Origin of the sequence: Actinopolymorpha sp. B11F2 (assembly GCF_040195635.1) — a bacterium.
Taxonomy (GTDB): domain Bacteria; phylum Actinomycetota; class Actinomycetes; order Propionibacteriales; family Actinopolymorphaceae; genus Thermasporomyces.
This window is the reverse complement of record NZ_JBEFTX010000025.1, coordinates 1-109,971: the sequence shown is the minus strand read 5'-3', so window position 1 is coordinate 109,971 and position 109,971 is coordinate 1. Positions and strand designations below refer to the sequence as shown.

The 109,971-nt window shown below is 69.7% G+C and carries 97 protein-coding genes, 3 tRNA genes, 1 other RNA gene and 3 pseudogenes; 50 read left to right on the top strand and 54 right to left on the bottom strand.

All coding sequences use genetic code 11. The annotated features are described in order from the left end of the window. Nucleotides 1-423: 423 nt before the first annotated feature. The 5 genes from ABN034_RS31730 to topA all read right to left on the bottom strand — a co-directional run bounded on the left by ABN034_RS31730 (nt 424) and on the right by topA (nt 9,067). A tRNA-Thr gene (locus ABN034_RS31730) sits at nt 424-500 on the bottom strand. 76 nt (nt 501-576) lie between these two features. Next, nucleotides 577-2,181 carry an alpha/beta hydrolase gene (locus ABN034_RS31725; RefSeq protein ID WP_349694651.1) on the bottom strand — a complete coding sequence of 535 codons (1,605 nt, stop codon included), beginning with the start codon at nt 2,179-2,181 and terminating at the stop codon, nt 577-579. A 105-nt stretch (nt 2,182-2,286) separates the two neighbouring features. Further along, the gene (locus ABN034_RS31720) at nt 2,287-3,588 is read right to left on the bottom strand and encodes a DNA polymerase III subunit delta' (RefSeq protein ID WP_349694650.1); all 1,302 of its coding nucleotides are present in this window, start codon (nt 3,586-3,588) and stop codon (nt 2,287-2,289) included. A 108-nt stretch (nt 3,589-3,696) separates the two neighbouring features. Next, the gene (gene tmk, locus ABN034_RS31715) at nt 3,697-6,075 is read right to left on the bottom strand and encodes a dTMP kinase (RefSeq protein ID WP_349694649.1); all 2,379 of its coding nucleotides are present in this window, start codon (nt 6,073-6,075) and stop codon (nt 3,697-3,699) included. A 172-nt stretch (nt 6,076-6,247) separates the two neighbouring features. Then, a complete protein-coding gene (topA, locus tag ABN034_RS31710; protein WP_349694648.1) occupies nt 6,248-9,067 on the bottom strand; it encodes a type I DNA topoisomerase in 2,820 nt (939 codons plus the stop codon). Nucleotides 9,068-9,640: 573 nt separating this feature from the next. On the opposite strand from topA, the gene ABN034_RS31705 reads away from it, so the two are divergent. Continuing rightward, a complete protein-coding gene (locus ABN034_RS31705) occupies nt 9,641-10,585 on the top strand; it encodes a CapA family protein (RefSeq protein WP_349694647.1) in 945 nt (314 codons plus the stop codon). A gap of 51 nt (nt 10,586-10,636) precedes the next feature. Here ABN034_RS31705 and ABN034_RS31700 read toward each other — a convergent pair whose 3' ends face one another. Further along, nucleotides 10,637-11,416, bottom strand: a complete 780-nt coding sequence (locus ABN034_RS31700; RefSeq protein WP_349694646.1) for an ArsR/SmtB family transcription factor — start codon at nt 11,414-11,416, stop codon at nt 10,637-10,639. Between the two features lie 230 nt (nt 11,417-11,646). Between ABN034_RS31700 and ABN034_RS31695 the strand changes: the two genes are divergently transcribed. Next, the gene (locus tag ABN034_RS31695) at nt 11,647-12,021 is read left to right on the top strand and encodes a hypothetical protein (protein ID WP_349694645.1); all 375 of its coding nucleotides are present in this window, start codon (nt 11,647-11,649) and stop codon (nt 12,019-12,021) included. 35 nt (nt 12,022-12,056) lie between these two features. Here ABN034_RS31695 and ABN034_RS31690 read toward each other — a convergent pair whose 3' ends face one another. From ABN034_RS31690 to ABN034_RS31670, 6 genes and pseudogenes are all read right to left on the bottom strand, one after another. After that, nucleotides 12,057-13,166, bottom strand: a complete 1,110-nt coding sequence (locus ABN034_RS31690) for a M28 family metallopeptidase (RefSeq protein WP_349694644.1) — start codon at nt 13,164-13,166, stop codon at nt 12,057-12,059. Nucleotides 13,167-13,175: 9 nt separating this feature from the next. Next, nucleotides 13,176-14,885: a DUF7059 domain-containing protein gene (locus ABN034_RS31685; protein WP_349694643.1), complete on the bottom strand. Its 1,710-nt coding sequence runs from the start codon at nt 14,883-14,885 to the stop codon at nt 13,176-13,178. Between the two features lie 285 nt (nt 14,886-15,170). Beyond that, on the bottom strand, nt 15,171-17,495 hold the full coding sequence (locus ABN034_RS31680; RefSeq protein WP_349325682.1) for a sodium-translocating pyrophosphatase: 2,325 nt from the start codon (nt 17,493-17,495) through the stop codon (nt 15,171-15,173). A 389-nt stretch (nt 17,496-17,884) separates the two neighbouring features. Next, nucleotides 17,885-18,238, bottom strand: coding sequence for a hypothetical protein (locus tag ABN034_RS31675; RefSeq protein WP_502879127.1), 354 nt, complete (start codon nt 18,236-18,238; stop codon nt 17,885-17,887). Next, nucleotides 18,174-18,680, bottom strand: a pseudogene (locus ABN034_RS34695) (maleylpyruvate isomerase family mycothiol-dependent enzyme); the annotation flags it as partial. The pseudogene ABN034_RS34695 and the gene ABN034_RS31675, both read right to left, overlap by 65 nt. After that, nucleotides 18,677-19,030: an STAS domain-containing protein gene (locus ABN034_RS31670; RefSeq protein WP_349325684.1), complete on the bottom strand. Its 354-nt coding sequence runs from the start codon at nt 19,028-19,030 to the stop codon at nt 18,677-18,679. The gene ABN034_RS31670 and the pseudogene ABN034_RS34695, both read right to left, overlap by 4 nt. Nucleotides 19,031-19,589: 559 nt before the next feature. On the opposite strand from ABN034_RS31670, the gene ABN034_RS31665 reads away from it, so the two are divergent. After that, entirely contained in the window at nt 19,590-19,880 is a 291-nt protein-coding gene (locus ABN034_RS31665; protein WP_349694641.1) for a hypothetical protein, read from the top strand. Between the two features lie 42 nt (nt 19,881-19,922). On the opposite strand, the pseudogene ABN034_RS34690 reads toward ABN034_RS31665, so the two are convergent. From ABN034_RS34690 to ssd, 7 genes and pseudogenes are all read right to left on the bottom strand, one after another. After that, a pseudogene (locus ABN034_RS34690) lies at nt 19,923-20,342 on the bottom strand (Rv3654c family TadE-like protein); the annotation flags it as partial. Further along, nucleotides 20,339-20,716 (bottom strand): TadE family type IV pilus minor pilin, encoded by a 378-nt coding sequence (locus ABN034_RS31660; protein WP_349694640.1) that lies wholly within the window; start codon nt 20,714-20,716, stop codon nt 20,339-20,341. The pseudogene ABN034_RS34690 and the gene ABN034_RS31660, both read right to left, overlap by 4 nt. Continuing rightward, nucleotides 20,713-20,892, bottom strand: coding sequence for a DUF4244 domain-containing protein (locus tag ABN034_RS31655; protein WP_349694639.1), 180 nt, complete (start codon nt 20,890-20,892; stop codon nt 20,713-20,715). The genes ABN034_RS31660 and ABN034_RS31655 overlap by 4 nt, the downstream gene beginning before the upstream one ends. A 250-nt stretch (nt 20,893-21,142) precedes the next feature. Continuing rightward, a complete protein-coding gene (locus tag ABN034_RS31650) occupies nt 21,143-21,700 on the bottom strand; it encodes a type II secretion system F family protein (RefSeq protein WP_349694638.1) in 558 nt (185 codons plus the stop codon). Nucleotides 21,701-21,993: 293 nt separating this feature from the next. Continuing rightward, the gene (locus ABN034_RS31645; RefSeq protein ID WP_349694637.1) at nt 21,994-22,713 is read right to left on the bottom strand and encodes a type II secretion system F family protein; all 720 of its coding nucleotides are present in this window, start codon (nt 22,711-22,713) and stop codon (nt 21,994-21,996) included. Beyond that, the gene (locus tag ABN034_RS31640) at nt 22,710-23,960 is read right to left on the bottom strand and encodes a TadA family conjugal transfer-associated ATPase (protein ID WP_349694636.1); all 1,251 of its coding nucleotides are present in this window, start codon (nt 23,958-23,960) and stop codon (nt 22,710-22,712) included. The genes ABN034_RS31645 and ABN034_RS31640 overlap by 4 nt, the downstream gene beginning before the upstream one ends. Then, entirely contained in the window at nt 23,957-25,051 is a 1,095-nt protein-coding gene (ssd, locus tag ABN034_RS31635) for a septum site-determining protein Ssd (RefSeq protein WP_349694635.1), read from the bottom strand. Before ssd ends, ABN034_RS31640 begins: the two co-directional genes overlap by 4 nt. Nucleotides 25,052-25,634: 583 nt before the next feature. Here ssd and ABN034_RS31630 point away from each other — a divergent pair. From ABN034_RS31630 to ABN034_RS31600, 7 genes are all read left to right on the top strand, one after another. After that, a complete protein-coding gene (locus tag ABN034_RS31630) occupies nt 25,635-26,468 on the top strand; it encodes an HAD family hydrolase (protein WP_349694634.1) in 834 nt (277 codons plus the stop codon). Between the two features lie 669 nt (nt 26,469-27,137). After that, entirely contained in the window at nt 27,138-28,061 is a 924-nt protein-coding gene (locus ABN034_RS31625; RefSeq protein ID WP_349694633.1) for a class I SAM-dependent methyltransferase, read from the top strand. Nucleotides 28,062-28,103: 42 nt separating this feature from the next. Continuing rightward, nucleotides 28,104-28,880 (top strand): NUDIX hydrolase N-terminal domain-containing protein, encoded by a 777-nt coding sequence (locus tag ABN034_RS31620; RefSeq protein ID WP_349694632.1) that lies wholly within the window; start codon nt 28,104-28,106, stop codon nt 28,878-28,880. A 221-nt stretch (nt 28,881-29,101) separates the two neighbouring features. Continuing rightward, complete coding sequence (locus ABN034_RS31615) at nt 29,102-29,587, top strand: hypothetical protein (protein WP_349694631.1); 486 nt, start codon at nt 29,102-29,104, stop codon at nt 29,585-29,587. 73 nt (nt 29,588-29,660) lie between these two features. Then, a complete protein-coding gene (locus ABN034_RS31610; protein ID WP_349694630.1) occupies nt 29,661-30,272 on the top strand; it encodes a SigE family RNA polymerase sigma factor in 612 nt (203 codons plus the stop codon). After that, nucleotides 30,269-31,018 (top strand): hypothetical protein, encoded by a 750-nt coding sequence (locus tag ABN034_RS31605; RefSeq protein WP_349694629.1) that lies wholly within the window; start codon nt 30,269-30,271, stop codon nt 31,016-31,018. The genes ABN034_RS31610 and ABN034_RS31605 overlap by 4 nt, the downstream gene beginning before the upstream one ends. A gap of 88 nt (nt 31,019-31,106) precedes the next feature. Then, entirely contained in the window at nt 31,107-32,294 is a 1,188-nt protein-coding gene (locus tag ABN034_RS31600) for a histidine kinase (protein WP_349325698.1), read from the top strand. Nucleotides 32,295-32,333: 39 nt separating this feature from the next. Here the strand turns inward: ABN034_RS31600 and ABN034_RS31595 are convergent, their stop codons facing one another. Beyond that, a complete protein-coding gene (locus ABN034_RS31595; RefSeq protein WP_349694628.1) occupies nt 32,334-32,873 on the bottom strand; it encodes a hypothetical protein in 540 nt (179 codons plus the stop codon). A gap of 345 nt (nt 32,874-33,218) precedes the next feature. On the opposite strand from ABN034_RS31595, the gene ABN034_RS31590 reads away from it, so the two are divergent. The 9 genes from ABN034_RS31590 to ABN034_RS31550 all read left to right on the top strand — a co-directional run bounded on the left by ABN034_RS31590 (nt 33,219) and on the right by ABN034_RS31550 (nt 42,763). Next, nucleotides 33,219-33,962: a LytR/AlgR family response regulator transcription factor gene (locus tag ABN034_RS31590; RefSeq protein WP_349694627.1), complete on the top strand. Its 744-nt coding sequence runs from the start codon at nt 33,219-33,221 to the stop codon at nt 33,960-33,962. Continuing rightward, nucleotides 33,959-34,360 carry a hypothetical protein gene (locus tag ABN034_RS31585; RefSeq protein WP_349325701.1) on the top strand — a complete coding sequence of 134 codons (402 nt, stop codon included), beginning with the start codon at nt 33,959-33,961 and terminating at the stop codon, nt 34,358-34,360. The genes ABN034_RS31590 and ABN034_RS31585 overlap by 4 nt, the downstream gene beginning before the upstream one ends. Nucleotides 34,361-34,433: 73 nt before the next feature. After that, nucleotides 34,434-36,188 (top strand): sodium/solute symporter, encoded by a 1,755-nt coding sequence (locus ABN034_RS31580; RefSeq protein ID WP_349694626.1) that lies wholly within the window; start codon nt 34,434-34,436, stop codon nt 36,186-36,188. Between the two features lie 376 nt (nt 36,189-36,564). Beyond that, nucleotides 36,565-36,903, top strand: coding sequence for a DUF485 domain-containing protein (locus ABN034_RS31575; RefSeq protein WP_349325703.1), 339 nt, complete (start codon nt 36,565-36,567; stop codon nt 36,901-36,903). Beyond that, nucleotides 36,900-38,588 carry a monocarboxylic acid transporter gene (locus tag ABN034_RS31570; protein WP_349694625.1) on the top strand — a complete coding sequence of 563 codons (1,689 nt, stop codon included), beginning with the start codon at nt 36,900-36,902 and terminating at the stop codon, nt 38,586-38,588. Before ABN034_RS31575 ends, ABN034_RS31570 begins: the two co-directional genes overlap by 4 nt. A gap of 153 nt (nt 38,589-38,741) precedes the next feature. Then, nucleotides 38,742-39,110 (top strand): bleomycin resistance protein, encoded by a 369-nt coding sequence (locus ABN034_RS31565; protein WP_349694624.1) that lies wholly within the window; start codon nt 38,742-38,744, stop codon nt 39,108-39,110. Nucleotides 39,111-39,302: 192 nt separating this feature from the next. Further along, the gene (gene acs, locus ABN034_RS31560; RefSeq protein WP_349694623.1) at nt 39,303-41,270 is read left to right on the top strand and encodes an acetate--CoA ligase; all 1,968 of its coding nucleotides are present in this window, start codon (nt 39,303-39,305) and stop codon (nt 41,268-41,270) included. Nucleotides 41,271-41,306: 36 nt separating this feature from the next. After that, nucleotides 41,307-41,768 (top strand): hypothetical protein, encoded by a 462-nt coding sequence (locus ABN034_RS31555; RefSeq protein WP_349694622.1) that lies wholly within the window; start codon nt 41,307-41,309, stop codon nt 41,766-41,768. An 89-nt stretch (nt 41,769-41,857) separates the two neighbouring features. After that, nucleotides 41,858-42,763: a zinc-binding dehydrogenase gene (locus ABN034_RS31550; RefSeq protein ID WP_349694621.1), complete on the top strand. Its 906-nt coding sequence runs from the start codon at nt 41,858-41,860 to the stop codon at nt 42,761-42,763. Nucleotides 42,764-42,806: 43 nt separating this feature from the next. Here ABN034_RS31550 and ABN034_RS31545 read toward each other — a convergent pair whose 3' ends face one another. The 4 genes from ABN034_RS31545 to ABN034_RS31530 all read right to left on the bottom strand — a co-directional run bounded on the left by ABN034_RS31545 (nt 42,807) and on the right by ABN034_RS31530 (nt 47,092). Then, nucleotides 42,807-43,526: a Rid family hydrolase gene (locus ABN034_RS31545; RefSeq protein ID WP_349694620.1), complete on the bottom strand. Its 720-nt coding sequence runs from the start codon at nt 43,524-43,526 to the stop codon at nt 42,807-42,809. Then, nucleotides 43,523-45,127: a flavin monoamine oxidase family protein gene (locus ABN034_RS31540; RefSeq protein WP_349694619.1), complete on the bottom strand. Its 1,605-nt coding sequence runs from the start codon at nt 45,125-45,127 to the stop codon at nt 43,523-43,525. Before ABN034_RS31540 ends, ABN034_RS31545 begins: the two co-directional genes overlap by 4 nt. A 166-nt stretch (nt 45,128-45,293) precedes the next feature. After that, entirely contained in the window at nt 45,294-45,962 is a 669-nt protein-coding gene (locus ABN034_RS31535; protein WP_349694618.1) for an MOSC domain-containing protein, read from the bottom strand. Between the two features lie 209 nt (nt 45,963-46,171). Next, complete coding sequence (locus ABN034_RS31530) at nt 46,172-47,092, bottom strand: coiled-coil domain-containing protein (protein ID WP_349694617.1); 921 nt, start codon at nt 47,090-47,092, stop codon at nt 46,172-46,174. Between the two features lie 648 nt (nt 47,093-47,740). Here ABN034_RS31530 and ABN034_RS31525 point away from each other — a divergent pair. The 4 genes from ABN034_RS31525 to ABN034_RS31510 all read left to right on the top strand — a co-directional run bounded on the left by ABN034_RS31525 (nt 47,741) and on the right by ABN034_RS31510 (nt 51,993). After that, complete coding sequence (locus ABN034_RS31525; RefSeq protein WP_349694616.1) at nt 47,741-48,619, top strand: TrmH family RNA methyltransferase; 879 nt, start codon at nt 47,741-47,743, stop codon at nt 48,617-48,619. 223 nt (nt 48,620-48,842) lie between these two features. Further along, nucleotides 48,843-50,096, top strand: a complete 1,254-nt coding sequence (nhaA, locus tag ABN034_RS31520) for a Na+/H+ antiporter NhaA (protein WP_349694615.1) — start codon at nt 48,843-48,845, stop codon at nt 50,094-50,096. Between the two features lie 186 nt (nt 50,097-50,282). After that, on the top strand, nt 50,283-51,014 hold the full coding sequence (locus tag ABN034_RS31515; protein WP_349694614.1) for a phage holin family protein: 732 nt from the start codon (nt 50,283-50,285) through the stop codon (nt 51,012-51,014). 64 nt (nt 51,015-51,078) lie between these two features. Further along, nucleotides 51,079-51,993 carry an alpha/beta fold hydrolase gene (locus ABN034_RS31510; RefSeq protein ID WP_349694613.1) on the top strand — a complete coding sequence of 305 codons (915 nt, stop codon included), beginning with the start codon at nt 51,079-51,081 and terminating at the stop codon, nt 51,991-51,993. Nucleotides 51,994-52,103: 110 nt separating this feature from the next. Here ABN034_RS31510 and ABN034_RS31505 read toward each other — a convergent pair whose 3' ends face one another. From ABN034_RS31505 to nth, 4 genes are all read right to left on the bottom strand, one after another. Further along, nucleotides 52,104-53,282: a MarP family serine protease gene (locus tag ABN034_RS31505; RefSeq protein WP_349694612.1), complete on the bottom strand. Its 1,179-nt coding sequence runs from the start codon at nt 53,280-53,282 to the stop codon at nt 52,104-52,106. Beyond that, a complete protein-coding gene (locus ABN034_RS31500) occupies nt 53,279-54,133 on the bottom strand; it encodes an NUDIX hydrolase (protein ID WP_349694611.1) in 855 nt (284 codons plus the stop codon). Before ABN034_RS31500 ends, ABN034_RS31505 begins: the two co-directional genes overlap by 4 nt. Beyond that, on the bottom strand, nt 54,130-54,837 hold the full coding sequence (locus ABN034_RS31495) for a TlpA family protein disulfide reductase (protein ID WP_349694610.1): 708 nt from the start codon (nt 54,835-54,837) through the stop codon (nt 54,130-54,132). The genes ABN034_RS31500 and ABN034_RS31495 overlap by 4 nt, the downstream gene beginning before the upstream one ends. Nucleotides 54,838-54,959: 122 nt before the next feature. Beyond that, nucleotides 54,960-55,976 carry an endonuclease III gene (gene nth / locus ABN034_RS31490; RefSeq protein ID WP_502879126.1) on the bottom strand — a complete coding sequence of 339 codons (1,017 nt, stop codon included), beginning with the start codon at nt 55,974-55,976 and terminating at the stop codon, nt 54,960-54,962. A gap of 308 nt (nt 55,977-56,284) precedes the next feature. On the opposite strand from nth, the gene ABN034_RS31485 reads away from it, so the two are divergent. Next, complete coding sequence (locus ABN034_RS31485) at nt 56,285-56,932, top strand: Crp/Fnr family transcriptional regulator (RefSeq protein ID WP_502877524.1); 648 nt, start codon at nt 56,285-56,287, stop codon at nt 56,930-56,932. A gap of 214 nt (nt 56,933-57,146) precedes the next feature. Here ABN034_RS31485 and ABN034_RS31480 read toward each other — a convergent pair whose 3' ends face one another. From ABN034_RS31480 to sp36, 4 genes are read right to left on the bottom strand one after another with little or no spacing between them, the layout of a single operon-like run. After that, on the bottom strand, nt 57,147-57,965 hold the full coding sequence (locus tag ABN034_RS31480) for an MBL fold metallo-hydrolase (RefSeq protein ID WP_349694609.1): 819 nt from the start codon (nt 57,963-57,965) through the stop codon (nt 57,147-57,149). Next, on the bottom strand, nt 57,962-59,005 hold the full coding sequence (locus ABN034_RS31475) for an NUDIX hydrolase (protein ID WP_349694608.1): 1,044 nt from the start codon (nt 59,003-59,005) through the stop codon (nt 57,962-57,964). The genes ABN034_RS31480 and ABN034_RS31475 overlap by 4 nt, the downstream gene beginning before the upstream one ends. Before the next feature lie 13 nt (nt 59,006-59,018). Then, nucleotides 59,019-59,480 (bottom strand): RidA family protein, encoded by a 462-nt coding sequence (locus ABN034_RS31470; RefSeq protein ID WP_349694607.1) that lies wholly within the window; start codon nt 59,478-59,480, stop codon nt 59,019-59,021. Further along, nucleotides 59,477-59,632, bottom strand: coding sequence for a Sp36 family protein (gene sp36 / locus ABN034_RS31465; RefSeq protein WP_349325724.1), 156 nt, complete (start codon nt 59,630-59,632; stop codon nt 59,477-59,479). The genes ABN034_RS31470 and sp36 overlap by 4 nt, the downstream gene beginning before the upstream one ends. 292 nt (nt 59,633-59,924) lie before the next feature. Between sp36 and ABN034_RS31460 the strand changes: the two genes are divergently transcribed. Both ABN034_RS31460 and bagB read left to right on the top strand, forming a co-directional pair. Further along, the gene (locus ABN034_RS31460; RefSeq protein ID WP_349694606.1) at nt 59,925-61,076 is read left to right on the top strand and encodes an ArsA-related P-loop ATPase; all 1,152 of its coding nucleotides are present in this window, start codon (nt 59,925-59,927) and stop codon (nt 61,074-61,076) included. A 67-nt stretch (nt 61,077-61,143) separates the two neighbouring features. Beyond that, nucleotides 61,144-62,307 (top strand): ATPase BagB, encoded by a 1,164-nt coding sequence (bagB, locus tag ABN034_RS31455; RefSeq protein ID WP_502879125.1) that lies wholly within the window; start codon nt 61,144-61,146, stop codon nt 62,305-62,307. 104 nt (nt 62,308-62,411) lie between these two features. On the opposite strand, the gene ABN034_RS31450 is transcribed toward bagB, so the two are convergent. Beyond that, the gene (locus ABN034_RS31450; RefSeq protein WP_349325727.1) at nt 62,412-62,747 is read right to left on the bottom strand and encodes a WhiB family transcriptional regulator; all 336 of its coding nucleotides are present in this window, start codon (nt 62,745-62,747) and stop codon (nt 62,412-62,414) included. Between the two features lie 219 nt (nt 62,748-62,966). On the opposite strand from ABN034_RS31450, the gene ABN034_RS31445 reads away from it, so the two are divergent. Then, entirely contained in the window at nt 62,967-65,366 is a 2,400-nt protein-coding gene (locus tag ABN034_RS31445) for a penicillin-binding protein (RefSeq protein WP_349694604.1), read from the top strand. 27 nt (nt 65,367-65,393) lie between these two features. On the opposite strand, the gene ABN034_RS31440 is transcribed toward ABN034_RS31445, so the two are convergent. Continuing rightward, nucleotides 65,394-65,846: a GatB/YqeY domain-containing protein gene (locus ABN034_RS31440; RefSeq protein WP_349694603.1), complete on the bottom strand. Its 453-nt coding sequence runs from the start codon at nt 65,844-65,846 to the stop codon at nt 65,394-65,396. Nucleotides 65,847-66,017: 171 nt separating this feature from the next. Between ABN034_RS31440 and ABN034_RS31435 the strand changes: the two genes are divergently transcribed. The 3 genes from ABN034_RS31435 (at nt 66,018) to ABN034_RS31425 (ending at nt 67,579) form a co-directional block, all read left to right on the top strand. Then, nucleotides 66,018-66,920, top strand: a complete 903-nt coding sequence (locus ABN034_RS31435) for a metallophosphoesterase (RefSeq protein ID WP_349694602.1) — start codon at nt 66,018-66,020, stop codon at nt 66,918-66,920. Further along, a complete protein-coding gene (locus tag ABN034_RS31430; protein ID WP_349694601.1) occupies nt 66,917-67,489 on the top strand; it encodes a GNAT family N-acetyltransferase in 573 nt (190 codons plus the stop codon). Before ABN034_RS31435 ends, ABN034_RS31430 begins: the two co-directional genes overlap by 4 nt. Nucleotides 67,490-67,505: 16 nt before the next feature. Beyond that, a tRNA-Pro gene (locus tag ABN034_RS31425) sits at nt 67,506-67,579 on the top strand. Nucleotides 67,580-67,642: 63 nt separating this feature from the next. On the opposite strand, the gene ABN034_RS31420 is transcribed toward ABN034_RS31425, so the two are convergent. Beyond that, nucleotides 67,643-68,839 (bottom strand): integrase core domain-containing protein, encoded by a 1,197-nt coding sequence (locus ABN034_RS31420; RefSeq protein ID WP_349694600.1) that lies wholly within the window; start codon nt 68,837-68,839, stop codon nt 67,643-67,645. A 505-nt stretch (nt 68,840-69,344) separates the two neighbouring features. On the opposite strand from ABN034_RS31420, the gene ABN034_RS31415 reads away from it, so the two are divergent. The 4 genes from ABN034_RS31415 (at nt 69,345) to ABN034_RS31400 (ending at nt 73,566) form a co-directional block, all read left to right on the top strand. Next, nucleotides 69,345-69,605 carry a hypothetical protein gene (locus tag ABN034_RS31415; protein ID WP_349694599.1) on the top strand — a complete coding sequence of 87 codons (261 nt, stop codon included), beginning with the start codon at nt 69,345-69,347 and terminating at the stop codon, nt 69,603-69,605. 30 nt (nt 69,606-69,635) lie between these two features. Then, nucleotides 69,636-69,914: a hypothetical protein gene (locus tag ABN034_RS31410; RefSeq protein WP_349694598.1), complete on the top strand. Its 279-nt coding sequence runs from the start codon at nt 69,636-69,638 to the stop codon at nt 69,912-69,914. A gap of 680 nt (nt 69,915-70,594) precedes the next feature. Further along, on the top strand, nt 70,595-70,741 hold the full coding sequence (locus ABN034_RS31405) for a hypothetical protein (RefSeq protein WP_349694597.1): 147 nt from the start codon (nt 70,595-70,597) through the stop codon (nt 70,739-70,741). A 362-nt stretch (nt 70,742-71,103) separates the two neighbouring features. Continuing rightward, nucleotides 71,104-73,566: a HAMP domain-containing protein gene (locus ABN034_RS31400; RefSeq protein WP_349694596.1), complete on the top strand. Its 2,463-nt coding sequence runs from the start codon at nt 71,104-71,106 to the stop codon at nt 73,564-73,566. A gap of 787 nt (nt 73,567-74,353) precedes the next feature. Here the strand turns inward: ABN034_RS31400 and ABN034_RS31395 are convergent. Together ABN034_RS31395 and ABN034_RS31390 are read right to left on the bottom strand one after the other, a co-directional pair. Beyond that, nucleotides 74,354-75,004 (bottom strand): class I SAM-dependent methyltransferase, encoded by a 651-nt coding sequence (locus ABN034_RS31395; RefSeq protein WP_349694595.1) that lies wholly within the window; start codon nt 75,002-75,004, stop codon nt 74,354-74,356. 100 nt (nt 75,005-75,104) lie between these two features. Further along, a complete protein-coding gene (locus ABN034_RS31390) occupies nt 75,105-76,037 on the bottom strand; it encodes a phosphotransferase family protein (RefSeq protein ID WP_349694594.1) in 933 nt (310 codons plus the stop codon). A 382-nt stretch (nt 76,038-76,419) separates the two neighbouring features. Between ABN034_RS31390 and ABN034_RS31385 the strand changes: the two genes are divergently transcribed. After that, the gene (locus ABN034_RS31385) at nt 76,420-76,857 is read left to right on the top strand and encodes a cupin domain-containing protein (RefSeq protein WP_349694593.1); all 438 of its coding nucleotides are present in this window, start codon (nt 76,420-76,422) and stop codon (nt 76,855-76,857) included. Between the two features lie 295 nt (nt 76,858-77,152). Here ABN034_RS31385 and ABN034_RS31380 read toward each other — a convergent pair whose 3' ends face one another. Together ABN034_RS31380 and ABN034_RS31375 are read right to left on the bottom strand one after the other, a co-directional pair. Next, nucleotides 77,153-77,530 carry an RNHCP domain-containing protein gene (locus ABN034_RS31380; protein ID WP_349694592.1) on the bottom strand — a complete coding sequence of 126 codons (378 nt, stop codon included), beginning with the start codon at nt 77,528-77,530 and terminating at the stop codon, nt 77,153-77,155. Nucleotides 77,531-77,720: 190 nt separating this feature from the next. Further along, the gene (locus ABN034_RS31375; RefSeq protein ID WP_349694591.1) at nt 77,721-79,076 is read right to left on the bottom strand and encodes a serpin family protein; all 1,356 of its coding nucleotides are present in this window, start codon (nt 79,074-79,076) and stop codon (nt 77,721-77,723) included. Between the two features lie 285 nt (nt 79,077-79,361). On the opposite strand from ABN034_RS31375, the gene ABN034_RS31370 reads away from it, so the two are divergent. After that, the gene (locus ABN034_RS31370) at nt 79,362-80,261 is read left to right on the top strand and encodes a beta propeller repeat protein (protein ID WP_349694590.1); all 900 of its coding nucleotides are present in this window, start codon (nt 79,362-79,364) and stop codon (nt 80,259-80,261) included. Between the two features lie 55 nt (nt 80,262-80,316). On the opposite strand, the gene ABN034_RS31365 is transcribed toward ABN034_RS31370, so the two are convergent. Beyond that, nucleotides 80,317-83,421: a glycine--tRNA ligase gene (locus ABN034_RS31365; protein ID WP_349694589.1), complete on the bottom strand. Its 3,105-nt coding sequence runs from the start codon at nt 83,419-83,421 to the stop codon at nt 80,317-80,319. 229 nt (nt 83,422-83,650) lie between these two features. On the opposite strand from ABN034_RS31365, the gene ABN034_RS31360 reads away from it, so the two are divergent. From ABN034_RS31360 to ABN034_RS31350, 3 genes are all read left to right on the top strand, one after another. After that, a complete protein-coding gene (locus ABN034_RS31360; RefSeq protein WP_349694588.1) occupies nt 83,651-86,245 on the top strand; it encodes an SCO7613 C-terminal domain-containing membrane protein in 2,595 nt (864 codons plus the stop codon). Nucleotides 86,246-86,282: 37 nt separating this feature from the next. Next, the gene (locus tag ABN034_RS31355; RefSeq protein WP_349694587.1) at nt 86,283-87,515 is read left to right on the top strand and encodes a DUF418 domain-containing protein; all 1,233 of its coding nucleotides are present in this window, start codon (nt 86,283-86,285) and stop codon (nt 87,513-87,515) included. A 296-nt stretch (nt 87,516-87,811) separates the two neighbouring features. After that, nucleotides 87,812-88,057 (top strand): hypothetical protein, encoded by a 246-nt coding sequence (locus ABN034_RS31350; RefSeq protein WP_349694586.1) that lies wholly within the window; start codon nt 87,812-87,814, stop codon nt 88,055-88,057. A gap of 98 nt (nt 88,058-88,155) precedes the next feature. On the opposite strand, the gene ABN034_RS31345 is transcribed toward ABN034_RS31350, so the two are convergent. From ABN034_RS31345 to ABN034_RS31335, 3 genes are all read right to left on the bottom strand, one after another. Then, nucleotides 88,156-88,833, bottom strand: coding sequence for a Type 1 glutamine amidotransferase-like domain-containing protein (locus ABN034_RS31345; RefSeq protein WP_349694585.1), 678 nt, complete (start codon nt 88,831-88,833; stop codon nt 88,156-88,158). A gap of 503 nt (nt 88,834-89,336) precedes the next feature. Next, the gene (locus ABN034_RS31340) at nt 89,337-90,428 is read right to left on the bottom strand and encodes an aspartate-semialdehyde dehydrogenase (RefSeq protein ID WP_349694584.1); all 1,092 of its coding nucleotides are present in this window, start codon (nt 90,426-90,428) and stop codon (nt 89,337-89,339) included. Beyond that, the gene (locus ABN034_RS31335; RefSeq protein ID WP_349325743.1) at nt 90,425-91,756 is read right to left on the bottom strand and encodes an aspartate kinase; all 1,332 of its coding nucleotides are present in this window, start codon (nt 91,754-91,756) and stop codon (nt 90,425-90,427) included. The genes ABN034_RS31340 and ABN034_RS31335 overlap by 4 nt, the downstream gene beginning before the upstream one ends. A gap of 255 nt (nt 91,757-92,011) precedes the next feature. Here ABN034_RS31335 and ABN034_RS31330 point away from each other — a divergent pair, with 255 nt between their 5' ends. From ABN034_RS31330 to ABN034_RS31305, 6 genes are all read left to right on the top strand, one after another. Next, nucleotides 92,012-92,257: a hypothetical protein gene (locus tag ABN034_RS31330; protein WP_349694583.1), complete on the top strand. Its 246-nt coding sequence runs from the start codon at nt 92,012-92,014 to the stop codon at nt 92,255-92,257. Between the two features lie 142 nt (nt 92,258-92,399). Then, the gene (locus ABN034_RS31325) at nt 92,400-93,311 is read left to right on the top strand and encodes a decaprenyl-phosphate phosphoribosyltransferase (RefSeq protein WP_349694582.1); all 912 of its coding nucleotides are present in this window, start codon (nt 92,400-92,402) and stop codon (nt 93,309-93,311) included. Beyond that, nucleotides 93,301-94,707 (top strand): FAD-binding oxidoreductase, encoded by a 1,407-nt coding sequence (dprE1, locus tag ABN034_RS31320; RefSeq protein ID WP_349694581.1) that lies wholly within the window; start codon nt 93,301-93,303, stop codon nt 94,705-94,707. The genes ABN034_RS31325 and dprE1 overlap by 11 nt, the downstream gene beginning before the upstream one ends. Before the next feature lie 97 nt (nt 94,708-94,804). Then, nucleotides 94,805-95,566 (top strand): decaprenylphospho-beta-D-erythro-pentofuranosid-2-ulose 2-reductase, encoded by a 762-nt coding sequence (gene dprE2, locus ABN034_RS31315; RefSeq protein ID WP_349694580.1) that lies wholly within the window; start codon nt 94,805-94,807, stop codon nt 95,564-95,566. 180 nt (nt 95,567-95,746) lie between these two features. Beyond that, nucleotides 95,747-96,571 (top strand): SAM-dependent methyltransferase, encoded by an 825-nt coding sequence (locus ABN034_RS31310; RefSeq protein ID WP_349694579.1) that lies wholly within the window; start codon nt 95,747-95,749, stop codon nt 96,569-96,571. A gap of 71 nt (nt 96,572-96,642) precedes the next feature. After that, nucleotides 96,643-97,188: a GtrA family protein gene (locus tag ABN034_RS31305; RefSeq protein ID WP_349694578.1), complete on the top strand. Its 546-nt coding sequence runs from the start codon at nt 96,643-96,645 to the stop codon at nt 97,186-97,188. Between the two features lie 67 nt (nt 97,189-97,255). Here ABN034_RS31305 and ABN034_RS31300 read toward each other — a convergent pair whose 3' ends face one another. Together ABN034_RS31300 and ABN034_RS31295 are read right to left on the bottom strand one after the other, a co-directional pair. After that, a complete protein-coding gene (locus ABN034_RS31300) occupies nt 97,256-97,924 on the bottom strand; it encodes an alpha/beta hydrolase (protein WP_349694577.1) in 669 nt (222 codons plus the stop codon). Beyond that, nucleotides 97,921-99,042: a ring-cleaving dioxygenase gene (locus tag ABN034_RS31295; protein WP_349694576.1), complete on the bottom strand. Its 1,122-nt coding sequence runs from the start codon at nt 99,040-99,042 to the stop codon at nt 97,921-97,923. Before ABN034_RS31295 ends, ABN034_RS31300 begins: the two co-directional genes overlap by 4 nt. A 143-nt stretch (nt 99,043-99,185) precedes the next feature. Between ABN034_RS31295 and ABN034_RS31290 the strand changes: the two genes are divergently transcribed. Further along, nucleotides 99,186-99,671, top strand: coding sequence for a MarR family winged helix-turn-helix transcriptional regulator (locus tag ABN034_RS31290; protein WP_349694575.1), 486 nt, complete (start codon nt 99,186-99,188; stop codon nt 99,669-99,671). Nucleotides 99,672-99,761: 90 nt separating this feature from the next. Here the strand turns inward: ABN034_RS31290 and ABN034_RS31285 are convergent, their stop codons facing one another. From ABN034_RS31285 to ABN034_RS31270, 4 genes are read right to left on the bottom strand one after another with little or no spacing between them, the layout of a single operon-like run. Further along, on the bottom strand, nt 99,762-100,472 hold the full coding sequence (locus ABN034_RS31285; RefSeq protein ID WP_349694574.1) for a class I SAM-dependent methyltransferase: 711 nt from the start codon (nt 100,470-100,472) through the stop codon (nt 99,762-99,764). A gap of 32 nt (nt 100,473-100,504) precedes the next feature. Then, nucleotides 100,505-101,302, bottom strand: coding sequence for a DUF5063 domain-containing protein (locus tag ABN034_RS31280; protein WP_349694573.1), 798 nt, complete (start codon nt 101,300-101,302; stop codon nt 100,505-100,507). Next, on the bottom strand, nt 101,295-101,894 hold the full coding sequence (gene recR, locus ABN034_RS31275) for a recombination mediator RecR (protein WP_349694572.1): 600 nt from the start codon (nt 101,892-101,894) through the stop codon (nt 101,295-101,297). Before recR ends, ABN034_RS31280 begins: the two co-directional genes overlap by 8 nt. A 36-nt stretch (nt 101,895-101,930) precedes the next feature. Continuing rightward, on the bottom strand, nt 101,931-102,251 hold the full coding sequence (locus ABN034_RS31270; RefSeq protein ID WP_349325971.1) for a YbaB/EbfC family nucleoid-associated protein: 321 nt from the start codon (nt 102,249-102,251) through the stop codon (nt 101,931-101,933). Between the two features lie 396 nt (nt 102,252-102,647). Here ABN034_RS31270 and ABN034_RS31265 point away from each other — a divergent pair, with 396 nt between their 5' ends. Further along, entirely contained in the window at nt 102,648-102,791 is a 144-nt protein-coding gene (locus tag ABN034_RS31265; RefSeq protein ID WP_349694571.1) for a hypothetical protein, read from the top strand. A 56-nt stretch (nt 102,792-102,847) separates the two neighbouring features. Beyond that, nucleotides 102,848-103,276 (top strand): hypothetical protein, encoded by a 429-nt coding sequence (locus tag ABN034_RS31260; RefSeq protein WP_349694570.1) that lies wholly within the window; start codon nt 102,848-102,850, stop codon nt 103,274-103,276. On the opposite strand, the gene ABN034_RS31255 is transcribed toward ABN034_RS31260, so the two are convergent. The 3 genes from ABN034_RS31255 to ffs form a co-directional block, all read right to left on the bottom strand. Continuing rightward, nucleotides 103,236-104,537, bottom strand: coding sequence for an MFS transporter (locus ABN034_RS31255; protein ID WP_349694569.1), 1,302 nt, complete (start codon nt 104,535-104,537; stop codon nt 103,236-103,238). The genes ABN034_RS31260 and ABN034_RS31255 overlap by 41 nt on opposite strands. 267 nt (nt 104,538-104,804) lie before the next feature. Next, nucleotides 104,805-107,405 (bottom strand): DNA polymerase III subunit gamma and tau, encoded by a 2,601-nt coding sequence (locus tag ABN034_RS31250; protein WP_349694568.1) that lies wholly within the window; start codon nt 107,403-107,405, stop codon nt 104,805-104,807. Between the two features lie 212 nt (nt 107,406-107,617). Beyond that, nucleotides 107,618-107,714, bottom strand: an RNA gene (gene ffs, locus ABN034_RS31245) — signal recognition particle sRNA small type. A gap of 119 nt (nt 107,715-107,833) precedes the next feature. Between ffs and ABN034_RS31240 the strand changes: the two genes are divergently transcribed. After that, nucleotides 107,834-107,922, top strand: a tRNA-Ser gene (locus ABN034_RS31240). Nucleotides 107,923-108,139: 217 nt separating this feature from the next. Here the strand turns inward: ABN034_RS31240 and ABN034_RS31235 are convergent. Then, nucleotides 108,140-109,204: a MerR family transcriptional regulator gene (locus tag ABN034_RS31235; protein WP_349694567.1), complete on the bottom strand. Its 1,065-nt coding sequence runs from the start codon at nt 109,202-109,204 to the stop codon at nt 108,140-108,142. 248 nt (nt 109,205-109,452) lie between these two features. Beyond that, nucleotides 109,453-109,860, bottom strand: a complete 408-nt coding sequence (locus tag ABN034_RS31230; RefSeq protein WP_349694566.1) for a tyrosine-type recombinase/integrase — start codon at nt 109,858-109,860, stop codon at nt 109,453-109,455. Here ABN034_RS31230 and ABN034_RS31225 point away from each other — a divergent pair. Continuing rightward, nucleotides 109,844-109,971, top strand: a pseudogene (locus tag ABN034_RS31225) (IS256 family transposase); the annotation flags it as partial. The gene ABN034_RS31230 and the pseudogene ABN034_RS31225 sit on opposite strands and share 17 nt — an antisense overlap.

Sequence of the window (109,971 nt, the reverse complement as noted above, 5' to 3'; positions counted from 1 at the left end):
CCGCGTGACCTGCACCAGCCGCTGAGCCTCCTCAGGCTCCAACTCCCGAACGAATACCTCAGGCTGACGTGCCATGACTCACCTCCAGGCACAGCCTCCCAGGCGCAGCCCAAGCCAGCACGAGCGGACACGATTACAACGCCAACGTTGCTTGATGCGGCACTAGTAGGGGATTGTCCGATCAACCGTCGAATGCGCCCCTTCTCGCTGGCCTTTTCCCGTTTGGGCGCCGGCCTCGCTGCCACCACCGGCTTAGGCCCCGCCGCGTCCAGCCAGGCGGAATACGAGACTTGATCGAGACGCTCGAAACCTGTCAACCACAGAGGCTGTTGTCGACACTGACCCACGCACGATTTCATGCCACGCGACCAGCGAGCCAGCTGTAACTAGAGAGAGTCAGTGCCGCCTGACCTGCGGAAACCTTGGAGCCGCCTGTGGGAATCGAACCCACGACCTACGCATTACGAGTGCGTCGCTCTGGCCGACTGAGCTAAGGCGGCTTGCACCCGAAGGCACGGCCGTTGAGCATACCTGGCGGGCGAAGTGATCACGGATTCACCCCGCCGTGCCGCCTGGTCAGGCCGGGCAGTGGGTGCCGTTCTCGGGCGGCTTGCCGTCGATCAGGAACGCCTCCACGGCCCGGTCGATGCAGGTGTTGCCCTGCATGTACGCGGTGTGCCCGTCGCCGTCGCGGCTCAGCAGGACGCCGGCGTCGAGCTGCTCAGCCAGGCGTTCGGACCATTCGTACGGCGTGGCCGGGTCTCGGGTCGTGCCCACCACCAGGATGGGGCGGGTCCCGGTCGCCTTGATCGCCGCCGGTTTGCCCGTCGGCTTGACGGGCCATTCGGCGCAGGTCAGGGAGCCCCACAGGATGAACGAACCAAACCGAGGCGACGCCTTCTCGAACGCCGGCTCCTCGGCCCGGGCCTCCGCGACGGACGTCAGGTCGGGCCGGTCGAGGCAGTTGACCGCGAGGATCGCCTCGCCGGAGTTGGACCGGTATCGACCGTCTGGCCCACGTTCGGCGTACTCGTCTGCCAGCGCGAGGAGCCGGCTGCCGTCGCCGTCGAGGGCCGAGCCGAGGGCAGTACGCAGCCGGGGCCAGTACTCCTTCACGTACAACGGCATCACGATCCCGGTGGTCGCGAGCGCCTGGGTGAGCTGGCGGGACTCCCCCGTCGGCAGCGGTGACCGGTCGGTCCGGGCGAGCAAGTCGTCGAGTGTGCGGTAGGCCTCTTCGGTCGTGGTGCCGAGCGGACAGCCGGACCGGCGTACGCAGTCGGTGATGAACGCGCGCAGCGCCACCTCGAACCCCTTGGCCTGCTCCAACCCGAGGTCGCGTGCGGTCAGCGTGGGGTCGATGGCGCCGTCCAGCACCAGCCGCCCGGCCCGCGACGGGAACAGCCCGGCGTAGGTCGCGCCGAGGAACGTGCCGTAGGACTTGCCGAGATAGGTGAGCTCCTCGTCGCCGAGGGCGCTGCGCAGGATGTCCATGTCGCGGGCGGCGTCGACGGTCGACACGTGCGGCAGGAGTTCTCCACTGCGGGTCTCGCACCCGGCGGCGAAGCGGCGGGCGATGGAGAGCAGGTTCTGCTGCTCCGCGGCGGAGTCGGGCGACCCGTCAGCGGCGAGGTACGTGTCCATCTCCTTGTCGCTCACGCAGTCGACCGGCGTGCTCTGCCCGACGCCGCGCGGATCGAAGCCCACGATGTCGTAGCGGTCGAGCACGGGACGGCTGATCACGAACGGTGCCGCCGCTGCGTACTCGATCCCTGACCCGCCCGGGCCGCCGGGGTTCACGACCAGGGAACCGAGCCGGTTGTCGTTGTCCCGCGCTCGGACCCGCAGGACTGCCAACTCGATCGAGTCGCCCTCCGGTTTGGCGTAGTCGAGCGGGACCTCGAGCGTCGCACACTCGAACGACTCCCCGGAAGCACACGACTGCCAGTCGAGCTGCTGTTCGTAGAAGCGCCTCAGATCAGCGGGTACGCCCGACGGTACCGGCGCGGGCTGGTCGTCGCGGGGGGCAACCGTGGGCTCCACGGGTCCCGCGCCCGAGCCCGCTGACCCTTCACGTCCTGCGTCTGCCGCCTTCGGCGCCAGGGCGCATCCTGCCAGCAGCGCGTAGACGATCAAGCCCACCAGAGCCGCGACGGCACCTGCACTCCGCGTACGTCGCACTCACGTCACCCTTCTGCCGCGGCTGGCGGCTGCCTGGTCGGCTGCATTGTCGCCCCTGGTCGACGGCATGTGTCGCCTGGTCGGCTGGTCTGTCTGCCGGCCACCCTACGGGCCCTGCCGGCTTGAACTCTGCCGGAGGGAACTCTGCCGGAGGGAGATGAGCATCGCCTCCACGGCGAGGAGGGGTGCGACGTTGGCCGTGATCGCCTCCCGACACGCGAGGATCGCGTCGATGTGCCGGAGGACCTCCTCCGGCGGCGTCGTGGCGGCGCGCGCCTCGATCTCGGCGCGCAACTCCTCGTTGACGAGGGGGGCACCGGCCCGCATCGCCACGACCAGGACGTCGCGGTAGTACGCCACGAGGTCGAGCAGCGCCCGGTCGAGCGAGTCGCGCTGGAACCGTTTGGCGCGTACCTTCTGCTGGTCGTCCAACTCCTTCTGCACCGACTGCAACTGGCGCGACCTGCCCCGCCCGCCGCGGTTTCCGGTGGACATGCCGTACGCATGTTCCAGCTCGGCCTTCTCGGCGGCATCGAGCTCGGTGGTCGCCGCGCGGGCCTCGTCGGCGGCCAGCCGCACCAGGCTCGCGGCCGCGTTCACGCAGCCGGCGAGGTCGCCGAGTTGGCGGGGAACGGCGAGGACCTGGGCCCGGAGTTCGCGAACCTCCGGCTTGGTGGCGAGCGCCCTGGCGCGGCCGATGTGGCCCTGGGAGGCGCGGGCGGCAAAGCTGGCGAGCTCGGCATCGACGTCATACCGACGCCGCAGGACCTCGGCGACCGCCTCGGTCGGAGGAGTACGCAGGACGAGCAGCCGACACCGCGAGCGGATGGTGGGTACGGCGTCCTCGACGGTGGGGGCGCACAGCAGCCAGACGGTACGCGCGGCCGGCTCCTCGAGGCTCTTGAGCAGGGCGTCGGCCGCCTGTTCGGTGAGCCGGTCGGCATCCTCGACGACGAGGATCTGCCAACGCCGCCCGACCGGAGACATCGCCGACTTGCGGACCAGCTCGCGGATCTCGTCGACCCGCAGCGACAGCTGGTCGGTGCGAATCAGGGTGACGTCGGGATGCGTACCAGCCAGGGCCGTACGACAGGCAGAACACTCGCCGCATCCCTGGCGTTCGCACTCGAGAGCTGCCGCGAACGCCCGCGCGGCGTTGGACCGGCCGGATCCCGGCGGGCCGGTGATGAGCCACGCGTGTGACATCCCCGCCGCCGCCGAGCCAGCCGGCGCCGCGTCGGCATCTGAGGAACGGCCGGCGATCCGGGCAGCGGCCGCCTGCGTGGCGGCGCGTAGGGCGGCGATCGTCGGCTCCTGGCCCACGAGGTCGGCCCACACTCCCTCGCCGGCAGCCACCACGTCGGCAGCGTCGGTCAGCGGGTCTGCTTCGGGCACCGGCCCGCTCATGGGACCTCCTTCGTCGGCTTCATGACCAGGATGCAGTGCGGAGTCTCGGACCCGGAAACGAGGAGATTGTCGACCGGCTGACTGTGGGGTGACCGCACGCCGTTCGGGTCATGTCTGGGCCTCTCGGCCGCTCGACGCGCGTTCCTGTGCGCTCCGGCCGCGGGTACGAAGCAGGTCGTTGCGCTTGCCGGGCGAACCCTCGCCCTCCGTACCACCCTCTCCGCCCGCCTCGGCCGGCGCACCATCCTGGGCGGGGGCACCGCCCTCAGCCGGCGCACCATCTTCGGGCTGTGCACCATCCTCAGCGGGCGCACGATCCTCGGGCGGCATACCATCCTCGGCCGGCGCACCATCCGCAGCGGACCCGCCGTTCGAACCGGTCGTACGCGCGTCGCCGGCCGCTGTCGCACCCGCCTCGGGCACGCCCGCGCCCTCGGCCGTGGCCGAACCGGTGGTCTCCCGTACGCGGAGATCGACGAGCAGCGGCTCGACCCGTTCTCTGATCCGGGCGGCTATCTCGTCGGGTGGCGCGGTCGCGTCGAGGACGAGGTACCGGTCGGGGTCGAGTGCGGCGAGGTCGAGGAAGTGTTGGCGGGCGCGCTGATGGAACTCCAGCGGTTCGCGTTCGAGCCGGTCCGGCGGCCCGTCGCCGCGAATCAGCCCCACCTCGGGCGGCACGTCGAGCAGGACGGTCAGATGTGGGCGTAGGCCTTCGGTGGCCCAGCGGCAGAGCCGTAGCACCTGCTGCTGGCTGAGGTCCCGCCCGGCTCCCTGGTAGGCGAGCATCGTGTCGACGTACCGGTCGGTGATGACGACCGATCCCTCCTGCAGCGCCGGGCGGATCATCGTGTCGACATGCTCGGCCTTGTCGGCGGCATAGAGCAGCGCTTCGGCCCGCGCGGAGATGTGGCCGCTGTGCAGGAGCAGCTGGCGCAGGTCACGCCCGACGTCCGTGGCGCCTGGTTCGTACGTCACGACGACGCCGAACCCCTGGGGCCGTAGCCACTCGGAGAGCAGCCGCGCCTGCGTCGACTTGCCTCCGCCTTCACCGCCCTCGAGCGCGATGAAGAGCCCGACGTCGGAGGACACGCCCCGGTCGTAGCCGGAGAACACCGCCCGGACCTCGCGTGCGAGGGGGACGCCGGCGCGGTCGTCCATCTGTCGGTACGACACGACGCCGATGACGGTGGCGGCGATGCCCGCGAGGAGGAACGTGATGGCCGCGCCGTTGTAGGTCAGGCTGGCCCCGCCCGGCAACTTCACCCGATGGGCACCGATCGAACCGGCGATCGCCGGGGCGGCGGCGAGTACGGCGGCGAGCGCGATCTTGGTGAGGCTCTGGACAAACGCGAAGGTCCGCCCGCGGATCGAGTCCTCGACCTCCAGCCCGAGCAGGGTGTAGCCGTTGATCCAACTGATTCCGGCGAACAGGCCGAGGAGCACGGTCAGGAACGCCACGAGCACGAGGTTGGGCAGCACCGCGACGGCCGTAAGCGCGATGCCTGCCGCCGTGAGGGAGAGGCCGAACATCCGCCGCCGCGACAGGCTCGGCAACAGCCGTGGCCCGATCGCCATCCCGGCGGAGAGGCCGAGGAAGAGCGCACCGAACAGGACGCCGTAGCCGGCTTCGGCACCGCCGAGGTCGGAGACGTAGGTACGACCGAGCCCGATGACCACACCGGCGGCGGCGAACGCGCCGACGACGCCGATGACGAGTCCGCGGATGAGCCGGTTGTTGGCGACGAACTGCCAGCCCTCGACCACGGCACGGATGACGGACGGCTGCTCCTCGGCCTCGTGCGTGGTCGGCCGGCCGGACACTTCCCGGAGCCGGGCGACGACGACGGCACCGACGAGGAAGGTCGCTGCGTTGAAGTACAACGCGAGGTCGACCGAGTCGGTGAAGATTCCGAGCGTCGCGGACAGCGAGCTGCTCACCAGCGCCAGGACCGTGAACAGCAGTGCGGCCGGCAGAGCGGAACCGTACGTGGTGGCGAGGGAGATCTGGTTGGCGGCGGCGAGTCGTTCGCGGGGTACGAGGTTGGGGACGGCGGCGTCCTTTGCCGGAAGCCACACGAGGCTGACCGCTTCGATCAGGACGGTCGCGACGAACAGCCACCACAGGGTGCCGACGACGGGGATCGACGCGAACAGCGCGAACCGGATGACGTCACCGACGACCAGCGTCCAGCGCCGGTCGAGCCGGTCGGCGATGTAGCCGCCGAGCGGTCCGACAATGACGGCCGGCAACAGGCGTAGCAGCAGGACGCCGGCGATCGCGAAGTTTTCCGCGCGGTAGTCGCCCTCGGCGAGCTGGCCGGCCATCGCCGTGAGCGCGAGCAGACCCAACCAGTCACCGAGGCTGGACAGGCCCAAAGCGATCCACAACGTGCGGAACGGGGCGATCCGAAGAACCGCACGTAGGTCCTGCATGGACCCCGAGGTGCCGTGCGCGCCTCGGCCGGTGGATCGCTCTCGCTCAGACACTCGGCCAGCCTAACCAGGGTGTGACGACCTGCTACTCGACACCAACGTAGCCCCGCCCACCGACCACCCTGCGTGTTTTCGGTCGACGAGTCGGGCAATGTCCGACAGCCCGCGTCCAGCCCACTTCGGCGACGTCCGGCTCAGGAGGCTTGACCTGGCTTCGCCGAAGCCGTCAGCGCTTCTTCGCCGTCGCCTTCTTCGTCGCCGACTTCTTGGCAGTGGTCTTCTTCGCTGCCGACTTCTTCGGCGCCGCGGCCTTCTTGGTCGTGGACGACTTCTTGGTCGTGGCCTTCTTGGTCGCCGCCTTCTTGGCGGCGGTGCTCTTCTTCGTGGCCTTCTTGGCCGTACGCCGACGCGGGCTCGGACCCTTGGCCCGCTTCTCCGCCAGCAGGTCGGCGGCGCGTTCGAGGGTGACGGACTCCACCTCGTCGTCCCGGCGCAGGGTCGCGTTGGTCTCCCCGTCGGTGACGTACGGACCGAACCGGCCGTCCTTGATCACCACCGGCTTGCCGGTCTCGGGGTCGTCGCCCAACTCCCGCAAGGGCGCGCTCGCCGCTCCACGCCGCCCACGCGTCTTCGGCTGCTTGAACAGCTCGAGGGCACCGTCCAGCGTGACCGTGAACAGCTCCTCCTCCGCACCGAGCGAGCGGGAGTCGCTGCCCTTCTTGACGTACGGGCCGTAACGGCCGTTCTGCGCGGTGATCTCCTCGCCACTGTCCGGGTCCTTGCCGAGCGACCGCGGCAACGACAGCAGCCGCAGTGCGTCGTCGAGCGTCACCGTGTCGAGGCTCATCGACTGGAACAGCGACGCCGTTCGCGGCTTCGTCCCCTTGGGTACGTCGTCGGGCAGGACCTCGGTGACGTACGGCCCGAATCGGCCCGCCTTGGCGACGATGGTGCGTCCGCTGTCGGGTTCGACACCCAGTTCGTGCTCGGCACCGGCCGGCTGGCTCAGCAGTTCGCGGGCGCGGTCGAGGGTCAGCTCGTCCGGCGGCAGGTCGTCGGGGACGTTCGCCCGCTTGCCTTCGCCGTCCTCGACGTACGGACCGTACCGGCCGACACGCACCGCGATCCCGTTGGTGCTGCCGCCGTCACCGTCTCCGTCGGCGACGAAGAGCCGGAACGTCGAGATCTCCCGCGCGTCGATTTCGCCGAGCTCGGTGACGAGGTGCTTCAGCCCGTCCTCGCCGTTGCCGAAGTAGAAACGGGCCAGCCAGGTCTGCATGTCCGACCCGCCACGGGCGATCTCGTCGAGCGCGTCCTCCATGCTGGCGGTGAAGTTGTAGTCGACGAGGTGGCCGAAGTGCTGCTCCAGCAGGCGTACGACCGCGAACGCCAACCACGTCGGCACCAGCGCGGTGCCCTTCTTGTAGATGTAGCCGCGGTCGAGGATCGTGCCGATGATCGAGGCGTAGGTCGACGGCCGGCCGATCTCCCGCTCCTCCAGCTCACGCACCAGCGTCGCCTCGGTGTAGCGGGCCGGCGGCCGGGTCTCGTGCCCCTCGGGAGCGACCCGGGTCGGCACGAGCGTGTCACCCTCGACGACATTGGGCAGCCGCCGCTCGGCGGAGTCGGTCTCGGCGGTGGGCTCGTCGACGCCTTCGACGTAGGCCTTCAAGAAGCCGTGGAACGTGATGACCTTGCCGGACGCGCTGAACTCCGTGTCCTCACCGGAGCTCGCCCGGGCGCCGACGCGGATCGTCACGCTGCGGCCCTGGGCGTCGCGCATCTGGGATGCGACCGTGCGCATCCAGATCAGTTCGTACAGCCGGAACTCGTCACCACGAAGCCCGGTCTCGGCCGGTGTGCGGAAGCGGTCACCGGAGGGCCGGATCGCCTCGTGCGCCTCCTGCGCGTTCTTCACCTTGCTGCGGTAGACCCGCGGCGCGTCAGGCAGGTAGTCGTTGCCGAACAGCTGCCGCACCTGTGCCCGTGCCGCCGAGATCGCGGTCTCGGACAGCGTGATGGAGTCGGTACGCATGTAGGTGATGTGGCCGTTCTCGTACAACCGCTGCGCCACCTGCATGGTGCGGGCGGCGCCGAAGCCGAGCTTGCGGGCGGCCTCCTGCTGCAGCGTGGTCGTACGGAAAGGTGCGTACGGCTTGCGGGTGTAGGGCTTGGACTCCACCCCGCGGACCGTGAACGTCGAGGACCCCAGCCCGCTTGCCAGCGCGGTCGCCCGGGCCTCGTCGAGGTGGACCACCGTGTCGCGCGAGGAGTCCTTGAGGCCGCCGTCGGAACCGAAGTCGCGGCCGACCGCCACCCGGCGCCCGTCGACGCTGACCAACCGGACCGCCAGCGCGCGCGGGTCCTTCGTCTCGCCCGCGTCGAGGTCGGCCACGATGTCCCAGTACGCCGCCGCCCGGAACGCCATCCGGTCACGCTCGCGATCGACCACCAGCCGGGTCGCGACACTCTGCACCCGGCCGGCCGACAGGCGCGGCATGACCTTCTTCCACAGCACGGGAGACACTTCGTAGCCGTACAGGCGGTCGAGGATCCGACGGGTCTCCTGCGCGTCGACCAGATGGTCGTTGATCGAACGCGGATTCTCGACGGCCTGGTTGATCGCCTCCCGCGTGATCTCGTGGAAGACCATGCGGTGGACGGGCACCTTCGGCTTGAGCTCGTCGAGGAGGTGCCACGCGATCGCCTCGCCCTCGCGGTCCTCATCTGTCGCGAGGTAGACGGCACCGGCGTCGGAGACGAGGTCCTTCAGGCGCTTGAGCGTGGGCTTCTTGTCCCGCGGTACGACATAGAGGGGTGCGAACCCCTGGTCGACGTTGACACCGAGCCGGGCCCACGACTCCCCTTTGTACTTCGCGGGTACCTCGGATGCGCCGCCCGGCAGATCACGGATGTGGCCCACGCTCGACTCCACGACATAGCCCCGGCCGAGGTAACCGGCGATCGTCTTCGCCTTGGCAGGCGACTCGACAATCACGAGCCGGGGACCGTCCTCGGTCGACCGGTGCGTCTTCTTGGCGGGCACGTTATACCTCTCTTTATGTCCCTATCTGTGCGTCCGGGCGGTGCTACTTCGTACGGGTCGTGCCGTGGCGCGGCCCGCTAGACGGTAACCGTACGGCGGCCGGCAACGTTGCGCGGGTGCCTCTTTCGTAGTTGCCCGTTTCGTGGCGACCTGAATATCGAGACCCCACGCCTACCCACGTCAGAGCCCCTTTTTCACACCCCGGAGTACGACCGAGCACGACGTACCACGCGAAAGCGGCCAACCAGGATCCCACGACCTACCATGCGAAGTGTGAGGGTACGTCGGGCCGCAACCCCACGCACACTCGCTGTCCTCTCCGTGGGAAGTCTGTGGCTTTTTGCGGCGATGCTGGCGAGTTGTTCGGCGGGGTTGTCAGAGCCGACTGACGACCGCGTAGGGACGCCGGGTGGGTCGGCATCGGCGGCGGACTCGACGCCCGCCGACGGATCGCGACGCCCGTCGGCCGGCACGTCGGCTGGTGCCTCGGGCCGTGCGTCGGGCGACGGGTCACGACACCCCGCCCCAACGGGTTCTCCGTCGAGTCCGGACCCGACTCCACCGACCGTCACCGTGGCGGTCGCAGGCGACCTCATGCTCGGGCGCCGGGTCGGCCAGCGGCTCGCGCAGGCCGGTGACCCCGCGGCCGTGTTGCGTCCCACCGCCCGCCGGCTCGCCCGCGCCGACATCACCGTCGGCAACCTGGAGAACACTCTGTCCCGGTTGGGGTCGCCCACCCAGGGCGGCGACTCGTTCGGGGCGTCTCCGCGGGTACGGGCCGGGCTCCGACACGCCGGTTTCGACGTCCTGTCGCTCGCCAACAACCACCTGGGTGACTACGGATCCCGGTCGTTGGTGGAGACGGTCCGGCTGGTCCGCGAGGGCGGGTTCGTGCCGGTGGGTGCGGGTGCGAATGTGGCCGAGGCGTGGCGGCCCGCGATCGTCGAGCGCGAAGGGGTGACCTTCGGGTTCCTTGCGTTCAACGCGATCGGTGAGACACCCCGTGCCGGGCCGGACTCCCCTGGCGCGGCAAGCGTCGCGATGGCGCCACGAACCGGGCCGCTGAGCGCCGCCGACCTGGCGCGGGCGACGTCGGCCGTACGTACGTTGAGACGTGAGGTCGACGTGGTGATCGTGCTCCCGCACTGGGGCGACCAGTACACCCATCGACCGGTGCCCGACCAACACCGGGTCGGACGCGCCCTCATCGACGCCGGCGCCGACCTGGTGGTGGGCGGGCACCCGCACTGGGTTCAGACCGCTGAAGTCCACCGCGGCCGGCCACTCGTGCATTCGCTGGGCAACTTCGTGTTCGACATGGACTGGAACAGCGAGGTTCGGGAGGGTGTCGTCCTCGAGGCGACGTTCGCGGGGGCGCGGCTCGTGTCGGCCCGGTTCGTTCCGTACGTGATCGGCTCCGACTTCGCTCCCCGGTGGGTGTCAGGCGGCAGAGCGCGGGCGATCCTGGCCGACCTGGGCCCTGACGCCGAGCGGATGAGGGGACCCCTCACCTCATAGGTTCATGGCAGGGGCACCCTCGCCCAACGCACGTTCGCCACAGGGGCACCCTCACCCAAGTCCTGGAGCGACTCCATCCGGGTCGAGGGGCGCCGCACCGTCGAGGGTGGACGAGTCGAGGGTGGACGAGTCGAGGTCGGCGACCTCGATGGCGAACATCTCGCGCACGCCGACCACCCCACCAGGTGTGATGAGGAGTCCGCGGCCGGTGGTCGTACGCCGGACCCAACCGCAGTCCAACAGGGCCGCCAGCACCGCCGCACCGAGCGCGCCGGCGAGGTGGCTCCGGCGCTGCGTCCAGTCCAGACACGGTCGGGCGAACTGCCGTCGGGCGTTCCGGCAGGCTTGCACGTCGACTCCCAACCGGGCGAACGCCGCATCCCCGTCCGGACCGACCTCGTAGCCGGCGCCGCTGCCCTGCAGGCCCGGCACCAGCCACTCGCGCCCGACCATCCGCTCCAGGACCGCGACACCAAGCGCCCCGGCCAGGTGGTCGTAGCAGGACCGGGCCGTACGGAACGCCCGGGATCCGTTGGCCTGGCGCAGCGACTTCACCGGTGTCGTGGGACAGATCAGCGCCAGCGCCTCGAGGGCCTCCGCCACGTGGGCCCCGGCCAGTTGGAAGTACCGGTGGCGGCCCGCGTTGACCACGGCGAGCAGGCCACCGTCGACGAGGGCGGCGAGATGTTCGCTGACCGTGGATGGGCGTACGCCGGCCAGCCGGGCCAACTCCCCCGCAGCCAGTGGCCTGCCCTCCATCAACGCATCGACCACGGCGGACCGTGCCGGGTTGGCCAGCAGACGCGCCACCGCCGCGAAGTCCGTCGCCATCCGGTCCAGCGTAGTGCGAGCACAGTTCGGGAGGTACCGAAGTGTCGTGTGCCTACGGTTGCCGGCATGGACCCGATCACCCCACCCTCGCCGAACGAGCACGGCACATCCACCGGCACATCCACCGGGACCGGTTCCTGCACATCCACCTGGACCGGCGCCGACAATCCCGGAGCGGCGGTCGCCGCCGGAGTCGACCGCACTCTCGCCTTCGCGCGCACCTGGCTCGCGTGGGACGGGCGGCCCCGCGTCGCCGAAGGCGGGGAACGCCTCTACACCCCCACAAGGCGATCCGCCGCCACACCCATCATCTGGTCGACCACCTGGCCGAGATCGAGGCGCTGCTCGGCGGACACCCGACTCGGACCGACGAGTGGCGGGCCAGCGCCGTCACCGTCGCAAGTGACTGGGCAGTGTTCACCGAGGCCGACCGGGACGAGGCGGAGCAGTGCCTGCGCCGCCTCGCCGACCTCTACGTCCACCGGCTGGCTGCGGCGGGACCGGCCGAGTGGGACAAGCCGCGTGACCCGAACTGGACGCTCCGGCAGGTCGCCGAGCACGTGGCTTCGCCGTGGTACGCCGAGCAGGTCGGAGACCTCAGCTGAACTGCCCCTGGAGCCCGCCTGTGGGAGGTTGGCTGTCACCGGGAGCGGAGCCACTCCCACACCAACCGCCCGCTGCGGTCGAGCGATGACCGGCTGACGGCACTCGGTCGGTCGGCCGCGCTGTGGTAGCCGGAGAACGGGTTACCCCCGACCCGGGCCGCCGCGATACCCGCCTTCTCGAACGACCAATGGTCGCTGGACTGGTTGGTGCCTCGGGTGACCGGTACGCCGATCCGCCGCGACGCCGCAACGAGCGCCCGCGCGACGGTGTCCGGGGCCCGGCCGCCGGTACGGATCCGCACCGACTCCCCGACTCCCACCCGGTCCAGCGACACCATCTCGCGGATGGCGCGGCGTCGCGCGAGGGGCAGTGTGCGTGCGTAGTGGCGGGATCCGAAGTGGTGCCACGCGTCGCCGGGACCACGCGGCTCCTCCGCACCGAACGCGACGAAGAGGACCGGCAGCGCCGGCACGCGCGGTTCATCCCCGGCCGCTCCTCCTCTACGTGGTGGTGCCGTGCCGCCGCCCGCGACCGCGGCCAGGCGGGCCAGCTCGAGCATGACCGCGACCCCGGACGCGTTGTCCTCCGCCCCGGGCGCCTGGGGCACGGTGTCCAGGTGCGCCCCGACCAACCGGTGCGGCCGGAGCGGGTCGAACCCGGGCAGTGCCGCGATGACGTTGTGGGTACGCCCGGACGGGACACGGACACCCCACGAAATTCCGGCAGGTACGCGGAGCGGTTGGCGTACGACGTCATAGCCAGCGACGCTCAGGGCATCGGCGACCACCTCGGCAGCCCGGCGGAACGCGGCCGACGTGGCCTCGCGCGGGCCGATCCGACCGGCCAGCAGCTGGACGGTCTCCCGCGCGGAACCGGCGTCGAACACCGCCGGAGCCAATGGTGTCGCCGCGGTAGGCGACACCGATGCGGTCGGCGTCGTGGGGGCGGCGGTGTCCGGCGACGTCGGGGACGGCCGGCCGCTCGACGGACTCTGTGTAGCCGTCGCCGTCCCGGAACCCCTCGGCGTTGTCCGACCGCCAGCGTCTCCACCCGGTCCGTCGGTGCCCTGGTCGCGGCAGCCGGCGACCGTGAGCAGCCCGGCGGCCCAGGCCGTCCACGTCGTACAGAAATCGCGCCGTCGCACGCCTGATGTCTAGCCGACCACCACCGAAACCGAAAGGTAACCCTCGAGGATCAGCTGGCGGATCCGGGGCACGAGCCTGGAACGGAGCGCGCACTCGTCGTCCTCCAGCAGGGTGGCCAGTGCGCCGATGATCTGCCCGGTGGTCATCGATCCGTCACACGCGCCGACGAACCCCGCCTCGGCCGTGTCGACCTGTACCGCCCGGCACAGCCCCGACCGCTGCCGGAGTACGACATACTCCGGATGCGCCGCACCCGGTCGTCCCCACTGTTCCTGGTCGACGTCGGCCGCGAGGCGTAACCGGGCCGCCAGCAACGTCTCCTCGTCGTACGCCCGCATCAGGTCGACCGCCTCGAGCCATCGGGTGACCTCCTGGCCCAGCGGTTGCGCGACGGGTCCCGTCCACTCCTCCACCCAGGTCTCGCGGGCGCCGGGCCTGCTCGCGCGCAGGTGCGTGCCCAACGCCTCGTCGACCGCGGACGGCCCGTGGGGCGCGGCACCGGAACCGTCGCGCTGCAGGGTGATCCAGCCGTACCCGATGGCCTCGACGTTCTGCGCCTCGAACCATGCGAGCCACTCGTCGTAGCGTTCGCGGTAACCCGGGGCTCCGTGCCCACCGGCGTCCTTGAGCCACAGCTCGACGTACTCGGCCGGGTCGGTGACCTCGCGTTGCACCACCCACGCGTCACAACCGGTACGCAGCCAGCTGAGCAGCCGCTCCCGCCAGTCCTCCTCGCGGACGTGCATCCAGCTGGCGAGGATCTGGCAGACACCGCCCTCCGCGAGGTAGCGCGGCGCCTCCGCGACGATCCGCCGGCACACCTCATCACCGGCGAGCCCGCTGTCGCGGTAGACGAGTCCGCCCCGCGGGGAGATGACGAACGGCGGGTTCGACACGATGAGATCGAACCGCTCACCGTCGACCGGCTCGAAGAGGTTGCCGTGGCGGAACTCCAGCTGGGCTGGACCTTCGTCGCGCTCGCCCCCGCCCGGCGGGTCGGCCACCGAGATCCCAGCCAGGCCCGCGCTCAGGCGGGCCATCGCGAGCGCACGCGGGTTGACGTCGGTCGCGACGATCCGGCCCACGTGGCTCGCGAGGTGGAGCGCCTGGATGCCGCAGCCGGTGCCGAGGTCGAGCGCCCTGCCGACCGGGCGGCGTACGGTCAGCTGCGCCAGTGTGGTCCCGGCACTGTTGACGCCGAGCACGTGGTCCGGTGGGACGCCCGGCCGGGCGCCGTCCATGCCCGGTGTGAGGTCCGCGACCACCCACCAGTCCGTATCGGTGGCGCCGGCCGCGCCTGCCACGCCCGGGACGGCCTGCGCCCCGGGGCTGCGAGCCTCGGAGCTGCGAGCCCCGGAGGAGGTGCCTGCGGGGATACCGGTCGCTCCGTACGGCCTGATGTCGACGAGCGCGCACACCTCACTGCCGTACGCATGCAGGATCCCGGCGGCGACCAGCGGCGCGAGGAGTTCCGGCAGCGCCTTCTCCACCTGGGTCCGCGCCACGGGTACCTGCAGCAGCCACAGCCTTGTCAGCGTCGCGAGTGGTCCACCGCCGGCGGTCGCCCGGAGCCCCGGTGTGGTCTCGTTGCGGTGCAGCGCGGCGAGGGCGAGCGGCCCGAGCAGGTCGTGTACGCCCCCGACGGTGTAGCCGACGGCTGCCAGGTGCTCCCGGAGCCGGGCAACGACATCCGAGGACAGGTCATCCATTGGTCGCATCGAGGGCAACGTACCCGGCCAGGTCAGCCGCGCGTGTGTCCGGACCGCCGTCGGAGCTGATCAGAACTGCCCTGCGCCGAGGTTCACGCCCGCGTCCTCCTGGGCCCCACCCCCAGCTGCGGCGGCCCGGGCGCCACGGCGGCGGCCGCCCGGACGCAAATGACCACGCTGAGCAGGTCCCTGGTACCAGGCACAGGCACGGACTCATGGCCCTGGTCCTCAGGCATGCTCAGCGTGGTCATTGAACGCGCTCGCGACTGGGTGAGCTTCAGTCGCGCAGCTCACTCAAGGGCCGGCGACCGGTTCGGGGTGTTTGTCGTTCTCCTCCGACGCGCCGATCGCGATCGGCCGACGCTTGGAGACCGTGACCGCGGCGACGACGACGAGCACCGCCGCGACCGCGATACCCACCCGCAGGGGTGTGTTGGCACCCGACCCGACCGAGAGCTGCACGATGGCCGGCGCGATGAGGACCGCGACCAGGTTCATCACCTTGATCAGCGGGTTGATCGCAGGTCCCGCGGTGTCCTTGAACGGGTCACCCACGGTGTCGCCGATCACCGTCGCCTCGTGTGCGGCCGAGCCCTTGCCGCCGTGCGTACCGTCCTCGACCAGTTTCTTGGCGTTGTCCCACGACCCGCCGGAGTTGGCGAGCAGGATCGCCATCAAGGTGCCAGCCGCGATCGCACCGGCGAGGTAGCCGGCGAGTGGGCCGACACCGAGGCCGAAGCCCACCGCGATCGGCGCCATCGCCGCCAGCAGACCCGGGGTGGCCAGCTCGCTGAGCGAGTCCTTGGTGCAGATGTCGACCACCCGGCCGTACTCGGGCTTGCCGGTGCCGTCCATGATCCCCGGGATCTCGCGGAACTGCCGGCGCACCTCGAAGACGACGGCACCTGCCGCGCGGCCGACCGCGTTGATGGCCAGACCGGAGAACAGGAACACCACGGCGGCACCGAGGATGAGCCCGACCAGGACGTTCGGTGAGTCGACCGAACGCAGGAACGCCGAGCCACCCGCACCGACCTGCTCACCGACGGCGGTCAGCGTGGTCGAAACCGCGTCGTTGTACGACCCGAACAGCGCCGTCGCCGCCAAGACGGCCGTAGCGATCGCGATGCCTTTGGTGATCGCCTTCGTGGTGTTGCCCACAGCGTCGAGCTCGGTCAGCGTCCGTGCGCCCTCGCCGTCGACTTCGCCCGACATCTCGGCGATTCCCTGGGCGTTGTCGCTCACCGGGCCGAACGTGTCCATCGCGACGATGACGCCGACCGTCGTCAGCAGGCCACAGCCGGCGAGCGCGATCGCGAACAGCGAGACGATCACCGAGCCGCCGCCGAGCAGGAACGCGACGTAGACCGCGCCACCGATCACCAGGGCGGTGTAGACAGCGGACTCCAGTCCCAGCGCGAAGCCGGAAAGGATCACCGTCGCGGCACCTGTCAACGACGTCTTGCCGACATCCTTGACCGGCCGGTGCTCGGTGCCGGTGAAGTAGCCCGTGAGCGAGAGGATCACGCCGGCCAGCACGATGCCGAGAACGACCGCACCCGCCGCGATGAGGCGCGGGTTGCCGTCGAGTGCCGCGATGCCCTCCGACACGCCGGAAAGGGCTGCGAACGACGACGGGAGATACAGGAACGCGGCGATCACACACAACACACCCGAGACCACCGCGGAGATGTAGAAGCTCCGGTTGATGGTCCGCAGGCCGTTCTCGCCCTGGCGCGGCTTGGTGATGTAGACACCCAGCACCGCTGTCAGCGCGCCGAGCGCGGGAACGATCAGCGGGAACACCAGGCCGTGCTCGCCGAACGCTGCCTTGCCGAGGATGAGCGCCGCGACGAGCATGACGGCGTAGGACTCGAACAGGTCGGCGGCCATGCCCGCGCAGTCGCCCACGTTGTCGCCTACGTTGTCGGCGATGGTCGCGGCGTTGCGTGGGTCATCCTCGGGGATCCCCTGCTCGACCTTGCCCACCAGGTCGGCGCCGACGTCAGCGGCCTTCGTGAAGATGCCGCCGCCGACCCGCATGAACATCGCGAGCAGCGCGGCACCGAACCCGAAGCCCTCCAGCACACTCGGTGCGTCACCGCGGTAGAGCAGCACGACGATCGCGGCGCCGACCAGACCGAGTCCGACCGTCGCCATGCCGACCGTGCCGCCGGTGCGGAACGCGATCCGCATGGCCGGATCTCGCCCCTCCGTCTGGGCGGCGGCGGCCACCCGGACGTTGGCGCGGACCGCCAGCCACATCCCGAGATAACCGATGAGGGCGGAGAAGCCCGCACCCACCAGGAAGAAGAGGGAACGTCCGATCCGGATGTCCCAGTCGCCAGGCAGCAGGAACAGGACGAGGAACACCAGAACGGCAAAGCCGGCAAGCGTCTTGAACTGCCGGTTCAGGTAGGCGGAAGCACCTTCCTGGACACCTCGGGCGATCGTCTGCATCGTCGCGGTGCCTTCGCTGGCGGCGAGAACCTCGCGCCGGAAGACCGCACCCATGACGAGTGCAACCGCGCCTATGCAGGCGACGGCCACGACCAAGCCGAGATTGCCGCCACTGAGCGAGACGGCGTCCCCCTCGGCAGCGAGTAGGAACGCGGACATTCGTCCTCCTTGACGGGGGCTTCCTCGGTCCCCTTTGTGGCGCCCCGACGTACGGGCCGTACGGACAGATCAACCGGATCCGAGGGCGAACCGGCTCCGGACCGGTGGGGCGGGACTTCGCGCGGATGCCGCGCCTGCACGTCACCGCCCCAGCCGGGCGCAGACATGCCCTCGGGGTTCAGGCTCCGTCCGTACCGTAAGGCTCAACACCGGCCAGCAGCGTCGGAGGCACATGGACAGCTGGCGCCACCGGAGTTCAATCCGGGGCGGGCCGGAGTCTAGCGTGCCGGCAGCACCCGGGAAGGACCTGACCCCCGTCGGGAGTGTTGCGGGGGGTGACGGTCCGCTACCGGGGACGACGTGTTGCCGCGGACCGGTCGAGTGTCTGATCAAGGAGTGAGCGCGGACGCCAGGAACCGCCGGGCCACGTCGGCGTCGCCCTCGACCGTGAGCTGATCAAGGTCGAGGCGCTTCCACAGTGCCAGCAGCAGGTCGACCGCGTCGCCGCGGATCTCGGCCACCGCCTGGCCACCAGCGCCGGGGTGTGGCGCGCCGCCGAGATGCGGTCCGGTGATCTTCGGAGCGGTGTCCGGACAGGGGGCGAGCAGCCAGAGCTCGGGCCGATCCGTGCACCTCAGCGTCAGCGGCCCCGCCAGGTCGGGGTGACGCTTCGTGTACGCCGCGACCCGCGGCAGCCACGTCGAGCACCTCACCGATCCCGTCCACGGCGAGCCCGGCGTCATAGTGCGGCGTACGGCCGAGCGCAGACTCCGCATCGACCAGATGCATCGCAAGCTCGTGCGCCTGCCGGCGGGACCAGTACGCCGCGACCCGGTAGCCGCGCTGGTGCGTCCAGCACGCCTGGGCCGGATCGGTTCGTGCGAGCGTTTCGAGCAGCAGTCGGACCTGCTGGTCGTACCACTCGGTCAGCTCCGCGCCGGTTGGCGGCGTGGCTGGGGTCATACGCTCCGGCCGTTCGGCCGCCCCGCTGGCAACGATGGACGCCGCCCACTCGTGGACAGCGCCCAGATGAGCCACCAGATCGCGGAGCGTCCAGCCCGGGCAGGTCGCAACGGGCGTGTCCTCCGCCCCGTCCCGCACCACCGTCTGCAGCTCAGCGGCCGCGGTGCGGATGAACGCCTGGTACTCGCGTGGCGTGAACGATCCGTACGGCTGATCCGTCATTCGCCGGGCGCGGGCGAGGCCGTAACCGCCTCGTCTACCGAGTCGTGGATCGGGAACACCTTCGTGAGGCCGGTGATGCGGAAGATCTTGAGGAGCCGCTCCTGAGTGCAGACGATGCGCAGCGAGCCGTCATGGGACCGCACCCGCTTGAGGCCACCGACCAGCACACCGAGCCCGGTCGAGTCGAGAAAGTCCACACTCTCCATGTCGACGACGAGGTGATAGTGGCCGGCGTTGACCAGCTCGACCATCTTTTCCCGCAGCCTGGGCGCCGTGTAGACGTCGATCTCTCCGGCGACCTCCACCACCATATGGTTCCCTGTGGGGCGGTTCGAGAGGGAAAGGTCCACGAACTCCTCCAGCACTTCACCGACTTGGGCCTCTGGAATTCAACCATTCGAGGCGACAGCGCGATGTTATGGGGCAAGTGGGCAGCCGCGCAGGGTTATCGCCCGGCACTCCCCAAGCGGGTGGTTGGCGGTAGCCCGGTGTGACGGTGTCCGGCGTGACCTCCCGCGAGCTACGGCGGCTTCCGTCCGACGGCCCGGACGTCGGAAGTGCTCTTCGTGACAGGGGGGAAGTCGGCGGCGGCCGAGCAGGCCGCCGCGCCGACACCGGCCGGATCACCATGTTCGATGTTGGGGTACGACGGAAATCCTGGCAGCGCGGGCTTCGCCGAGCGCGGGCTTGATGCGGCTGCCGCACGGCTGGGGCGACACGGAACGCGATCGTTAGCTGTCGGGGCGCGGAGGAGTGCCCCTGATGCGTACTCTCTCCGAAGTGTGGGAATAGGAACAAACCACTCAACAAGCACAGATCGGTTCGGCTGCTGGACGTGCTGCCGGCGCGGGCGGCCGAGGCCACGTCACGCACGCGGGGTCCGCCGGACGAAGGAGCTGACGCAGGGTCATGATCGTCATCGGACTCGTCGTTCTCGTGGCTGTCGCCGCGGTGTGCGCCGGTGTCGTGGTGGGCGGAGCGCAGGAGACCACCGTCGGTATCGACCGGCTCCTGATCCATGGCACGACCGCGACCTTCTTCCTCATCGGCGCAGGCACCGCCCTGGCCACGGTGCTCGGCCTGTGGTGCGTGGTGGCCGGCATCAGACGCTCCGTTGCCCGCCGGCGCGAACGACGGGAGTACGACGACGATCAGGGCGGTCCCGGTGTTTCGGACATCGACGAAGGTGCGCGCCTGTAGCGACCCGGCGGCACCGTCCCACGCACGTGTTGCCCGCGCCCTGGCTCGGATGACGAACCACTCGCCGGCGAAGCCCGGCACCCGACTCTCGACGGTGACCTCCACCACGTCCTGCGCGGCCAAACACGCGGTCATCCGGACACGGTGACCGCGCGCGATCCGGGCGGCAAGACCACATTGATCTCCCAGATCCCCACTGACGGCTGCCGCCGCCGACAAGGCGGCGAGATCGGCGGCGCTGTCGGCGCGGCGGCCGGCGGACACGACGGAGACGAGGGTCGCCGCCAAGGCACCCGCCATGACCACCAGCGCCGCGACGGCGAGCACCCAGAGCGTGCCGCTACCACGCTCGGACCGAGCCTCGTCCAGCCGATCCCATCCCCGGGGGACCTCCTCGACGGACTGAGCGACGCTGCGTCGTCGTCGCGGGGTGCGGCGAGCGGCTCCCTCCAGAGTCGTCATGACATCCCCGGCTCGAGAGCGACGACAGCCCGGGCGGAGACAGGTACCGGAGGAAGTCGCGACAACACCCGCCACCGGGGCCGGGCGTCAACCACGACGTCGACGGTGGCGAGTCCACCCCCGATGCGTACGTCGATCCAGGCTCCACGAGGTGCGCTGCGGCGTCCTTCGGATCGACTCGCCGCCACGGTCTCGCCCCGGGCCACAGCGCGCGCGGTGTCCCGAGCCGCGTCCATGCACCGAGCCTGCAGCGAGACCACGGTGACCGCCCAGACCATGCCGAGCGTCACGACGACCAGCGCCATGAGGGCGAGCGCCGCCTCCGCGGTCACCATGCCGCGCTCGCCCTCTCGTGTCTGCCGGTTCGTTGTCATGCCGCAAGGTTGAGTGCCGATGTGACGACCCTCATCAGGAGTTGCTGCACCTGCTCACTGGTCAGCAGCTTGATGAGAAGCGCCGCGAAGCTCGCCGCCGCGACGGTGCCGATGGCGTATTCCGCGGTGGTCATCCCACGCTCGTCGGCGCGACGAGCAGTGCCTGCTGTGTGCATGGCGTACCTCCTGGTGGAGACCGGCGACCGGCCGGAACGGCTTGCCCGGTGGGGCGTACAACGACGATGCGGCACCGGGTGCTGAGCCAGCGACGGCCAACGCGGCCCTGTGGACAACCCGGCCGATCCGAGACCTGTGGACAACTTCTGGCAGAGGCACATGTCGCAGAAGCGCTCTGCTCTCCTCTCATCCGAAATGGCGGGGTCTGGGGGCTGGCGGCCGCCTGCCCACTGACCCCTCGATTTCGGATCAGCGCAAGAGCCCGGTGACGGCGCCCGCGACCAGCGGCACGACTCCCACGAGCACGAACGCGGGAAGGAAACACAGGGCCAACGGCACCGCCGACCGGACCCCGACGGCACGCGCCCTCTGTTCGGCCCTGGCGCGCCGGGTCCGCCGCGCATCAGCGGCGAGCCGCTCCAGCGTCACGGCGAGCGGTGCCCCGGAGTCCCATACGCGTACCATCGCCCGGCCGAACGAGGCGAGGACGGGTTCGGCGATGAAGGTCGCCCACGCGGCCCGCGGCTCGCTGCCAAGGCGGAGCGCCGCGGCGACCTTGCCGAACTCGTCGCCGAGCGGACCGCCGACGGCTGCGGCAATCGCCTCGATCGAGGGTCCCGGAGAGCGACCGGTACGAAGACACGCCGCCAGCAGGTCGGCCGCCAACGGCAGGTCGACCAGGAGGCGTTCGCGCCTGAGCCGCTCGGCTCGCGACGGCATCCGTACCAGCATCGAACGCAGAACGAGGCCGACCACGAACCCCAGGACGATGCCGGCTCCCCCACCGACGACGAATCCGGTCGCCAACCCAACGAGCATCGAGACCGCCGCCGCAGTCCGAGGGCGCGCGCGTTCGGCCCACTCGCGCGGTGGTTCGCGTTCGGATGGCAGCCCGAAACGTGGCGAAGGTGGACGTTCGGGTTCGTGAGGCATCCCAGGCCCCGCGGGCACCGCCTGCCGCTCAGGCCGCAGTTGCCGTTCTGACCGCGGACTCCTCCACCGGGGAGCACCACCCGACACCCGTGCCAGCCGGGACACACCCGCGGGCGGCCAGCACCAACAGAGGACGGCCAGGCCGATGAGGACCGCCGCGAAAGCCTTCATGACAAGGGCTCCGCGCGTCGGGCGAGGCGGTTGACCCAGCTCACTCCGGTCACGGCAAGTGCGCTTCCCATGACGAGGCAGACCAGGCCGTAGGGGCTCCGGGCCAGGAATCCGATCGGGTCAGCGCCGGCACCTACACCGAGCGCCAGTCCCAGCAGGGGAAGTGCAGCCAGCAGGCGTGCGCTGGCCCGTGGTGCCGCCAACTGTGCCGCCACCTCGTCGCGCAGCGCATCGTCGTCCCGCAGCCCGGCCGACACCCGGTCGAGCACGTCGGCAAGGCCGGCCCCGGTTGCCGCTGCGACCGTCCATGCCGCCGCGAGCCGCGTCAATCCCTCGGCGCCTGGATGCCGGATCGACCGCAGCGACGTGGGGACGTCGCCACCCATCCGGCTGACGGCGACGACTGGCGCGAGTGCGGGACATGTGTCAGCCGCCGCCTCCAGAGCGGCGACGGGTGCCCGGCCGGCACGCAACTCCGTGGCGATGACCTCACATGCCTCGCGTACGAGCGCGCGCCGCTCTTCGACGTCCCGGCGATCGCCGCCCACCCGACCGATCCGGGAGCGCGCCCTCTCCCAGATGCGCACCATCACCGACTGCCCCTGGTCAGCTGGCGGAAGGATCCGTCGCAGCAGAACCCCGGCCGATCGGTCGGGCACCAGCAGCGCACCGGCCGCTGCGGCGAGCGCGAGACACCACCACCCGGCGACGCTCATGCCGAACGCTCTCGCGTCGCACGCACGGGTGTCAGGTCCTCCTGCGTCTCTGCCCGGGCTGATGGGCCCTGCGCCTCGCGTTCCCCGTGCCGACGCAGAGCCGCGCGCAGACTCGGGAGGCCAGCGCCGGGCACGACGGTTCCGGAAGCGCCGAACTCCACCGCGGGCAACGCGTGCACCATGCCGTCGGCGGCGCGGGCGAAGACGGAGATCCCCGCGACCCGGCGGCGCCCATCGCGACCACGGACGAGATGGACGACAGCATCGACGGCAGCGGCAAGTTGGCTGTGCACGGCTGCCCGATCCAGCCCCGCCGCGACACCCAGGGCCTCCACCCGCGCAGGTACCTCCCCTGCCGAGTTGGCGTGCAGCGTGCCACAACCACCCTCGTGTCCGGTGTTGAGCGCGGCCAGCAGATCGATGATCTCCGGCCCGCGCACCTCGCCCACCACAAGGCGGTCAGGGCGCATCCGCAGGGCCTGACGTACGAGTGTGCGGACGGTGATCTCGCCCGCGCCCTCGAGATTGGGTGGCCGCGCTTCGAGGCGTACGACGTGCGGATGGTCGGGCGCGAGTTCGCTCGCCTCCTCGACCAGGACGAGGCGTTCGTGGGAGGACACGTGTGACAACAGCGTCGCAAGCAGAGTCGTCTTGCCGACGCCTGTGCCGCCGGAGATCAGGTAGGCCAACCGCTCCTTGACGATCAGGTCCAGCAGGTCGGCGCCCTCTGACGGCAAGGATCCTTCGGTGACGAGTTCGTCCAGCGTGAAGACCCGTCGCCTCGGTATGCGCAACGAGATGCAGGTGCCCCCGGCTGACACCGGTGCGAGGACGGCGTGGAAGCGGGTCCCGTCGCCCAGGCGGGCGTCGACGAACGGAGTGGCGTCATCGAGTCGCCGACCGGCGGCGGAGGCCAGTCGCTGGGCGAGCCGGCGGACGGCTGCGTCGTCGGCGAAGCCGATCCGGCAGAGCTCGAGACCGGCACCGCGATCGACCCAGACCTGATGCGGCCCGTGCACGAGGACGTCGGTGACGCCGGGTTCGGCGAGGAGATCATCGAGAGGGCCGGCACCGGCGATGTCGCGGCTGAGTTCGGCGCCGATGCGCAACACCGCGGCGTCTCCCAGCAGGTGCCCCTCCGCACGCAGAGCCGACACCACCCGTGCGGGTGTCGGTGGGGCGGCGTCGGAGGCGAGTGCGCCGCGCACCCGGTCGAGCAAGGTCGGGTTGACAGCGGACGCGCTCATGCGGCGGCACCTTTGCGATCGGCAGCCACCACGCCGATGTCGGCGAGAAGTCGACGGCACATCCCGGCCAGCGGGCCGGTTCCGCGCGCGGCCGGAACCTCACCGCGCTCCAGCATGAGATCGAGTCGTGGCTCTGGTGCCATCTCACCGGCGAGGCGAAGGTCGAGCGCGTCGGCGATGATCCGTCCGTCGAGGCCGGCGGGAGACGGGCCGCGGACGACCACCCGAATGTCGGACACGTGCGTTGCCAGAGACGTCGCGACCCTCGCACCGGCTGCCACCGCGCGCACCTGTGCGGGAACGACGAGCAGCACGGTCTTGCAGGCCGACAGTGCCTCCTGGGTCGCCTCGTCGAGGTAGCGGGGCAGGTCCAGCACCACCAGGTCGCCGCCTCGCCGGGCGGCACCCAGCACGGACCGCATCGCTACGGCCGGCACGGCCGAGACATCGCCGCGATCCCATGACAGGACCACGAGATCACCCAGCCGCGGCAGTGCCATGCGCAGCGCTCCGGCGTTCATCCGCCCTTCGCTGGCGACGAGTTCGGGCCATCGCATACCCGCGGTGTCCTCACTACCGACGACCAACTCGATGCCACCGCCGAGCGGATCGCCGTCGAGGAGGAAGCTCGACACTCCCTGCCGGGCCGCCGTGACAGCCAGGGCGGCAGCCAACGTCGATGCGCCCGCGCCCCCGCGGCCGCCCACGACGCCGATGGTGGTCGCCTCTCGGTGGGAGCCCTCAGCGGCGTCGGCGATCCGCGTGACGAGCCACGCCTCGGCTTCCTGAACATGGACGACGTGCTCGGCGCCGATCTCGACCGCCCACTGCCACAGGGCCCGGTCATCGAGGCTGTGCGCGGCGACGATCACGTCCGGTCGGCGTACGAACGAAGCTCGGGCGAGTTCGCCCGCGAGATCGGCACCGACGAGGACGAGTGGCGCGCCCACCCACATCCGCCGGGCCGTGCCCGCATCGGCGGCCACATCGAGGACAGCGCCCGAGGCGGCGGCCAGCCGGACCAGGTCGTCAAGGAGGGTGTCGTCGGCAGTGACGGCGAGCGGACGGGAACCGGGAGAACTCTCGAGCATCGGGCAGACCCTTCGACGATCGTGGGGAAGCCGGACGCCGGGGACCGACGAGGACGCTGGCGCGGGACGGCTGCCGCTGAGACGGCGAATCCACGATGGCCGGCAGCGGTGGAGGTGACGACCACGTTGGCTGGAGCTGTGGATGACCACGCCGATTCGTTCGTTGTGGACAAGTTCTGCGCAGCACCGATCCGGTACGCCGAACCCATGAACGGTCCCCGCGTGGCAGAGAAGGTCCTGGCGTCGTAGGCAACGTTCGAAGCCGGGCAGGCGAAGGTGGAGGTGAAGAGGCGACAGCCCCCGCCGGGGGGGAGAGCGGGGGCTGTCCCTGGCCGCGACTCGCCAGAGCGAGGGGCCGGCACCAGCGGCGGGTGTGCCGCTGAGAATCAGGTTCCCTTCTGAAGAGCCGGCAAAACTCGCACGGCTCGCTCCCAGTGTGACCCAGAAAGAAGCAGCTCGCCAATCCCCGTAGGGTATTGAGACCTGAACTTTGCTGGCGACAGCCACCGAATACGCACGGGTTGGCCCGGAATGTCCACCAATCCCGCGCACAGATTTCTCTTGACGCTTAGGCTCTGGAGCGATGACCAACGCCGACCCCCGCGCCATCGAGGGCTCCCCCGACCACCTGACCGCCGTGTTCTTCGATCTGGACAAGACGATCCTGGCCAGGTCGAGCACGCTCGCCTTCAGCCGTTCCTTCTACAAGGGCGGCCTGATCAACCGGCGCGCCGTCGTGCGTTCGGCCTACGCGCAGTTCGTCTACCTGTTGGGCGGGGCCAACCACGACCAGATGGAGAAGGTCCGTTCACATCTCTCGCGTCTGGTCACGAACTGGGACGTCAGCATCGTCAAGGACATCGTCGCAGAGGCTTTGCACAATGTCGTCGTGCCCCTCGTCTATGCCGAAGCTGTGACGCTCATCAACGAACATCGTTCGGCAGGGCGCGATATCGTCATCGTCTCCTCCTCCGGCCAGGAAGTCGTCGAGCCCATCGGCAGAATGCTGGGCGCGGACCTGGTGATCGCGACGCGCATGGCCGTCGCGGAAGGCCGATACACCGGAGAGATCACCTTCTATTCCTACGGCGACAACAAGGTCTCGGCCGTAAAGGAATTGTCGCGTTCGCGGAACTACGACCTGTCCCGCTGCTATGCGTACTCCGATTCGATCACCGACTTGCCGCTCCTCGAGGCTGTCGGCCATCCCTACGTCGTCAATCCCGACCGCGCACTGCGACGGACGGCGGCTCAACGAGGCTGGCCGGTGTTGCGGTTCAGCCGACCGGTCGTGGTGCCGAAGCGTTCCAGGCTTGGGATCAATCGCCCTGTCCTGACCGCCGCCGCGCTGGGTGCCGGCGTCGCGATGGCACTGTTGTGGGTCATCCGACGCGGTGCGTCCCGGGACCAACGTTGAGGCTCTCAAACGATGTGCCGAAGGCCACCGCGTACGAAAGATCCGCGTCATCAGTCGAGCAGCGGAGAAAAACTAAAAGATCTTGTCCGAAGGTCTTCACTCTCGATGGCGAAGGTCGTAGAAATGAAGTATGTCCCGTGGGATCAGAAGTAATTGGCACACACCTTCTGATCGACACGAGACGTGCGCGGCACACGGGCACCCACGCGGCGATCAAGCCCATCCTTAAGGGCGGTCGATTCCAGGCTTGCCTGGAACGACATTAGAGGAGCTGCACGCCTGGTAACCCGACGTGACGCGCTCGCGGCGGCGCTCTCCGAGAGGGAGCGCCGTCGGCATGAGGGCCAGCGGCTTTCGGTTCCTCATCACATCTCCCGCCTGACCACATCTCCCGCCTGACCACAGCTCCCTCACCTCATCGCGGTGGCCGGCGACCATCCATCGCCGCGCCCTTGTCGGCCGTACGACGACAACCCTTGCCGCTTCCCTTGCGACCGCCACCGCCTCGCCCCGCCCGCCCGTCGCATGGCGACCCGTACCGCCGGTACCCGCCCGCCCCTCGGCGCGGTCGACGGAAGCTGGCCGATCCTGCCGGGCCGCCGGCTGGACGGACGTCCTGATCACCCGAAACCGCGCGGACCGGTCTGCTTCGCGTAGCATCGCGGCACCATGGAAGAGTCGGTACGGTGGTCGCGGAGCCGGTCTTTCGGATCCGTCGCCGACGTCTACGAGCGGAGCCGGCCGGGTTATCCGCCCGAGGCGGCGTACTGGCTCCTGGCCGACTATCTCCAGCCGGACCAGGCCGACGACCCGCCGAGCGCGTTCGACTTTTATGCCACGGCAGACGCGATGGCCGATCAGGACCGTACCAACTATCCCGCTGGCTATGCCGACACCGACTATGGCGACGGCCAGGTAGGCCTGAGCCGCACCGATGCCACCGTGCCCGGTAGCGAGCCCGCAACGGTCGTCGAACTCGCGGCCGGGACCGGCAAGCTCACCACCGCCCTCGTCGACCACGGCCACCGGGTCATCGCGGTCGAGCCGGCGGGCCCCATGCTCGCCAGACTGGTACGCCAGGTGCCGACCGCGACCCCTGTGCAGGCGGTCGCCGAGAAGATCCCGCTCGCCGAGTCGTGCGCCGACGCGGTCGTGGTCGCGCAGGCCTTCCACTGGTTCGACACCGATGTGGCTCTGGCGGAGATCGCCCGCGTCCTCAAGCCGGGCGGCACGCTCGGCCTGCTCTGGAACTACCGCGACGAGTCGGTCCCCTGGGTACGCCAGCTGTCCAGCCTGCTCGCGGCCGCCGAGCGGATCGAGGCCCGCCAGGCGGAGGAACTGATCGAGAAGCTCGAGTGGAGCCGGCTGTTCTCCCCGCCGGAGTACGCCGGGTTCCGGCTCTGGCAGAAGCTCGACCGCGACGGGCTGCTCCACCTCGTCGCCTCCCGTTCCTACGTCGCGACCCTTCCGCCCGGTGAGCGGCAGGAGGTCCTGCACCAGGTCGGCGAGCTGTACGACGTGACGGCACGGCAGCCGGACGGGCTCGTGATGCCGTACATCACCACCTGCTACCGAACCCGGACGAGGCGGTAGCCGGATCGGTACGGCGCCAGTCCGTCCTGAGAGACTTGCGCCATGACGCCGGACCCTGAGCTCAGCACTGGGCCCGAAGCAGGCGGCGCGGGCGCCGGCAGCACGCGCGGCACCGGCAGCACGCGCGGCGCGGGTAGCGCGACCGCCGCCGCCAACGGAGGCGACGACAAACCGGCCGAGAGCGATGCCAACGGACCGCGCCTCCACGCACTCCTCGTCGAACTGGCCGCCCTCGCGCGCAACGGCTTGAACTACCAGCCCGATCGCTACGAGACGGCCCGCTACGAACGTATCCACGCCATCACGGCCGAGATCATGGGAATGCTGTCCGGCTCCGACCCGGCGGGCTTCCGCGCCGCGCTCGCCGCCGAGGCCGGGCACGCCACGCCGAAGGTCGACGTGCGCGGCGCCCTCGTCGAGGACGGCAGGATCCTGCTGGTCCAGGAGGCGCGTGACGGCCGGTGGACGTTGCCGGGCGGTTGGGCCGACGCGATGGACACCCCGGCCGAGGCGGTGGAGCGGGAGTTCGGCGAGGAGGCCGGGCTGGCGGTCCGCGCGGCGAAGCTGGCCGCTGTCCACGACGGCTCGCGTCGTAACGGCCACGCGCGGAGCCCGTGGCACATCTACAAGCTGTTCTTCATGGTCGAACGCGTCGACGACGCGGCACCGAGGGCCGGCCTCGACGGCGAGACCACGGACGTCGGGTTCTTCCGGCTCGACGAACTGCCCGAACTCTCCACCGCCCGTTCGACAGTTGCGCAGCTCGCGACGCTGTTGGCCCACCACCGCGACCCCGCTCGCCCGACCGACTTCGACTGACCCCGGCTGCCTTCGACTGACCTCGCTGGCTTCAACTGACCGGCGGCCGGCTTCGACTGACCCGACCGGCGGCACCAGGCCCTCGACGGTTCCGCGTGGTCGACGGAGAACGGTGACCTGGCGGCGGCAACCTTTCGCCCGAGGTAGGCATCGTTCAGGCTGACGCCCGTCAAGTCGCGCCAGAATGTCCGCGCCCAGGAGAGTCGAGGGAGGTGACCGACGTGGGAGCGTCAGGTGTACGGATCCCATGGCCTACGCACGGCCGAACCCACCGGGCGATCGGATGGTTCGCGGCGGCCGCCCTCCTCGTCCCGGCACTGTCGATGGCGACGACGCCCACCAGCGCCCGCGCCGCCGCTCCGGACGTCGCGGAGAAGGAGATCGCGGCCGCGACAGCAGGGGAGTTCAGGGTCGCGTTCATCGCTCGCAAGGCGGACGAGAGCGCGATGCCGACGGCCACGGTCGAGGTCGCCGGCTTCGTCCGACGGGAAGGTACGTGGGTCTCCGTCGGTCGCCGGCAAGTGGTTCCGGACAAGGATGCCGCGTGGTTCTGGAACACCGTGACCGACCCGGGCGGGGTGTGTGAACTGTCGGTCGCCGACTCCCCGGAGCCAAGTGCCGCGGTCGTCCTCAGCTACGGGCCGAGCGCCGGTTGTGCCACCACCGCACGGTTCCGGATCGAGCGCGGGCGCCTGGTGGACAGATGAACGCCGACCGAAAAGCCGACGCCTCCTCATGTCCGCCGCCACGTCCTCGTGACGATCGGGGGGCGGCGGGCAGATGAGCGCGGCACCGAAGGCCAGCGGCGAAGAGACCGACGAGTCCCAGCGATACCCGCCCTTCATGGTGGAACGCGCGGGGGCGGCGGGCGGCGGGGCCGCTCTCGTACGCCTGTTCACCGAGAGGTACGCCGACCTGACCCGGCTCGCCTACGTCATGACCGGTGACAGGGACGTCGCCGAGGATCTCGCCCAGGACGCGTTCGTCCGGGCATGGCCCCGCCTTGCCACGCTCAGGGCGCCGGAGGCGGCCCCGGCCTATCTGCGTACGACCCTCGTCAATCTGGTCCGGCAACGCCACCGGCGGCGGGTACTCGAGTGGCGTCACCCGCCCACGCGGCCCGAGCCCGTGCCTCCCCCGGATGACGACCGGAGCACCGCGCTGGACCTCGCCGAGGTCGTACGCAAGCTGCCGCTACGAAAGCGGGAGTGCATCGTCCTGCGGTTCTACGCCGACCTGTCCGAGGAGGAGACCGCGAGGATCCTCGGCATCTCGGTCGGCACCGTGAAGAGCCAGACGCACCGCGCCCTCCGGCTACTCGCCAAGGAGCTCGGGAGCGCACCGTCGGCACCGCTCGACTTCGACCCGACCAGAAGGGCGAAGGACCGATGAACGACCCGAGGACCTCCCCCGACCCGCGGGCCTCCGACGATCTCGAGCGCCGGCTCAGGTCAGCCCTGCACGCCGACGCCGCCCGTGCCCACGTCAGTCCGGACGCGTGGAGCAAGGTGCACCGCCGGCTCGACGCGGGCCGGTCGGCGGGACGGACGAACCGTCGGGCCAGGCGTACCTTCATGCTCGCACTTGCCACCGTCACCGCGGCGGCGGCCACGTTCGGCGTGCTGTTCATGCCGCACCTCGTCCGATCCCTGCCCGTCGCTGGACCGAACCCCGCAGACACGACGGGGCCGGCCGACACGGCACGGCCGGGCGAGGCGACCGGGCCCTCCAGGCCGCCGACACCCGCGGCGGGCGCACCTGGCCCCCTCGCCCGTCGACCCACGCTCGCCGTGGCGACGGCCGGCGACGACCTGCGGGTCCGGCTCGAACTGGTCTACGGCAGGCGGTACGAAGATGGCGCGACGGTGCGGCTCCGCCCGTACCGCTGGAGTGACGGCACCTGGACGCCGCTCGGCACGGACAGGGCGGTCGTCGGGGCGGTCGGCGGCTGGCCCGTCGACGCACGTAGCCGACCGGGCGTGTGCGAGCTCACCGTCGTGAACGCCCGCGCGGGTGGAGCTCCGGGCGTCAAGCCGATCGCGGCGCAGGTCCGCGTCCGGCTCACCTCCCTCGAGGACCCCAAGTGCACTGAGGCGTACGACTTCCGGTTGGCGGGCGACCGGTTGGTCACTCGGTAGAGCGCGTCGAGGAACCGGCCGTCGCATCGCGGGCCGAGCCGGCTCGGACTCGGACGCTGAGGTCACCGGACGTCGTACCGTGTCCGGCGTGAGGGAGCTCCTACCCCCGCTCGCGGTCGGGCTGGTCGTGGTCGCGGCGGCGGTCGTACTCGCCCGGCTGGTGCGCCGTCGCCGGCACTTCGGCACGCCTGCCGACCAGGCGACGTTCCGTACGCTGCACAACGCCTCGCTGGCGTCCCCTCCCCTGCGGGCCGGACTGAACGACGGCAGCGCCGAACGCGCCGCCCGGCACCTGCGGGCTCTGCTCGGCACCGCGGCGGTGGCCCTCACCGATGCCGAACGCCTCCTGGCCTGGGACGGCGCCGGCAACCACCGCCACGACGTACAGGCGGTCCCGCTCGCCAAGGGATCGCTGCGGCAGGGTCGGACCGACGCCCTGGGCCCTGAGCAGGTCGCCTGCGGTGAGCCCGACTGTCCCGTACGCCACGTTGTCGTCACGCCACTCACTGTCGACGATCGGGTGGTGGGGACGCTGCAGGCCTACAGCCGGGAGACCTCCGCCGGGCTGGTCCGGGCCGCCACGGAGGTGGCCCGCTGGGTGTCCGGACAGCTCGAGCTCGCCGAGCTGGACCGGTCGAGGACGCGGGCGATGGAGGCCGAGGTACGAGCGCTCCGGGCGCAGATCTCGCCGCACTTCGTCTACAACTCCCTGACGGCGATCGCGTCGTTCGTCCGCACCGATCCGGAGCGGGCCCGCGACCTGCTGCTGGAGTTCGCCGACTTCACCCGGTACTCCTTCAGGCGGCACGGCGACTTCACGACCCTGGCGGAGGAGCTGCGCTCGATCGACCGGTACCTGTTGCTGGAGAAGGCCCGGTTCGGCGAGCGGCTGCAGGTGACGCTCCGGGTGGCGCCGGAGGTGTTGCCGGTCGCGATTCCGTTCCTGAGCCTGCAGCCGTTGGTCGAGAACGCCGTACGCCATGGCCTGGAGGGCAAACCCGACACCGGGCGGATCACGATCGACGCCTCCGACATGGGCAACGAGTGCCTGATCGCGGTGGAGGACGACGGCGTGGGAATGGACCCTGGCCGTGTACGCCGGACGCTCGCCGGTGACCCGGGCTCGGACTCGATCGGCCTCGGCAACGTCGACGAGCGGCTGCGCGCGGTGTTCGGCGACGAGTACGGCCTTGTCGTCGAGACGGCCGAGGGTGCCGGGACGAAGGTCAGCATGCGGGTGCCGAAGTTCCATCCCGGCGTCCGCGCCACGACCTGAGCGCTGGCCCTCCCCGCCCCGACCTGTCTGCTTCCGGCGTCAGGCCGACTCCGCTCGCTCGTCAGGCCGATGCTGGAATTTCGGCGGGAGGATCAGGGTGGCCTCGGTACGGACGGACGCGACATAGTCGAACGCCGACTGTGCGTGCTTCGCCCGCTCGGCCTCGGACAGGTCGTCCCGCCATTCGACGTAGCCGTCGAGACCGGTCGACAGGATCTTGGCGTACGCCACGTAGCACGGGACGTCGCTCACCTTGACGCGGCCGGCGAGGGCCTCGCGGGCGAGTTCGGCGCGCTCCGGCTGGTCCGTGCGTACGGCGTCCTGCCGGATGACCTCGCGTAGGACGTCGGCGACGGCCGGATCGGTCGGGACGTCGATCAACTCCTCGGAGGGCCTGCTCGATGGTCGGCCCGCCAGCGGGCGTCGCGCTGGCCGGCCGTCGACCTTGGAGTATGGCCCATCGGGCGGCTGAGCCGGCGTACCGGCGCGGGTGGTCGCCCGGCCCCATCCCGCCCCGCTCGCACTCGTTCTGCCACCTTCCGGCGCACCCACCCCTCCGCCCTGCGACGCGCCCGCCATGTCGTCCTCCGCTCTGCCCGCCTCCAGTCCAGTCCGCGGCCGGCAGGGTCCGGGCCGGCCCCGGCCGGCCCGCGAAAGACCGGTGAGACGGTTTCTGGTGGCCATTCCTAGCCGGGCCGGCTGTGGCCACGCTGTGGTCCGGCTGATGCGGTCCTGTGGCGAAGCGTTCCTCTCTGGTAGCAAGGCGTAGCCAGCAGCTGCCGCCCGAGGTCTGCCCACGGAAAGCCGCGGCAGCGAGGGGGAGGCGGACGAGGAGGGGCAGGACCGAGGGGAGGCGGACCGAGGGAGACAGGACCGAGGCCGTGATCGAGGCGTGATCGGGGCGGACCGCCGTAGAGTCCCGTCATGCTGCGCGTCCTGGTAGTCGACGACGAGCTCCCCGCTCGGGAGGAGCTCGCCTACCTCCTCCGCCTCGACGAGCGAATCGGCGAGATCCTGACCGCCGAGAGCGGCGCCGACGCGCTCCGCGCCCTCGAACGCGAACCCGTCGACGCGATCTTCCTCGACATCCGGATGCCCGGTCTGACCGGGATCGAACTCGCCCGCGTCCTGGCGCGCTTCACCCACGCCCCCGCCGTGGTCTTCGTGACCGCCTACGACGAACACGCTGTCGACGCGTTCGAGCTGGAGGTCGTCGACTATCTCCTCAAGCCGGTACGCCCGGAACGCCTCACCGATGCCATTCGCCGGGTGGTCGAGCGGGCCAACGGCCCGGCCGCCCGACGAGAGCCCGCCGATGCGGAGACCATCCCGGTCGAGCTCGGCGGCGTGACGCGCTTCGTCCCCCGCAGTGAGGTTCGGTACGTCGAGGCCCACGGCGACTACGCCCGCCTGCACACCGGCGACGCCAGCCACCTGGTGCGGGCCTCGCTGGCCACCCTGGCCGACCAATGGCAGGAGGCCGGCTTCGTCCGCATCCACCGACGCCTGCTCGTCGCCCTTCCGTACGTCTCGGAGGTGCGGTTCGACGCGGGACGCTGTGTGGTGCAGGTGGGCGACGCCGAGCTCCAGGTGAGCAGGCGGCACACCGCACAGCTTCGCGAGCTGCTGGTCCGGCGCGCGCGGCCGGGCCGGGGTGAGGGGCGATGACCCAGCCACGGCCCGACCGGACGAGACGGGGCGACCAGGCGAGACGCGTCGTCGTGACCAGCCCGCGGATGCGGGCGTCCCTGCGTCAACGGCAGTACGCCGCTCAGGAGATCGACGCCCAGACCTCGCTCGGGCAGGTCTACATGAGCTCGCTGATCCGGGTACAGCTCCGGCTCGGGCTGCTCGTCCTCGCCGTGGTGGGAGCGCTCCTGCTCGGCCTGCCGCTGCTCTTCGCGGTCGCGCCCGGTCTCGGCGCGGTTGACGCGTTCGGGCTGCCGCTGCCGTGGCTCCTGCTGGGCGTCGTGGTGCACCCCGCCCTCATCGCGGCCGCGTGGTTCTACGTCCGGCACGCCGAACGCAACGAACGCGAGTTCGCCGAGCTGGTGGAGCGGTCCTGACGATGGCGCCCGCACGTAGGGTCCGAGGTAGCGCGTCGCCCGTCCCCCGCGAGCGAACCGTCAGGAGCCATCGATGAGCCCGGCCGCCGGCGCGTTCGCCGTCGTCACCGTGACAGTGCTCACCCTCGCGATCGGTGCGTACGGACTGCGGCTTTCCCGGACCACGTCGGACTTCTACGTCGCCTCGCGCACGGTCTCGCCCACCTGGAACGCCTCGGCGATCAGCGGGGAGTACCTCTCCGCCGCGTCATTCCTCGGCGCCGCCGGCCTGATCATGGCCTACGGCGCCGACATGCTGTGGTACCCCGTCGGCTGGACCGCCGGCTATCTCGTCCTGCTCGTTCTCGTGGCGGGTCCACTGCGCCGCTCGGGCGCGTACACGCTGCCCGACTTCGCCGAGGCGCGCCTGGAGTCCGGCGCCGCGCGGCGGGTGGCGAGTGTGCTGGTGGTCCTGATCGGCTGGCTCTACCTCATGCCGCAGTTCCGCGGCGCCGGGCTCACCCTCCAGATCGTCACCGGGGCGCCCGCGTGGGCGGGTGGACTCGTGGTGGGCGGCGTCGTCCTCGTCAACGTGCTGTCCGGCGGGATGCGGAGCATCACCTTCGTCCAGGCGTTCCAGTACTGGCTCAAGGTGACCGCGATCGCCGTACCGGTGGCGTTCCTCATCCTCGCCTGGCGCACCGACGGGGCGCCCGAGGTCACCGACCAGCAGGTGCCGACGTTCTCGGAATCCACGACCGTCCGCGTCGAGACCGATGTCACGATCGTCGTCGAAGCGCCGGCCGCCGTCCGGGTCGACGGGGTGCTCGACGGCACGCGACGGGACGGTGCCCGGGTCCGACTCGCCCGGGGCGACCACGACGTGGCGGCCGGCACGGCGCTCCGATTCCCTGCCGGTACGACGATTCCCACCGCCGAGCGGCTCCGCTCCACCGACAACGCGTCGTGGATCCAGCCGTTGCGTGGTGGCCAGGAGCATCCGCTCTACGCGACGTACTCCCTCATCCTCGCGACCTTCCTGGGGACGATGGGACTTCCGCACGTCCTGGTCCGCTTCTACACCAACCCGGACGGACGCACAGCCCGGCGGACGGCGCTCGTCGTGCTCTGCCTGCTGGGTGGGTTCTATCTCTTCCCGGCGATCTACGGCGCGCTCGGTCGGATCTATGCACCCGACCTGCTCCTCACCGGACGGACGGACGCCGTGGTACTGGAACTCCCGCAACGCCTGGTTCCGGGGACAGGCGGTCAGCTTCTCGGGATGCTGGTGACGGCGGGCGCGTTCGCGGCGTTCCTGTCCACGTCGTCAGGGCTCGCGGTCTCGGTCACCGGCGTACTCTCCCAGGACCTGGTCCGGCGCCGGCTCGGCGGGATCACCGGGTTCCGGGCATCCGCCGTCGCCGCCGTCGCGACGCCGGTGGCGCTGGCCCTGGCGGCGGAACGGCTGAGCGTGGCCAGCGCGGTAGGGCTGGCCTTCGCGGTGGCGGCGTCGACGTTCTGTCCCCTGCTGGTGTTGGGCATCTGGTGGCGCCGGCTGACGCACATCGGCGCGATCGCGGGACTGGTCACCGGCGGGACGCTGGCCGGGGCAGCGGTGGTGGCCACCCTCGTCGCGGACCATGACGGTTGGACCGCCGTCCTCCTCGCCCAACCGGCCGCGTGGACGGTCCCCCTCGCGTTCGGCGTCATGATCGTCGCGTCCCTGCTCTCGCGGCACACACCGCCCGACGTCGCCCGGACGATGGTGCGCCTGCACGCGCCAGAGCAGCTCGACCTCGACCGCGGCAGCGGTGGGGGCCGAGGTCGAGGTCGAGGTCGCCCGGCGTAGTCCCGCAGCCGCCCCGGCGTAGTCCCGCAGCCGCCCCGGCGTGGTCCCGCAGCCGCCCCGGCGTAGTCCCGCAGCCGCCCGGCTGCCGCGAATGACCACGCTGCCCATGCCAGTGGTAGCCCGGACAGGTGTCGCCACCTTCTCCAGGTGCCGCAGACCTGCTCAGCGTGGTCATTCGCCGGCCCGCCAGGACCGCGACCGCCCGAGGACCGCACGGGCTGGTCGACCGCTCGTCGTCGTACGGCGTCCGCACGTCGCATCACCGACGCCATTCACCGCGCCGTGCGGAGCGGCTGCTTCCCGTGGACCCGGCGGGCCACCTACCCTCGGCCGCGATCGTGTGACGGGCACATCACATCCGCAGGAGGTGGGTAACGTGTCTGAACCAACGGCGGTCAGGCAGCACGAGGCTTACGCCGAAATCGCACGAAGCGACGACTTCGCCGAACTCAGGCGACGCTATCGAGGCTTCGCGTTTCCATGGACGATCGCCTTCCTGGCTTGGTACCTGCTCTATGTCATCTGTGCCAGCTGGGCGACCGGTTTCATGAACACCAAGGTGGTCGGCAACATCAATGTCGCGCTGGTGTTCGGTCTGCTGCAGTTCGCGTCGACGTTCGTCATCGCCTGGCTCTACAGCCGGCACGCACGCCGGCAGCTCGACCCCAAGGCCGACGAGCTCGTCGCGAAGTTCCGGAAGGCGGTTGACGGATGAGCGCACTCTTCGCCACGGCGGCTCTTGCCACGACGCCCCTCGCGACCGCGCCGGGCGCCTCGGACCACCGGACCCTCACGATCGTGCTCTTCCTGCTGGTTGTCGCCATCACGTTGTATGTCACGCTGATGGCGAGCCGGCAGAACAAGACCGCCGCCGACTACTACGCCGCCGGTCGTTCGTTCTCCGGATTCCAGAACGGTATGGCGATCTCCGGTGACTACATGTCGGCGGCATCGTTCCTCGGCATCTCCGGTGCGATCGCCCTGAGCGGATACGACGGGTTCCTTTACTCCATTGGGTTCCTGGTCGCCTGGCTGGTCGCTCTGTTGCTCGTCGCGGAGCTGCTGCGGAACTCCGGCCGGTTCACACTCGCCGACCAGCTGGCCTACCGCATGCGGCAACGCCCGGTCCGCACGGCGGCCGCGGTCTCCACGCTCGGCGTCTCGATCTTCTATCTGCTTGCCCAGATGGTCGGTGCGGGTTCGCTCGTCGCGCTGCTGCTCGGCGTGACAGGAGACCTCGCCAAGAACCTCACCATCGTGCTCGTCGGCGCGCTGATGATCTTCTACGTCACGGTCGGCGGCATGAAGGGCACGACCTGGGTGCAGATCGTCAAGGCGGTCCTGCTCATGGGCGGCACGATTCTCGTGACCGCGATCGTGCTGGCGAAGTTCGGCTTCAACCTGTCCGAGCTTCTCGGCAGCGCGGCCAGCAACAGCGGGAAGGGTCAGGCGTTCCTCGAGCCCGGCCTGAAGTACGGCGTCTCGCTGACGTCGAAGATCGACTTCCTGTCGCTCAGCCTGGCGCTCGTCCTGGGTACCGCCGGACTCCCCCACATCCTGATCCGCTTCTACACGGTGCCGACGTCGCGGGTTGCGCGTACCTCGGTGCAGTGGGCGATCGGCATCATCGGGTCGTTCTACCTGATGACGCTCGTGCTGGGCTTCGGCGCGGCGGCGCTCCTCGACACCGGACCCGACTCGCAGGTCGCGGCGACCGCCGGCAACGTCGCGGCACCGCTGCTCGCCCAGGCGGCCGGTGGTGGCGCGGGGTCGACGGGCGGCGCGGTGCTGCTGGCACTGATCGCGGCGGTGGCCTTCGCGACCATCCTGGCCGTGGTCGCCGGGCTCACGTTGACCTCGGCATCGTCGTTCGCGCACGACATCTACGCACACGTGATGAAGCGTGGACAGGCGACCGAGAAACAGGAGGTACGCACTGCACGGATCGCCGCCTTCGTCATCGGTGCGGTGGCGATCGCCTTGGCGATTCCTGCGCAGCGGCTCAATGTCGCGTTCCTCGTGGCGCTGGCGTTCGCGGTGGCTGCGTCGGCGAACCTGCCGGCGATCATCTACAACCTGTTCTGGAAGCGGTTCAACACCCAGGGCGCGGTGTGGAGCATGTACGGCGGTCTCGTCAGTGCCATCGTGCTGGTGTTCTTCTCACCGGTCGTGTCGGGCAAGGTGCTTCCGGACGGTTCCAACGGCTCGCTCTTCCCCCTGGGCGTCGACTTCTCGTGGTTCCCGCTGGAGAACCCGGGCATTCTGTCGATCCCACTCGGGTTCTTCTTCGGCTGGCTCGGAACGGTGCTGTCGAAGGATCCGGACGCGGAGGCGCGGTACGCCGAGCTCGAAGTCCGGTCGCTGACCGGTTCCGGTGCGGAAGCTGCCGTACCCCACTGAGGAGGTACGACCTGCAGGCGGACTTGTCGGAGGTATCTCGTCATCGCCGCCGAGCTACCTTCGACGAGCCGGCCGATGGCCGCCGAGCCCGGAAGCGGATCGACCCGCCCGAGCTGCCTGGAATGCGGACCACAGGCAGACAGGAGAGCTGACATGGCTCGATTCACCCAAGCGGTACCCGTCCTCGCCGCGGTCGACGTCGAAGCGAATACGAAGTTCTGGGTCGAGAAGCTCGGATTCGATGGCGGCATCGTCGGTGACGGTTTCGCGATCGTGCGGCGCGACGACATCGAGATCTTCATCGCCTCGGTCCAGGATCAGGTCGTCCCCGACAACACCATGACCTGGCTCCGCGTCGACAACGTCGAGGACCTGCACGCGGAATGGTCTCGACATGTGCCGGCCGACCGCGAGGTCGACGGCACGGTGATCACCGCGATATCGGAGCAGCCGTGGGGCCGGGAGTTCGTCGTCATCGACCCGGCCGGCAACTGCGTCCACCTCGCGGCGGCGGGCGGCTGATCACACCTGCGGCCGGCGTTGATCATCGGTGCCAGAAGCGGACGCGTGGGACCGGTGATGTCCGTTTCGACCACCGTTGATCAACGCCGGCCGGGGTCAGGCCTGCTGACCTGGACGGACCCGGAGGGTTAGGGTCAGCGGAGCAATCCGATCCGGACCGGATGAGCGAAGGCAAGAGAGGGGAAGCGACCCGTGAGCAGCGAAGCACTGTCGAACCTTCTGCATGAGGATCGCCGGTTCCCGCCGCCGCCCGAGCTCGCCGCCCGGGCGAACGTCGGTGCGGCCACCTACGACGAGGCCCGCGCCGACCGCCTCGCCTTCTGGGAGCGGCAGGCCCGTCGGCTGCACTGGGAACGCGAATGGGACACCACCCTCGACTGGACCAACGCGCCGTTCGCGAAGTGGTTCGTCGGTGGCCGCATCAACGCCGCGTACAACTGTGTCGACCGCCATGTCGAGGCGGGCAATGGCGCCAAGGTGGCCTTCCACTGGGAGGGCGAGCCGGGCGACACCCGCACGATCACCTACGCCGACCTGCTGAGCGAGGTCTCCAAGGCCGCCAACGCCCTGGTGGAGCTGGGCGTCAAGGCCGGCGACCGGGTGGCGATCTACATGCCGATGATCCCGGAGACGGTCGTCGCGATGCTCGCCTGCGCCCGGATCGGCGCCCCGCACACGGTCGTGTTCGGCGGTTTCTCCGCGACCGCCCTCCGCGACCGGATCCAGGACTGCGACGCCCGCGTGGTCATCACCTCCGACGGCGGCTACCGCCGCGGCGCGCCGAGCGCGCTCAAGCCGCAGGTGGACCAGGCACTGGCGGAGTGCCCCGACGTCCGGAGCGTTCTCGTCGTACGCCGGACCGGCCAGGACGTCGACTGGACCGAGCCCCGCGACGTGTGGTGGCACGATGTCGTGGAGCGCCAGAGTGACCAGCACACGCCGGAGGCGTTCGACGCCGAGCACCCGCTCTACGTGATGTACACGAGCGGCACCACCGGCAAGCCGAAGGGCATCCTGCACACGACCGGCGGCTACCTCACCCAGGTCGCATGGACCCACTGGGCGGTCTTCGACGTCAAGCCCGAGACCGATGTCTACTGGACCGCCGCCGACATCGGCTGGGTCACCGGCCACTCCTACATCGTCTACGGTCCACTGGCCAACGGCGTGACGAGCGTGATGTACGAAGGGACGCCCGACACCCCGCACAAGGGCCGCTGGTGGGAGCTTGTCGCGAAGTACGGTGTGACGATCCTCTACTGCGCGCCCACCGCCATTCGTACGTTCATGAAGTGGGGCGAGGACATCCCGGCCAAGTTCGACCTGTCCAGCCTGCGCCTGCTGGGCAGCGTGGGCGAGCCGATCAACCCCGAGGCCTACATCTGGTACCGCACCCACGTCGGCGGCGACCGTACGCCCGTCGTCGACACCTGGTGGCAGACGGAGACCGGTGCGATCATGATCACGCCGCTGCCGGGCGTGACGAGCGGCAAGCCGGGTGCGGCGATGACCCCGCTGCCGGGCATCAGCGCGGACGTCGTCGACGACGCCGGCACGCCGGTGCCGAACGGCTCGGGTGGTTATCTCGTGCTCACCGAGCCGTGGCCGTCGATGCTGCGGACGCTGTGGGGCGACGACGAGCGGTACGTCGACACGTACTGGTCCCGCTTCCCCGGCCGTTACTTCGCCGGTGACGGTGCCAAGAAGGACGAGGACGGCGACATCTGGCTGCTCGGCCGGGTCGACGACGTGATGAACGTCTCCGGCCACCGGCTGTCGACGACCGAGATCGAGTCCGCGTTGGTGTCGCATCCCAAGGTGGCCGAGGCGGCAGTGGTCGGGGCCACCGACCCGACAACCGGTCAGGCGGTCGTGGCGTTCGTGATCCTGCGCGGCGCCGCTGCCGACGGCGGCCCGGAGATCGCGAAGGTGCTGCGCGACCACGTGGCCAGCGAGATCGGGCCGATCGCGAAGCCCCGGCAGATCCTGGTGGTCGAGGAGCTGCCCAAGACGCGGTCGGGCAAGATCATGCGGCGGCTGCTGCGCGACGTGGCCGAGAACCGTGAGCTGGGTGACGTCACCACGCTCACCGACTCCTCGGTCATGGACCTGATCCGGACCAACCTCGCCAAGCCGGGCGCAGTTTCCGACGACGAGTAGGGTGCGTCATGATCATGGCGACGGGAGTCGCACCTGATGCTGCGGATCGTTCTCCTGCTCGCGCATGTGGGGGTGGCGACCGCGTGGGTGGGTGGGATGGTCTACAGCCTCGCCGTGGTGCAGCCCAAGGCCGCGCGATTCTTCGGTACGGATGAGGAGGCCCACGAGGCGTTCCTCACCACGATGGCGAGCGGTAACCGGTCCAAGGTGCTCGCACTGATCGGCGCCCTCGCCCTCACCGGCGGTGCGCTCCTGCTCGTCGCGGCCGACCCCGAGCGGCCCCTCGCGCTCGGGATCCACGCGGCCAAGGGCGTACTCCTCCTCGCTGCCCTGGCCGTCTTCGTCGACGTGTCGTGGCGGCAGTGGCCGCGGCGGGTGTTCGCGCTGCCGGAGGAGCGCAACGGCGTGCGGGTGAGGTTCCGGCGTTCGGCGTACGCACTGCTGGCCCTCGTCGGCGCCGCCTTCGCCCTCGGCGTCGTTGCCGCCCATCGCGGCTGACACCCTGGGAATGCCGGCCCGCGACCGCGGGTTGACCACCCGGACATCGACCACCTCGACCCGACCCCGATCACCAGGATGTGATCCTGATGCGTGCACTTGTCGCCGATCCCTCCGCACCACATGGTCTCCGCCTCGCCGAGGCACCCGAACCTGTCCCCGCGCCGGGGCAGGCCCTCGTCAAGGTCGCCGCGACGTCCCTCAACTACGGCGAGCTGAGCGGCGCCAAGCACCAGGTCCCGGGCACGGTCCTCGGCTGGGACTGCGCCGGCACGCTGGTCCGGGCCGCGAGCGACGGATCCGGGCCGGCCAAAGGGTCCCGCGTCGTGACGTTCGGTGGCCAGGGCGCCTGGGCGGAACTCCGTGCGGCGGACACGGCGGAGATGGCGGTCGTACCGGACGGCGTCGACCTCGGCGCGGCGAGTGCGCTTCCGGTCGCCGGGGTGACGGCCCTGCGGGCACTGCGCAGGTTCGGTTTCATCGCCGGCGAACGCATCCTCGTCACCGGCGCGTCCGGTGGTGTCGGCAGGTTCGCCGTCCAGCTGGCGGCCATCGCCGGCGCCCAGGTGATCGCGAGCGTCGGCCGCCCCGAGCGCGGCGCCGGGCTGACCGAGATCGGTGCGGCGCAGATCGTCGTCGGCCTGGACGGCATCGACCAGCCGGTACGCGGCGTCATCGACAACGTGGGCGGCCAGCAGCTGGCCGACGCGTTCGCCCTCCTCGCCGAGAACGGCTCACTCCAGTCCATCGGCGGCACCGCCAACGAGCCGACCGTCTTCGCGCCGTACGCCACGGTCGGGATCCGTCGCAGCATCGAGGCGTTCACCATGGGCGGCCATCTCGCCGGCGACCTCGGCTATCTTGTCGGCCTCCTCGCGGCCGACAAGCTGGATCCGCAGATCGGCTGGCGCGGCAGCTGGGAGCGAGCCGAGGAGGCTGCCGACGCACTCGTCGGGCGCCAAGTCGCCGGCAAGGCCGTCCTCGACATCACCTGACCGCCTCGGCCGGGCCACAACGCGTAACCCGGCCGGGGACACGTCACCGGGACCGATAGGCCGCCATCACCTCGACCTCGACCAGCCAGCAGCCCACGGCGAGGCCGGCCACCTCGGTGGTCGCCCGCGCCGGACGCGCCTTCGTGGCAACGAGCGGTGGTCCAGGTTCGCCGGTGCCGAACGGGACGGGAACGACCTGCCCGGTCGCCAGGTCGATGTTGGCGAAGAACTGTCGGTACGCCCGATTCCAGCCCGCATAGTCGGCCGCCGAGGCGCCGGCCGGTCGCATGAGGTACGCCTTCATCGTGATCACGTCGTCGACCGTCAGTCCGGCCGCGGCGAGGTTCTCGGTGATGCGCGACAGGGCACTGAGCGCCTGCGCCTCGGTCACAGTGACGCCCTCGGGCCAGGTGCCGCCTGGAAACAGCGACGGATCCGTGCACCGCTCCGGCGATCCGGCAGGCGCCGAAGGATTCGCCTGCGCGGGGCCCAGCCCGCTGGAGGTGTAGAACGCCACCTCCGAACCGGTGGCGACGCCGTTCGCGATCGCGGGGTTGGAGTTGTCCGGCGGCAGCATGACGCGGACCTCCTTCGGCCGCGGCATCACACCGCCGGCGGTAGCGGCCGTCGCCGTCCCGAGCACCGCCACCCCGACGCATGCGGCCGCCAGCACCCGCCGCATCCCAGCCGGCCGCCGCATCCGGGCGGCCCGGCGGACGTTTCCACCCGCCGAGAGCCAGTCGCGTTCGTCTCCTCGCCTCATGCCGCCATCACCCTCTCGTGCAGCTCGGTCACGACCTTGCGCGCGGAGTCGAAAGCGCCCGCCTGCCAGGCGATGAAGTAGCTCAGCCAGTCGCCGGCGAAGTAGACGTGTCCAGCCGGTTTGTTGAGCAGGGCGTACTCCCCACTGGTGCGGGACGGCCACGACACCCAGCCGCCCTCGATGTGCGGTGTGCGGTGCCAGGCCACCGAGAAGGTCGAGGCCAGCTTCGAGCGATAGACCTCACCGTGGATCTTCACTCCGGCAGCGACCGCGCGCTCGACGCGTTGCGCCGGTGTGAGCTGGCCGTACGCCGTCGCGTTGGCACCGAAGTGGTAGTAGCCGACGAGCGTGCCGCGCTTGCCGTGGAAGCCGTACGACGGGTACCAGATCTGGGCGATGTCGAGGTCCGTCGGCGTGATCCCGCCGTAGATGCGGTCGCGCTCCTCCCACCACCGGCTGGTGTACTCCAGACCCATCTTGCCGACCGGGTTCGCCACGGGATATGTCAAGGCCGCCTTGACATCGGCGCCGAGGTTGTGCGGGATCTTCGCCAGCACCATCGGCTGGAGTGTCGCCACGCAGTAGTCCGCCCGCTCGACGCGTTCCCGCCCGCCCGCATCGGTGTAGGTCACCTCGACGCCCTCGGCGAGGTCCGTGATGCTCTTCACCTCGCAGCGGTAGGAGATCCGCTCGCTGCCGACCGCCTCGGCCAGCGCGTACGCGATCCGGTCCATGCCGCCCACCGGCTGCAGCATCATCATCGCCTGGTCGTAGCCGAACTCGAACGAGAACCTCCTGCCGTACAGGCTCGCGAACACGTCCGTCATCGACGGCGGAGGACCGAGGACGGTGCCCGCCTCGTCACCCGCGCCCGGCTCGACGGTGTAGCCGCGTCGGCTTGTCCCCGTGTAGGCGAAGTTCTGGTCCTTGCCGCCGATCGCACCGAAATCCCGCAGGAAGGCAAGCACCCGCTCCTTGTCCTGCGAACTCAGCTCGGCGTCGAGCGCACCGCGGTCGGTGGCCTTGGCGAGAAGCTCCGAGACATAGCCGTACACGTCCGCCTTCGCGGTCCGCCAGCGCGTCGACTTCCCACTGAGGGCGCCCGCGTTGTCGTGGTGGATGTACGCATCCGCGTTCTGGTTGACGAACGGCTCCAGGGCGACTCCGAGTTCGCGGCAGTAGTCCAGCGTCACCATCGACTGCGCGATCCTCGCCGGACCGGCGTTCATGTACTCGCCTTTGGAGAAGCTGGCCCGCTGCACGTGCCCGTCGAGATCGCGTAGCTCGGTGCCACCACGCACTGTCCAGTTGCGACCACCCGGGCGGCCCTTGGCTTCCAGGACCCGGCATGTGTAGCCAGCCTTGCCGAGTTCGTACGCCGTGGTGAGTCCGGCGATGCCGGCACCAAGGACCAGGACCTTCGGTGCGCCTCGGCCGCTGGTCTTGAGGTCTGCCGCACGCGGAGGTGCGAAGTCCTGAACCGCCGCCTGTGCCGGCGTGGGCGCCAGACCGAGCGCGCCCATCGTTTCGTACAGAACGCCTGCTCCCCCAGCCACACCGACGGCCTTCAGGAAGTCGCGTCGCGTCCCGCCTGTTTTCATCCACCCCTCCAACGATTGACGACGGCATCAACCGTGGGGGGCGGGTGTTGCGCACAAATATCACAACCGTTCCGCGACGGTTGTGAAATGCTCACGGCCTCTCGGCCGGGGTACGACGCGGCGTGGAGCGGCGCCGCTGGGGCACCGCTCGCACAAGCGATGCGCGTCAGTCGTCGAGAGCGAACGGCAACCGGCGGCGGGCGCGATCCCGGACATCCTCCGGAAGTGCCTCCGCCACCAGCAGCTTCGCCAGCAGCTCCGGCTCGAGGGTCAACGCCCTGAAGACCAGACCGATGGTGACGTCGTGCGAGGGTCGTTCGACCACGGCCACCTCGTCACCCGGTCCGACACGACCCGGCGAGACCACCCGGAGGTAGGCACCAGGAATCGCGCGCTGGGTGAAGGTCTTGATCCACCCGCGCTCACCCAGCCAGCCGACGAACGTCGCGCACGGGATCCGCGGGACCGCCACCTCCAGCACGACTTCGGAGCCCACCTGCCACCGCTCGCCGATCCGGGCGCCGGTGACGTCCAGCCCGGTGGTGGTGAGGTTCTCGCCGAACGAACCGTTGGAGAGTGGACGCCCCAGCTCCGCCGCCCAGGCGTCAAGGTCCTCCCGGGCGTAGGCATAGACCGCCTGGTCGTCGCCGCCGTGATTCTTCCGGTCGGCGATGAAGTCACCGACGAGCCCGCTGCCGAGCCCGCCGCCCTTCGGCCCCGGCGCGCGCACCTCGACCGGCTGGTCGCTGGGCCGCTTGTCGATGCCGGTGACGCCGACGTCCTTGTGCGGGTTGGGCCGCGACTTCCCGACATTGACCGACAGCAGGTACGCCATGTCCACCTCGACAGGTCTCGGGCCAACCGACGCCTGGCCGTTGGCAACAAACAACCGGCCGGAGGCACCTGGTTCGGACGGATCGTCCTGGCAGGTACCCCCGGCCGCACAGCGTTCTCGTGCGGGTCGGCGAACCGGAGCCCTCACGAGGGCAACGCTCAGTTGCCCGAGACTATGCCCGACACCCGTGCTCGGACGGGTTACGAGCCCTACTTGGCCGGCTGCTGGTCACCACTCAGTCCGGCGGCACCGAGCAGAGCCGACGGGTCCGTGCCGGACAGCGTGGCGAGCATCTGGCGCACGTTGGACAGCTGCGCGTTGATACTGTCCCGCCGCTGGGTGAGCGCCTTGAGCTCGCGGTCGGATTCGCTGCGGATCCGGTCGGCCCGGGTCTTTGCCTCGGACACGATCTCGTGCGCCTTGCGCTGGGCGTCGTCGACGGCGCGCTCGGCCTTCTGCATCGCCTCGGCGTGCGTACGCTCGGCTTCGGCGTGGGTCTGCTCGGAGCGTTCGAGCACCGCGGCCAGGTGCTGCTCGGCGGCTGCTGTGCGCTCGACGAGGTCCTGCTCGGCACGCTCCCGGCGCTGCGCCAGGGTCTTCTCCAGGTCGGCGGCAGCCTGGGCGGCCTTCGCCCGCTGCTGCTCGAAGACGGCCTCGCCCTCCTCGCGGCGCGCCACCGCGTCGTGCTCGGCGGCGTCGACGATCTCGCCCGCCCGGTCCCTGGCCTCGCCGACGATCTCCTCGGCCTCGCCGGTGGCTTCCTTGCGCTTCTCGCCCGCGTAACGCTCGGCTTCCTTGCGGATCTCGATGGCGGCCTGCTGGGCTTCCTGGCGTACCTCGTCGGCCTGGGCGGCCGCAACCGAACGCAGGTCGGCTGCCTCCTCCTCGGCCAGTGCGAGGATGCGGCCGATCCGCTCGCCGAACTCGGCGAACGACGGCTCCGACCCCTTCGAGTCGTCGCTTCGGCTGGACGCCTTGGCTTCCAGTTCCTCCACCCGCCTGGCCAGCTCAACCGACTGACGGCGGGAGGCGTCCACAGCCTCGTTGAGATGCCTGATGCGGTGGTCGACCTGGGATGGCTCATAGCCCCGACGCACCAATCGGAAGGCGCCGGTGGTTGTGTCACTCATGTGCTCTCGTCCTCTATGGTGCGGCGGCGACAATGGGACACAGCTACTCGCGGACGAATGACATCGAAGCCGTCACACGATCGTGTGCGGCACCGGTCTTCGCGTCACCAGGTGGGTTGGTCAGCACTCTCGCGAATGACCGTGAGTGCAACACCACCAACTCCTATGGTTGCGAGCATCTGACACGCCTGCTCGCGGGTTGCCCGACGTGGGCCGCGGCGGCGTGCGTGCGATCTTAGCCACCCAAGCCATGGACCCACCAGGGGGCGGATGCATCCCATGGAGCGGGTTACGAGCACGCTGCGAGCGGGCTTCACGACCGTGGTGGAGGGGGTTCGCTCCTCACCAGACACGTCGCGGGACGGGCGTTCACCCGGTCCGCGGCGGGCAGGCGACAGACGCGTTCTCACGTCGTGGCAGCGGTTGCGTCCCGCGGGAGCTCCCCGGCCGGACGGCGGTTCGTTCGTACGACGGTGGAGGAATTCACCTGGACGTCATCAGTGGAAACAGCCGCGGTGCGCGATCGCCGGCAGCCGGCCGACACACCTACTTTGCCGGTTTCGGTCGATATGGCCCAGTCTGTGAAGATCTCTGACGAGTCACTCCCGCTCGGCGCACCGGGGGCGCCGTGTGCCAGCATCGGGAACCGTGTCACGCAAGGCAGGAAGGTCGGGCTCCCCCGCGAGGGAGCGCCGGATCGGCACGCGCAACGCGCGGTTCCAGCAGTGGCAGGCGCTGCTGGACAACCGTACGAAGCGGCACCAGGCCGGCGAGTTCCTCGTCCACGGCGTACGACCGATCACCTTGGCCGTCGACCACGGCTGGCCACTCCGGGCACTCCTCCGCCCCACCGACACTCCCCTGTCGGCGTGGGCGACGGACCTGATCGCGCGGGCGACGGGCGGGCAGCACGCCGCCCAGGTCGTCGACGTCGCCCCTCCGCTCCTGGCCGAGCTCGGCGACAAGGCCGCCGGCGCGCCCGAACTGATCGCGGTCGCCGAGATGCCACCGGACCGGCTGGACCGCATCGTCGTACCACCGGACGGTCTCGTGCTGCTGTTCGACCGGCCGGCCAACCCGGGCAACATCGGGACCCTCGTCCGCTCGGCCGACGCGTTCGGTGCGTGCGGGGTGATCGTCACCGGACACGCCGCCGACGTGTACGACCCGCGGGCGGTGCGGGCGAGCACCGGCTCACTGTTCGCCCTGCCGGTGGTACGCCAGGGCTCGCCTCGCGACGTGCTGGCCTGGGTCGCCGAACTCCGTTCGACGAGAGGTGTCGACCTCCAGGTGGTGGGGACGGATGAGTCGGGTGAGTTCGACGTCGATGTGGCCGACCTCACCGGGGCTCGCCTGCTGGTCGTCGGCAACGAACTGCGCGGGATGAGCGCGGCGTGGCGGGAGTCCTGCGATGTGGTCGCGCGCATCCCCATCGCAGGCGCGGCGAGTTCCCTCAACGCCTCGGTCGCGGCAGGGATCATGTGCTACGAGGCACGGCGCCAGCGCCGGTCAGCGGCGCGGGCGTGACTGCGTTCCCTCGAGCGAGCAGTCCCCTCGAGCGAACGGTCCCCTCGAGCGAACGGTCCCCTCGAGCGAACGGTCCCCTCGAGCGAGCACCAGGCGTTCCGCTTCGATTTCCGACGCGGAATGTGCATCGGTAGCCTGGAACTGGTGCGCCGTGAAGCCTGGTCGGCGACGCAGTCACGATTCCCCTGACCACATCCGCTCCGCCGCCCACGAGGACATCCCCATGCCGCGCCGACCCCGGCCACGCCGTCCCTTCCTGTTCGCCGCGCCCCAGCGGGAGGAGCGACCGTTCCTCCTCGACGCGCTGCGGCAGGAGACCGTCGGGGGCGCCCTCCTGCTCGCCGCCGCGGTCATCGCGCTCGTGTGGGCGAACTCGCCCTGGCACGACACCTACGAGCAGGCCCGGCACTTCTCGGTCGGCCCGCTGACGCTGGAGGGTTGGGCGGCCGACGGGCTGCTCACGATCTTCTTCTACGTCGCCGGACTCGAGCTGAAACGCGAGCTCGTCACCGGCTCGCTGCGTCACCTCTCCCGGGCGCTGGTGCCCCTCGTCGCCGCAGTCGCCGGCATGGTCGTACCCGCCCTGCTGTACGTCGGTCTGGTCCTCGGCATGGGTGATGTCGAGGCGACCGTCGGCTGGGCGGTACCCATGGCGACCGACATCGCGTTCGCCCTTGCCGTCCTCGCGGTCGCGGGTTCTGCGCTGCCGCCCGCTCTGCGGGCGTTCCTGCTGACGCTTGCGGTGGTGGACGACCTGGGCGCGATCACCGTCATCGCGGTGTTCTTCACCGAGTCGCTCGACCTCGCCGCGCTGGCGCTGGCGGTGGTGCTGTTGGGCGGCTACGCCGTTCTCCAGCATCGCCGGGTGCGGACCCCGCTCGTCTACGTACCGCTCGCCCTCGCCGTGTGGTGGTTGACCTACCAGAGCGGGATCCACGCGACTGTTGCGGGCGTCGCACTGGGGCTCCTGACCCGCGTACGACCCGATCCGGAGGAGAAGTCCTCACCAGCCGAACGTCTCGAACACCGGCTCCGGCCGCTGTCGGCTGGTGTGGCCGTTCCGGTGTTCGCGCTGGCGGCAGCCGGGGTGCCGGTGACGGCGAGTGCGCTCGGTGCGATGAGCACCGACGCGGCCGCACTGGGTGTCATCGTCGGCCTGGTGGTCGGGAAGTGCGTCGGCGTCTTCGGCGGAGCCTGGCTCACCGCCCGGCTCACCCATGCCGACCTCAGCCCGGACCTGACCTGGCGCGACATCGTCGCGGTCGGGATCCTCTCCGGCATCGGGTTCACGGTCTGCCTGCTGATCAGCGATCTGGCGTTCGGGGACGAGCCGGCTCGACTGGCGCGGATCAAGGCCGCGGTCCTGCTCGCCTCGTTGATCGCTGCCCTCGCCGCGGCGGTCTTGTTGCGATTCCGGCAACGGACGTCTCAGGCCGCCGATACCTCCAGTTCCTCCGGAAACGCGCCGGCTGGATGACCGACCTGGCCGCCCGGTGGGTGCATGGCCAAGACGCGGTGGGTACGAACGGGATGAGGCGTCAGCCTGCCGGTTTTGTGGGTGACCGCCCCGTCTCCCGCTCGTACGAGACGCGGCACGGCTGCACGAGACACGGCACGGCAGGTCGTACGAGACGCGGCGGGGACGATGCCGGAAGGAGTGATCATGTCGGGGCAGGACGAGACGCCAGCGGAGCGTGGCAACCCGACTGGGCAGGCGAGCCGCGCCGCCATCCCCGAGCAGCCGTCCGCGCCCGATCAACCGTCCGCGCCCGACCAGCCCGCCGCGGGCGAACAGGCAGGCGCTCCCGTCGACCGGGCCCCCGTATATGACCAGGCGTCCGTATTTGACCAGGCGTCCGTATATGACCAGGCGTCCGTACCGGATCAGGCGATCGGGTCCGACCAAGCCTCCGCGCGCGACCGAGAACGCCAGGAGACCCAGCCATTGGGCGCCGTTCCGGAGCATGATGGAGCGATGGCGGATGACGACGCGCGGAGCCTCGGTCAGCTCGTCGCGAGTGCGAGCCGTGACCTTTCGGCACTCGTACGCGGTGAGATCGCGCTGGCGAAGGCCGAACTCAGCGAAAGCGCACGGGCCGCCACCAAGGGTGCCGGGCTCTTCGGCGCTGCCGGGTTCCTTGCGTACGTCGCTTTCCTCATGCTCTCGATCGCGGCCGGCTACGGTCTCGTCGCCGCCGGTTTCCATCCCGCGGTGGCCTTCGTGATCGTCGGGGTCGTCTACCTGCTGGTGGCGGGAATCATCGCCTTCGTCGGTCTCCGCAGCGTACGTAAGGCAAAAGGACCTGAGCGCACCCTCCACTCGATCGAAGAAGCGAAAGGCATGGTCGGCCGCGGCAACACAGGCGGCAACACAGGCGGACACCGGCCGGAGTGAGTCCCGTCACGGGCCAGTCTGAGAACAGCCGCGCGGTGCTGTCCGCTATGGGACAGTGGGTCTCATGACCGCCAAGTCTGGCGGGATCGTCGACATCGACGGCCCGTGGAGCCATCGATGGGTCGCAGCGAACGGCGCCCGGTTCCATGTGGCCGACGCCGGCGACGGTCCTCTCGTTCTGTTCCTGCACGGGTTTCCGGAGTTCTGGTGGGCCTGGCGGCATCAGCTGCCTGTGCTGTCGGAGCTCGGCTTCCGCGCTGTCGCCATGGATCTTCGGGGGTACGGCGGGAGCGACAAGACGCCGCGTGGCTACGACCCGGTGACGCTGGCGGGTGACGTCGCCGGGTTGGTGCGTTCACTGGGCCATTCCGATGCCGTGCTCGTCGGACACGGCTGGGGCGGGTACGTCGCGTGGGCGACGGCGGCGCTGCACCCTCGCCAGGTGAGTCGCCTGGCCGTTGCCTCGGCGCCGCATCCGCTGCGGCTGCGTACCGCTGCGTTCCGTGGCGGGCGACAGTTGCGTGCCGCGGGGCACGTGGTGTCGTTCCAGTCGCCGATCATTCCCGAACGCCGGCTGGTCGCGGATGACGCCGCCCTGGTCGAGACCCTGCTGCGCCGGTGGGCCGCGCCCGGGTCGGCGTTTCCCGATGCGGAGACCGCCCGGCGCTACCGCAAGGCCATGCAGCTGTGGCCGGCTCCGCACTGTGCACTGGAGTACTACCGGTGGCTCGTCCGGGCTGCGTTCCGTACCGACGGGCGGCGCTTCGTCGCCCGGATGCGCCAGCCGGTACGCCAGCGGGTGCTGCAGCTACACGGAATGCTGGACCCGTCGGTGCTCCCCGCGACCGCCGAAGGTTCGGCGGAGTACGTCGCCGGGCCCTACCGCTGGCGGCTCCTCGACGGCGTCGGACACTTCCCCCACGAGGAAGCGCCGGACGCCTTCACCAAGGAACTGGTCGCCTGGCTGGACGACGTCTGAGCACCGTCCACCGAGGCCCTGTCCGACCATGCCTTTGGATGAGGGCGCCCCCCACACACAAGGCGCCGCTGGCGCAGGGCGCCCCTCGAGCAATCGGCGCGGACGCGGGATCAGGCGCAGCCACCCGTGGAGACCGGGGCGTCGGCCTGCCTACCGGCCCGAGCGTCACTCATGACCTCTTCGATGGTCAGGGCGTAACCGGTCTGGTTGTCCTCGACGGAGGCGGCGAAGATGACGCCGGTCACCGTACCCTCGGGTGACACCAGCGGACCGCCGGAGTTGCCGGGGCGTACCTCGGCGTAGAGGGAGAAGACGTTACGGACGACTTCACGGCCGCCGTAGATGTCCGGCCCCTGCAGCCGCTGCTCGGCACGCACCCGGGCCGGAGCGGCCGAGAACGGTCCGTTCTCCGGATAGCCAAGCACGGCTCCCTGGTCGCCGGCGTCGGCGGTGTCGTCCAGCTGCAGTGGGCGCAGCGGCAGGTCGGGCACCTCGAGGACGGCGACGTCGCGGTCGGGGTCGTAGAGCACGACCTCGGCATCGTAGGTATCCCCCTCGGCCGTCTGCACCTTCGGCTCGGTCACCCCGGCGACGACGTGCGCGTTGGTCATCACCCGGGCCGCGCCGTAGACGAAGCCCGAACCCTCCAGCGACCGCGAGCAGCTGGGTGCCAAGCCGGTCACGCGTACGACGCTCGCGGCAGCACGTTCGACGTCTGCGTCACGCAGAATCGCGGCCGTCGGCGGGCGCGCCGGCGCGATCTGCTCCGGCGCGAACGGTTCGAGATACCGCGGGAAGAGGCTCGGGTCGACGACCCGGCTGAAGGCCAGCAGGACATCCTCGGCACCCTGCGGCATGAACTGGTCGACCGTGGCCAGCACCTTGGACGTACGCACGACCCGCGACACGTCACCGAACTGCGCACCCGCCACGGCGGAGCCGAGAATCCACGCCACCAGCAGCATCGCGAGGACGCTGAGGACGGCACCGCCGGTGGAGTCGACCATGTGCGCGGGTCGCCACGTGACCCGGTCGCGCATCGCCGCGCCCAGCGCCGCGCCCAGGGCCTGGCCGAGCAGTGCCCCACCGAGCACGATGCCCAGGGCGGCGAGCGACACCTTGACGCTCGGGGGGTACTGCGCCAGCACCACGGGCGCGATTTTCACGCCGAGCACGCCACCGCCGATGAGCCCCGCGACGCCGAGCCCACCGACGAGGAAGCCCTGCCGGAACCCGGAGACGGCATAGCCGACCGCCACCAGGATCAGTACGACGTCGAAGAGGTTCACGACGTTTCCCCTTGCTCTCGTCCGGTGCTCGCCTGAGGCGCCTGCGGTTCATTCGTACCCGCGGAATGTGTGTCTGCCCTGGGGTTTCGCTGTGCATCTGCTCGTCCGCCTGCGCGGGAAAGGTTCACCAGGTGTACGGGCAGGTCCTCGACCCGGTTCCGGTCCCAGGGGCGTTCCCAGCCGGCCAGCGTGATCAGCCGGTCGAGGACACCGCCGGTGAATCCCCACACCACCAGCCCGGCGACGGCGAACGCGGGTCCGACGAAACCCGACGGGTGCCGGACCCGCAGCCGATTGGCGGCGGAGAGCAGGGAGTCCAGTGGGACTCGGCGCACGGACGCGACCTCCTCCGGGTCGACCACCCGTACCGGCGAGGGGGTATGCCACCAGCCGAGTACCGGGGTGACGACATAGCCGGAGGGCGGGAGATAGAGCGCCGGCAGGGTACCGAACACCTCGACGCCCAGGGGGTCGAGCCCGGTCTCTTCCACCGTTTCGCGGAGCGCCGCGGCGACCGGCCCATCGTCGTCGGGGTCGATCGCGCCGCCTGGAAAGGCCGGCTGTCCGGCGTGTGACCGCAGGGTGTGCGCGCGTTCGATCAGCAGGATCTCGGGGCGACCATCGGCGTCCTCGCCGAAGAGCAGCAGGACGGCGGAGGAACGCCCGCCACCGTCCGGAGGGAGGGCACCTCGGAAGTCGGCCGGGGTGACCCGGGTCGCGACGTCCGCGACCGGCCGCAGCCAGGCCGGCAACCCGTCTGTGCTGGCGGCGGAGCGTATGGCACCCGGACTGTCCTCGTCCGTGCCGTCGGCGCGGCCGGGTCGTTCGGCGTCGTCCGGCAGCGACCTCACCGCTCCATCTCCAGCTCCACCCCCAGGTGGGTACGAACGTCGCGGGCGAGTGACCGCTCGGATTCGTACGCTCGATGGGCGACGTGCACGATCCGCCCGTCCGCGTCGACGAAGACGGTCGCCGGCAGCCCGGCGAACAACCCGAACGGCGCTCTGAGCCGTTTGTCGGGATCAGCCGCCTGTGGGTAGCGAAGCCCGAGTTGGTCCACGAACGCCAGCGCCCGCGCCGGCTGCGGGTCGTCGTAGTCGACGCCCATGACGGTCAGCTGTCCATCCGCATGTTCGTACAACGTCTGGAAGTGCGGAGACTCCTCCCGGCACGGTCCGCACCACTGCGCCCAGACGTTGATCACGGCCGGCCGGCCGGTGATCTCCGCCAGCGGGACGTCGCCCCCGGGTCCGAGGCAGGGCAGGGTGAGGTCGGGGAGCGGCGCCCGGGACGAGTCCTTGGGCCCAGCGCGGGGAGTGTCGGCCTGGGCCGAGGTGAGCTCGTCACACGACGCGAGGCCGGCATCGGTACGCAGGGCCACCACGTCGGGAGAATCGAGTGACTGGCGGGTGGCCGGGCCCGACGAGCGTCCCGACCTGTCTTCCGGGGCGGTCCGGTCCCCCACTCCGCCCACGTCCGCGCCCGCGCAGCCGGCCGCCAGCAACAGGACGGCCGCCAGGGCGACCGCGATCAGGGCAGAAGCCCGAGCGGGCACCACTGCTCGTCGAGCTCGACCCCGCCCCGCCGTCCCGTGATCATGATCGTGATCATGAAGGATTTGTCGGCGTATTGACCGGTTTTCCTTCATGATCATGGATCGTCCGCCGACCTGGCCACTCATCGACTGTCCAGGGCCTCCGCGGGAGTGCGGACCAGCTTCGCCGCGACCTTGGGGTCGGTGGGCCCTTCGCCGTACGACGGGCACAACGGCGCCACCGGGCACGCGCCACACGCGGGACGGCGCGAGTGACAGATCCGCCGACCGTGCCAGATCAGCCGATGGGACAGGACCGTCCACTCCTTCTTCGGGATTAGCGACGCGACCTCGGTCTCGATCTTCACGGGGTCGGTCTGCGTGGTCCATCCGAACCGTCGCGTCAGTCGCTGGAAGTGGGTGTCGACGGTGATGCCGGGGACGTCAAACGCGTTGCCCAGAACGACATTCGCGGTCTTACGGCCGACACCGGGCAACGTGACGAGGTCCTCGAGCTTGGCCGGGACCTCACCGTTGAAGCGTTCACACAGCGCCTTGGCCATCCCGATGATCGACTTCGTCTTCGCGCGGAAGAAGCCGGTCGAGGCGATGATCCGCTCGACATCGGCGGGGTCGGCTGCCGCGAGGTCGGCGGGCTCGGCGTACTTCGCGAAGAGTTCGGGCGTCACCATGTTGACCCGCTTGTCCGTGGTCTGGGCGGACAGGATGGTGGCGACGAGAAGTTGGTACGCATTGACGAAGTCGAGCTCGCAGTGTGCGTCGGGATAGGTCTCGGCGAGGACCTTGTTGATCCGGCGCGCCCGGCGGACGAGCGCGAGCCGACTCTCCGGTTTCTTCGCGGTCTTGGCGGTGGACTTCGCCGCCGACTTCTCGGCCGTCTTCCCGCCCGCCTTCGCCGCGGTCTTCCCGCTCGCCTTCGCCGCGGACTCGTTGGCAGACCGCTTCCTGGTCGCCCCGGCCCCAGGGTCCCTTGCCGCGGCGGCCGTCAACTTCGTGGCGGCGCTGGCGGTGGGATTCGTACGGCCTGGCGAGGTTCGCGTCGACTTGCTTGCAGCGCTCGGGCCAGTGGTGGTTGCGGTTGCGGAAACCTCGGCGGACCGGCCACTCGCGCGACCCGAAGGCGGACTGGGAGGAGTCACCCGGAACAGCCTACGTGGCGGCACTACCGCCGATGTCGCCCGGCGCGGCAGACTAGGGAGTGTCCTGGAGATCATGCCCCGATCACACGGTTGATCGGTCCCACCGTCAGGTTCGGGGCCGCTCCGCCGGGTGACCAGATCCGCCAGCGTGTCCGTACCGGTCGTCCCGTCTGCCGGCCGGGATGCGCTGACCCGGACGGTGGTCGGGCATGATCGAGCGGACATTCCGCAGATGGCGTACGGCACTTCGTACCCCGCACGCCTGGAGGAGGATCACGCGAGTGAACGACGTGCTGCGGCAGGCGCCCATGTTCGCCGGCCTCGACGACGCCGAGGCATCGGCGCTCCGCGCCACCATGCACGAGGTACGCCTGCGGCGCGGTGAGGCTCTGTTCCGGGAGGGCGATGCCGGCGACGAGCTGTACGTCGTCATCGACGGCAAGGTCAAGATGGGCCGCACGTCCTCCGATGGCCGGGAGAACCTCCTGTCGGTGCTGGGGCCGGGCCAGATGTTCGGTGAGTTGTCCCTGTTCGACCCCGGCCCGCGGTCGTCGACGGTGACGGCGGTGACCGACTCGCTGCTCCTTGCGCTCGGGCAGGACCAGCTCCGCCAGTGGCTGTCCGGACGTCCCGAGGTCGCCCTGGGACTCCTGCTGCAGCTGGCGTCCCGGCTGCGTGGGCTCACCGACCAGGTGGCCGACCTGGTGTTCTCCGACGTACCGGGGCGGGTCGCCAAGGCGCTGCTCGATCTCGCGCGCCGGTTCGGCAAGTCTTCCGACGGCGTCCTGCATGTCCACCATGACCTGACCCAGGAAGAGCTCGCCCAGCTGGTCGGCGCCTCGCGTGAAACTGTCAACAAGGCGTTGGCCGACTTCGCCCACCGGGGCTGGATCCGGCTGGAACAACGCGCCGTGGTCATCCTCGACGTCGAACGCCTCTCCCACCGCGCCCGCTGACCACCGCCTGCCGCGCCGCAGCGCTTCGCAGCCCGCCGCGGGCCTTCGCCACCCACCGCGGGCGCTCGGCGGCCACCGCAGGACTTCGCAAGCCGCCTCAGGGCTTCGGCAAATGACCACGCTGAGCATGCCTGTGGTATCCGGGCCAGGGGTCGGCACCTGTCCGGGGTACCGCAGGCATGCTCAGCGTGGTCATTGTCCGAAGGCCTACCGGTCATGCTTCCCGAGTGTGCGCCTCTGCCAGGTAGTCGAGCTGCGCCCGAACGCTCTGTTCGGCAGCCGGCCAGAGGACCGGGTCGATGGTGGCGTAGACGCGTTCGACGATGTCGCGAGGCGTGCGAGCCCCGGCGGTGACGGCCTTGCGTACCTGCACCAGGCGTTCGGCCCGATGGGTCAGATAGCCGTCGAGCAGGTCCACCACGTCACCGCGGACGGGGCCGTGCCCCGGCAGGATCTGCCGGATCCCGGTGGCGGCGGCGAGCGTACGCAGGCGTTCGAGCGACGCGAGGTAGGGGGCCAGCGTGCCGTCTGGATGGGCCACCACAGCGGTTCCTCGCCCGAGCACCGTGTCGCCGGTCAGTAGCGCGTCTTCGGCGGCCAGGGTGAGCGACACGGAGTCGGTCGTGTGTCCAGGCGTCTCGACGACCTGAACCTCCAGGCCGCCAACCTCCACGACGTCGCCGTCGGCCAGCCCTTCGTCGCCCAGGCGGTACGCCGGGTCGAACGCACGGACCGGGCAACCGGCCAGGTCGGCGAACCGTCGGATGCCGCCGGAGTGGTCGTCGTGCCGGTGGGTCAGCAGGGCCACGGCGACCTGCGCTCCCCGGGCCCGTACGACGTCGAGAACGGCAACCAGATGCTGCTCGTCGTCCGGGCCCGGATCGACCACGATCGCCTGCGTACTTCCCGGCTCGTGCAGGACCCAGCTGTTGGTGCCGTCCAGCGTCATCGGGCCGGGGTTCTTCGCCACGACGCACACCGCGCGCTCACCCACCGGCCCGCCCACCCACTCGGAGCTCTTTGACCCGCTCACCGCAGGACTCCTTCGTCGTGGTCCGTCTCGCCTGGATCGGGAAGCACCCAGCTGGCGCCACTGTGATCACTTTCGCCCGTCGTGCTGTCCAGCGCAACAATGGGCATGATCGGCCGGATCTCGCGCGTCGCCGCCATCGTCAAGGCCGCCTTGACATCGCGTGCTTTCGTCAATGCGGCAAGGGTGTGGTACGTCGGCGGCAGCATGTTCATCTCTCCACGCTCGACCGCGGCCAGCGCATCGCCTGGCCGGATCCAGGTCAGCCGATCGGCCTCGTCGGCGATCTCGCGGGTGCGTTGGCCAGGCGGCAGGGCGGCCAGGAAGAACCTTGTGTCGAACCGGCGTTCCTCGACCCGTGGCGTCACCCAGTGGTCCCACGGGGCGAGGAGGTCGGACCGAAGGACCAGGCCACGCCGCCGTAGAAGAGCGCCGAACGACAGTTCCCGGCCGAGCAACGCCACCCGATCCTGCTCCCAGTCCGGCCCGGTCGCGTCCGCGACCACGCTCGCAGCCGTCGGCCCGGCCAGGACGACACCCGACTCCTCGAACGTCTCCCTGACCGCCGCGCACACCGACGCCCGCGCGAGGCGTACGTCGGAGAACCCGAGCAGTCGTGCCCACTCCGAGGGGTCCGGCCCCGCCCAGGCCACCTCCTCGTCGGCGTCGCGCGCATCGACCGATCCGCCAGGGAAGGCGTACATCCCAGGAGCGAACGCCATGGTCGTACGCCGGCGAAGGACGTACACCTCCAGCGACCGCTGCGTGCCAGCCACTCCACCCGCGCTGGCGGCAGTGCCGACACTGTCCGCGCCCGCAGAACCGGGACCGCCCTCTCTCCCGTCCCCGGCGTCCAGGCTGCCCCCGGCGTCCAGGCTGCCCCCTGCGGCCACACGGCTCGCTGCACCGTCGCGTAGGAGCACGACCGTCGAGGCGTACCGCGGTGTCGCGGGAACAATCTCCCCCGCAGCGAGCCGGCGGGCCCGCTCCACCAACGCGGGCGGGACCGCGTGAACCCGCCGATCGGCACCGTCTCCGCCCATCGAAGGCACCGGCCTAGCTGGTCTCGACGACGATCTCGACCTCGACCGGCGCGTCGAGCGGCAGTGCGGCCACCCCGACGGCGCTGCGGGCATGCTGCCCCGCGTCGCCGAACACGTCGCCGAGCAACTCCGAAGCGCCGTTCGCGACGAGTGGCTGCCCGGAGAACTCAGGAACGCTCGCCACGAACGCCACGACCTTGACGACGCGCGTCACCGACGACAGGTCTCCCAGCTCCGCCTTCACGGCTGCGAGCGCGTTGAGCGCGCACTGGCGGGCGCAGGTGGCCGCCACTTCGGGCGAGACCTCGCCTCCGACCTTGCCCGTCGCCACCAGGGCGCCGTCGGCGAACGGCAGCTGGCCCGAGGTGTAGACGTGGTTTCCCGTGCGGACGGCGGGAACGTACGCCGCTACGGGCGCGGCCACGTCCGGCAGCTTCAGCCCGAGGGCCGCGAGCCGCGACTCGGGACCACTCACTGCTTCGGCCGCTTGAGATAGGCCACGACATTCTCGGCGCTGGGCCCGGGCACGACCTGGACGAGCTCCCAGCCGTCTTCACCCCACGTGTCGAGGATCTGCTTCGTCGCGTGGATCAACAGCGGCACCGTGGCGTACTCCCATTTCGTCATGCCCGCGAGCTTAGGGCGACCGCCGCGACACCGACCTCACCGGGCCGCGGCCACGTGACCACGGCGTGTGACCGGCACGCGTCACGACGCGAATGACCACGCTGAGCAGGCCAGCGGTAACCGGGCAGGGCGTCCACACCGCGTCCCCTTCTACAGGCCTGCTCAGCGTGGTCATTCGCGGCTCTCCCGACACAGGTGCACAGGCCAGCCGCCCCTCCGGCAGGCACGACGTTAATGGCTGTCTACCGGTCTGGTACCCGGCCATTGAACCCAGCGGCTACGCTCGGCGAGCGTGACGCGGCGCGAGACCGACTGGGAAGGCGTCCGCCTCCATGTCGTCACCGGCAAGGGCGGAACCGGCAAGACGACCGTCGCTGCGGCTCTGGCCATCGCGCTCGCCGCCGACGGTCAGACCGTCCTGCTCTGCGAGGTGGAGGGCCGGCAGGGGATCTCCCGGCTCTTCGACGCGCCGTCACTGGCCTACTCCGAGCGCCGGATCGCCACCGTCCGGGGCAACGGCCAGTCCGCCGGTACGCACGACCAGACCGGACGAGGCGCCACCCGCCCCGACCATCGCCGCGGAACCGGCCACCCCGGCCACCCTGCGCGTTCCGACCTGTCTGACGTGGCAGGCGAGGTGTACGGCCTGGCGATCGACCCCGAGGCGGCGCTGACCGAGTACCTCGAGCTCTACTACCACATGGGCCGCGCCGCCCGGGCCCTCGACAAGGTGGGCGCCATCGACTTCGCCACGACCATCGCCCCCGGCGTCCGTGACGTCCTGCTCACCGGCAAGGTCTACGAAGCCGTACGCCGCAAGGACAAGCAACGCCCCCCAGGGGGACGACCGCCGGACACCCGAAAGGCGCCCCGCGAACGCCCGACCTACGACACGGTGGTCCTGGACGCACCGCCGACCGGCCGGATCGCCCGTTTCCTCGGGGTGACCGCAGGGGTCGCCGACATCGCCCGGGTGGGCCCGATCCGGCGACAGGCGGACGCGATCATGGCCATGATGCGGTCCCCTCAGACCGCCGTCCACATCGTGACGCTGCTCGAGGAGATGCCGGTGCAGGAGACCGCCGACGGCCTGGCCGAGCTGCGGGAGGCCCAGATCCCGGTCGGTGGCATCGTGGTCAACCTGGCCGCGCGGAGCCCCCTCGACGCACAGATGCGCAAGTCCGTGGCGGCGGGGAAGCTGGCACGGGCGGAGTTCGTCGACGCGCTGACCGCCGCCGGGCTTGCCGCCGACGACGGCATCGTCGACGGGCTCCTGTCCGACGCCGCGGAGCACGCGACCCGGGTCGCGCTCGAGGACACCCTTCGGGCCCGCATCACCGAACTCGGCCGGCCCACCTACGAACTGCCCCGCCTGTCCGACGGAATCGACATCGGCGGGTTGTTCGAACTCGCCCGCGAGCTCAGCACCCAGGGGATGGCATGAGCGCGAGGAGCCCCCGCAGAGGTACGCCGAGGTACGAGGTGTGCCGGAGCGAGGCACCGCAGCGGTCATGCGAAAGGGAAATGGCGTGAGCGCCTCCGCGGTGGGTGACCTCGCCAGGCTCGCCCTCGACGAGGTGATCGACGACCGCTCGGTCGAGATCGTCATCTGCTGCGGTTCGGGCGGGGTCGGCAAGACGACGACGGCGGCCGCGCTGGGGGTCCGCGCCGCCGAACGCGGCCGCCGGGTCGTCGTCCTCACGATCGACCCCGCCCGCCGGCTCGCCCAGGCGATGGGGCTGCCGGAGCTCGACAGCGTGCCGCGCCGGGTCGAAGGTGTCGACACGTCCGCGGGCGGCTACCTCGACGCGATGATGCTCGACATGAAACGTACGTTCGACGAGGTGGTGTTGGCTCACACCTCGCCGGACAAGGCGCAGCAGATCCTCGACAACCCCTTCTACATCGCACTGTCCTCGTCGTTCGCGGGGACGCAGGAGTACATGGCGATGGAGAAGCTCGGGCAGCTCCACGCCGAGGCGGCCGGCAACGGCACCCACGACCTGATCGTCGTCGACACGCCGCCGTCCCGGTCCGCCCTGGACTTCCTGGACGCGCCGAAACGGCTCTCGTCGTTCCTCGACAGCCGGCTGCTGCGGATCCTGAGCACACCCGCCCGCGGGCCGCTCAAGCTCTTCTCCGCCGGCATGGGCGTGGTGACCGGAACGTTGACCAAGCTGCTCGGCGCGCAGGTCCTGCGTGACGTCCAGACGTTCGTCACCGCGCTCGACACCACGTTCGGCGGGTTCCGGGCACGGGCCGAGGCGACGTACCAACTCCTGCAGGAGCGGCGTACGTCGTTCCTCGTGGTGGCCACACCCGAGCCCGACGCGCTCCGCGAGGCGTCGTACTTCGTCGCCCGGCTGCGGGATGACCGGATGCCCCTCGCCGGGCTCGTCCTCAACCGCATGGCGGTGCCAGCCGCCGGCGGACTCTCGGCCGAGCGCAGCCTGTCAGCCGCCGAAGCGCTCGCCGAGTCAGGCGAGCACGCCACCGCGGCCGCCATCCTGCGGCTGCACGGCGAACGCATGCTGCTCGCCACCCGCGAACACCGGCTCGCCGAACGTTTCGGCTCAGCCCATCCCGGCGTCGCCGTGACCGGCGTGCCCGCACTGTCCTCCGACGTCCACGACCTCGAAGGACTTCGCCGGATCGGCGTACACCTCGGCGGGTGAAGACGTCCAGGTGGCTGGCGGGAGCCCCGCCAGCACGGGACGCCACTCACCACTCACGAGTCGTGCGCCGGCCTCCCTACCGACGCACGGACAGCGCCGGCCGCCTATCCGGCCGCCCGGACGCTCTGTCTCCCCTGGTGAGCGGTGGCCCGTTCGTACTCCACTCGTGCGGTCTCGAGCAGCTGCCGCCACGACGTCACCGTCGGCCGGCGTCGAAGCACGGCCCGGCGCTCGCGCTCGGTCATGCCTCCCCAGACTCCCCATTCGATCCGGCTGTCGAGGGCCTCGGCGAGGCACTCGGTGCGGACCGGACAGCCCATACAGACCGTCTTGACATCGTGTTGCGCGGCGCCCTGGACGAACAGCTTGTCGGGTTCGTCGCTTCCGCGGCAGGCGGCCAGCCGAACCCAGTCGCCAGTCCATGTCCCAATGGAACTCATCTTGTGTTGTCCCTCCCCTGACTTCGGTCACGCAAGGTGACCGATGCACGGACGTTCCCCCAACGTCCTGGAGGAACGGTAAAGCCAGAGGTGGCCATTGCGACAGTCCCCAATGGCCAGATTTGTGATTGTGTTGCAGAGACCACGGGGAAATGACGGGTCAGAGAGGTCGGCACGCGCTCAGAAAAGACCGGCCATGACCCCGTAGGCTTGCCCTCTATGAGCTCAATCCGTGTGAAGTCCCGGACGTCACGAGAGCGCGGCTTTGTGTCGCACCTCCTGATGTTCGTCGTGATCAGCGCGCTCACCGGCGCGCTGGTGGCAGGCCTGGTGATCCCCTTCGCCGGCGTCCTCGGACTCACCACGCAGTCGGCGACCGACGCGTTCGAGAACATGGACGCGACCCTCGAGAACCCGCCGCTGCCCGAGCGCAGCCGCGTCCTGGCAGCCGACGGCTCCCAGATCGCGACGTTCTACGAACGCAACCGCGTCCAGGTCACCCTCTCGCAGGTCGCCCCCGTCATGCAGCGGGCAATGCTCGCGATCGAGGACGCGCGCTTCTACCAGCACGGACCTCTCGACGCACAGGGCACGCTCCGGGCGTTCGTCCGTAACTCGCAGGGCGGCCAAGTCTCCCAGGGCGGTTCGACGATCACCCAGCAGTACGTCAAGCTTGTGCAGTACGAAAACGCCAGGACACCCGAGGAGCAACGCGCGGTCATCGAGGACTCCTACGGTCGCAAGCTCCAGGAGCTGCGCTACGCCGTCGAGCTCGAGAAGACGATGACCAAGGACGAGATCCTCGAGCGATACTTCAACATCGTCTACTTCGGCGACGGCGCCTACGGCATCGAGTCGGCCGCGAAGCACTACTTCAACACGTCCGCCGCCAAACTCACCCTGCCGCAGGCGGCGATGCTCGCCGGGCTGGTCCGCGACCCCAACGGCCTCGACGTCAAGGACAATCCCGAAGCCGTCCTCGGTCGACGCAACCTCGTCCTGTCCCGGATGGTCCACGAAGGCATGGTCTCGGCCAAGGAGGGCGCCGAGGCCGCGGAGACCGATCTCGGGCTCCGGATGACCCAGACCTCGCAGGGCTGCTACTACTCGCGGTATCCGTTCTTCTGTGACTACGCCCGGCAGGTCCTGCTCCGCGATCCCGCCCTGGGCAAGACGCGGGAGGACCGCGAACGCCTCCTCGACCGCGGCGGCCTGACGATCCAGACCACGCTCGACCAGAAGGCCCAGCGGGCCGCCGACAAGGCGGTCGCCGAGGCCGTCCACCCGACCGACAGCGTGATCGGCGCCCTGTCGATGGTCGAACCCGGCACCGGTCGCGTCAAGGCGATCGCCCAGTCCCGCAAGTACGGCGAGGGCAAGGGCAAGACCTACGTCAACCTCAACGTGCCGAGGAAGTACAACGGCACGCTGGGCTACCAGCCGGGTTCGACGTACAAGCCGTTCATCATGGCGGCGGCGATCCGGCAGGGCATCCCGCTGTCGACCAGCCTGCCCTCGCCTACTCGCATGAGGCACACCGGCTCCATTCGTAACTGCCCCGGTGGCCAGCCGGGCTGGATCAGTACGCCGTGGGATGTCTCCAACTCCACGAGCGCGGGTTCCACGAGCAACCTCATCAGTGGGACGGCGCGGTCGGTCAACACGTTCTACGCCAACCTCGAGGCGCAGACGGGGATCTGCGAGCCGGCCAACATCGCCACCAGGCTCGGTGCGGTCCGCGCCGACGGAGACCCGCTCGATCAGGTGAAGCCGTTCGTGCTCGGCGTCAACGAGGTCGCTCCGATATCGATGGCCGAGGCCTACGCCACCTTCGCCGCCCGCGGTCTGCACTGCCCCGCGACACCGGTCCTCAAGGTGCTCGATCGGCAGGGCAACCCGGTCAAACTCACGAAGACCGAATGCAAGCAGGTCATTCCCCAGGCCGTCGCCGATGGCGTCAACTACGTCCTCCGCCAGGTCGTCGACGGCGATGACTCCGGGCGCACCGGCCAGCGGATGAGCATGGCGAACGAAGGCCGGCAGGTCGCGGGCAAGACCGGCACCAGCAACAGCCGGATCGCGGTCTGGTTCCTTGGCTACACCACCAACCTCGCCACCGCCGCGGTCGTCACCGACGCAGAAGCGCCGCAGCAGAGCCTGATGGGGCAACGCATCGGCGGCCGAACCGTAACCGGCGACCAGGTCTGGGGTGGCACGCTCGCCGGACCCATGTGGCTGGCGGCGATGCGCGGCGCTCTCGAGGGGAGGAAGAGCCCGAACTTCGTCAACCCGAGCCCGAAGATGCTGGTGGGCATCCCCACCACCGTCCCGTCCGTGTTGGGGATGGATCAGGACCGGGCACGGTCGGTCCTGCGTAAGGCGAACTTCTCGATGGCCGTGGGCGGCTCGATCAACTCCGACCTGCCGCGCGGCACCATCGTCCGGCAGACACCGGGTCCCAACACCAGCGCTGGTTCCGGGTCGACGGTGATCGTCTACCTGTCCAACGGGATCAAGCCCAAACCCACGCCGAAGCCGAAGCCGATCCCGACCACCCCGGGACCGTTCCCGAAGCCGACCCTGCCACCACCGCCCGACGACGATTCGCGCCCGGGCTGATCCGGTAGTTACCGAGCAGTCAGGGGCTCAGCTGAGTTGGCCGCGCACGACGGCGGCGACGCGGCCACCTTCGGCGCGGCCCTTCACCTGGGGCTGCACGACCTTCATGACCGCGCCCATGTCCTTCATGCCGCTCGCACCGGTCTCGGCGATCGCCGTACGCACGATCGCAGCCAGCTCGTCCTCGGACAGCTGCGCGGGGAGGTACTCCGCGATGATCTCGCCCTCGGTGCGTTCCTTTGCCGCGAGATCGGACCGACCAGCCTCGTCGTAGGCCTCCGCCGCCTCGCGACGCTTCTTGGCCTCCTTGTCGAGGACGTCCAGCACCTCGGCATCGGACAGCTCACGGGCCTCCGCGCCGGCCACCTCGGCGTTCGTCACCGCCGTGAGACTCATCCGTAGCGTCGACGAACGCACCTTGTCCCGGGCCTTCATCGCGGTCGTCAGGTCGGCACGCAGCCGCTCCTTGAGGGCACTCATGGGCACGATCCTACGGAGCCTGAGGCCGACGGCGGTTGCGCCGGCGTACATCCGCCGGTAGGGCCGCATCGCCCGACCCCACGGGACGGGCTCATACGACGCCACGCACAAGACGATCATGAATAGTGGTGCGACCATGTGAGCCGCCCCGGGGTGTGGGAGCCTGTCAGGGTGCATCACAAGCTCAAGGTCACCCTGGGAGCCACCGCCGGCGTCGCCGCCGCTGCCGCGGCCTGCGTGGCCTACGCAGCGCGCTACGAGGTTCGGGCCTACCGCCTCCGCCGGTTCGACGTGCCCGTGCTGCCGCCGGGGAGCTTGCCGCTGCGGGTCCTGCACATCTCCGACCTTCACCTCATGCCAGACCAGACGGACAAGGTCGAGTGGGTACGCGGGCTCGCGGCGCTGGAGCCGGACCTCGTGGTCAACACCGGCGACAACATCTCCCACCCCGACGCGATACCGGTGGCGGTCCATGCGTACGAGCCGCTCCTGGAGCGTCCAGGGGTGTTTGTCTTCGGCTCCAACGACTACTACGCACCCGTCCGGCGCAACCCGCTTCGCTACTTCTGGATCCGCGAGGGTCCGCGTGCGTTCGGCGCCCCGCGGATGCCGATCGACCACCTGCGTACGGCGTTCACCGACGCGGGCTGGCTCGACCTCACCAACGCACGGGGTGAGCTGAAGGCCGACGGGCGGCGGCTGGCGTTCGCCGGGGTCGACGATCCGCACATCCACTGGGACAGGTACGACGACATCGCCGGCCCTGCCGACACGTCGGCCGAGCTCACCATCGGCGTCACCCACGCGCCTTACCGGCGGGTCCTCGACGCCATGGTTGCCGACGGCTACCGGCTGCTCCTCGCCGGGCACACCCACGGCGGACAGGTGTGCGTGCCGGGCTACGGCGCCCTCGTGACCAACTGTGACCTGGACACGGGACGGGTCAAGGGGCTCTCCCGCTGGGGTCCGTCCTGGATGCACGTCTCCGCCGGCCTCGGCACGTCGCCCTACGCGCCAGTGAGGTTCGCCTGCTATCCCGAGGCCAGCCTGCTGACCCTTCGTTCGGCCCTGTGAGCGCGGCGGCCGATCTCCGCGTACCCGCGCGGCTGGAGACGCCACGGCTCTCGCTGCGGACCTGGCGGCGCTCGGACTGGTCGGCGTTCGCGGCGATCAACGCCGACCCGCGGGTGATGGAACACCTCGGCGGCATACCGATGCGGCGCGTCGAGAGTGACGCCCTCGCGGACCGGATCGAGGACCACTGGCACCAGCACGGCTACGGGTTGTACGCCGTGGAGCTGCGCGCCACCCGCCGGCTGGCCGGGTTCATCGGGCTGAGCCACCATCGCGCCATGCCGGACCAGGTGGAGATCGGCTGGCGCCTCGCCCACGCCGCGTGGGGTCGGGGCCTCGCCAGCGAGGGGGCGTGTGCTGTCCGCGATCTTGCGTACGACACGCTCGGACTGTCCTCGCTCATCTCGATCACCATTGCCGCCAACACCCGCTCGCTGCGGGTCATGGAGAAGCTGGGACTGTCGTACTGGCAGGAGATGGCGTGGGAACGCTGGTGGCTGACGATCTACCGCGGGACGCCCACGGCCCGGTCCGATACCCGATCGCGGGGGTCGGACGCCGCCCGGTAGGCTTGCCTGGCGTTTGCGGGGTGTAGCGCAGCTTGGTAGCGCGCCTCGTTCGGGACGAGGAAGTCGTGGGTTCAAATCCCGCCACCCCGACGCGTGTGATGTCTCAGGACATCGGCATAGCCCGGACCTACGATTTGTGGGTTCGGGCTGATGTCATTTGGGGGTGGGTCCGGGTGGTTGTCCGGTGGGTTGGTAGCGCTTGGATGTGTCGAGGACGAGTTCGCGGAGGAGCTCGCCGGTAGCGGCGTCGATGATGCGGATGTCGAGGTCTTGGGCGAGCACGAGGACGCGGGTTCGGGTGTGGGTTCGGCCGATGCCGATGGAGTAGAGCGTGCCTTGGTGGCGCAGGGTGATCTTGCCGGTTTTGTCGATGCGGTCGTGGCGGACGCGGTGGTGGGTGTCGGTGCGGGGGCTGCCGGGGGTGGCTTTGGGGCGGGCGGTGTAGGCGGTGGCCGGGGTGGCCCGGTTCGGTAGGGATCGGTGTGGCCGGTTGTTGTTGTAGGCGGTGACGAACGCGTCCAGGAGTGTCTGGAGGTCGGCGATGGTGGTCGGTTGGGGGTCTTGGGCGCGCAGCCATTTCTTCATTGTTTGCTGGAATCGCTCGACCTTCCCACACGTGGTGGGGTGGTTGGGGCGGGAGTTCTTCTGCATCACGCCCAGGGCGCGGAGTTCGGTCTCGAAGGCGTTGCGGCCGCCTTTGCCACCGGATAGCCGGGTGGTGAAGACCATGCCGTTGTCGGTCAGCGTGGACGCCGGAATCCCATACTGGGTAACGGTTTGACCGAAGGTAGCCACAACGATCTGGCCGGTGATGCGGGGGTGGACGGTCACACTGAGGGCATAGCGGGCGTGGTCGTCGAGCCAGGACAAGATCTCCACATCCGTGCCGGGTGTGCCGTCGGGGTTGGTGAGCCGGTAGTGCGTGAAGTCGGACTGCCAGCACTCGTTGGGCTGCTCGGCGGCGAAGCGGATGTATGACGACTTCGGCCGTTTGGACGGGTCGGGGGTGAGGGTGCCGTGGCGGACCAGGATCCGGTTGATCGTGGCCCGCGACACCGTGATCTGGTGGTGGTGGGTCAGGTGCCAGCCGATGGTGTCTGCGCCGGCGTCCAGACCCTGCTCGGCGAGCTTCTTGCGTAGTTCGAGGACGAGTTGGACGGTCTCCTCGGCGGCCGCGGCGGGGCTGGTCCTTGGTGCCCGCGAATCCGGCTCGAACGCGGCCTCGCCCGCTGCGCGGTAGCGGGCCATGAGACGACTGATCCAGCCCTGGGAGACACCGTAGGTGCGGGCGGTCTCGGACTGTGATGCGCCGGCGAGGACGGCGGTGATGACAAGACGACGTTTCGACACCAGGCAGCCTCTGCCAACCGGCCAGCGGCACCGGACCTGCCATGCCGATGACCCGAGACATTCCTATTCCGATGTCGTGAGACACCCCATTCCGATGTCCTGAGCCAGCACACCGCCACCCCGACGCGCGAACCGGCAGGTCAGAGGCCTGAGCGATCGCTCAGTGAGGGATCTCTGACCTGCCGGTGTCCGATTTTGGGAGCAGAATGGGAGTGGATATTGCCTGCACCGCTCCCCTGAGCCCTCCTTGCACCCCTCGTGCACGCGACTGGCCGTGCGAGAGATAGAGGGTGAGAGAGACGTCACAGTTCGACGTCTCACCCTGCTGTCACACCCGCTTCCGCAGATCTGAGCCAAGCGAGTGACAGAGTGACAGGGGTGACATTGACGCCATGCCCGCCGTCACTTGCAAGAGTATCGGGCCGGGCAGTTCACTGTGGCCGGGCGGCAGGGGTGTAGCCGGCCAAGCCGAGCCGATCACGTAGGCGGCCGCTATTGTCTGATTATGGCGGTTCAAGATCGGTCCATCGAGCGGCGGCAGCTTGCTGTAGTAGTGGCGATCCTCGTCCTTGTTCTCTGTGCGCTCGCGGGGATGGTTAGCGCTACGTGGTGGGCTGTGCGGCGCGTCGACCCACAAATTACCGTTGCCGTCGTCGGCCTGACTGGCACAATCCTCGTCGCCACGCTAACGGTCGTCGCAGGAAGAATCTTCGAGCGTAAGAAGCTCACTGAAGCTCAACAACGCGAGAAGTGGGCCGAAATCTAAGAGACGTTCGTAAGGGACTGGACTCACGCCATGGGCCTCGACCAGCCCGCCGCGACGAGGAAACCGGTACCCGATGAGGAGACTATCAAATTCATGGCGGACTTCTCCGCGCGAGCGATGACGTGGGCATCGAACAACGTCATTAAGGAGTGGGCTGCATGGAAGGCGATGGCTGCGCAGGAAGATGACGGCGATCAGTCTCTCCGCCTAGTGTTCCAGTTCGAGAAGATCATGCTAGCAATGCGGACGGACTTAGGGCACGAGGCCGATGAGCTGAAGAGCCACGAGTTGTTGCGGAATGTTCATTAGCGACTTCGACGAATCGAGACTTGCAACGTTCGAGTCCGAGAGGAAATCCTCAGCATCCTTGATCCGCAGCTCCTAGAACACGCCTGAACCGGTGACCCGTGGCTCGCCCTGCGGACATACACCCACCTCCTGCCGTGCAGTCAGGCACGCACACGAATGGCCGTTGACGACGCCACCCCGCGGTGTGTGAACATCGATGGTCAATGGCCAGTTAGACAGATTGAGTCGGCTTCGGCGTATGCCTTCTTGCGGGCCTCACCGACCGATGAATCGGTGGTGGGAGCGGCTCCCATGCCGGATCTTGAAATCTGGGTAAGGTCTGCACGAGCAGCGAGCAGCGAGCAGGAAGTCGTGGATTGCATCTCTGAAGCGAACGGCGTCAATGGGATCGTTAAGGGCAGCGCTTACGCGCGCGGCAGCCGCTATAACATCCTTCGGTGCCACCATCAGGAGCATCCCATGATCGTTAGCGGCCCCCTCGCGGCTGCGGCGCGTTCCTCCATCCATCCGTCGATCCGTTTCCATTCGTGCAATGGCACAGACTGCGGGTCGGATTCAACCCGAGCTAGTGTCTCGGCTTCCGCATTGATCCATCGCTCATACTTCTCGTACTTCTCTGACATCACGACATACCTTGAATACAGCTCTCGACGTGTGTCGTATGTGCGCAGCCTCTGCTCATGGTCGAACTGCTCCCGACGGGCACGCGTCGCTTCGTCGACCTGGTGCTGGAGGACTCGCCGTGCGTACGCCTTGAGCGCGACAAGCGTCCAGCCGTGACGGAAGCACCCGCGGTGACGACTCGGCCGGGACTTGTGCGCAAATGACAGTAGCTGCTGGGAACGTCTGCGTGAGAGCCTCGTGAGCAGCAAAGCAGGCACTCATCCGGGTGGTTGCCGTACGCCTACATCTCGTCAGATGGGGGTACCGCCCTTCAAGCCCCTAGCCGTCGAGGCGGCGCCAGCCGACACTCCTGCATGGCCAGATCCTGGCCGAAAGCCCGGCATCGCGCGCGTGGGCCTGGATCCGTACCATCACTGGTGTGGATACGACCGGCCCTCGCGGTTCTGATCACCTGTCTGCCCGCGGTGCTGCTGGTTCGCCTTCTCGAAGTGCATCAGGCGCCCGCGCCGAGTTGAAAACGAGGTTGCGTAGGCAGTAGTGAAGTCCTAGCAATGTAGGTAATGCGATGCCAAAAAGGAAATTGGAACGCAGAAGCGTCGCAGACGACCGTGTTGAGGCTGCAACGATTGTCCATTCTGCACGCCGTCTTGCCCACGGCTTTCGCCAGTCGTTGCGGGATAAGGCGGATCACGCATATTCGGAGAATGCGGCGCTGCGTTCAATGTCGCATTTGCTGGGCAAAGTGAGAATGTCTCGTCGCTCGACGAGCCGACGGCCAATTGCCGAGCTCGGACGTGTCCTTAATGCGGTGGCAGATGGGGACTTGTCCCAGCGGATGCCGGTCCCACGGGCCGAAAGATCGTCCGATGGTGAGATTGTCGCCTTGAGCGCGACGGTCAACACGATGGTCGACCAGCTGTCCCAGTTCGCCGGCGAGGTCACCCGCGTAGCCCGTGAAGTCGGCACCGAAGGCCAGCTCGGCGGGCAGGCAGACGTTCCTGGAGTTGCGGGCACCTGGCGCAGCCTGACCGACTCGGTGAACTTCATGGCAGCCAACCTCACCGCGCAGGTGCGCGATGTCTCCCACGTCGCCACCGCCGTTGCCCGCGGCGACCTGTCCCAGAAGATCGACGTGGACGCCCACGGTGAGATCCTCCAACTCAAGACCACCATCAACACCATGGTCGACCAGCTGTCCCAGTTCGCCGGCGAGGTCACCCGCGTAGCCCGTGAAGTCGGCACCGAAGGCCAGCTCGGCGGGCAGGCAGACGTTCCTGGAGTTGCGGGCACCTGGCGCAGCCTGACCGACTCGGTGAACTTCATGGCAGCCAACCTCACCGCGCAGGTGCGCGATGTCTCCCACGTCGCCACCGCCGTTGCCCGCGGCGACCTGTCCCAGAAGATCGACGTGGACGCCCACGGTGAGATCCTCCAACTCAAGACCACCATCAACACCATGGTCGACCAGCTGTCCCAGTTCGCCGGCGAGGTCACCCGCGTAGCCCGTGAAGTCGGCACCGAAGGCCAGCTCGGCGGGCAGGCGCAGGTACCGGGCGTTGCCGGCACCTGGAAGAACCTCACCGATAGCGTCAATGTCATGGCCGCCAACCTGACCCGCCAGGTCCGCAGTATCGCCACCGCTGCCAGCGCCCTTGCCGAGGGTGACGATCGCGAAGAGATCCCCGTCGACGCCAGAGGTGAGGTGGCCGCTCTGGCCGATGCCACGGCGCAGCTGGCCAGCCAAAAGCGCGACATCGAGCTGGCAAGCCGGGAGTTGGAGGAGCGGGCCCGGCAATTGTCGCTGGCGTCGAGGTACAAGTCTGAGTTCCTGGCCAACATGTCCCACGAGCTGCGTACACCATTGAACAGCGCACTGATCCTGGCGAATCTCCTGGCAGACAACACCGAGGGCAACCTCACCGACCAGCAGGTCGAGTTCGCCCAGACCATCCACTCGGCGGGCAACGACCTGTTGCAGCTGATCAATGACATCCTCGACCTGGCCAAGGTGGAAGCCGGGCACATGGAGCTTGTGTCAGTCCCCGTGACGGTCGAAGGGCTGGTGACCTACGTCGAATCGCTGTACCAGCCGCTCGCCGCGGACAAGGGTCTTGACCTAGCGGTAACGGTCTCCTCTGAAGTGCCGACCAGCCTCGAGACCGACCGTCTGCGGCTGCAGCAGATCCTGCGTAACCTGCTGTCAAACGCGATCAAGTTCACGCACGAAGGAGCAGTTCGGCTCCACATCCAGATGGCCAGCGTATCTGAGGTGAACAGTCCTGCGCTAAGGTCGGCTCCGGCGCTGATCGCGTTCCTCGTCGAAGACACCGGCATCGGCATCCCCCCTGACAAGCTCGCCCACATCTTCGAGGCCTTCGGCCAAGCCGACGGAACGACAAGCCGCAACTACGGCGGCACCGGCCTCGGCCTCTCCATCAGCAAGGAACTCACCAGCCTCCTCGGCGGCGAACTGCAGGTGCACAGCCAGGAGGGCCAAGGCAGCACGTTCACCCTCTACCTACCCGTCGGCAGAACCCCCACCAGAACCACACCGACCGAAACTGGCGACACGGCTCCCGCGCAGTCCAACCTGGCTGGGGCGGTGCAGCCGGCCGAGTCCGGGCAGTTCCATGGCGAAAAGATCCTGGTCGCCGACGACGATCCACGCTACGTCAACGCACTACGAGTTGCTCTGGAACAGCACGGGCTGAACGTCGTCAGTGTCGACAACGGCCTGGCAGCCATCGACGCACTAGACGACCACGACGACATCAGACTGGCCTTGATCGACGTGATGATGCCAGACCTGGACGGCAACGCCACCATGGCCCGCATCAGGACGATGCCGGCTCACAGCGACCTGCCCCTCATCGCCGTCACCGCCAACGCGATGAAAGGCGACCGCGAGGAGAGCCTCGCCGCCGGGGCCACCGAGTACGTCACCAAACCGGTCGACTGCAACCACCTGCTCCGACTGATCGCCACACATCTCCCGGCGCACACGGGCGGACAACCGCGGCGCAGCTGATCCTCGGACGGCGCGGCAGACGCCTCCGCCCGGGCACTCCTGCCGGCCTTGCGCTGTCCCTGCGGCCTCGGTTCACCTGGAGGAAGCCCGAGAAGATTCGAGCCGAGCAGCAGCAGCACGTGCGCGAAAGATGACAGATGTCAGGTTTGGTACGAGCTGGTTAGGGTGGGGCCGAACAGTCGTGATCTTGATTCTGGCATGTGCGTGTCCATGCGCTTGGCCACCGGCCGGGGCTGGTCTGTTGTTCAGCGGGCAGAGATCGGTCCCGGCCGGGTCACGGTCAGCTCCAGCGGATTGCGGCGGCTGCGTCGGGAGGGGGATGCAGAAGGTGGCGCCAGAACGCTCCGCCATAGGTGCCGCCGAGCTCGCCGAGTTTCCGGTCGGTGAGTTCGGTGAGCCTGGGTTGGTCACACGTCCCGGCTCGCCCCAACACCCCTGTGCTTCAGCCGGGTCCGGCCACCGGGAGTCCCCGGCGGCTCACCACCGGCAGCACATGTGGGAGCGGAATGGGAGCGGAGTGGGAGCGGCAGCCGGGGTCAAGCGCGGTCAGGCGCTGTCAGCGGACGCTGCTGACCTGCGCTTATGCGGTGGATCAGGCACGCGATCCGGGCTTGACCTTTGTTCGGGACGAGGAAGTCGTGGGTTCAAATCCCGCCACCCCGACGCGCAAACCGGCAGGTCAGAGGCCTGGGCGATGGCTCAGGGACGGATCTCTGACCTGCCGGTTTCCGGTTCTGGGGCGCCCCTGTACGTCGGACACGGTGAGAACGCGTCCCCGACTGTCGCCTCAGAGCGAGGACCGGCGGCGCGCGAAGAGAACCGCCCCTGGAACGTTCTGGTCAAGGTCAAACAGCAGCTGGGACTCGACCGTGAACCCGGCATCGTCCAGCCAGGCTGTCACTCGGCCCGGCTGGCGGCGGTGGACGTAGACGTTCATCGGGTGACCGCCGTAGCCCTGCGTCTTCAGCCGCGACCCGTCGCCGAGGTGAAAGCCGAGCAGCAGTGGTCCGCCGGACCGCAACACCCGCCGGAAGTGCCCGAAGATCGTGGGAACCGCATCGTCGGGGACGTGAACCAACGACCAGAAAGCGAGCAGGCCGGCCACCGAGCCGTCGGCGAGGTCGAGGTCGGTCATCGAGCTCACCTCGAACCGCAGGTCGGGGTGGTCCCGCCGGGCAACGTCGATCATCCCAGGCGAAAGGTCCACACCGAACGCGTCGATCCCCAGCTTGTGCAAATGGGCGGTCACGTGTCCTGGTCCGCAGCCCACATCGGCGACCGGTCCGCCACCGGCGGCGCGAACCTGGTCGGCGAACAACCCAAGACTCGCTCGTAGGTACGGCTCCCCGGCCAGGGCGTCGCGTACATGGTCGGCATAGCTGACCGCCACGGTGTCGTAGGAGGTCGTGGTGTCTGCCAACCAGCCGTCCGCGTGCATGTTCCACCACGGTAGTCCAGTGATCAGGATCTGGTGCACAGCCCACGCACCGCATGAGAGTTGGCGGCCTGAGCCGCATCGCGCTGGACGCAGCTGGGACCTACGACCCTGGTACGTCGAGGCTGGCGAGCAGGGTGCGGATCTGTGCGGCTGAACGTTCGATGCAGGCCCGGTCGTCCTCGTCCACGCCGATCTGTAGTGAGGACAGAGCGATATCCAGGGTGTGCAGGTTCAACCGCCGGAGGTACGTCTCGTCGGCCGGTGCGCCGTAGCCGGCCAGCAGTGGCGGTAGGTCCAACTCCGGGCCGCGAACCCGGAGCACTGCCAGGTCGTGCACCGGTGCGCCGGGCTTCCAGTCACCGAAGTCGATGATCCCGCTTACCCGTACGGGCGCACCCTCGCCGCCGTCACCGGTCACGAAGATGTGCCGCGGACTGATGTCGCCATGGCACAGCACCCAGCGCTCACAGGGAAAGTCGTGGGCGTACCCCTCCAGCAGGTCCAGCATCCGGTCGAACTGCGCGGCCGAGAAGCCGCCGGCCAGAATCTGATCCCGCTGCGCACGACGATCGGCCAGCTCTGCCGCCATCACAGTCGTCCAGTCGCGTTCGTCATCGACGGGGACCCCGTTGATTCGAGCGATCAGTCCGCCGATCTCAGCGAGCACGTCGTGTCGTTGTCGCTCCGACAGGCGGTTGACGACCTCGGCGAGCGGGCGGCCGGGCATCGTGCGCTGCACCATGACGGGGAACTCGGAGTCGTCGATCCGTACGGTGTCGTGGAGCAGGATCTCCGGTCCTGGTACTCCGGCGGCACGTGCGGCGCCGATCGCCCAGGCCTCGGCCGCCGACCTGGTGGAGTCGCCACCGCCCCGTCCGAACCGCAAGATCCGGACCACCACATCCTGCCCGTCGGCGCTCCAGACCCGGTAGACCTCGTTGTCGTACCCCTCCACGATCCGGTCCACCCGCTCGATCCGGGCTCCCACCGCACGGCGTACAAGCCCGGCCAGCACCGAGCGCGGCGTGCTCACCTGAGCGTGCTGCCATTCGACAAACGATCCTGGCGGCACCGACATGCCGGCGATTCGACCAGCGCGGCGGCGGGGAATCAAAGGGTTTTCGGCGATCACCCTTACGTGATCGCCGATGCGCTCGCACCAATGGCGGTCGCCACCCGTTCTTGGCCGGTGGCGGGTCCTCACCTGGGACGAGCTGCGGACTACCGCCGTACTCACAGAGGTTCCACGCTCACACAACAATGATCGTCCGATGACCTTCTCCCTAGGATGCGTACTCGGGCTACTACTGTCGGACTCTTGCGGTGCGCATTCTGGGACCTTGGGTGCCGATCCGTGACCCTGGGTGCCGATCCGGGGCCCGCTCAAGCTGTCGTACGACAAGGAGGGTTGGGCTATGTCTTTGCCGCCACCGGGACACGTCGCGGCGACGCGCCTGTCCGCGAATGAGAAGCTGGCGCCCGCGGGCTCCGGTCTCGTCCTGGCCGAATGGACCGCCCGACCAGGCACGGGCTCCGTCGACGATCCGCCCTACCAGGCGCCAATGCACATCCATCATGACGAGGACGAGGCGTGGTACGTCCTCGACGGGCGGCTCCGCGTCAAGGTGGGCGACACCGAGCATGAGGTACCGGCGGGCGGGGCGGTCATCGGGCCGCGTGGGCTGCCGCACACGTTCTGGAACCCCGACCCTGACGCCTCGGTGCGCTACCTGCTTGTCATGGGAGCCCGCACGAGTGCGCTGCTCGACGCATTGCACAGCGGCGAACGGCCCTCAGGGGTCGAGGGCATGCGCGCGTTGTTCGAGGCGTACGGCTGCACCCTCCTCGACTGAGCCCGCTCGGTCAGGCGTGCAGGCGGACAACGGCAGCGGAACGCTGGGCGGACGGGCGGCAGGCGTTGGAGAAGTTCGCGGCCGACAAGCACAGGCCGACCAATAGCTCGCCGCGCGCCGCCCTGCCCTGTGATCGTGAAAGCTCGCTGGTGCAGCGACCTGCGACTCTTCATGATCGTCGCAAGGGACGGCGATCGGTGATCATGAGTGTTTGCGGGCTCTGCGCACAGGGATGTCTTCATGATCACGATCATGATCACGAGGGCAGGGCGAGCCGGGGTGACGCAGGGCAGGACTACGCCATACGGTGCAAAGCGTGGAGGGGGAACGGCGTGGACGCCAGCGGCTTCACGGCCAACTGCACAAGGAGCAGGGCACTGTCGTCTCCCGCCGCACGGTTGAGCGACAGGGCGCCGCATTCCCGGCAGCGGTGCACCAGCACCCACTCCCCCGCACCGCGTACGGTGATGGCGATCGGCTCCATCCCCGCACCACAAGGCGAGGCACGGTCGCCGGGTCGCGCCCGGTCGAGGTGCCGGCTCCACAGGCAGTGTGGGCAGTGGTTGCGATGGGCGGTGCCCTGAGCGTCGAGGTCTACCTCACGTCCGCAGTGCAGGCAGTGGAAACGCGACGCGCGGCGCCGATCGCGGTGGTGGCGAGATGCGTGTGTCACGAGTGGATCTCCGTCCGTCGAAGTGAACGCAGCGACGGACCCGGACAGTCGTCACACTCTCGCCTCCTCTCGCTACCTGCCGTGGCCCCGCGACGGCAGAACCACCGCCGCGTATCGCCTCGAATGACACCGCATCATCGGCACACCGGCAACCGATTTTCCTGCCTGTACGAACGATGCGAGGCAGACCTCACTCCGTCGCGGTCGGATCAGCCACCTGCCCCAGGAACAACGGCGTCTGCGTCGGCAGGTGGACCACCGCGAACGCGAACGCTCGGTCCGCCCGGATCACCGTCTTCGGCTCCGCCGGGAGGGAGGTCGTCCGCATCGCCAGGCCGGTGACGGCGGCTGCCTCCGTCCCGAACTCGTCGACGGTGATGTTGGCCCGGTGGATGGCCTGGTCGATGTAGAGCCTGTCGGCGATGCCGGAGAAGTCGGCAGACCTGCCGAACGGCACCGTCATGCCGAGTAGCTGGAGCAACGAGGCGAGCTCGAGGTTGGTGGCGAAGTCCCAGCGTGGCAGGGCGACTCTCGCCCGTCCGCTCCGCAGCCCCGAGGCCACCTCCCGTAGCAGCTGCGGCCGCAGCAGGGTCACGGGCTCGAACGGTGCCGCGGCCGTCGGTTTCGCGGTCGGCACCACGATCCACATCGCGAGCTCTCCGCCGGCGTAGGGAAGTTCCGCCGCCTGCCAGTCCGCCCCCGACGCATGGCGAAACGCGCCCATCCGCGTCATCATCGGCGCCTTGACGGTGCCGCCGTCGGCCTTGGTGAAGGTCTCGTCACGGGTGGCGGACTCCTCGAACGGCACAGCCCAGTCCGCCTTGAGATAGACCGCGTTCGCGAGTACCAGCATGGTGTCAGGATTGAGTTCCTCGAAGAGCTTGGTGATGCGTTCGGCGGTCTGCTGGCGTACCCACGCGTTGATCGTCTCGAGAGCCGCAGGCGACTGCAGATCGAGCGTCTGGACGCCGGTGTCGTAGTGCTCCTTCAGCGTACGCAGAAAGGCTTCCCGGATGGCGAAGCCCTCCTGGGCGAACAACGCGTTGGCGACGGCCACGACCGGCGGCGCCGGCGGCTCACCGGGCTCGCGCTTGCTCGACGCCCGAGGCGGCGCCTTGTCGGTGGTGACAACCTGCCGGGTGATGGCGTTCAACGCCAGGTGTGGACCGTCGGGAGGGAAGCCCAGAACGTCGTCGATCTGTACGGCGGTCTCTCCGCGGGCACCCGCCCGGACCATGCCGAAGGCGAAGGCGATGCTCGCCGGCGACGCGACGAAGTTCGTCAACGGATCGCTGGCCCGCTGCATGAGGGCATGCCCGAACGCCGTCATCCCGTCGACCGTCGGCGCCACCGGTGCATCGCGCGGCGGCGTGACCCGGTCAACTCCCGCGGCCGCCACCAGCCGCAGCCCCCCGCGTCCGTCCTTGCCACCCATGCCGTTCCCTCCGTTGGCACCGCCGGCTTCCCGGCCGCAGGCCGCGAGCAACGGCGCCGCCAGTGCGCCGATGAGCACCGCTCGCCGGGATGTCCCGACACCTTGCATCATCTCCGCCACCTCCCGCTAGGTCATCCAGATGGCAAGCTCGACGGGTGGCGAGTCCCGTCGGAGCTGGCCTCCCCAACGACGCCGCGGGACGGAAATCGGTTGTCCCGCGGCGTCGTCGCGCACTCAACCCGGGACAGGCCGATCTCGCAGCGGACAGTAAGGTCGTGCGGGCCCTCCGCGTCCAGCCGGGGGGCGGGTTGAACCCGGATGCGACCAGTGCGGGGCGAACCCTTCCGTGCGACCGCTCTTCCACGGAAGAATTGCCGACGGCGAAGGGAGATCTTGATGCCCGCTGGCATCTACGTGGGAACCGACGACGGGCTCCATGTCTTCGGGTCGCAGACGCGTCTCGAGCTGCCCGGGCGGCGACTCCGGACGCTGGTCGCCGACGGTGACAAGACCTGGGCCCTGGTCGGCGAGTCGGAGATCTTCAACGCGGGAGCGGCAGCCATCTGGCGGCACGTGACGCGGCTGCGCAACGTGAAGACCACCTGCATCCACCCGTCGGGCGACGGTCTCCTGATCGGCACCTACGGCGCCCATCTCTACCGGCTGCGTGGCCAACGGCTCGAACCGGTCGAGTCGTTCGACCTCGTCGACGGACGGGCCAAGTGGCGCGCGGCGTCCGGCGACCAACCGTCGGTCGGCTCGATCGGTGTCGACGACGATGGCAACACGTTCGTCAACGTACGCATCGGCGGGATCCCACGCTCGACCGATGACTGCGCGACCTGGGAACCCACACTCGACATCGACGAGGACGTCCACCAGATCGTCGCGCTCCCCGGCGACGGCCCACTCCTCGCGGCGACCGCGCGGGGCCTGTCGACCAGTTGGGATCACGGGGGCGCCTGGAATCACCGCGCGCTCGGCCTCGACGGCACCTACTGCACCGCGGTCGGCGTGTGCAACGACACAGTGGTCGTCAGCGCGTCCGAAGGTACGAACGGCAAGGGCGCGGCGATCTACCGTGGCGGGCTGGAAGGCGTACGGCTCGAACGCTGCGGCAAGGGCCTCCCCGACCTCGAGACCAACATCGAGCCGCACTGCCTGGCAGGGGCCGGGTCGACGATCGCCTTCGGCACCACGACCGGCGCCGTCTATGCCAGCGCAGATGCCGGACGCAGCTGGGAACTCCTCGCCGACGGCCTTCCGGTGGTGCGCTGCGTCCTCGTCCGGGAATAGCTCGGCCTTGGCGCCCTCATCCAAACAGGGCATCCTTCCCGCCCCGGCGCGCAGGTCAGAGAGCGTCCCAGTCGAGCACGGGGGCTGCGAGGTCGCGGATCGAGGCCAGCAACCCGAGCCGCGCCGCCCGAACCGCCGGGTCCTCCGCCATGACGAGCACCGCGTCGAAGAAGGCGTTCACCGGTCCCACCAGCGCGACAGCCGCGTCGACGAACTCCGCCAGCGTGTAGTCCGCATCCGCGCCGAGCGCCTCGCGTACCTTGGCCAGCTCCTGATGCAACCCCAGCTCCTCGGGCTCGCTCAACGCGTCCACGGCGTACTCCCCCGCGACGTCGGCCGGCACGATCCGCCGGACCCGCTGCAGGGCGATCACCAGGTCGGTGAAGGCTGGGTCGGCCGAGGCACCTTCGGCGACGCCGGTACGCCGTTCGAGTTCGCGCAGCGTCTCCTCCGCGCGCGCCGGCCGGCTGGCCAACGGGAGGACCGCCTGCACGGGGTCATAGCCGTGGCCGGCATCGAGGAGCTGCTGTTCATACCGGCGTACGACGAACTCCCCGGCGTCGGCCCGGGCTGACGCCGCCACGTCCACACCGTGCGCCTCGACCTCGGCCGCCGCCGCCGCCAACCCCGCGTCCACCGTCACCGCCGCGAGCGATGGCCGCTCCCGCAGGATGTTCACGATGCCCAGCGCGGCGCGCCGCAACGCGAACGGGTCGGAACTCCCGGTCGGCGTGGCGCCCACCGCGAACAACCCTGCCAGCAGGTCGAACCGGTCCGCCAGCGCGAGCAGTGCGCCAGGTGTCGACGCCGGCAGCGGACCGCCGGCGACCCGCGGCAGCTCCATGTCGTACAACGCCTCGGCGACAGACTCGGGCTCGCCGGCCCGGCGGGCGTACTCCCGGCCCATCGTGCCGGCCAGCGACGTCAGCTCGACGACCATCTGCGACGCGAGGTCGAACTTCACCAGCTGCCCGGCCCGCGACAGTGTCGCCCGATCAGCGCCGGACAGGCCGACCAGCGAAGCAAGCGCGTCGGCCACCTTCGCGATCCGGTCGGCGCGTTCGGACATGGAGCCGAGCCGGTTCTCGAACGCCAGCTTCGCAAGACCCGCGCGGTGTTCGTCGGGGTGCACCTCGAGGTCTGCCCGCCAGAAGAAGGCCGCGTCCTCGTAGCGGGCGCGCAGGACCGACTCGTTGCCCGCGCGGACGACATCGGGATCGCACGCGCCGTCGGCCACCGCCACGAACGCCGGACGAAGCGCCGCGTTGTTCCGGCTCCCGGACGGCCCCCGCTCGCCGGCGCCCGCCTCCACCACATCGGCCGAACACACCGGCAGGTAGCGCTGGTGCTTGCGCATGACCGTCGTGAGGACCTCCGCCGGCAGCTCGAGATACCGCTCCTCGAACGCACCGCGGATCGCGACCGGCTGCTCCACCAGGTTGGTGATCTCGTCGATCAGCGCCGCCTCGCCCTCGACGTCGATGACGCCGCCCACCTCTGCCGCGAGCGCCTCCGCCGCCGCCACGATCGCGGCGCGGCGTTCGCTCGGATCGGCCACGATGTCGTGCGTACGCAGGAAGTCCAGATAACCGTCGGCGCCCGGGACCTCGACCACGGGTTGCGCGGCCGTACGCCGGACCCTCGTCGTCCGCCCCGACGCCACCGTCGACACGGCCACCGGCACCGGGACGTCTCCCAGCAGTGCGAGCAGCCAGCGGATCGGGCGGCTGAACGACAGCACCGGGTCGCTCCACCGCATGTTCTTGTCGGCGCGCAACTCGCTCACGACGGACGCCAGCAGTCCGCTCAGCACCTCGGTGGCGGGACGGCCGACGTCGGTGCGGACCGCCGCGACGTACTCCACGCCGCCCTGCTCGACCCGCGACAGCGCGGCCACGTCGACGCCCTGCCCGCGGGCGAATCCCGCCGCGGCCTTCGTCGGCTGGCCGTCGGCGTCATACGCAGCACTGACCCGAGGACCGCGAACGGTCCGCTCGGCGTCCGGCTCGTGTGGCTCCACGGCGTCGACGATCGCGATGATCCGCCGGGGCGTGCCGTAGGTGCGGACCTCGCCGTGCCCCAGCCGGGTCTCGCCGAGCTTCGCGCGCAGCGCCTCACGAACCGCGTCCACCGTCTGTGCGACGTCGGCGTGGGGCAGTTCCTCGACGCCGATCTCGAACAGCAACGTTCGCGGGCCGTCGACCTCCGGAAAGCTCGTCGGTGCCGGGGCGGGCGCGGGTGGTTGCGTACGACCGAGGGGATAGTCGAGCTCCTCCCGGCGTTCGTCCCACAGGTTCGACACCTGCCGCGACAGCGCCCGCATCCGCCCGAACGCGTTGGCCCGCTCGGTCGTGCTGATCGCACCCCTCGAGTCGAGGACGTTGAACGCGTGCGAGCACTTGAGGACGTACATGTGCGCCGGCACCGGGAGCCGCTCGTCGACGCAACGCTGCGCCTCGGCTTCGTAGGACCTGAACAGCGTCCAGTTGGTCTCGACCTCGGCGTCGTCGAGGTAGTAGCGGCTCATCTCGTACTCCGACTGGCCGAACGCCTCGCCGTAGGAGATGCCGGGTGCGTACGCGATGTCCTTGAAGTGGTCGACCTTCTGCAGCGCCATCAGGATGCGTTCGATGCCATAGGTGATCTCGACGCTCACCGGGTCGAGGTTCCTGCCGCCGGCCTGCTGGAAGTAGGTGAACTGGGTGATCTCCAGCCCGTCGAGCCACACTTCCCAGCCGAGACCCCAGGCGCCGACGGCGGGCGAGGCCCAGTTGTCCTCGACGAACCGGATGTCGTGCGCGTCGATGTCGACACCGAGCGCGCGCAGGCTGTCGAGGTAGACCTCCTGCGGATCACCCGGGTCGGGCTTGAGGATCACCTGGTACTGCGTGAACGTCTGCAGCCGGTTGGGGTTCTCGCCGTACCGTGAGTCGTCGGGGCGCACGCTCGGCTCGACGTAGGCCACCCGCCACGGCTCGGGACCCAGCACCCGCAGGATGGTCGCCGGGTTGTACGTACCCGCCCCCACCTCGGTGTTGAACGGCTGCACGATCATCGCGCCGCGCTCGGTCCAGTAAGCCGTCAGAGCCAGGAGTACGTCCTGCATCGTCGGAGCGCCCTGACTAGAAGGCTCGCTCTGACTCGACGGCTGCTGTGTCATCGGCGGAGTCTTCCCCGTCACCTCACGTGCCACGCGGACCACCCTAATGTCGACCACCGCGCGCCCCCGCGTGGGGAGCGGGCGCGCGTCTGGGCGCGCGTTCGGGCGGAGAGCGGCGCGAGCGCTCTGGTGGGATCCGACATTTCGGAGACAGGGGCGGATACTCAGGGCGGACCTGAGTACGCCGACGGATGACGCGGCTGCCCGGCCAGGTTGATCATCGGCTGCCATGGACGAATCCGAGGGCAGCCCACCCAGGTCACCCGCCTCCGGTGGCGCGTCGACCGGCGGCGCGACCGGCGAGACTGGCGACCCGACCGCCGACCCGGCCGGCGGCGCGTCGTCCAGCGACCAGACCGGGGAGCCGAGTCCGCTGTGGGAGCAGCTCCGCGAGGTCGACGCCCGGCTCGCCTGGTTGGCGGCCGAACGCGACTTCGCGCTGCGACACCGCGCGACCCTGGTCGCCGCGCTCGACGCCCACCCGGCGACCTCCCCGGCGCCCGGTCACCGGACTCCTCCGACAGCGGGGCAACGCCGCGAGCTGTCGGTCCAGACCGTCCAGAATCTGCTCCTTGTCCTGGGTGGGGCCCTGCTGTCCGTCGCCGCGGCGGTCTTCACGATCTGGAACTGGGGTCAGATCGGACTCACCGGACGCGCCGCCATTCTGGGTGCGATCACGGCCGTCACGCTCGCGATTCCCAAGCTTCTGCTGGTCCGGAGGCTTCGTTCGACCGCTGAGACCGTCGCCCTGCTGGGGTTCGCCCTCGTGCTGTTGGACGGGTACGCCGCCCGCTGGACGGGCCTGGCCGGACTCGACCGGCTCCCGCCGGGGCCGTACGCCGCCGGTTTGGTCGCCCTGGTGTCGGCCGGGCTGGTCGCGTACTCCACGGTGCTGCCACCGCTCCGCCTGCCTGTCCCCGTCGCGCTGGTCCTCGCCCAGATCGTCCTACCGCTGCTCGCGTGGAACGCCGACCCGCCAGGCACCGCCTCGTGGCTGGTGGCCGCACTGATCGCCACGGCCGCCTTCGACGTCACGGTGGCCGTCACCGTGAGGGCCCTCCGCAGAGCCGCGACGACATGCTTCGGGTTCGCCTGGTCGGCCGGCGTCCTGGTCGGTCTGGCGCAGCTGCTCTCCACGCCCGACCCGGTTCAGGTGCGCGCGGCCGCCGGGCTGCTTGCCGTCGCGGTCCTCGTGGGCTTGGCCGTGACCATGCCGGCGATCATCCACCGCGCCAGGCCGTTGGAAGCGCTGACACCGCCGGTCGCCGTGGTCTCGGCGGTGACCGTGTGCCTCGCCCTCGCGACACCGCTGCGGATCCCTCTCGACGGACGCTGGCAGCTGGTGCCGTACGCCGCCGCCGGCCTGCTGGTCCTCGCCGCCACCCCTGCCGCCCGCTGGCTGCCGGCGCCGGTGCGGCGCGGCTGCCGGATCTCCGGCGCGGGGGTCGCCGCCGCGACTGCCCTTCCGCAGGTGCCGATTCTGCTGGGCACGCTGGCGGCGCCGGTCGGCTGGATCGTCGAGCCGTGGTCGGGTGCGCCGGACGGGGTACGGAGTGTCGGCATCGCTCCGTCCCTGTCGTACGCCACCTCGTCCCTCATGTCCTACGTCACGGCCCGCCCGGCTGACCTGGTCGTCCTCGGGCTTCTCCTCGGCTGTTTCCTACTCCTGTCCGTCGGTACCCGTTCGCCTGGACTCGGGTCGTCCAGCGTCGGCGTGAGCATTGCGCTCGGCGCCATGATGGCGGTGGAGGTACCGTTCGCCCTGGACTTCTCCTACGCGGCGGCGATCGCCACGTTCCTCGTCGCGGTCGTCGTCTCGACCGGCGCGGCGAGCCGGCTGCGCGACGGCGCGCTGGCCACCTGGGTCGGAGTCATCGCCGGCGTACTCGCCCTCCTCGCGCTCTCGTGGGCGCTGGCGACCGAGAACGCGACTCTCGTCGTTCTCGGCGTACTCGCCCTCGGGTCGGCGAGCCTGGCCGTCTTCGCCCGGGTCCGCGAGTTGCGTCCGGCGAGTGCCATGGCGGCCACGTTCCTGGTCGGGGGATTCGCCCTGGCCTCGGGCCTCGTGGCCGGCTGGCCGGCCCGTAGCTCCGCGTTCCTGGTCCTGGGCGTCGCGGCGGTCGGTACGGCGCTGGCGGCGGGGCTGGCCCGGCCCAGCGCTCGCGCGGACCTCGCGCCTGGCGTGGAGTGGGGGTCCGCCGTCCTCGTCGTCGCGGCGATTCTCCTCACCCTCGGCGATGCGCGTCTGTTCGGTGTGGGCCTCGCGTCGGCCGGCGTCCTCGCTCTCACCACGTCGCTCCGCGCCGATCGCCGATCCGCGCGTCCTGTCGGCCTGACCGCCCTCGTGCTCTCCTCCTGGGTCCTGCTCTGGGCGGAAGGTGTCGGGCTGATCGAGGCGTACACGGTTCCGGCGTCAATCATCCTGCTCGGGCTGGGCTGGTGGCGTCGCCGGACGGTGAGGCCTGGTCCCTCGTCGTGGCATGCGTACGGCTCGGGTCTGTCGTTCACTCTCGCGCCCTCGCTGCTGCGTGCCGTGACCGGTGAGCAGTGGGAACGACCGTTGCTGCTCGGCACCTGCTGCCTCGCGATCACCCTGCTCGGCGCGTGGAGACGGCTGCAGGCGCCGGCCGTCCTGGGCGGCGGCGCGCTCGTCATCCTCGCGGGAGTCGAGCTCGCGCCGTTCGTGGCCGAACTGCTCGTCGAGCTTCCGAGGTGGATCCCGTTCGCGGTCGGCGGACTGCTTCTCCTCGTGGTCGGTGCGACGTACGAACACCGCCTGCGCGACGTCCGGAGACTGCGCCGAGCCGTGGCGCGCCTGCACTGATGGATGAGGTCATCACCGGCATGGCAGGCTCTGCAGCATGCGGATGGGGGCCGGTAGCAACCGCGCGGTCGGCGCCAACAGCCCGGTCAGCGCTGAGGCAGCGGCCATGCGGGGACCTGTCACCCGGCAGGAACGTGCGCTCGCACCCGACCTCGCCCGCGGCCTCATGCTCGCGTTCATCGCGCTCGCCAACGCACCATTGTTCCTGTACGACCGGCCGCGCGGACCCCGCCTGCACGTGATCGACACCACCGTGGTCGACCGGATCGCGAGCTTTGTCGTGGTGACGTTCGTGGACGGCCGGGCCTATCCGATGTTCGCCGCCTTGTTCGGGTACGGCATGGTCCAGCTCTACCGTCGCCAACGGGCAAGCGGCACATCGGAGCCGGCCGTCCGGCGGCTGCTGGTCCGCCGCAACCTGTGGCTGCTGGCGTTCGGCCTTGTCCATGCGGCCGTACTGTTTCCGGGCGACATCCTCGGCGGCTACGGGCTGGCGGGTCTCTTCCTGCTGGCGCTGCTGCCCCTCTCTGATCGTGGACTGCTCACCTGGGCGGCCCTCTTCACCGTCCCGGTCGTGGTGTTCGGCTCGACGTACGGCCTGGCAACCGGTGACGGCGGTGCGCTGGTCGGAGCGCTGAGCACGTCGGATCCCTGGGCGGCCGGGTCGCTTCGGCTCGCGGACTGGCTGGCGGCGACACCGTTCACGGCCCTGGTGGTCCTCCTCCCGATGGTGCTGGGGCTGTGGGCGGGCCGGCGTCGGATCCTCGACGAACCGGGCCGGCACCGGGACCTGCTCCGGCGTACCGCGGTGGCCGGGCTCGCCCTCTCTCTCGCCGGCGGGCTGCCCCTGGACCTCGTGGTGGTCGGTGTCCTGCCGTCCTCGTCGCTCACCGTCCACCTGGCGTACGGCGCCCTGCACACGCTGACCGGCGTGGCCGGCGGTCTCGGATACGCCGCGCTGGTGGGGCTGCTGGTGATCCGGCTCCGGAGCCGCGGCGCCATGGGCCCGGTCACGGCCGCGGTGGCGGCCTGTGGCGAGCGGTCACTGTCGTGCTACCTCGCGCAGTCGGTGGTGTTCGTACTCCTCTTCACGCCGTACGCCGGCGGCCTCGGCGCGCAGCTGGGAAGTACCGCGACGGCGGAGGTTGCGCTCCTCACCTGGCTCGTCACCGTCGCCGCCGCCGGCGTCCTAGGTCGGGTCGGGCGGCGTGGTCCAGCGGAGGTCCTGCTGCGTTCCCTGACCTATCGAGCCCTACGCGGGAACCGCTAGCACGGGAGCCGCACTTGTTGCGCACAGTGACGGGTCGGCGGAGTCCAGCGCGCGACGATGCACGCCAATACCCAACCATGCACGCCACATCTGCCGTGTCTCGATGGGGGGTATTGGGGTGTGTGTATCCGCTGTCTCACATCGCGTACAGTGCCGGATTTCCCTGTGGAGCACTACCGGTTGACCATTCGCGTACTGCTGAGTTCTCGCCCGTCTCACATTCGTACGCGCAGCTACGCTGGACTCCACCTGGCGCCGCACAGCTTCGCGGCTGCCCGACGTACACGGGGTGGGCCATGGAACTTCTGCTCTTCGCGGTCATCAGCCTGCTTGTCCTCGCCCTGCTCTTCGTCGGCATCAGCACGGTGTTCCGGATGGTGCCACGAACCGCACAGCGGAAGCTTCCCGCGCAAGGGGTGGGCTGGACAGGCGGGTCGCACTACTACGGGACGACCTCCGGAGTCGGCAACGCCGATCTCGGCGACGCGGGCAGTGGTGGCGCTGGCGGCGACGGGGGAGGCGATGGGGGCGGTGGCTCCTGAACCTGCGGCCCCGACCACGGCAGCACGCATCGCACGGCGCCGGAGGCCAGTGCTGGTGAGCTGTCCCGGGTCCGCGTTCCACCTGAGCTAGGACGGAACTAGGAGGGAAAGAGCCTCCAGTGCCCCTCGGAGATGACCTCGACGGTCCCGTCGGTCACCTTGATGGCGGTGTCGTCGTCGATCGCGTACGTCGGCCCTGGGATACCGGCAGCCCATCGCTCTGCGTCGGCCATGGTGTTCTCCGGCATGTCCTGGCCGTCGAGGTGCGGGAAGATCGAGAAGTCGACGACCCCCAGGGCGCTGTCCTCCCCACCGGCGGGCGGCTTCCACCCGACGAAGCGCTGCCCGATGCGGGGGGTCATCACCATGCTCCCGGCGCTCAGCCCTACCCAGACCGTCTCGCGCAGCGACGGCAGGAGGTCCGCCAACCCGGACTCCCGCATCCAGTGGCACAGGTACAGGGCATCGCCGCCTCCCACCAGCAGGACGTCTGTCTCCCGGACCAGCGGGACCCAGCGTTCCTCATCGATGCTGGGCAGCGCGGTGAGCTCCAGCAGTCCCATGGACTTCCAACCCAACTCGCACATGGGCGTGAGGGGTTGTCGTCCGCTGATGAAACGCCATGCCTCCGCTCCTGGACCGACGTGGGGATGCCCGTACATCGCGGTTGGGATGCACAGGGCGCTGGAGTCGGCGATGGGTTTGCCCAGCAGGTCGACCAGCGCGTCGTGGACGCTCGCGTTCTTGATGCCCGCGGACGTGAGAAGAAGCCGCAAGATGCCTCCCGATTCGAGTGCGATGGAGCAGTCTGACGTAGAGACCTGGGACCGCCGCGAAACTTATCGCTTCCGAACGGGCCGAAACTGCCAACTGCGTGGCGGTGCGGTTGGGGACTCTTCACCCTGGTGCACACATGACGCGGCAACGGGTCCTCGCCGTCCTCGGTGCGGTTCTGCTCCGCGAGCTCCTGGGTGAACACCTGGCCACGAAAGCAGGAGCCATTGTCGGACACGATGGCGATCGGTGCCGGTACTTGACCGATGATCTCCCCCGCGGCGTCCACGACGTCCATCTGACCGCGATCGGCGCGAAGGTCGTCCAGCTCGAGCAGCCGTACGGCTTCCGCGATCGCCTTGCGCAGACAGGCAACGGTGCCCCTCATACGAAAGCCGCTTGGGCGAAAGGACCCCTCATACGAAGCGCCGCTTGGACGAAGGGGCCCCTCATCGGAAGATGCTCCGCCAGCGGGTGCCTCCGAGGTGCCCGAGGCGGGAGGCGGTCAGGAGACGGGGACGCCGGCGAGTTCCTCGGCCACGAGTTCGGCGATCTGCGCGGTGTTGAGCGCCGCACCCTTACGCAGGTTGTCTCCGCACACGAACATGTCCAGCGCCTGCGGGTCATCGAGCGCCCGCCGCAGCCGGCCCACCCAGGTCGGGTCCGTGCCCACCGCGTCCGCGGGCGTCGGAAACTCCAGGTCCTCCGGCTCGTCGCACAGCACCAGGCCCGGTGAGTCACGCATGATCTGCCGCACCTGTTCGACATCCAACTCGCGGGCGAACCGGGCGTGGACGGCGAGCGAGTGGGTCGTGACGACGGGGACACGTACGCAGGTGGCGGACACGGCAAGGTCAGGCAGCCCGAGGATCTTGCGCGACTCGTTGCGTACCTTCAGTTCCTCGCTGGTCCAACCGTCCTCGCGCAGCGAACCCGCCCACGGCACCACGTTGAACGCCAACGGGGCGGGGAACGGCCCGAGGTCGTCACCGACGATCCGCCGGACGTCGCCCGCACGGGTGCCGATCTCCCGGTGGCCCGCGACCTTCGCCACCTGGTCGTACAGCGTGTCGATGCCCGACTGCCCCGCACCGGACGCCGCCTGGAAGGACGCCACGACCAGGGACTCGAGCTCGTACGCACGATGCAGCGCGCCCACCGCGACGATCATGGCGAGCGTCGTGCAGTTGGGGTTGGCGATGATCCCTCTCGGCCGCTCGCGGGCGGCGGGCGCGTTGACCTCGGGCACCACGAGCGGGACGTCGGGATCCATCCGGAACGCACTGGAGTTGTCGACGACGACCGCGCCGTAGGACACGGCGACCGGCGCCCAGGTCGCCGAGACCTCGTCGGGAACGTCGAACATCGCGATGTCGACGCCTTCGAAGCAGCGTTCGGAGAGCGGGACGACCTCGACCTCCTCGCCGCGCACCGTCAACTTGCGCCCGGCCGACCGTGGCGAGGCGACGAGCCGGATCTCCCCCCAGATGTCGCGGCGGGTGGAAAGGATCTGCAGCATCACCGTGCCGACCGCACCGGTCGCACCGATCACCGCGAGGGTCGGCTTCTTCTCCCCGAGGTCCGCGCCCACGCTCATCGGCCAGTCCCTCCGTAGACGACGGCCTCGACCTCGTCGGCGTCGAGGTCGAAGGCTCGGTGGGCGCCCGCGACCGCGGCGTCGACGTCATCCTCGTCGACGACCACCGACACCCGGATCTCCGAGGTGGAGATCATCTCGATGTTGACACCGGCCTCGGCCACCGCCGCGAAGAAGCGTGCCGCCACGCCGGGGTTGGTCCGCATGCCGGCGCCGATGAGCGACACCTTGCCGATCCGGTCGTCGTAGAGCAGTTGCTCGTAACCCACCTCGCCCTGGATCTTGGCGAGCGCCGTCATCGCGTGCTGCCCGTCGGCGCGTGGCAGCGTGAACGAGATGTCGGTTCGGCCCGTCACCACCCCGGAGACGTTCTGCACGATCATGTCGATGTTGATCTCGGCGTCGGCGAGCGTGGCGAAGATGCGAGCGGCCTCACCGACCTTGTCCGGCACGGCGACCACGGTGATCTTCGCCTCGCTCTTGTCGTAGGCGACACCGGAAATGATCGGCTGCTCCATCTCGCCCTCCTCTGAGGTGATTTGCCGGTCCGTCGGGACGTCGACGGCGTGGGCTGCCTTCGCCGCGCGTACGACGTCGGCGTCGGCGACCCACGTGCCCGGATTCATGCTGAACGACGAACGTACGTGGATCGGCACGGAATACCGCCGGGCGTACTCCACGCACCGCAGGTGCAGCACCTTGGAGCCGCAGGCCGCCGTCTCCAGCATCTCGGCGTAACTGATCTGCGGGATCCGTCGCGCACTGGGCACGATCCGCGGGTCGGCGGTGAAGACCCCGTCGACGTCGGTGTAGATCTCGCAGACGTCCGCGTCGAGGGCCGCGGCAAGCGCGACGGCCGTGGTGTCGGAGGCCCCGCGACCGAGCGTGGTGATCTCCTTGGTGTCCTGCGAGACACCCTGGAAGCCCGCGACGATCGCGATCGCGCCTTCCTCCAACGCCTGCCGGATCCGACCAGGCGTGATGTCGATGATCTTCGCCTTGCCGTGGTGGGACGTGGTGAGGACGCCAGCCTGGCTGCCAGTGTAGGACTTGGCGGTCTGGCCGAGGTTGGCGATCGCCATCGCGAGCAGTGCCATCGAGATCCGCTCACCGGCCGTGAGGAGCATGTCCAGCTCCCGCGGGGGTGGCAGTGGACTCACCTGCTGCGCGAGGTCACGAAGGTCGTCGGTGGTGTCGCCCATGGCCGAGACCACCACGACGACGTCGTGTCCGGCCTTCTTCGTCGCCACGATGCGCTGGGCGACACGCTTGATGCATTCGGCATCGGCGACCGACGAGCCGCCGTACTTCTGCACGACTAGGCCCACGGGAATAACGCTCCTGCATTTGGCGGGTCGAGAGTCCGGGACCGGCGTGAGCCAGCCCTGGTCGGCACCGTTGCCGCGCCACAGTCTACCGACGGCGACGCTTCGTGGACGGACTGTCCAAGTTGTGGGCGCTCTCCCCCCGCGCTGGGCCCGAGCGGAGCTCTGATCACGGTTGGCTGCACCCCCTGCCTCCCACCCGATCCAACGGCGCTCCGACCGTGATCATGATTGTGATCATGAAGAGCAGTGGGCGCTATGCGCCTTTACGCCTTCATGACCCGGAACGGCTTCATGATCACGCCTGCCGCCTGCGCTTCCCGCCTGCGCTTCCCGCCTGCGCTGCCCGTGCTGCCTGCCGGCCCGCGCTGCCCGCTGTCTGCGCTGCCTGCCCGCCTGCGCTGCCCGCTGTCTGCGGTGTCTTCACCGACCCGCCTGCGTGATCATGAAGGGAAACCGTTCCATGAAAGGAAACAGGGCTATATCACCTCAGAACCTTCATGATCAGGATCATGATCACGGGGTGGGCCCGTGGGCGAAATCGGCTGAGTTTTGGTCCCGTTCGCGGTGAACGCACGGGACGCGGTGAACGCATCGGAAGCGCGGTTAGGATTCGGCGAAGCGGGATTCGAGGGAGCTGGGCGATTTGACGACGGCCGCACCGGAACGGGCGACGACCACGCCCCTACCGGAATCGCGCCTGCGCGGGCTGGTCCGCGCCTGCCGTCCCCGCCAGTGGATCAAGAACGTCCTCGTCCTCGCCGCACCCACCGCCGCCGGCGTGTTGACCCAGGTGGACGCGATCCTCGACGTCGCCATCGCGTTCGGAGCGTTCTGCCTGGTCGCGAGCGGTACGTATCTGATCAACGACGCTCGCGACGCTCACGCCGACCGGGCCCATCCGCGCAAGCGGCGCCGCCCGGTCGCCGCCGGGATCGTGTCGGCGCGCCTCGCCTACACGACGGGGGCGGTGTGCCTGGCCGCCGGGACCGCCGCGGCCTTTCTCACCGGAAGCTGGCACCTCGCCGCCGTGATCGGTGCGTACGTCGTCCTCACCACCGCGTACTCCCTCGCTCTCAAACACCTCCCGATCCTCGACCTGGTGAGCGTCGCGGGCGGCTTCGTCCTCCGCGCGGTTGCCGGCGCGGCGGCCGTCGACGTGGCGGTGTCGAGTTGGTTCCTCATCGTCGCCACCCTCGGCTCGCTGTTCATGGTCGCCGGCAAGCGGGAGGCGGAACTCCGCAACGGCGGCCGGGGTGAGTCGCGGGCGACGCTGCAGCTCTACACCCGAGAGTTCCTGTGGTACGTACGAGCGACGTCGTCCGGGGCCCTCCTCGTGTCGTACTGCCTGTGGGCGTTCGACCAGCACGTCGGCATGTCCAGGCTGGCGTTCGGGCTGTCGATCGTGCCGTTCTCGGTGGGGATCCTGCGCTACGCCATGCTGGTCGACGCCGGATCGGGTGAGGAACCGGAGGAGACGGTGCTCTCCGACCGGCTGTTGTTCCTGTCGGGGGTTGCGCTCGCCGGCTGCCTCGCGATCGGCGTCTATGTCGTCTGAGCCCGGGCCCCGTACCTCCACGGGCGGCGACGCGCCGATCCGGCTGCTCACCGGATGGGGCCGCACGTCGGCCACCGCCGCGCGGGTCGCGACCCCCCGGTCGGTCGAGGACGTCGCCGCGCTCCTGGCCGACCCCCCGCCGCGCGGTGTGATCGCGCGCGGCCTCGGCCGGTCCTACGGTGACGCTGCCCAGGACGCCGGCGGACTCGTCGTCGACTGCACCGGCCTCGCACCCCAGCTCACCATCGACACCGAGCACGGCATCGTCACCGCGTCGGCCGGCCTCAGCCTCGACCGGTTGATGCGCGATCTGGTGCCCGCCGGCTGGTTCGTACCTGTGACCCCCGGGACCAGATTCGTCACCGTCGGCGGAGCGGTCGCCGCTGACATCCACGGCAAGAACCACCATGTCGACGGGTCGTTCGGCGCCGCGCTGCTCGGGCTCACCCTGGTTCTTCCCGGCGGCAAGGTGGTGAAGGTCGGACCCGAACCGGGCGAGGACCCCGCACTGTTCTGGGCGACCGTCGGCGGGATGGGACTGACCGGGATCGTGGTCGACGCGACCTTCCGGTGCCTGCCGGTCGAGACCTCACGGATGCGGGTCGACACCGAGCGCGCGGCGAACCTCGACGAAGCGCTCGCCCTCATGACCGCCACCGACCATCGTTACCACTACACCGTCGCGTGGATCGATCTCCTGGCGCGCGGACGTGCGGTGGGGCGAAGTGTGCTCACCCGCGGACGGCACGCCCAGGTGGCCGAGCTGCCCCGCCGCTCGCGGGTCACACCGCTGGCGTTCGACCCACAGGCGCGGCTCGCCGCCCCTCCATGGGTGCCGGCCGGACTGCTCAACCCGGTGACGGTCCGCGCGTTCAACGAGCTGTGGTTCCACAAGTCGCCGGGCGGGCGGGTCGGCAGACGCGCAGAGATCCAGGGCCTGGCGGAGTTCTTCCACCCGCTCGACGGCATGTCGGGGTGGAACCGGCTCTACGGGCGGCGCGGGTTCGTGCAGTACCAGTTCGTTGTGCCGTACGCCGGAGTCGACGCCCTCCGCTCGATCGTCTCCGACCTGGCGGCAGCGGGGGTCGCGTCGTTCCTCGCGGTCCTGAAGCGGTTCGGGCCGGCGAATCCCGCGCCACTGTCGTTCCCGATGCCGGGATGGACGCTCGCGCTCGACCTACCGCTCGGCGACACCCGGCTGGCGGGAATGCTGCGCGACTTCGACGCGCGGGTGGTGGCGGCGGGTGGGCGGGTCTATCTCGCGAAGGACTCCACGCTGTCCGCCGAACTCGTCCCCGCGATGTATCCCGAGCTGGCCGCCTGGCGGAAGGTGCGGGACCGGGTCGATCCGAGCGGTGTCCTAGCCTCAGACCTGGCCCGCCGCCTCGAACTCTGACCTGGGACGGCAGGCTTGGTTCTGTGCGTACGCCTGGACTGCCGCGTGCGCGCGGCTCCTTCTCGACCCACGCCCGATCAGTCCCCGGAGGCCACGAGTGAAGAACGCGGTCGGCGCGGTGACGTCCGTCCTGCTTCTGGGCGGCCGCAGCGAGATCGGCCTCGCGATCGTACGGGCCCTCGTCGCGCGGGGTGCGCGGCGCGTCGTCCTTGCCGTACGCGACGGTAAGCCGGACGAGACCACCGTCGAGGCGCTCCACGCCGCGGGAGCGACCCTGGTCGAGCCGCTCGAGTTCGACATCGCCGCACCCGAGACGCACGAGGATGCCGTGGCGCGAGCGGTCGCCCTGGCCGGCGATCTCGACGTCGTCATCGACGCGGTCGGCGTGCTCGGGTCGACACCGGCGTGCGAAGCCGACCCGGCGGGTGCCGCCCACTCCGCGGTCGTCAACTTCGCCGGCCACGTGTCCGCGAACCTCGCCGTCGCCGGGGTCCTCCGGACGCAGGGCCACGGGACGCTGGTGGTGCTGTCGTCGGCTGCCGGAGCCCGCGTCCGCAAGGCCAACTACGTCTACGGCGCCGCGAAGGCCGGTCTCGACGGGTTCGCCCAGGGACTCGGCGATGCGCTCGCCGGCTCTGGTGCGCGGGTGCTGCTGGTCCGCCCCGGCTTCGTCCGTACGCAGATGACCACGGGCATGCCCGACGGGCCCTTCGCGATCGGAGCCGACGACGTGGCGCGGGCGGTGGTCGACGGCCTGGCGACCGGGCGGGAGACGGTCTGGGTGCCCGCGGGCCTCGGCCCTCTCTTCGCCGTGTTGCGCGTACTCCCCCGGGCCGTCTGGCGGCGGCTGCCGCGCTGACCAGCCGACGGGCCGCTTGACCGAGAGCGCCGGATCTCGGGCCGTGCTCGAACCCAGCGCGGAGGAAATGACCGAAACCTGTACGGTCCTTCGGCCCACCGGACGTGGGGTGCACCGGGGCAGCGAGAACGTACGGATCATGGCAGACTGCCTCGCGACGATCTTCGCGTGGAGGCCGACATGACGACAGACGCCGTTCCCCCTGGTGTTGATCCGACCATCCCGAGCGCCGGTCGGCTCTACGACTACTACCTCGGCGGCACCGAGCACTTCGAGGTCGACCGGAGAGCGGCCGAGCTGGTACGGATGGCCGCGCCTGAGCTCGAGGACGCCGCGTGGGCCAACCGCGGGTTCCTGCAACGCTCGGCAAAGTGGCTCGCGGCTGAGGCGGGCATCCGCCAGTTCATCGACATCGGTGCGGGCCTCCCCACCCGCAACAACACCCACGAGGCCGCGCAGGCGGGCGCGTCGGACGTCCGGACCGTCTACTTCGACAACGACCCGATGGTCATCGCCCACGCGAGGTCGCTGATCGCCGACACCCCCCACACCATCTTCCTCTCGGGTGATCTCCGCGATCCCGACGCCATCCTCAACGATCCAGAGCTGCGCGACCACCTTGACCTGTCTCAGCCCGTCGCGTTGATGCTCGTTGCGGTCTGCCACTTCATCGCCGACGAGGACGACCCCCAGGGGCTCATCGGGCGCTACATGTCGGAGTTCGCGTCGGGAAGCTACCTCGCCCTCTCGCACGGTACGACGGAGAAGACATCGCCGGTGATCGCCGAGCAGGTGCGCGAGATCTACGAGAAGGCGACCGAGCAGCTGCACCTGCGTTCCAAGGCTGAGATCGCGAACCTCTTCGCCGGGTTGGAGCTGGTGTCGCCCTACGAGGGCGCCGAGCCGGGACTCACCCACATCGGACTCTGGGGTGCCGACGATCCCGAGGCAGCCGACAGCGATGGATCCCGGTGGGCGTTCTGCGGAGTCGCCCGCAAGCCCTAGGGGTGAGCCAACGCCGCGGCATTCCGTCGTGGCGGGCCGGTTCGCCACCCGCGTGGGTTAACGTTCGGCGGGTGAGTCTTCGGCGGTGGATCTGGGTGTGGCGGCGATTCGAGCACCTCGTCGCCGAGCTGGCGAAGTTCGGGACGGTCGGCGGCATCGCCGCGGTCATCGACATCGCCGGATCCAATGTCCTGCGGTTCGGCCTCGACCTCGGCCCGCTCACGTCCAAGACGATCTCGGTGGCGGTCGCGGCGACGGTGGCGTTCCTGGGCAACAGGTTCTGGACCTGGCGGCACCGTGCCCGGCAGGGGCTGGCGACCGAGTACGTCCGCTACTTCGCCCTCAACGCGGTCGGCCTCGCGATCGCCTTGGCCGTCGTCGGCTTCACCGTCTACATCCTGCGGTTCGACGGGCCGCTGGCCTACAACCTGTCCGCCAACGTCATCGGACTCGGCCTCGGGTCGCTGTTTCGCTTCTGGTCCTACAAGCGGTGGGTGTTCCTGCCGCCCGACCTGCCACCGGTCGATCCGCACACCGGCCTGCCCGTTCCCACCGACAGTTCGGCGGGCCGTGACCCGCGCGTCAGGGCGTCTGCCTCCGGCGACATCGAGACCTGACGACCCGCGGTCTGCCGGCGACTGGCCGGGCTCGCTGTGGGAGCGGACGTCGCGTTGAGGGGCGCCCTCACTCCCCTGGTGTGCCCACCCATTCTCGTGCCGCGGCGGCGGCGTCGAGTGGGATCTGGTGGCCACCGTCGTGGCGGAAGACCTGCACCTGGACGGACCGGGTGAGCAGCGCCCTCTCCAGACGTACGACGGAATCGAGTGGTGCCATCGGGTCCCGGGTGCCGTTGGCGAGGAAGACCCGGCTGGCTGACAGGTCATGGTCGGGCGGGTCCGGCACCGGCATCATCGCGGCGAACAGCACCGCCTCGCGTAGCACGTCGGGGCGCAACAGCACCGTCGCGGTGGCGATGTTCGCGCCGTTGGAGAACCCGAGTGCGATGATCCGCCGGTTGCCCAGGGCGTACGCCTGCCGCGCGGCGACGACGAACTCGGCCAGTTGATGCGCGCGCGCGATCACGTCGTCGACGTCGAACACCCCCTCGGCGAGACGCCGGAACCACCGGGCGGCGCCGCGTTCAGAGACCGGGCCAGCCGGGGCGAGCACGCCCGCACCCGGCTGGAGGTAGCGCGCCAGCTCCATCAGGTCCTCCGGCGATCCGCCGGTGCCGTGGAGTGCGAGGACCACCGGCGCGGTCGGTTCGCCGGCCACGAACCGGTGCTCCAGGGAGAGCGACGCTGCCGCCGGCGAGGACGGTGCAGAGGACGACGGCGAGCCTGGGGTCGTCATGCCGGCCCACCCTGCGGCTGCGGCTCGGGGCGGGGATCGTTCTCACTGGGAAGGTTGAGCGTGGGCAGCATCGCTTCGATCTGCTCGCGGTTGGGCTCGAGCCATGGCGGCAGCTTGAGCGCCCGGCCGAGTTCGAGCAGCGGCTCGTCGATCGCGAAGCCGGGCTGGTCGGTCGCGATCTCCAGCAGCGTGCCGGCCGGTTCGCGGAAGTAGATGGAACGGAAGTACTGCCGGTCCATGATCGACGTCACCTGCACGCCGTCCTCGAGCAGCTCCTCGCGCCACGCCACCTGGGTCGCCTCGTCGGGCGCCCGCCACGCGACGTGGTGCACAGTGCCGACGGAGACCAGACCACGCGGGGCGTCGGGCGTGACGACGACGTCGACGTAGGCGCCAGGGCCACCCTCACCGGCGGCGAACCGGAACCGGTTCGCGCCCTCGCTGTCGTACCGCAGGCCAAGGCCGTCGACCAGCATCGCGGCGGTCGCCTCCTCGCGCGCCACCGACAGCGTCACCGAGTGCAGTCCGCGGATGGCGTGCTCACCGGGGACGAGTCCGGCGTTCCACGGGTCCCGCGGGTCGCCCTGAGGATGCGCGACGAGGGCGATGTCCAGGCCGTCCGGGTCGCGGAGGGTGAGGACCTCCTCCTGGTCGCGGTTGGTGACCTGGCTGACCTCGACGCCCTGCGACTGCAGGTGCTGCTTCCACCAGCCGATCGACGTCTCCGGTACGGAGAACGCCGTCGTCGTGGCCTGACCCACGCCTCGCCGCCCGCGCGGTGCGTCCCGCCAGGGGAAGAACGTGATCAGCGACCCGGGACGGCCCAGTTCGTCGCCGTAGTACAGGTGATAAGTGCCCGGATCGTCGAAGTTGACCGTGGTCTTCACGAGCCGCAGGCCGAGGGTGCGGAGATAGAAGTCGGCGTTGCGCTGCGGGTCACCACCGATCGCGGTGACGTGGTGCAGGCCGCTGGTCGTGAAGCCGCTGGACGTGGAACCACTGGCGTTGGAGTCGCTCGCCGTGGAACCGCTCGCCGTGGAACCGCTCGCCGTGGAGCCGCCAGACGTGGAACCGCTGGTCGCCGGGCCGCTGCCGCCGTGAGGGTTGCTGCCAGTCATGGTGGATCACCTTCAGGTCGTGGACCTCCCGGTCTCGGAGTCGACGATACGATCCATTTACCTTCCGCGCAAGATATCTGCTCGCAAGATGTTCGCGCGCTAGGCTTTCCTTGACCCGCGCGAGACCTCGCGAAAGGCGGCAGATGGGCGACGACGCACGCGACGCCATCGACGACGACGAGATCGTCACCTGGTGGGGCCTCGTGATCGAGGGCTACCTCGCCACCCAGGCGGGGCTGATGGACGAGATCGCCCAGCGCTTCGGCCTGGCACCGGCGCCGTTCGACATCCTGCTCCGGCTCGTACGGTCGCCCGACTTCCGGATGCCGATGACCCGGCTCGCACGGGAGGCGGCGCTGTCCAGCGGCGGCTTCACCAAGGTCGCAGACCGGCTCGTCGCCAGCCGGCTGATCCGGCGGGAGCCCTGCGACACCGACCGGAGAGTGATCTACGCCGTCCTCACCGACCACGGTCGCGAGGTCGCCGCACAAGCCCGGCACGCCTGCGCCGAGATCCTCCGCCGCCGGGTGCTGGGCCCACTCGGACCCGAGGCGTCCTCGGCGCTCGCCGCTGCCATGCGTACCCTCCGCGAAGCCAACACCCCACCGGCAGGACCGGCGCGGATCTGACGCGACGGCGGCGAATCGGACACGCCACGTGCCGGCTGTCCGAGAGGGAGGACCGTTTGGCGGTCCGCCAACATCCCCCAGGCGCTTCTCCTACCTGCGGTGCGCCACACCCCGCCACACGTACTTGAACGGCGTTCCCGTCCCCTCCTCCAGGATCTCCACCAGGTCGAGGGACTCCACCTCCCAGTCCCTCAGAAGCTCCCGCAGGTAGGCCTCGGAGAAGAACCTCATCAGACCGGCGCCCTGCTCGAGGACGAGATCGTCATCGACCTGGCGTACGACCGGATAGCGACGCGCCCGCAACGGGCGGTCCTCTCGCGCGTTGACGTGGAACAGGAACAACCCGCCCGGCCGCACGACCCGAGCGATCTCGGCGAAGATCGCGCGCGTCACCGCGGCGTCGAACCGGTGCAGCGCGACGTTGGACATCACCGCGTCGACGGCACCGTCCGGAAACGCCAACGGCTCCGCCATGTCGGCGACGAGGAACGTGGCCCGGGCGCCGAACTTCCGCCGCGCCTGGGCGATCGCCTCACCGGACAGGTCGAGAGCGGTGACGGCGCAACCGGCGTCGGCCAGCCGAGCGGCGTCGTTGCCGGTGCCGCACCCGAGCTCGAGAACGTGCGGCGCCCCACCCAGCTCACGCAGGGGCGCGAGAAACGGTTCGGTCCACCGCCCTTCCCAGTCGAGATCTCGGCCGGCCTCGCTGAGCGTACGAAAGTACTGATCCCAGTACTCCTCGGCGGCATCAGTGCCAGCGTCGGCGGCGCTCGGCTCACCCTCCACGACGGCACACTCCACGACGGCTCTCCCCACGACGGCTCGGGTGAACGTCAGGACTGGCGTGCGTCGCTCAACGACTCGGCCGCCAGGCCGTCCTCGGTGCCGGCCTTCGGCTCGTCCGACCCGGAATCGAGGCGGGCGTGCGCAACCACCGAGTGCAGCGCCCGCAACACCGCACCCGCCTCGGCCCCCCAGCTCGACAGGTAGGAGAACTGCCACCACCACAGGGCCTCGTCGATCCGTCCGGCTCGGTGGTGCTTCAGCCCGTGGACGAGCGCCGACGCGATACCGGCGAGATCGTCCGAGAGCCGACCGTGCAGGAGCTCGACCTGCTGGCCGTACGGATCGAACACCTCCGTGTAGACGTCCACATCGGCGAGGAGGTAGCCGAGGCGCTCGCGCAGCTCGTCGAGATCAGGATCGGGACCAGCGTCAGGCTCGAACCGCTCGACCGGCACGACATCGGTGATCGCACCGAGCCGGCCACCCGCCAACATGAGTTGGCTCACCTCGAGCAGCAGCATGGGGACCGCCGTCGCGTGGTGTTCCGCGCGCGCGATCTCGCGAAGCGCGATCAGGAAGCTCTCCACCTGGTCGGCGATCTCCTGCGCGAAGTCCTCGACATCGCTTTCTGGCACGTGCTCAACCCCCGGGTCTGTCGTCGTCATCGCATTCTCTCCCGCCGGTCCCCCGGCTCGGCTTACCTCTCCTGCGGTGTCCTGCGCGGTGTCCTGTGTGGTGATCTCCGTGGTGTGCTGCGTACTGGGATGCGTGGTCGTCCGGGTGGAGGTCCGCTGCCCCGACGCCCCGGCCTGTGTCGCCGGACGATCGTTGGTCGCCTCAGGCATCGAGCAACCTCCTTCCTTCGAACGCACGACCCAGCGTGACCTCATCGGCGTACTCCAGATCGCCACCCACCGGCAGCCCGCTCGCCAGCCTCGTGACCCGCAACCCCATCGGGCCGAGCAGGCGGGCGAGATAGGTTGCGGTGGCCTCACCTTCGAGATTCGGGTCGGTCGCCAGGATGACCTCCTGGACCGTACCGTCAGCGAGGCGGGTCATCAGCTCGCGGACGCGAAGGTCGTCGGGGCCGATCCCCTCGATCGGGCTGATCGCTCCACCGAGGACGTGATAGCGGCCGCGGAACTCCCGGGTCCGTTCGATCGCCACGACGTCCTTCGGTTCCTCGACGACGCAGAGTACGGCCGGGTCGCGTCGGGCGTCACGGCAGATCCGGCACTGCTCCTCCTCAGCGACATTGCCGCATACGTCGCAGAACCGGATCTTCTCCTTGACCTGGACGAGTGCATCGGCGAGCCGGCGTACGTCGATCGCGTCGGCGGCGAGCAGGTAGAACGCGATGCGTTGCGCGCCCTTGGGGCCGATGCCGGGCAGACGGGCGAGCTCGTCGATGAGGTCCTGAACGACACCTTCGTACACTCTGCGACCTCTGCTCTCTCCGCCGGCGCTCGGGTGTTACTGGCCGGGTAGCCCGAGCCCGCCGGGCAGGCCGCCGAGTCCTTCGGCGAGTGGGCCCAGCTTCTGTGACGCCACGGACTTGGCGTTGTTGCCGGCGTCGAGCACCGCCGCGACCACCAGGTCGGCGAGGGTCTCGGTGTCGTCGGGGTCGCAGGCCTCGGGCTTGATCTCGAGGCGCTGCAACTCGCCCACGCCGTTGACCGTCGCAGTGACCAGTCCGCCGCCGGAGGTGCCTTTGACCTCGGTCTGGGCCAGCTCGTCCTGCGCTGACATCAGGTCCTGCTGCATCTGCTGAGCCTGCTGCAGGAGCTGCTGCATGTCGGGCGTTCCGCCAGGGAACACGATGATCTCCCTCGTCTCGGCCACAGCTGGAGTCTCGTCCCGGTGGACCGGTCTGGACGAGATGGTGCGGGCGGGATGACTGCGTAGGTCGAGCCTACGATGCCCCACCCCCACGGGGGGTGAGACCCCCGATCGCGCACGGATCCGTGGTTGGGGCGGTTGCCGGCCGGACGCCCGCTGGTGAGGGCGCTCCCGTTCAACTGGTCCGTACGCGGTGCAAGCTTTTGTCCACAGCGGCGCGATCGGCGTAGTTGTCCACAGGCTCAGCTCGCACCGCCTCCCTCCAGCCTCGCTCACCCAACGATGGGACGCACCGCCGCCGGCACCCCTAGTCCAGTGCCGCCGGCACGACGACTCTTCGTGGAGGACAAGATGTTCACGACAACGAGACTCACCTGTGCCTCGATCGTCATCGGGGTCGCAGCGACCGTCCTGGCGCAGGTGTCCGTCGCCTCGCCGGCGACGGCGGCGATGCCACCCGACCGGCCGGGGGCCCGTCGGCTCGCGCCACGCTAGATGCCGGTTCCGGTGGGAGCAGAGCAGGTTCCGAGGCGGAGCAGGAAGGCCGTGACGTGGTCGACGACAGCGTCCCGCGCATCCTTGACGGGTTCGAGATCGGCTTCCTTCCCGACGGGTTGGGTCCGCATGTCTCCGATTTCACCTACGAATGGGAAGGCGTCACGCACCGCAGCCGGGTCTGGGAGCGCGGACCTGACGACTCAGGGAGCTATTCCGTCGACCTCACGGTCAAGACCCTGCGCAGCACGTCACTCAGCGATCTGAAGGCTCTCCGCGACTACCTCGCCGACTACCGCGAGCGCGGCGATGAGTGGCCGCTCGAGCCGTTCGAGCACCACGGCCACCCGGGCTACCGGAGCGGAGATCAGGTGTTCTGGCTTCAGGCGCCTGGCGTCGCCGTGTCGGTCACGATCGACAGCGCGCGATTCACCGACCGGGACCTCACGAGGACGGCCCTCGGGATCCGTCCTGCGATCGACTGAGGTCGGTGCTCGCGGCAGGGGCCTCCGGCCCAGCATCAGCAGTCGGAGTCCCCAGCGGCACCTCCGTCGACGTTGCGACGACCGTTCCTTCGCCCTGTTTCCAGCGGGTCTCCGGCATGCGCAGCGCGAGCAGCGGACCGAAGACGAGAATCCCCGCGGTGGCGCCGAAGGCCGCACCGAACGACAAGCTGTCCGCGAGCAGTCCCGCCACGAGCGGACCGACGATCGCACCCAGGTCCGCCGCCATCTGGAAGGCCGCCACCAACTGCCCGCTGCGACCTCGCACCACATCGCCCACGACGGCACCCGGAGCGACGCCCAGATAGGCCGATCCGACGCCGAACAACGCCATAGCCAGCAGGTAGGTCGGTAGAGCGGTCGAGAACGTCACGATCAACATCGCAGCCATCGAGAGGAGGCCACCCATGATCATGGCCGGCCGACGCCCCACCGTGTCGACGAAGCGTCCGGCCGGGAGCAGGAGGGCTGTCTGCACTGCCGAGCCGACGAGGAACCCGATGCCGATCCAGATCGCGCCGAGCTTGATGCCTTCGATGACGAAGAGGGGTACGAGGCTCGACCGGACACCGAACAGCGCCCACCCAGTGCCGAGGTTGCAGACGAGTGCGGCTTGGTAGGCCTTGTTGCGGAACGCCTCGCGAAGTGTGGTCCGTTCCGAAATCGCGTCCGGGTGGTTGCCTCGCTCCTGGTCATGCAGCGTCGCCTTGGCAAGGAACATCATGCCGATCAGGCCCGCGACGGTCAGGGCGGCCCCGTAGACGAAGAACGGAAGCCGGGTCGACACATCGGTGAGGAACCCGCCGACAACCGGACCCATCAACCCACCGATGAGAAAGCCCGCCTGCCAGAGACCGCTGGCGCGTCCACGAAGCTCTGCGGGAGTGACCCTCAACAGCAACGACACGGCGGCGACGGTGAACATCGCGCTGCCGATTCCCCCGACCGCGCGGAGAAGGAGGAGTTGGAGGTAGTTCTGGGAGAGTCCGGCGAGGGCCGTCGACCCGGCGACGAAGAACATCCCCACCGTAAGGACCTTGCGCTCTCCCCACCGGTCGACCAACCGTCCACCGCTCAGGGCGGAGACGAACCGCATGAACGCAAAGGCCGAGATGACCGCCGCGGCGGCCGTGTGGCCGACCCCGAACTGGCGCGCGAAAACGGGGATGGCCGGAGCTACGACCCCAAACCCGATGGCTACCGCGAACGAGATGGCTGCGAGGATCGGGACCTCGCGGGGCATACCTGAAAAGGGATTTGAAGGTCTCCGCACAACTTCTCATGGTTTCACACCGGTAAGAGCCACTATGCGGTGCACGGCATAACTGGTCAGATGATCGGACAGATCCTCCGTGGAGGCGTCCACCGGCCTGGCAATCCGCCCGGTGGCGGCGAGGAGTAGCTGGGCGACCCGTTGTACGCCCTGGCGCACGGGCGGATGGCCTTGGTCCGGCGGGGATGGCGGCCCGCGAGTGGCCCGATGTGGGTGGCTCAGGGGACGGCCTGCCCGTCAGGTTGCGGGAAGCTCCTCGATCACCTCGGCGCCGAACTCCCGGACCAGGAGTTCGGTTTGCGAGGCCGGTGAGTCCGAGACTGTCCCGTCGGTGTCAGGGTCGACGTCGCCGTCCGGGTCATGGGGGGGTTCGTCGGCGGGCTGACCTTGGCTCGCGACGCCGCGTCGGCCACGGCCGGGACGTCCGGAGGATGCCGAACCGCCGGTATTCTCGCCGCGCCCCGAGTCCGCGCCTCCAGCTCTGGCCGACGTTTGCGTACGTGCCCCGCCCCGTGCCGCGGAAGCCCCACCCAGCGGTTCGGAGTGCGTCCCGCCAGCGGCTTGGTGCGTGTGTGCGCGGCGCTGCTCGGGGTCAGCCGCTGGAACGGATCGCGGCGCGCCTGAACCGCCCACCCCGCCGTCGGATCCGCCGGGTCTACCGCCGCGTCCGGTAGGCCCACCTCCCGAACCCCCTGCGGAGCTGGCTTCATCCGCGCCACGTGCTCCACCGTCCACTGCCGCGCTACCGCTCGGGGTAGCGCCCGAGGCCGCGCGTCCACGGGCGGAGCCGCCTCCCAGCGAGCCTCCCCAGTCCGACCCACTACCGCTCCAGCCGCTGCCGTCACCCGGCGTATCGCCAGCCGGACCGCCCCCGTCGGTGCCACCACCACCAGTGGGGCGGCCGCCACCGGTCGGGCCGCCGCCAGTCGGGCCGCCACCGGTCGGGCCGCCGCCGGTCGGGCCGGCCGCGGTCGGTCCACCCCCAGTGCCTGAGCTACCGGAGCCCCCGGCTGACGGGTCGATGACCGGCTCCACCCGCCAGTCGACCCCGAGCACCTCGCGGAGCGCATTCCGGAGGACCTCATCACTTCCGCTGCGGGCGAAGGAGTCACGCGCACCGGAATTGATGAGACCGATCGTGAGGACATCATTATGGAGACCGGTGACCTGCGCGTTCTGGCTGAGCATCACCCAGGCGAAGCGGCGCGCATTCTTGACGGTCTCGAGGACATCCGGCCACAGCCTGCGTACGTCGGCGAGACTCATCCCACTCGACCCGCTGGACCCACCGGCCGACGCAGGATCCACGGCCTTGACGGGTGAGGGGCTCACTGGTCGGGCCTCGGCGGCCGGGGCCGCTGACCGTCCCGCGTCCGCTGCGGAGACTCCGGTGTCGACCGGCACTGACTGGTTTCCCGATGCCCGCGCCGGCTCGCTGCCCTGCTCCTCGGCTCGCTGCCCCGCCGCTCGCGGGCCGCTGCCGTGCCGGTCGGTACTCCCCGGCGGCGACTCGGCCGGATGGTCGCCGCCCCGATCCTGCGCCTGCCGGCTGTGGGGATCCACGCCTCGGGATCTTTGGTCCTGAGCGGACCGTTCTGACCGTTCCCGTGACGACGATGCCGGGGCACCAGATGGGGTGTCCGGCGCACTGGCCTGCCCGCTGGTCCCCATGATCGACATCCGGCGTTCGATCCGGTCCAGCCGTGCATAGATGCCCTGCTCAGAATGGTCTGCGGCGGGAAGCAGCATGCGGGCGCATATCAGCTCGAGATGCAGGCGAGGTGCCGTCGCACCGCGCATCTCGGTCAGCCCGGCGTTGAGTACGTCCGCCGCCCGGCTGAGGTCGGCGGCACCGAAGCGGGCGGCCTGCCCGGTCAGGCGTTCGGCCTGGTCGGGCGGCCCCTCCAGGAGTCCACGAGCCGCGGCGTCGGGTATCGCCGACACCACCACGAGGTCGCGGAGGCGGCGGAGGAGGTCTTCGGCGAACCGGCGCGGGTCCTGCCCGGACTCGATCACCTTGTCGATCACGGCGAAGACGCCGGCGCCGTCACCCGCCGCGAACGCGTCGACGACCTCGTCCAGCAACGCCTCGTGGGTGTAGCCGAGCAGCGCCACCGCGCGGGCGTAGGTCACGCCATCCTCGCCCGCACCGCCCATGAGCTGGTCCAGCACCGACAGGGTGTCGCGGACGGACCCACCACCCGCCCGCACCACCAGCGGCAGTGCGCCCGGGTCGACGGTGACCCCCTCCCGCGTGCACAACTCGGCGAGGTAGTCCTGGAGCAGCTTCGGGGGTACCAGCCGGAAGGGGTAGTGATGCGTACGCGACCTGATCGTCCCGATCACCTTGTCGGGTTCGGTGGTGGCGAAGATGAACTTCAGGTGATCGGGAGGCTCTTCGACCAGCTTGAGCAGGGCGTTGAAACCCTGGGTGGTCACCATGTGCGCCTCGTCGACGATGTAGATCTTGTGGCGCGCGGCGACCGGGGCGAAGAACGCGCGCTCCCTCAGGTCGCGGGCGTCGTCGACACCGCCATGGCTCGCGGCGTCGATCTCGATCACGTCGATGCTGCCCGGACCTCCACGGGCGAGGTCGAGACAACTCTGGCAGGTGCCGCAGGGTTCGGGGGTCGGACCCTTCTCACAATTGAGGCAGCGCGCGAGAATCCGGGCGCTGGTCGTCTTGCCGCAACCGCGTGGGCCGGAGAAGAGGTACGCATGGTGGACGCGGTTGTTGCGCAGCGCTTGTTGGAGAGGCTCGGTGACATGGGACTGCCCGATCACCTCGGCATAGGTCTCGGGCCGGTAGCGACGGTAGAGAGCGAGCGGCGCTTCCATCCAACGAACCCTAGTCCGGTCCACCGACTACTCGGCCCGCCCGGGTACACGCGACGCACCAGGGCGGCACATCAGCGACGCCACGGGCACGGCCACGGCGACGGCGCGCACTCAGCCCTGCCGCCAAGACTCCGCGATGCGCGGCGCGGGGGACCTTGCCGGCATGCGGCCAAGACACAGGGGGCGTGCCGCGACTGGAACGGGCGGCGGCAACGAAGGACTCCCCGCGCACCCGGTAGAGCTTGCTTACCCTTGCTGCCTTCCGGCCCTGGGGGGATTGGGCAAGTTGCCGCCGCGCGGGGAGCCGCGCAGCAGTCTACGCGAGGCCCGGACGCCTCATCGGGCACCCGCGACTCTGGAGCGTCGCCGTCGCTCACGCCCCGGGGCCGGTTCGGCCTGCCGGCACCCGAGCGGGTAATCTCTCGCGCGGAGGATTCGCCTAGTTGGCCTAGGGCGCACGCTTGGAAAGCGTGTTGAGGGCAACCTCTCAGGGGTTCGAATCCCCTATCCTCCGCCAGTCTCCTAGAGCAAACAGAAGCCACGTTTCGCAGGTCAGAGCGTGCTTCCGACCTCCGGAGCACGACCGACAGAGGGGCCGGACGCTCAGCGTCCGGCCCTCTGCATGTTCCAGGGTCTCAACGAGGGTCTCAACGGCCCTCTCAGGCAGGCATAAGAACCCCACCGGCTCACCTGACCCCCAGGTCCTCTCAGGGAGGGGACGCCGGACTCCTCGCCTATGCCGCCACGGTGTCGGCGACGACACAGGCGATGTTGTCGGGGGCGCCCTGGGCGTAGGCGAGATCGATCAGTTCCTGTACAGCTTCCTCGGGACTGTCGGTATCGGTAAGTGCTGTTTGCAGCTCGGTTCGGTCGACGACAGTCGATAACCCGTCGGAGTACAGCAGGTAGCGGTCGCCCTCAATCGCTGTCCGCAGTGCCAGGTCCGCCTCGACCTGGCCGTCGCCAGCACCAAGGGCCCGCACTAGCAGCCCTCGCTGCGGGTGCGAGCCGGCCTGGTCGCGGCCGAGCTTGCCCTGATCAACTAGCGACTGCACGTAGCTGTGGTCTTGAGTCAGTTGGAACAGCTCACCGCCGCGCAACAGGTATGCCCGGGTGTCGCCGACGTGCACCAGCGCCAGCTGGGAGCCGGACCGGAGGAGAGCCGTCAGCGTCGTGATCGGCTGCTGGTCGCCTACCACAGTTTTGCGCACCTTGCGGTCGGCTTCGGTTACTGCTCCGGCCAGCATGGTGAGCAGTTGAGCAGCCTGCCCACCGGACAGTTCCAGCGGCTTGAGGGCGTCAATGGCAGCGGTGCTGGCGGCGGCGCTGTCTGGGCCCCCGTCGGCGACGGCCAGTAGTCGCTCGCCGGCGTAGGCGGCGTCATCGTTGCTGCCCCGCACGGCGCCGCTGTCGGTGCGGGCGGCGTAGCGGACGGTGAGGGTGGGGTTGGTGTCAGGCATGGGCGTGCTCCTTCCGGACAGGTAGTCGACGAGGAAGATGGCAAGGCGTTCACGGGTGGCCGTGTCGGCGACGACCTGCTGCCAGTACGTGTTGATCGCGTCTGCCGCCGCAGCAGGGTCCAGTTCAGTGACTGTGCGGATGTCGGTCAGTGGCATGCCGAGTCGGCGGAGTGAGGCGACCAGGCGGGCCCGTTCCAGTTGCGCCGGGTCGTAGTACCGGTATCCAGACTCGGGATCTACTGCAGTCGGCGGTAGCAGGTCCAACCGGTCGTACAGGCGCAGCGCTCTCGGCGTCAGGCCCGCCGCCTTAGCAAACTCCCCGATAGTGAGTAGCTCCACCTCAACATCCTCCTCGTACCGGTCATTTCGACCGGCGCACACCAGCCTGCGGCCTTTCCCAACGTCAAGGTCAAGGTTCGAAGGAGGCTCCTCCGCAAGAATGTGACGCGGGGAGCCCGAAGGGATCCGGGTGGCTAGGAGTCGCTAGGAGGCGTCACCGCGCTGAACAGATCGCGCATGGAGACCGCCTCCGTTCGTGCCCCGAGATCCGCGTCCGGCTAGCACAATAGGTGCCTGACGATCACGCACTAACGCAGCTCCACTCGAACCTCGTTCGGGTCGTCACCCTCCGCCTCCGTGGCCGCCCAGAGCAGTCCGCCGACCCGTTCGGCGATGTCCATACGGACAGGCGCAGTGATGTGCTGGTACCGCTTGACCATCGATGACGAGGACCAGCCCATCACGTCCATGACAGCCCGCTCGGGTACGCCGAGCAGTAGCAGGAACGTCGCGGCCGTGTGCCGGACATCGTGCAGTCGGCCGTCACGAATCCCGGCAGTAGCCAGGATCTCTTTCCACTCCCGGTAGTCCATGTTCGGGCTGAGCGCCTCTCCGGTTCGCTTGGCGAAGACCCACCCCTCGTCCTTCCAGAGCTGCCGGGCCCGTGTCCTTTCGGCTGCCTGCTCTTTCCAGTGCTCCTCCGCCGCTGGAGCCATCACGGTGCGTGCCCCGCGGGTCAACGACAAGCGCCTCGGTCCCGACACTGGGGTGCGGAAGCGGTTCTCCTCTGCGATCCTGCCGGCTTGGTCGCGTAAGTCTCCCAAGGT

What these genes read in the sequence shown, in the direction of transcription:
- ABN034_RS31400 (WP_349694596.1), top strand. Translation starts at nt 71,104, where the DNA reads ATGCCAAAAAGGAAATTGGAACGCAGAAGCGTCGCAGACGACCGTGTT.
- ABN034_RS31640 (WP_349694636.1), bottom strand. Translation starts at nt 23,960, where the DNA reads ATGAGCGCGTCCGCTGTCAACCCGACCTTGCTCGACCGGGTGCGCGGC.
- ABN034_RS31395 (WP_349694595.1), bottom strand. Translation starts at nt 75,004, where the DNA reads ATGCACGCGGACGGCTGGTTGGCAGACACCACGACCTCCTACGACACC.
- ABN034_RS31385 (WP_349694593.1), top strand. Translation starts at nt 76,420, where the DNA reads ATGTCTTTGCCGCCACCGGGACACGTCGCGGCGACGCGCCTGTCCGCG.
- ABN034_RS31590 (WP_349694627.1), top strand. Translation starts at nt 33,219, where the DNA reads ATGCTGCGCGTCCTGGTAGTCGACGACGAGCTCCCCGCTCGGGAGGAG.
- ABN034_RS31700 (WP_349694646.1), bottom strand. Translation starts at nt 11,416, where the DNA reads ATGGCGACGGACTTCGCGGCGGTGGCGCGTCTGCTGGCCAACCCGGCA.
- ABN034_RS31625 (WP_349694633.1), top strand. Translation starts at nt 27,138, where the DNA reads ATGGAAGAGTCGGTACGGTGGTCGCGGAGCCGGTCTTTCGGATCCGTC.
- ABN034_RS31290 (WP_349694575.1), top strand. Translation starts at nt 99,186, where the DNA reads ATGGGCGACGACGCACGCGACGCCATCGACGACGACGAGATCGTCACC.
- ABN034_RS31570 (WP_349694625.1), top strand. Translation starts at nt 36,900, where the DNA reads ATGAGCGCACTCTTCGCCACGGCGGCTCTTGCCACGACGCCCCTCGCG.
- ABN034_RS31450 (WP_349325727.1), bottom strand. Translation starts at nt 62,747, where the DNA reads ATGAGTTCCATTGGGACATGGACTGGCGACTGGGTTCGGCTGGCCGCC.
- ABN034_RS31530 (WP_349694617.1), bottom strand. Translation starts at nt 47,092, where the DNA reads ATGAGTGACACAACCACCGGCGCCTTCCGATTGGTGCGTCGGGGCTAT.
- ABN034_RS31540 (WP_349694619.1), bottom strand. Translation starts at nt 45,127, where the DNA reads ATGAAAACAGGCGGGACGCGACGCGACTTCCTGAAGGCCGTCGGTGTG.
- ABN034_RS31355 (WP_349694587.1), top strand. Translation starts at nt 86,283, where the DNA reads ATGCGGATGGGGGCCGGTAGCAACCGCGCGGTCGGCGCCAACAGCCCG.
- ABN034_RS31255 (WP_349694569.1), bottom strand. Translation starts at nt 104,537, where the DNA reads ATGCCCCGCGAGGTCCCGATCCTCGCAGCCATCTCGTTCGCGGTAGCC.
- ABN034_RS31350 (WP_349694586.1), top strand. Translation starts at nt 87,812, where the DNA reads ATGGAACTTCTGCTCTTCGCGGTCATCAGCCTGCTTGTCCTCGCCCTG.
- ABN034_RS31365 (WP_349694589.1), bottom strand. Translation starts at nt 83,421, where the DNA reads ATGACACAGCAGCCGTCGAGTCAGAGCGAGCCTTCTAGTCAGGGCGCT.
- ABN034_RS31410 (WP_349694598.1), top strand. Translation starts at nt 69,636, where the DNA reads ATGGGCCTCGACCAGCCCGCCGCGACGAGGAAACCGGTACCCGATGAG.
- ABN034_RS31295 (WP_349694576.1), bottom strand. Translation starts at nt 99,042, where the DNA reads ATGACTGGCAGCAACCCTCACGGCGGCAGCGGCCCGGCGACCAGCGGT.
- ABN034_RS31370 (WP_349694590.1), top strand. Translation starts at nt 79,362, where the DNA reads ATGCCCGCTGGCATCTACGTGGGAACCGACGACGGGCTCCATGTCTTC.
- ABN034_RS31440 (WP_349694603.1), bottom strand. Translation starts at nt 65,846, where the DNA reads ATGAGTGCCCTCAAGGAGCGGCTGCGTGCCGACCTGACGACCGCGATG.
- ABN034_RS31665 (WP_349694641.1), top strand. Translation starts at nt 19,590, where the DNA reads ATGATCGTCATCGGACTCGTCGTTCTCGTGGCTGTCGCCGCGGTGTGC.
- ABN034_RS31605 (WP_349694629.1), top strand. Translation starts at nt 30,269, where the DNA reads ATGAACGACCCGAGGACCTCCCCCGACCCGCGGGCCTCCGACGATCTC.
- nhaA (WP_349694615.1), top strand. Translation starts at nt 48,843, where the DNA reads ATGCCGCGCCGACCCCGGCCACGCCGTCCCTTCCTGTTCGCCGCGCCC.
- ABN034_RS31330 (WP_349694583.1), top strand. Translation starts at nt 92,012, where the DNA reads ATGCGCCTTTACGCCTTCATGACCCGGAACGGCTTCATGATCACGCCT.
- ABN034_RS31630 (WP_349694634.1), top strand. Translation starts at nt 25,635, where the DNA reads ATGACCAACGCCGACCCCCGCGCCATCGAGGGCTCCCCCGACCACCTG.
- ABN034_RS31595 (WP_349694628.1), bottom strand. Translation starts at nt 32,873, where the DNA reads ATGGCGGGCGCGTCGCAGGGCGGAGGGGTGGGTGCGCCGGAAGGTGGC.
- ABN034_RS31720 (WP_349694650.1), bottom strand. Translation starts at nt 3,588, where the DNA reads ATGAGCGGGCCGGTGCCCGAAGCAGACCCGCTGACCGACGCTGCCGAC.
- dprE1 (WP_349694581.1), top strand. Translation starts at nt 93,301, where the DNA reads ATGTCGTCTGAGCCCGGGCCCCGTACCTCCACGGGCGGCGACGCGCCG.
- ABN034_RS31445 (WP_349694604.1), top strand. Translation starts at nt 62,967, where the DNA reads ATGAGCTCAATCCGTGTGAAGTCCCGGACGTCACGAGAGCGCGGCTTT.
- ABN034_RS31360 (WP_349694588.1), top strand. Translation starts at nt 83,651, where the DNA reads ATGGACGAATCCGAGGGCAGCCCACCCAGGTCACCCGCCTCCGGTGGC.
- ABN034_RS31675 (WP_502879127.1), bottom strand. Translation starts at nt 18,238, where the DNA reads ATGACGCCGGGCTCGCCGTGGACGGGATCGGTGAGGTGCTCGACGTGG.
- ABN034_RS31405 (WP_349694597.1), top strand. Translation starts at nt 70,595, where the DNA reads ATGGTCGAACTGCTCCCGACGGGCACGCGTCGCTTCGTCGACCTGGTG.
- ABN034_RS31535 (WP_349694618.1), bottom strand. Translation starts at nt 45,962, where the DNA reads ATGGCGTACCTGCTGTCGGTCAATGTCGGGAAGTCGCGGCCCAACCCG.
- ABN034_RS31680 (WP_349325682.1), bottom strand. Translation starts at nt 17,495, where the DNA reads ATGTCCGCGTTCCTACTCGCTGCCGAGGGGGACGCCGTCTCGCTCAGT.
- ABN034_RS31310 (WP_349694579.1), top strand. Translation starts at nt 95,747, where the DNA reads ATGACGACAGACGCCGTTCCCCCTGGTGTTGATCCGACCATCCCGAGC.
- ABN034_RS31300 (WP_349694577.1), bottom strand. Translation starts at nt 97,924, where the DNA reads ATGACGACCCCAGGCTCGCCGTCGTCCTCTGCACCGTCCTCGCCGGCG.
- ABN034_RS31280 (WP_349694573.1), bottom strand. Translation starts at nt 101,302, where the DNA reads ATGCCTGAGGCGACCAACGATCGTCCGGCGACACAGGCCGGGGCGTCG.
- ABN034_RS31555 (WP_349694622.1), top strand. Translation starts at nt 41,307, where the DNA reads ATGCTGCGGATCGTTCTCCTGCTCGCGCATGTGGGGGTGGCGACCGCG.
- bagB (WP_502879125.1), top strand. Translation starts at nt 61,144, where the DNA reads ATGCGAAAGGGAAATGGCGTGAGCGCCTCCGCGGTGGGTGACCTCGCC.
- ABN034_RS31340 (WP_349694584.1), bottom strand. Translation starts at nt 90,428, where the DNA reads ATGAGCGTGGGCGCGGACCTCGGGGAGAAGAAGCCGACCCTCGCGGTG.
- ABN034_RS31645 (WP_349694637.1), bottom strand. Translation starts at nt 22,713, where the DNA reads ATGAGCGTCGCCGGGTGGTGGTGTCTCGCGCTCGCCGCAGCGGCCGGT.
- ABN034_RS31580 (WP_349694626.1), top strand. Translation starts at nt 34,434, where the DNA reads ATGAGCCCGGCCGCCGGCGCGTTCGCCGTCGTCACCGTGACAGTGCTC.
- ABN034_RS31620 (WP_349694632.1), top strand. Translation starts at nt 28,104, where the DNA reads ATGACGCCGGACCCTGAGCTCAGCACTGGGCCCGAAGCAGGCGGCGCG.
- ABN034_RS31265 (WP_349694571.1), top strand. Translation starts at nt 102,648, where the DNA reads ATGTTCACGACAACGAGACTCACCTGTGCCTCGATCGTCATCGGGGTC.
- ABN034_RS31475 (WP_349694608.1), bottom strand. Translation starts at nt 59,005, where the DNA reads ATGGGCGGAGACGGTGCCGATCGGCGGGTTCACGCGGTCCCGCCCGCG.
- ABN034_RS31270 (WP_349325971.1), bottom strand. Translation starts at nt 102,251, where the DNA reads ATGCAGCAGCTCCTGCAGCAGGCTCAGCAGATGCAGCAGGACCTGATG.
- ABN034_RS31585 (WP_349325701.1), top strand. Translation starts at nt 33,959, where the DNA reads ATGACCCAGCCACGGCCCGACCGGACGAGACGGGGCGACCAGGCGAGA.
- ABN034_RS31510 (WP_349694613.1), top strand. Translation starts at nt 51,079, where the DNA reads ATGACCGCCAAGTCTGGCGGGATCGTCGACATCGACGGCCCGTGGAGC.
- ABN034_RS31655 (WP_349694639.1), bottom strand. Translation starts at nt 20,892, where the DNA reads ATGCACACAGCAGGCACTGCTCGTCGCGCCGACGAGCGTGGGATGACC.
- sp36 (WP_349325724.1), bottom strand. Translation starts at nt 59,632, where the DNA reads ATGACGAAATGGGAGTACGCCACGGTGCCGCTGTTGATCCACGCGACG.
- ABN034_RS31545 (WP_349694620.1), bottom strand. Translation starts at nt 43,526, where the DNA reads ATGAGGCGAGGAGACGAACGCGACTGGCTCTCGGCGGGTGGAAACGTC.
- ABN034_RS31250 (WP_349694568.1), bottom strand. Translation starts at nt 107,405, where the DNA reads ATGGAAGCGCCGCTCGCTCTCTACCGTCGCTACCGGCCCGAGACCTAT.
- ABN034_RS31660 (WP_349694640.1), bottom strand. Translation starts at nt 20,716, where the DNA reads ATGACAACGAACCGGCAGACACGAGAGGGCGAGCGCGGCATGGTGACC.
- ssd (WP_349694635.1), bottom strand. Translation starts at nt 25,051, where the DNA reads ATGCTCGAGAGTTCTCCCGGTTCCCGTCCGCTCGCCGTCACTGCCGAC.
- ABN034_RS31685 (WP_349694643.1), bottom strand. Translation starts at nt 14,885, where the DNA reads ATGCGACCAATGGATGACCTGTCCTCGGATGTCGTTGCCCGGCTCCGG.
- ABN034_RS31550 (WP_349694621.1), top strand. Translation starts at nt 41,858, where the DNA reads ATGCGTGCACTTGTCGCCGATCCCTCCGCACCACATGGTCTCCGCCTC.
- ABN034_RS31375 (WP_349694591.1), bottom strand. Translation starts at nt 79,076, where the DNA reads ATGATGCAAGGTGTCGGGACATCCCGGCGAGCGGTGCTCATCGGCGCA.
- ABN034_RS31610 (WP_349694630.1), top strand. Translation starts at nt 29,661, where the DNA reads ATGAGCGCGGCACCGAAGGCCAGCGGCGAAGAGACCGACGAGTCCCAG.
- ABN034_RS31485 (WP_502877524.1), top strand. Translation starts at nt 56,285, where the DNA reads ATGTTCGCCGGCCTCGACGACGCCGAGGCATCGGCGCTCCGCGCCACC.
- ABN034_RS31230 (WP_349694566.1), bottom strand. Translation starts at nt 109,860, where the DNA reads ATGGCTCCAGCGGCGGAGGAGCACTGGAAAGAGCAGGCAGCCGAAAGG.
- ABN034_RS31565 (WP_349694624.1), top strand. Translation starts at nt 38,742, where the DNA reads ATGGCTCGATTCACCCAAGCGGTACCCGTCCTCGCCGCGGTCGACGTC.
- ABN034_RS31515 (WP_349694614.1), top strand. Translation starts at nt 50,283, where the DNA reads ATGTCGGGGCAGGACGAGACGCCAGCGGAGCGTGGCAACCCGACTGGG.
- ABN034_RS31415 (WP_349694599.1), top strand. Translation starts at nt 69,345, where the DNA reads ATGGCGGTTCAAGATCGGTCCATCGAGCGGCGGCAGCTTGCTGTAGTA.